Genomic DNA, 115,343 nt, shown 5'->3' on the forward strand with positions numbered 1-115,343 from the left:
GCGACGCAGCGGTCGAGGAAGCGGCGGGTCTCGTCGACGTTGCCGGGCGGGCGCAGGCCCTCGAGCAGCTGCTCGGCCGCCTGCGCGACCGCCCCGAGCTCGGCCTGCTGATAGAACTCGGCGCCGCCGTGGTCGAGCGCGGCCGGGCCCTCGCTACCTGTCCCGAAGGACAGCGGCGGGAACTCGCGCTGCAGCAGCAGCGCCTCGCCGCGGTCGCGCCCGGTCGACAGCTCGGCCATCGACTCGCCGAGGGCCGCGTCCCAGGCCATGTGGCCCTCGCGCAGCTTCTCGTACAGCGGCCGCAGGCGCAGGATCGCCTGGTGCAGCCGCGACAGGTTCATCTGCTGCGTCCCGCCCTCGGGCATCAGCGACGGCGGCTCGTCGCCGTCGCCGAGCTCGCCCTGCGCCGACCGGCGGTCGCGCATGTGCAGCTCGTCCGGCGGCGTCGGCCCCGGCGCCCCGCCGCGCGGGCGGGCCCCGCGAGGAGCTGGCTCTTCGAACAGGTCCGGAGGGCCAGATTGCTGCTGTTGCTGCGGCTGCTGGGCGCCCTCGACCTTGTGCTCGATCAGCAGCTCGACCGGGCCGATGGCGATCTTGACGCGGCCGCGGACCTCGACCCGGCCGCCGGACGCGACCCGCTGGCCGTCGACGCTGAGGCCGTTGGCGCCGCCGAGGTCCTCGACGCGGGCGCCGCGGGCGTCGAACTTGGCGACCGCGTGCCACGACGACACGAACTTGTAGGGCAGCTGCAGCTCGTTGCCCGGGTCGCGACCGATGCGCACCGGGCCGCGCTGGAACTCGTGGCGCTTCGAGCGGTGCTCCTCGGTGTCGATCACCGTCACGACCAGGCTGAACTTCGGGACCTGTCCTTTGATCAAGCCGCTCCCTCGCGCCGCTTGCCCATCGGCACTGCCATGCGGGTGGTGAGGCCGGCCTGCTTGCTGCGGGCCAGCCACAGATCGTCGGCCAGCCGGCGCTCGCCGAGGCGGGCCGGCGGGTACGTCATGTCCTGGATCTCGAGGATCATGTCGAGGTGGAGCGGCTCGTCGAGGAAGGTGTCGAGCACCTCCGCCGCGCGCTCGTAGGCGCGGCCGCCGGGCGTGAAGTCCTTGTAGTTGTCGCCCGACAGCGGGCCGACCACCACCCGCGCCGCGCCGGAGCGGTGCATCACGCTGGTGCCGAGCACCGACGTCGCCCCGACGCTGGCCGTGCCGCCGCCGAGGCGCGACCACTCGGCCGGGTCGATCGGCATCCACTCGCCGGTGAACGGCTCGCAGCGGATCTGCGCGGCGCCGAGGCAGTCGTCGAGCGCGATCCGCAGCGCCGCCTCGAGCATCTGCGGCGAGCGCACGCCCGACGCCAGCACCGGCGCCAGGCGCAGCAGGTGGCCGATCGACAGCGCCCGCGCCCGCTCGCCGACCCCGAGCAGCGCCAGCACGCGCAGCGTCCACGGATCCTTGCCGTCCTCGCGGAAGCCGCCCGGGTAGTCGAGCTGACGCACCCCGCGGTACAGCAGGCTGAGGAGGCGGTGGTGGAACAGCCCCAGCACCCCGCGCACGACCTCGCCGTGGTCGTCGTCGCGATCTGCCTCTTCGGCCATGTGCAGCGGCAGCGGCGTGGCCGCGCCGGTGAGGCCGAAGAAGTCGGCGACCAGGCGCGCGCGCAGGCCGTCGGGCCCGCGCTCGAGCGCCACCGACTCGACCTCCGCGCGCAGGAACCCGAGCCCCGGCGCGTGGCCGAGCAGCACCCGCTCGTCCTGGAAGCGCTCGCCGGCCCCGAGCTCGCCGCCGCCGGTGGCGGCCGTCAGCACGTCGACCGCGGTGAAGAAATCGACCAGACCTGGCGCTTCGGCCAGGCGCTCGGCCCACGACTCCGCCGTCTCCTTTACAGGCCGATCTGCACGGGCCACGCGAACTCCGCCTTGGAGGGGACGAGGGTGATGACGACCTCGCTGGCCGCGTTGAGGCTGACGAGCGAGCCGAACAGCGCGTTGAGCACCCCGCCGAACACGAACGCGTTGCCGGCCGAGGGGAAGCCCGACTCGTCGAGCTCGATGCGGGTGCGCACCGCCCGGATCGGGATGCCGTAGACCAGCCGCGTCACCGTCTCGCGCTGCAGCCGGCGCACCGACTCGATCTGGCGCTCGTTGCCGCGGCCGATCTGCACGTTGCCGAGGCCCTGGAGGTTGTAGAGCCCGAGCAACGCGCGCAGCGCCTCGACCTCGACCAGGCCGCGCTGGCCGATCGCCAGATGCGACAGCATGCGCCACAGCGCCTCGGACCCGAGCGGCACGCGGATCGGCGCCGTCACCTGGGTGATGTTCTCGTAGCCGCGGAACATCGCGCCCGGGGTGGTCTCGGTGATCTGGCCCGGCTGCAGCTCGCGCGGCAGGCCGCGGTTGGTGCACACCAGCTCGATCGACACCGACTCTTCTTGCGTCGGCGCCGAGCCGGCCGGCTCGTCGAGCGTGATGTACGTGTCGACCCCGTCGTCGATCGCCTCGACCCGGCGCAGCGAGTAGTGCGGCGTCGACCGGGCCGCGCCCGCGTGGGTGAAGCGGTAGAACGGCAGGAACTGGCGCCGGGTGTTGGTCGCGCGCCCGACCCCGGTCACGCCGCGGACCTCGTAGACCTCCATGTGCCGCGGGTCGACCCCGTCGGCGCGCAGCAGGTGCTCGCGCTCGAGCGGCGAGTACTGCACCGGCTCGGCCGCGACCTCGAACAGGTTGACCGCGGGCGTGCAGTGGAGGCGGAACGTGTCCTTGCCGACCTGGGTCGGCAGCGGCGGCGGGCGCTCGAACTCGAGGCGCAGCGTCAGCTCGTTGGTGGTCAGCTTGACCTTGTCGAGGCCGAGCAGATCGAAGAAGTGGTACTTCTCCGGCAGCGTGAAGTACTCGAGGATCGCGCGGTAGCCGGTCGGCGCCGTGTCGGGCCACGGGAACACCGCCGTGTCGCGCGACAGCCCGACCAGCTCGATCGCCTTGGCCCCGAGCTGGACCGTCCCGCCCTCGCCCTCGCCGGTCTTGGCGCTCGCGCCGGTGAAGTGGCGCGACAGCCACATCATCAGCGTCGCCGGCAGCGACGGCTCGCGGTGGTGGAGGAAGAACCGCAGCCGCTCGCACTCGGCCAGCACGCCCTTGCCGGTCTCCGACAGCCGCAGGGTGATCTTGATCGCCGGGCGGGCCGCCACCGAGTCGTCGAGCGTCGCGTCGACCACCTCGACCGGCGCGAGGTCGACGTCCCAGCACGTGCGGAACTTGCAGGCTGTCCCTTCGACCAGGCGCGACTGCAGCACCCGGCCCTTCGCCACCTTGTGGCGGTTCCGCAGCGCCCGCATGTTGGGCTGGAACTCGACGATCGTGGCCGCCGGCAGCGGCCGCAGGTAGTGCGGCAGCAGCAGCTCGGCCAGCCCGTGGACGATGCTCGGCGCCACCGCGTCCATGCGCGCGCGGATGCCGGCGGCCTGGAACGCGAACGCCTCGATCAGCCGCTCGACGTCGGGGTCGCTGCTGCGCTCCTTGAGCAGGCCGGCGGTGGCGGGGTTGGCCTCCGCGAACGCGCGCGCCATCTCGGTGATGAACGCGAGCTCGCTCTTGTAGTAGTGCGAAAAGCTCATCGCTGCCTCACCGCCCCGAGACCTGGATCTTGCCGGTCGAAGTCATCTCGGTGCGCACGCGGAACACCCCGCGCTGAGCCCCGCTGGCCAGCCGCGCCGACACCTCGAACGCGATCATCAGCGTGTCGCCGCTCGGGACCGGGTGGACCGAGACGTTGCGCAGGCGCGGCTCGTACTTGAGGATCGTGGCGCGGATGCTCTGCTGCAGCACCTGCGTCGCCTCGGGAAAATTGTGGACGACGTCGGCGAAGTCGACGATGCCGAAGTCCGACGCCGACAGCGACTCGCCGGAGCGCGTGTTGAGCAGCTCCTGCAGGTGCGTCACGATCGACTCGAGCTCGCCGATCCGCTGCCCGCCCGTCGACAGTCGCGCCAACAACCCCCGGCGCGGCGCTTTCGGGCCCGACCCCTGGCTCGTGGAATTCATCGGCCTGCTCGATCCCCCCGTCGGTGCGCGCGACGCCGCGCCTCCCGGCCCGGCGGACTGCGACGATAGCAGGCGGGCGGGGCCGCGGACCAGACGGCTCCGCCTCGCGCCCCCGCGCGCACGCGCGCATGCGAGCGCGCGGCGGACGCCCGCCCACATCACATGACCAATCGGACAGGTTCTGAAATTTGGCCGGAGGCCGCGGCCCGACGCCATGACTCTGGCGAACGAAGCGGAGCGCGGGCCCGCCCCGATCTGCCTCCGCGCCTCCTCGCGGCGTCGACGCGGAGGCGGCGGCGCGCCTCGCCGGGGCGCCTCGCGGATCTCCTCGCACACGCGGCTCCGCGCCTCGCCCCCGCGCCGGACCGGCCCCGGCGCCGCGATCTCGGCGCCGTCGGTCCGCGCTCCGCCGCGACGCGCTCGCTCGCGGCGCCGCCAAAGGCGATCGGCCGGGCCGGTCCACCCACCACCCTGTCCCGAAGGACATGTCCGAACGCTCACTCCGTCCGGACATCCAGCCCTCCACCGGCTCGCTACGCGCTCACGTCGGGTCCCTGGCGAACGCCGTGACCTCTGCCGGCAACTGCACCCACGCGTGGCGGCGGCAGTCGTAGACCGAGTCCTGCGGCGGCGGGAAGCTCGGGTCGGCGAACGCCCCGACCGCCACCAGCACCGGCGCGCCCTCGTCGCCCTCCTCCGTGTGGAACACCGACGACCCGCACACCGGGCAGAACCGGAACCTGAAGCTCGCCCCGCGATCGCCGGTCCGCACGTACTCGCTCGCCGCGCCGGTCACCGCGTACGGCCCCGCGAACGCCGCCAGGGCCGCGAACACGCTGCCCGTGCGCTGCTGGCAGGCGAGGCAGTGACACACCCCGACCCCGAGCGGCTCACCGTGGACTTCGATGCGCAGCTGGCCGCAGCAACAGGACGCCGTTCGCGAACGCATGGTGGTTCTCCTCGGCGAGCGTAACCCACGCCGGCCCGGCGGGGCAACCACCGGGGCTCCGAGGACATGTCTCCATGAACATGCTCCAAAGCACATGCTCCAAAAGCCATGCCGTCATCGATCCTGCCTCCTCGCTATGATCGCCAATGGTGGGACCATCGATCGACTCGCATCGACCTCCCGGCTGCGCAATGATGGCAACCGGCGCAACGCCTCGGCCGGACTCGCGCCGAGCGCGAGCTGGGTCGCCGGATCGGGGTTCTCTCGCTCGGGCGAGTCCGCCGCCGCTCGCCGGTATCGCGCACTCGACATTGCCGGCGCCCCGGTGCCCGCTCCCCGATTCAGGACTTCCGACGCGCCCACGACAAAGCACCCCGCGCTGGAGTACCGTGGCCTGGCTCGTCCGAGCCGACTCGCATGGCAGGCACCACGCTCTTCACCCTCCTCGACGACCTGGCCGCGCTGCTCGACGACGTCGCCGTCCTTACGAAAGTGGCGACCAAGAAGACCGCCGGGGTGCTCGGCGACGACCTGGCCCTCAACGCCGAGCAGGTGGCGGGCGTCATCCCGGAGCGCGAGCTGCCGGTCGTGTGGGCGGTGGCCAAGGGTTCCACCGTCAACAAGGTGATCCTCGTGCCGTGCGCCCTGCTGATCAGCGCCGTGGCGAGCTGGGCGATCACCCCGCTGCTGATGCTGGGCGGCGCCTTCCTGTGCTACGAGGGCTGCGAGAAGCTGGCCCACCGCTGGCTCGCGCCGGCCGACGACGCGCGCCGCGAGGCCGCGCTGGTCCAGGCGATCGCCGACCCCGCCGTCGACATGGTCGCCTTCGAGCGGGACAAGATCCGCGGGGCCGTGCGCACCGACTTCATCCTCTCGGCCGAGGTCATCGTGATCTCGCTCGGCGCGGTCGCCTCGGCGCCGTTCCCCACCCGCGTGCTGACGCTCGTGACGGTCGCCCTGCTGATGACCATCGGCGTCTACGGCCTGGTCGCGGGCATCGTCAAGCTCGACGACCTCGGCCTGCACCTCAGCAAGCGCACCGGTGTGACGCGACGGATCGGCGAGCTGATCTTGCGCGGCGCGCCCTACCTGATGAAGGGCCTGTCGATCGCCGGCACCGTCGCCATGTTCCTGGTCGGCGGCGGCATCCTCGTGCACGGGATCCCCGGCGCCGAGGCGCTCGGCCAGCGGCTCGCCGCCGTCGCCATCCCGGGCGCCAGCTTCATCCTGCCCAGCCTGTACAGCGGCCTCGTCGGCCTGCTCGTCGGCGCGCTCCTGCTCGCCGTCGTCACCGGCGTCCAGCGGCTCGTCCGCGGCTCGCGCGAGGCCACCGGCGGGTCCGCCTGAGCTGCAGATCCGCGCGCCGCGCCTCACCGTTCGCGGCGGCGGAGCCGCTTGGGACAGCGTCGCAGCCTCGGCGACCGTGACGGGTCACGCTGCGGCCGGCCCGGCTCGGCGGCTGCGATTGGGCACAGCGTCTCCAACGATTCGCAATCGTAGCACTCGCCCTCGCCGCATATCTCGACACCGGGCGCCGCTCGGCGAACCGCTCATTCTCGGCGGGCATCGGCGAGCGCCCACCCATGCAGCGCCGGACCCGCGCCCGGCGTTCACGGCGACGGCGGCGGCTGGTTCTTGAGCGCCTCGATCCGCTGCTTCTCGGCCGCCTCCATGTCCTGCACTTCCTGGCTCTTGGGCCGCGGGGTCGACTTCATCCACGTCTTGCCCCGGTCATCCAGCTTCGTGTCGTAGCCCATGTTCCTGCAGCGCAGGGCCCCGGCCTCGTTGTTCTCCTCGAAGAACGTCGAGGGCGCGGGGCAGGCGTTCTTCTTGATCTCGACGCCGCAGGTCGACCCACCGTCCGGAAACTGGTGGATGCAGGTGCCGTCGGGGTTGCAGGCGGCGAGAACGGGGACCAGGAACAGGGCGAGGACGTACCGTGACATGGAGCTGGACGGTACGAGGGACCTTCGTGGCGCGTCAAGCGGCAGCCCCCCCTGGGCCCACGCGCACGGCCGCCTGAAGCGACGATGGCGATAAAGACAGCGGCGGCGAATCACCGCGTCGGCTCAGCGTTCTCGGGGGTGGCGAGCCCCGAGCGCCCGATTGGCGCGCGCAGCCGGAGACGGGCGTGGCCCACTGCGGCATCGTCCCCGCGAGTCCGTCGAGCTGCGCGAGGGCGTCGCGCATTGCCGGGACCTCCGCGGTGACTCTCTCCCTGTGGGTGACCCGAGGCGCCGAAGCTCGCGGCGCATGAATGTCGGAGATCGGGAGCCCGAAGTCAGAGACATCAGCGAGCGCGCACGATGTCTGTCTCGATCTCGCCTGACGCACGCCGCCGCGAAGATCATCGCGACCGCGGCCGATGATGACTCGCCGTCGCCATGCACGGTGGCAGCCCATCGTGTCGGGCGTGCCAGGGACCTGCCGCGATCGACAGGTCCCTCGCACGAGGGCCGCGGCGGTCGCGTCCGCCGGCTCTCCGCATCGGCGCCGCGGACCGGCGACGGCGGGCTCATCCTCGACGACCTCGGGCCGTAACCACCCTCATGCAGAGCCCGGCGGAGCATCGCGCATGGCGACCTGATCATCCGCGGACCCGGGTTGACATTGTGGACGTCCGGCTATCACCTCATTCGCGGTCCGATGACTCGTCACGCGCCAAGCGTGGTGGCGAAAATTGCGCCACGACCCCCAAATCCTTCGTATCGAGCCACCGCCGCCGCCTCGCCGCCCCGAGCACGACTTGCCCGGTGATTCTCCGCAAGTGCTGTCCTGCGCGGCGCGGCGGGACGCCGACCTGCACGGGCGCGGGTGCTTCTCAGTCCGACCTCGGTGGGGTAATGGACATCCACCATGGCGCTCGACTCGGATGCTCTCCCCAGCCGCTCGGGTCGGCTGCACGTGCTCGCCGGTGGCGGCGAGATGGGCGCCCGCATGCGGGAGATCGACTGGGCGGCCACGCCGCTCGGCCCCGTCGACGCCTGGCCGCAGAGCCTCAAGACCTGCGTCCGCATCATCCTGACCTCGCTCCAGCCGATGTTCGTCTGGTGGGGCGACGACCTCATCAATCTTTACAACGACGCCTACAAGTCGATCGTCGGCGGCAAGCACCCGGAGGCGCTCGGCCAGCCCGCCTCCGTCGTGTGGCGCGAGATCTGGGATCAGGTCGGCCCGCGCGCCGCCTCGGCGATGCGCCTCAACGAGGGCACCTACGACGAGGCCCTGCTGCTGATCATGGAGCGTTACGGCTACCCGGAGGAGACGTACTACACGTTCTCCTACAGCCCGGTGCCGAACGATCAGGGCGGGACCGGCGGCATCATCTGCGCCAACACCGACGACACCCAGCGGATCCTCGGCGAGCGCCAGCTCGCGCTGCTGCGCGAGCTCGCGGCCCGCACCGCCGACGCACGCACCTGGGCGGAGGTATGCGCTCGCGGAGCGGCGTCGCTGCAGACCAACCCCAAGGACCTGCCGTTCGCGCTGATCTACATCGCCGACGCCGACCGGCGCCGCGTGCAGCTCGCGGGGGCCGCCGGGCTCCCGCCTGGCCACGCCGGCGCGCCCGAGTTCGTGTCGACGCTCGAGGACTCCGTGTGGCCGTTCGCCGAGGCGCTACAGGGCCACGAGCGCGTGGTCGAGCTGCCACCTGTCCTCAAGGACATCCCGTCCGGCGCCTGGCCGCGGCCGCCGACGCACGCCGTCGCGCTGCCGATCTCCCCGTCGGGCGAGACCGGCCGCGCCGGGGTCCTGATCGTCGGGCTCAACCCGTTCCGTCAGCTCGACGACAACTACCGCGGCTTCTTGCAGCTGGCCGCCGGGCAGCTCGCGGCCAGCATCGCCAACGCGCTGGCGTACGAGGAGGAGCGGCGGCGGGCCGAGGCGCTCGCCGAGCTCGATCGCGCCAAGACCATCTTCTTCAGCAACGTCAGCCACGAGTTTCGCACCCCGCTGACGCTGATGCTCGGCCCGCTCGAGGACGCGCTGTCCTCGGCGCAGCGCCGGCTCGTGGGCGCCGATCTCGACACCGCGTACCGCAACGCCGTCCGCCTGCTCAAGCTCGTCAACGTGCTGCTCGACTTCTCGCGCATCGAGGCCGGCCGGATCCAGGCCTCGTACGAGCCGACCGACCTGGCGGCGCTGACCACCGACCTGGCGAGCGCGTTCCGCTCGGCCATCGAGCGCGCCGGGCTCGTCTTCACCGTCGATTGCCCGCCGCTGCCCGAGCCGATCCACGTCGACCACGACATGTGGGAGAAGATCGTGCTCAACCTGCTCTCGAACGCGCTCAAGTTCACGTTCGAGGGCACGATCGCGGTCGCGCTGCGCCTGCACGGCGACCAGCTCGAGCTGGCCGTGAGCGACACCGGCACCGGCATCCCCGAGCACGAGCTGCCGCACCTGTTCCGGCGCTTTCATCAGGTCCAGGGCGCGCGCTCGCGGACGCACGAGGGCTCGGGCATCGGGCTCGCGCTGGTCCACGAGCTCGTGCGCCTGCACGGCGGGACGCTCCACGTCACCAGCGAGGTCGGCGTCGGCACCACGTTCACGGTCGCGATCCCTCGCGGCCACGCGCACCTGCCCGCCGATCGGCTGGGCGCCCGCCGCACCCAGGTCTCGTCGGCGACCGGCGCGGCGCCCTACGTGCAGGAGGCGCTGCGCTGGCTGGCCGGCCCGCAGCAAGACGACGACCTCGGCGAGGACGCGCTCGGCCCGGCCTCCGATCCGGGGCTCGACGCCGGACCGCCGGCGCGCATCCTCCTCGCCGACGACAACGCCGACATGCGCGACTACGTCGGCCGCGTGCTGCAGCAGCGGTGGATCGTCGAAGCCGTGCCCGACGGCGCCGTCGCGCTCGCGACGGCCCTCGATCGCCCGCCCGACCTCGTCTTGACCGACGTCATGATGCCGAACCTCGACGGCTTCGGCCTGCTCCACGCGCTGCGCGAGGACCCGCGCACGCGGCGGATCCCGGTGCTGATGCTGTCGGCGCGCGCCGGCGAGGAGTCGCGCATCGAGGGCCTCGAGGCCGGCGCCGACGACTACCTCGTCAAGCCGTTCTCCGCCCGCGAGTTGGTCGCCCGCGTCGCCACCCACCTGCAGATCGCCCGCCTGCGCGCCGTCGCCGAGCACGAGCGCGCCAAGCTGTACGACCTGTTCATGCAGGCGCCCGTGCCGATCGCCGTGTTCGTCGGTCCGGAGCACCGCTACGAGGTCGCCAACCCGCCGATCTGCGAGATGCTCGGGCGCCCGGAGCTGGTCGGCAAGACCATGCGCGAGGCGTTCCCGGAGATCGGCGAGCACGCCGTGATCGCCTCGCTCGACGCCGTGCTGGCGACCGGAGAGCCGGTCCACGTGTTCGAGCTCAACATCCCGCTCCTGCGCCACGGCGCGATCCGGGACGCTTACTTCAACTACGTCGCCCAGCCGATCCGCGACCCCAGCGGCGCGGTCACCGGCGCCATGGTCGTCGCCTTCGAGGTCACCGAGCAGGTGCTCGCGCGCCACCGCGTCGAGCGGCTGTCCGAGGAGCTGGCCCTCTCCAACAAGGAGCTCGACCAGTACGCCTACGTCGCCTCGCACGACCTCAAGGCGCCGCTGCGGGGGATCGCCAGCCTGTCGCAGTGGATCGAGGAGGCGCTCGGCGACAAGCTCGACGAGGAGTCGCAGACGCACATGCACCTGCTGCGTCGGCGCGTGTTCCGCCTCGAGACACTGATCGACGGGATCCTCCACTATTCGCGCGCCGGCCGGGTCCGCGTCGACGCGACCACCGTCGACACCGGCCAGCTGCTCGCCGAGGTGGTCGAGCTGCTGTCCCCGCCGCCCTCCGCGCGGATCTCGATCGCCCCGGGCATGCCGACGCTGACCACCGAGCGCATCCCGCTCCAGCAGGTGTTCCAGAACCTGATCGGCAACGCCCTGAAGCACGCGCACCGCGACGACATCCAGATCGCCGTCACCGGCCGCGACGCCGGCCAGCTCTACGAATTCTCGATCCGCGACGACGGGCCGGGGATCGCGCCGGAGTTCCACGAGCGGATCTGGGGCCTGTTCCAGACCCTCGAGTCGCGCGACAAATTCGAGGGCGCCGGGATCGGGCTGTCGGTCGTCAAGAAGATCGTCGAGAGCCGCGGAGGCAGCGTCGCCCTCGAGTCGCGACCCGGCGCGGGCGCGACGTTCCTCGTGCGCTGGCCCAAGCGCTCCGGCTGAGGGCGAGCCGGCGCAGCTTGATTTCTTGGCCCGACGCACCGAAGCTGAAACACCCTCCATCCTCCCGGCGACCGGCACGACAACGAGCCCACGATGGACAACCGCGAGCTACACATCCTCCTGGTCGATGACGACGAGGTCGACGTCCTGACCATCAAGCGCGCCTTCCAGCGCAACCGGCTGACCAACCCGATCCACGTCGCCCACAACGGGCTCGAGGCGCTCGAGCGCCTGCGCGACGGCTCGCTGGGGCCGCGCCGGCTGGTGCTGCTCGACATCAACATGCCGAAGATGAACGGCATCGAGTTCCTGCGGGCCGTGCGCGCCGACCCGGCGCTGCAGGCCACCTCGGTCGTCGTGCTGACGACCTCGAACGAGGAGCGCGACCGCGTCGACGCGTTCAAGCTCAACGTCGCCGGCTACCTGCTCAAGCCGGTCAGCTTCGGCAACTTCATCGACCTGATGGCGACGCTCAACAAGTACTGGACCCTGGTCGAGATGCCGTGACCACGCCTCACCCCGACCTGGACTACGTTTCGAACCCGCGTCCCGGCGAGCCGGTGCGCGTGCTGGTGATCGACGACGACGAGGTCGACCGCGAGCTGGTGCGGCGGGCCTTCGCCAAGTCCGGCCTCGAGGTGACGCTGATCGAGGACGACGACCCGATCGCCGCGCTCGAGCGTCTGCGCCGGTCGCCGGTCGAGGTCGTGCTGCTCGACTATCAGTTCCCGCGCCACGACGGGCTGGTCGTGCTGCGCGGGCTGCGGGAGCTCGACGTGTTCGTGCCGGCGATCGTGCTCACCGGGCACGAGGACACCGCGCTGGCGGTCGAGCTGATGAAGAACGGCGCGGTCGACTACATCGCCAAGGGCGCGCTGACGCCTCAGCGGCTCGCGCAGAGCGTCCGCCACGCCCTGCGCCTGCGCGCCTCGGAGCTGGCGACCCGCGCCGCCCAGGAGGCCCTGCGCGCCAGCGAGGAGTTCAGCCGCCGGATCTTCGAGTCGAGCCACGACGGCATCATCGTGCTCGACCTCGAGGGCCACATCCTTTCGATCAGCCCCGGCGGCCTGCGCCTGCTCGGCGCCGCCGGGCCCGACCAGCTGCGCGGCCGCTCGTGGGTCGACCTGTGGAGCAGCGCGCACCGCCAGGAGGTCGCCGGGGCGCTCGCCGAGGCGCTCGCCGGCAAGGTCGGTCGGGTCGTCGGCCTCGGTCCCACCCTCGACGGCGCGCAGATGTGGTGGGACGTCATCGTCTCGCCGGTGCTCGCCGCCAGCGGCAAGCCCGAGCGGCTGGTCGCCACGGCGCGCGACGTCACCGAGCAGCGGCGGCAGGCGGAGTTCGAGCAGCAGCTGATCGGCATCGTCAGCCACGACCTGCGCAACCCGCTGTCGGCGATGCTGACCGGCGCCTCGCTGCTGTCCGAGCTGCTGCCGCCCGACTCGCCGCTCGCCGAGATCGTGCAGCGCATCGATCGCAGCGGTCAGCGCGCGACCCGGCTGATCCGCGACCTGCTCGACTTCACGCAGGTGCGCGCCAGCGGGCGGCTCCCGATCGATCCGCAGCCGGTCGAGATCCACGAGGTGTGCCGCCAGGTGGTCGACGAGGTGGCGCTCAACCATCCCGACCGCCTCATCGTCCATCAGCCCGAGGGCGACGGCGAAGGCAATTGGGATCCCGATCGGCTCGCCCAGGCCGTCGGCAACCTCGTCCACAACGCGCTCAGCTACGGGCTCTCCGGCACGCCCGTCACCGTGCGCAGCGTCTGCCACGGCGCGCGCGCGCAGGTGCTCGTGCACAACATGGGGCCGCCCATCCCGCCGGAGTCGATCCCCTGGCTGTTCCAGCCGTTCCGCCGCGGCGAGCAGCGCCTCGATCGCGAGCGCAGCATCGGCCTCGGCCTGTTCATCGTCCGCGAGATCGTCGACGCCCACGGCGGGCACGTCGCCGTGCGCTCGGCCGCGGGCGAAGGCACGACCTTCCACATCGAGCTGCCGCGCGCCTAGGCGTCCTCGACGGCCGCGCACGCCGCCGCCGGCGAATCAATCGTAGCGAGTGTCGACCGTCAGGGTCAGCCGCGTGACGGCGCCGCTGGCTGCGCCCCCGAGGTCCTCGACGGCGAGGAACCAGGTGCCGCCGGCGCTCTCGTCACCCGGCACGCCGACCTTGAACAGCTGCAGATCGATCACCGGCCCGTCCGCGGTGATGACGGCCGAGCTGGTCCCGGTCGGATTGACGAGGTGCACGGCGAGGCTGTTGGCCGCGTCCTGCACGATCTGCAAGTCGAGGTACGCGGCCGTCGGCACGGTCGCCACGCCGGAGGCGAGGATCGGCAGCAGCAGCGTGCCGGCGGCGACCAGCTGCGAATCACCGGCAGGGCCGGCGAAGCTGCGGCGCATCCAGCCCGGTCGGCACACCCCGTCGCCCTCGCCCTCGAGCCGGTCGAGGCACAGCAGGCCGTTGGCCGGCACGCAGTCGGCGTGCGCGCTGCAAGCTTCACCGTCGCCCGGGATCGCGGCCTGGGACACGCAGGTGCCCGGCGCGAGCACGACCCCGCCCTCGCCCTCGAGCACGTCGAAGCACGTGTGCGAATCGCCGCACGTCAGCGCGTCCTCGCAGGGCTGGCCCTCGATCGTCTGCTCGACCCCGCAGCGGGTGAACACGTCGGCCTCGATCGCGCCGGCGATCGTCAACGTGTGCCAGAAGAACAGGCGGCCGTGGCGGGCCCCGTCGTAGCGCGCCGAGAACAGCACGAGCACGCGGTCGGTGCCGACGTCGAGGACCGTGAGCAGCTCGACCTCGCCCTCGTCGGTGGCGCTCAGGGCCGCTTCCACGGAACCGCTGTCGACCCCGATCTCCGCGCTCGCCCGCAACAGTTGCTCCTGCTCGGTCGCGTCGAGCTCGGCGGCGCTGGTCACGATGCGCCGATCCATCAGCACGATCCCCGGCGCGAACAGCAGCCCGTCGTACGAGTCCGGCAACAGGCACACGTCGGTGAACAGGATCGTCTGCGCGCGACTGATGCACGCCGGCAGCACGGTCTCGACGAACTGCGGATACTCGAGGTCGCAGATCGGGTCGTCCGGCGCGCTCGCGCAGTGGGCGTCGTAATCGTCGGCGACCGGCTCGGCGTCGCTGCACATGAACAGCAGGTCGAGCAGGAAGTTGCCCGGGGCCAGCTCGGGGTCGCTCTGCAGCGCGGCGACGCAGGCCAGGATCGCCTGGTCGATCGCCTCGGGGCACTGCAGCGGCACATCGGGATCGCCGGTGGTGCCGGTGGTGCTCGTCGTGCTCGTCGTGTCCGTGTTCGTCGTGTCCGTGCTCGTCGTGTCCGTGCTCGTCGTGTCCGTGCTCGTCGTGCTCGTGATCTCCGGGCCGGTGGTCGGTTCACCGGTCGTGACCTCGCCTGTCGTGACCTCGCCCGTCGTGACCTCGCCCGTGCTCGTCGAGGTGCTCTCCGCCGGCTCGCCGCTGGTCTCGCTCGAAGTCCCCGTCTCGCCGGCGCTCGTCGTCGCCCCGGTGCCGCCAGGCTCCCCGGCGCAGGCCGTGGCGACGAGCAGAGTGAGCGGGACGAAGCGGGACAGCGCGGCGAAGTTCGACATGGCGACTTCTTACGCCATGCCGGCAGGCGCCGCACCCGGTGAACGCCCGCGCGCTGTCGACGATCGCTCACCGAGCTGTACAGCGCGCCGCTCCGTCCGATATATGAGCGGGGATGTCGAGGCTCTCGCTGTTCGCGTTCGTGCTCGCTTGCACGACGGCATGCCGTCCGTCCCCGAAGCCTGCCTCGCCGGCCGCGGCCGTGAGCGAGGGCGCCACGAGCCCGGCGTCGGGCGTTCCCCCGCGCGCGGCGAGCGGCGAGCCTGCCAGGCGCGAGGCGGTCGAGACCACCGTCTTTCATCTTCACAAGTTCCTGCAGCGCATCGGCGTCGAGCGCGACACTTACACGCGCGACGGCGCGGGCGAGATCGAGGCCAAGGCGTCGTTCGGGTTTCAGGACCGCGGCAGCCAGGTCACGCTCGCGGCCTCGTTCCGCCTCGGGCCCGACGGCATGCCGCGCGACTACCAGGCCTGGGGCCGCACCTCGCGGCACTCGTCCATCGACGAGCGCATCACCCAGGAGCCTGACGGCTCGTTCACGCACAGCCGCGTCGGCGAGGCGCCGGTGCACGCCGGGGCCCCTGCCGCGTCCGTCATGGCCTCGGGCTACGCCCCGCTGCTCGCCCAGGACCTGATGCTGCGCGCCTGGGTCGCGCGTGGCCGACCGGCGACCATGACCTTGTTGCCCGCGGCGACGTTGACGATCGAGACGCGCGGCAAACACGAGCACGAGGTCGAGGGCAAGCGCGTGACCCTCGAGCACGTGAGCGTGCGCGGGCTGGTGTGGGGCCGCGAGGACGCGTGGCTCGACGACGCCGGCAAGCTCGTCGCGGTGGTGACGCGCGACGCCGAGTTCGACCACTTCGAGGCCGCGCGCGAGGGCTTCGTCGCGCTCCTGCCGGAGCTGGTGGCGCGGGCCGGTGCCGACGGCGCCGCGTGGCTGTCGGAGGTCGGTCAGTCGGCGTTGCAGGGGCCGGCCGGGGTCGTGGCCCTCGTCGGCGCCGACCTCGTCGACGGGACCGGGCGCGCGCCGGTGCGGGACGCCGTCGTCGTCTACGACGGCGACAAGATCGTCGCCGCGGGGCCCCGCGCTTCGACGCCGATCCCCCCGGGCGCGACCACGATCGACGTCTCGGGCAGCACGATCATACCTGGCCTCTGGGACATGCACGCGCACGTCCAGCAGGTCGAGCAAGGCGCCGCGTATCTCGCGGCCGGCGTGACCACCGTCCGCGACCTCGGCAACATCCTCGAGTTCGTGACCGGCATCCGCGACGCCATCGACGCCGGCGCTGGCCTGGGGCCGCGGATCCTCGTCAGCGGCATCGTCGACGGCGACGGCCCTCGTGCTCTCGGCACGGTCCGGATCAAGACCCGCGAGGACATCGCCCCGGTGCTCGATCGCCTCAAGCGCGCCGGGTGCCTCGAGGTCAAGCTCTACTCGAGCATCGCGCCCTCGCTGGTGCGGGCCATCGCCGAAGCGGCGCATCGCCGCGGCATGCGAGTGGTCGGGCACGTGCCGGAGGGCATGCGCGTGCTCGAGGCGATCGCGGCCGGCTACGACGGCGTCAGCCACGTGACGTTCCTGTTCGAGCCGCTGTTCGCCCCGGGCGAGGCGGCGAAGCTGTCGCGCGAGGCCAGGGGTCGCCGGATCGCGGACGCCGACTTCACGAAGCCGCCGCTCGCGCAGGTGATCCGCACCTTCGCCAGCAAGAAGGTGATGCTCGACGACACCCTCGCGCTGTTCGAATTGCTGAACCACACCGCCGACGACAACGCGCGCCGCGAGCCCGGCCTCGCCAAGCTGCCGCGCGAGCTCCAGGGCCTGTTCGACGGCTCCTCGCCCGAGCAAGCCGCCCTCGACGGCGCGATCTTCGACCGCTTCCTGGCGTTGGTGGGCGAGCTGCACCGCGCCGGCGTCCCGATCGTCGCGGGCACGGACATCTCGGTGCCCGGCCACTCCTTGCACCGCGAGCTCGAGCTCTACGTCCAGGCCGGAATCTCGCCGATGGCCGCGATTCAGGCCGCCACGAGCGTGCCTGCGCGCTTGATGGGGCTCCAGGCCCAGGTCGGCACCGTCGAGCCGGGCAAGCGCGCCGATCTGGTGATCGTGAAAGGCGACCCGATCGCCGACATCCGCGCCGTCCGCAAGGTGACGCGGGTGGTCGCGCGCGGGCGCATGTACGATCCGTCCGCGCTGTGGCGAATCGCTGACTTCGTGCCGTGAAGAGCTCCCGCGCGCGACCGCGGAGCGCCCGGGCCATTTCGCGCCCGGCATCGGCCGAGGAGCTCACCACGGGCAGAAATGCGAGCTCGCAGGTCCTGTCCTGGATCCCCCGACGTCGCGGTCGCACACGACCTCGCCCGCCCGGGTCCTTGCTCGAGTTAGCCTGGGAAACAATGACGCTCTCGCGTGTGCCCCTGGTCCTGCTCGGCTGCTTCGCATCGCTCGCCGTCGTCGCCGGCTGCGGAGCCCAGCCCGCCGACCCCACCGCGAGCGACAGCGCAGCCACCGAAGAGCCCCCCAGCACCACCAGCACCACCGGCACCAGCACCCCCGCTCCCACCACCAGCACTGGCACCACCAGCGACAGCCCCGACGGCACCACCAGCAGCACCGCCGCCGATGACCCCACCACGACGACCACCACCAGCACCACCGACACCAGCGGCGGCCCCGTCGAATGTGGTGACGGCGTCGTCGGGGTCGGCGAGGAGTGCGACGACGGCAACCTCGTCGACGGAGACGGCTGCGAATCCGACTGCAAGATCGGCGACGTGCTCTGCGGCAACGGTGTGATCGACGCGGGCGAGGCTTGCGACGACGGCAACAGCGACCCCGACGACGGCTGCGGACCTGGCTGCGCCACCGAGTGCGGCTTTTTGTGCCTCGAAGGCGGCGCGCCCTGCATCCCTGGCTTTCACGCGGTCCAGTGCGCCTCTCCCGGCGCGCCCTTCGGCCAGGCGAGCCCGATCGCCAACGAATGCCAGCTCGCCACCCTCTCGGTCGCCGGTGACCACATTGCCCTGAGCCCGGGTACCACCATCGACGGCCAGCCCCGCCACCTCGACGCCATGTACACCGACCCGAGCAACGCCGTGTTCGGCTTCGCCGGCGACACCGAGGATATCGCAACGGGCAGCCGGCTCGTCGCCGTGAACACCGGCACCGGCGAGCTGACGCCCGTGGGGCAGAGCCTGGGCGCCTGGATCATGGGAGCGGCGATGAACGACGAGGGCGAGCTCTGGGTCACCGTCTTCGACACCTACGAGCGCAATCAGACCACCGAAGTCAGCATCGCCCGCATCGACCCCGACTCGGGCGAGTTCATCGCCGGCCCGACTCCGCTCACCGAGGGTGGCGAGCCCGTCACCGTGTGGTCGACCCATGTCAGCGACGTCGCCTTCCGCTTCGACGGCTCGATGTTCATCTCGGCCAACGAGCCCGGACCGCCGCCGCCCGAGCCGCTCAGCCGCTACCTCGAGGTCGACCGGGCCACCGCCACCGTGCTCTCCGCGGTCGAGGGCCCCGACGATCTCTACGCCGCCGGCATCGTCTTCGTCGGCGACGCGCAGCAGATCATCGCCATGGACATCCGCGGCGAGGACGACATCTTCATCCTCGATCTCTCGGCGCCGCCCACCTTGAACGAGACCCTGCTCTACGCCGACCCGATCCCCACCAACAGCGGGACCTCCGACCTCGCCGGCTGCTCCAAGCTCGTGCCGCAGTGAGCGAGCCCCGCCGCGCGGCGCCGTGCGACGCTGGGACGCGGCCTGCAGGCGAATCGAGCGGTCGCCGTTTCGCGCCCGGGGCTTCCCGCGTACATTGATTGCCGTGTCTGCCGAGATCGATCTCCCCGCCTATCTCGAGCGCATCGGCCACGTCGGTCCCACCGCGCCCACGCTCGCCACGCTGGCTGCCCTGGTGAAGGCCCACGCGGCCGCGATCCCGTTCGAGAACCTCGACCCGCTGATCGGCCGCACCCCGGCGCTCGATCTCGCCGGCCTCCAGCGCAAGCTCGTGCACGGCGGCCGCGGCGGCTACTGCTTCGAGCACAACCTGCTGCTCTCGCACGTCCTGCGCGCCCTCGGCTACGCGGTGCGCGGCCTCGCGGCCCGCGTCACCTGGAATCAACCCGAAGGCCACGTCGGCCCGCGCAGCCACATGCTGCTGCACGTTGTGCTCGACGGTCAGCCGCACCTCGTCGACGTCGGCTTCGGCGGCATGACCCTGACCGGCGTCTTGCGCCTCGTCGTCGACGAGGCCCAGCCGACCCCGCACGGGCCGTTCCGCCTGCGCGAGGACGGCGGCTATTTTCTCATGCAGGCGCAGGTGCGCGGCGAATGGCGCGGCCTCTACCGCTTCGATCTGGCGGAGCAGATCCAGCCCGACTACGAGGTCTCCAACTACTTCCTGTCCACCCACCCGGCCTCGCACTTTCGCACCGGCCTGATGGCCGCGCGCACCCTGCCCGACCGCCAGCTCGCCCTCGCCGACCGCCGATTCGCGATCCACCACCTCGGCGGCGACACCGAGCGCCACGTGCTCGACAGCACCGACGCGCTGCGCCGCGTCCTCGCCCACGAGTTCGAGATCGCCGTGCCCGCCGACCCCGAGCTGACCGCGGCCCTCGACTGCCTGCAGCGGTGAATGACTCTCGGGACATGTCTAAACAGGCATGTCCCGAGAGACACCTCCTTGACCCGGCGCCGCGCTTGGCCCGCGGAGCCGCGGAGCTCAGGTCCCGGCCAGGGTGCGGATGTGCTGCACGAGCGCGGGGTACGCGGCGGCCGCGGCCTGCAGCGTCTCCTGGGCGGTGCCGAAGCTGCGGCCCGGATCGAGCGTGCGCACCCACGCCTGCATCGGCGCCGAGGCCTCGAAGGGATCGCGCAATTCGCCGTTGTCACCGACGCCGATCGGCTCGACCCCGCAGGCGATGAGCCAGGCGAAATCGATCAGGTCGCGGCCGAGCACCGCCACCTCGCCGTCGCGGCCGAGCTTGACGACAGGGGCATGGTCGCCATCGAGTTCGCCCACCAGGTGCAGCGCATACTGACCGCCGGCGCCGTCCTGCACGAAGGTGAAGAACTCCTCGTCGGCGGCAGGATTGCGCATCCAGTGCGACGGCCGGTACTCCTGATTGTACTGCTCGTAGAACTCGAGGTCGCTCACGGTGCAGCGCCCGTTCATGACCCAGTCAGAGAGCTGTTCGACGAGAGAGGGAAACGCCTTCATGCCTACCCGATAGCACGGCGCCGCGCCGTCGTGGCGAAAATCACCCGCGGCGCGGCGACCCACGGCAACCTCGGCGAAACTCGCCGACGAACGATCGCGGCGCCGCGGTTTCGCCAGGGCGCGAATGTCCGGAGTCGCAGGCTCACAAACCGATCGCGGCCGGAGCGGGCATCCTGTCCTTCATACGTCGCGCCGGACATCCCGGCGCCTGAGGAATAACCATGCCTAAAGACTCGAACCCGACCACGAATTGCAATGTCCACACCTTCAACCCGTACGACGGCGAGCAGCTCCGCGACCCGCACGCGATGTTCGCCGAGATGCGCCGCGATCGGCCGGTGTTCTGGAGCCCCGAGCTCGGGATGTGGGTCGTCAGCCGTCACGGCGACATCTGCAGCGTCCTCCGCGACCCGGCCCGCTTCTCCTCGCAGGACGCCTTCGCTATCGGCGCCGACCTGACCCCCGAGGCCACGGCGCTGCTGGCCACCGGTCACCCGCACACGCGCACGCCGATCGACAGCGACGGGCCTGAGCACGCCCGCCTGCGGCGGATCGTCGGCAGCGCGCTGAACGGCAAGATGGTCGAGCGGTGGGGTCCGCGGATCCGCGAGCTCGCGCGCGAGCTGCTCGACGGCTTCGCAGACGCCGGTCGGGTCGACATCGCCGCCGAATTCGCGGAGCCGTTCCCGTTGCGGGTGATCCTCGACATGCTCGGCGTGCCGCTGGCCGACCTGCCGCAGATCAAGCGGTGGAGCGACGACTGGTTCGAGCTGATCTTCGCCCGCGTGCCGCCCGCGCAGCACGTCGCGCGCGTCGAGAGCTACCTCGAGTTCCAGCGCTATTGCGAGCGCATGATCGCCGCGCGCGAGGCGAACCCGGGCGAGGATGCCATGAGCGAGATGCTGCGGGCGGGGCGCGAGGAATCCGTGCCGCCGTCGCGCGCCGAGCTGATCTCGCTGATCGCCGGGGCCTTCATCGCCGCCGGCCACGAGACGAGCAGCCGCATGCTCAGCAACACCATGCGCGTGCTGCTGACCACGCCCGGCGCGTGGGCGGCGATCGTCGCCGACCCGACCCGGATCGCCCGCGATCTCGAGGAGGCGCTGCGTTTCGAGAGCACGGCGCTCGGCATGGTCCGCGTCGCCACCGCGGAGGTCGTGGTCGGCGGTCAGACCATCCCCGCCGGCGCCCGCCTGTACCTGCTGTACGCCTCCGGCAGCCGCGACGAAGCCCAGTTCCGCTGCCCGGCGAGCTTCGACCCGGCGCGGGCCAACGTCATGGACCACCTCGGCTTCGGCCGCGGCGCGCACTACTGCGTCGGCGCCCTGCTGGCGCGCGCGGAGGCCCGGATCGCGCTCGAGCTGTTCGCCGAGCGCCTGCCCGGGCTGCGCCTCGCGGCCGAGCCGGACCCGGTCCATCGCTCGCACACGACGATCCGCGGCCCGGTGTCGATGTGGGTCGAGTGGGACGTCGCCTGATTGTCTCCAAGGACATGTTCGAATGAACATGTCCTGAGAGACTCCTCGGCACCGCGGCGCCCTCAGCCGCGGTGCAGGCGGAACCCCTGCTGCCCTGCCTGCTCGAGCCCAGCTCTCAGCGTCATCGAAGGGATCTCGTAGTCCCCGCCGTTCTGCTGGCGGTACGCGATCGGCGGTTCGACGAACAGCCCGCGCATGCGGCGGTCGAGCTCGGCCCCCACCGCCGCGAAGCGGGCCGCGTCCATCCGCCCCGCGCGGTAGACCACGAACGGGTCCATCACCGCGAACCCGGGGTAGAACAGGATCCCGTGCTGGATCGGGAACAGCAGGTCGTCGATCGGCCCGTTGATCCCGCGCTCTTGATAATGCTCCTCCCAGCCGCCGGTCGTGACCACCAGCATCGCTCGCTTGCCCGCGAACACCCCCTCGCCGTAGCGGTCGCCCCAGCGCCGGTCCGAGTGCTCGCCGCGGCCGTAGGCGAACCCGTGCGCGTACACCCGGTCGACCCAGCCCTTGAGGATCGCCGGCATCGAGAACCACCACAGCGGGAATTGCAGGATCACCGCATCGGCCCACAGCAGGCGCCGCTGCTCCTCCGCCACCTCGGCCGGCTGCGTGCCCTCGGCGAACGCGCGGTGCGACGCCGCGACGACGTCGAGCTGCTCGCCGGGCTCGCCCGGGAAATCGGCGCCGTCGAGGCTCGCCTTCCAGCCCTGCGCGTGGAGGTCGGACACGATCACCGCGTGCCCCTCCGCGGTCAGCGTCGCGACCATGCGATCGCGCAGCGAGGCGTTCAGCGAGCGCGGCCCGGGGTGGGCGTAGACGACGAGGATCTTCACGGCAGGGTCCTTTCGCCAGGCGGTTCCGCCGGGCCCGCGAACGCTACGCCGGGCCCCCGCCGCGTTGAAATCGTAGTTCTTGTGTGCTGGTATCACCGCCGTGGATAGCAGCCGCCTCGACCTCAACCTGCTCGTCGCGCTCGACGCCCTGCTCGCCGAACGCAACGTGACGAAGGCCGCCCGGCGCCTGGGCCTCAGCCAGCCCGCCTTGTCGGCCCAGCTCCAGCGGCTGCGCGACCTGCTCGGCGACCCGCTGTTGCTGCCAGCGCAGCGCGGCATGACCCCGACCGCGCGCGCGCTCGAGCTGCAGGCGCCGCTTCACGACGCGCTCGACGGCGTGCGCGCCGTGCTCACCGCCGGCGCCGGCTTCGACCCCGCCACCGCCGCCCTGACGGTCGCCATCGCCGCCTCCGACTATGTGCAATACGCCCTGCTCATGCCGCTCGCCCTCCAGCTCCGCCGCGAGGCCCCCGGCGTGCGGCTGGCCTGGCGGGCCCTCGACGCCGCCCAGCTCGCCGCCCAGGCCGAGCGCGGCGACGTCGACCTCGCCTTCCTCACCCCCGAGACCGCGCCCGAGCAGCTGCGCAGCCGCAAGGTCCTCGACGAGCGCTACGTCGTCATCGTCCGCCGCGACCACCCGCACGTGTCCGGCCCTATCGATCTCGACGGGCTGTGCGCGCTCGACCACGTCGTCGTCAGCCCGCGCGGCGGCGGCTTCGCGGGCCCCACCGACGCTGCCCTCGCCAGCCACGGCCGCGAGCGCCGCGTGGTCCTCTCGGTGCCCTCGTTCCTCATGGTCCCCGAGCTGGTGGCCCGCTCCGACCTCGCCGCCCTGGTCCCCGAACGCATCGCCCGCGACCGCGCCGACCGCCTGCAATTGCTCGAGCCCCCGATCGCCGTCCCCGGCTTCGCAATCGCCATGGTCTGGCACCGCCGCGCCGCCAAGCACCCGGCCCTCACCTGGCTGCGCGAGCGCGTGCGCGCGTTCGCCAGAGGCGCCTGATCATCGAGACATGCCCGAGAGGCCATGTCTGAAAGTTTATCTCGTGATTCAATCCATCATCGACAGTGGGACGCCGACCGGCAGCGAGTAGTGGACGTGGACGATGTGCCAGTCGGCTCCGTCCTTCTCCAGCACCGCGGTGAGGCGCACGCGGGCGAACCGATCCCTCGTATATGCCCGCTGTTTGGAGATCCGCGGCGTTCCGCGTATTGGGGGCTTTTCCGAGGGATCGCGTCCCGATTTTGTCGCGAATTTGGCTGTTTTCGAGACGGCGCCTCGAATTCGGGCTCGCAGGTGGGTCTAGCGCCGCCGAGCTCGAAAGGCTGCGCGGCCTTAACGCCGCGCTCGAGCGCCTCCGGGCGGAAGATGAAGCCGAGCCCGCCGAGCTGTCCGCCCGGAAGGACTGGAGTTTCGGCCGCAAGCTCCTGTTCGGCGTGTCGTGTGTCGCTGCGGGCGCGGGTGCTGCGGCCATCGTCATGCAGTCTCGGGGCCGCTCGTAACGCGCGACTCTGCGACCCACCTCATGCGGCAGGCCCAAAGCTGCAGCAGGTCGCAGCCAGGTCTACCAGCATCTGGAAGCTGTCGAGATCCGTCAGCTTCGCGCAGATCGCTTCGGATGCGCACGTCCCGGTCGTGCTGCCGTCTTCGATGCAAGTACAGGTCTCCGTGTCGCACTGCATCGCCTGCGGCGGCTCGCCGATGCACTCGAAATCGATCGAGCAGGCGCTGCCGTCGACGTTCCCGCTCGCTTCGTGGTCGCAGGCGTTCTCGCCAGTGCAGATCTTGACCTCCTGCGCGACGGCTTCGGAACAGGGCCCCGGATCGTCCTCGTTGAAGAAGACCGAGATGTCGTCGCAGCTCATGCTGGCGAAGCACATGTGGCGGGCATCGGTGGCCGCCACACACGCCGGCGTCTCGTCCTCGTCTCCGCAGAACTCCGCGATGCATTCCGTGACGATGACCATGGGAAAGCAAGCAGTGGCGGCAGCGCAGAAGGACGCGCAGGCATCCTGGTCGCCGGTATCGCCGGAGCTCACTGCCGTATCGGTCGTGGGCTCGACCGCACCGGTGGTGCTCTCCAAGCTCGTACTCCCGGGCTCCGTGGTGCTCGTGGTGACGCCGGAGGTGCCCTCGGTGCCGCCGCTCGATCCGCTGCCTGCATCGCCGCAGGCGCCGGCCGCGATGGCGGCCCAAAGGAGGTATCCGGCCCCCGTGCCCTGGGGTCGACATTTCCTATTCAGTGCTCTGTTTTTGGCTCGTTGCATCGATGGCGCGTGAACCCGACCGCGTCTCGCCCTATTCCTCTCGACAGGCGTCGCGGCTCCTGGGGCACTCGAGCGAAAGTCATGAAGGCTCGACCGTACACGGCGACCCATCGACGGAGAAGAGGGTGCTGGCTTGCGCCTCCAACCACGTCCACAAATTCTTGCCCCCGAGCATGACGTCGGAGTTGCGGAGCTCCGCCTCCTCGATCTCACCGTCCGCATTCGCATCGCTCGCCGCGAAGGGATCGAAGACGAGTTCTTCATCGCCGAACAACCTATCGCCGCGCACGCTGATCGTGACTTGCGGCTCCTCGTCCGCGAAGCTGGTCTGGGAGATACAGTCCCTGTATGCGTTTCCGGCGGTCAGGCCCCAGGAGAAGTCTTTGGTCTCTCCGCCGCGCTGCGCCGTACCCTCCACGTAGACCGAGTACGAGCCGGCACGCATCCGTTCGACGTCCGACTCGTCGACATTGCCGGCTACCGGGTCGGCAGCCGGAGCGATGGTGAACCCAATGCCGCGGATCAGCGCGTGAGGGCGCTCGCTCGTCCGCTGGGCGCTGCCGAGGACGAAACCCTCACCTGCCTCCATCAGGTCGACGATTTGGTACTGCGGCGAAGTGTCGTCGAGTGGCGATCCCTCCAGCATCACGTCGCCGATCGAGACCTGCAGCTCGGAGAAGGTGATGACCCAACCATCCTTGACCGTGCTCGGATGGGTTCCGTCTTCGACGAATGACGCGTCCGCGAGCGACACGGTAATGTCGCGCTCCACCGGGTCTTCGCCGGCGGCACAAGCGCTCGAGAGCAAGAGGGAGAGAGAGACGTGGAGACGGAGTATCGCGGGGTTCCAGGAGCCGAACACCAGGCCAGCAACCATAGCGGTGGATGCCTTATTCCACACGTTCGCAGCGGATCCCCTGCAGCAGTTCGTCCACAGTGGAGCCTGCTTCGGCGGCGAGCTCCTGCGGCCCGGCCCCCCAGGCGGCCAGCAGATATGCGTCGTCGGCCACCGCCGGCTCGCTGGCGTGCCGGATCGTCGTCACCGCGACCGGCGACTCGTGGGCGAGCGGGTGACGGCGCAAGAAGCCGCGCATCGATCGGCCCGGCCGACCTCGACGAACACGCGCGACGGGTCGGCGAGCAACGTGCCGAGCGCGGCCGTCAGGGTGACGGTGCCGCACAGGTGATCGGCCCAGTAAGACGGATCGGTCGCCTCGGCGTCGGTCAGCCAGGTGCCGGTCACGCACGACAGCACCGGCAGGCCCGGCGGTCGCCGCTGGACCGCCGCGACTCTGGCCAGATAGGCCTCGCGGATCGGCGCCATCATCGGCGAGTGATACGCCTGGGTCACCGCCAGCCGCGTCGCCTCGAACCGCGCGCCAGCAGCCGCGCCTCGACGTCAGCGACGGCCTCGACCGGCCCCGAGAGCACCGTGCAACCCGGCGCCTCGGTCGCTACCGATACGGTCGCCGGCAGCAGCGGCTCGCTCTCGGCCCGGCCGCGCAGGCGATGCCGTCGAGGATGATGTGATGGAACAGGATGAAGATCGTCGGCGCCGCGCCCTCCGCCGAGAACGCCAGCACGCGCCACAGCGGCCCGCGCTCGAGGTCGAAGCCGTCGCGCGGGCGCAGCTCCGCGGCCGCCCGGGCCTGCGCCTCGCGCCGCGACGGCTCGACTTGGGTATGATCATAGGACGTCAGATCGACCGCCGGCTCGGCGGCGATCCGGCGCCGCGGACCGGGCGCGTCCATGACGAAGGTGGTGCGCAAGATCGGTTGGCGCCGCGCCACCTCCTCGAGGGCCGCCCGCCAAGCGGCCATCGTCGACCTCGGAGCGCCGCGTCACGACTGCATCATCGTCCACGCGTCGCTGCTGCCGCGCTGGCGCGGGGCAGCGCCGATCCAGTGCGCGGCGCTGGCAGGAGCGCCGCTCCCAAGCGGGCCTGCTCGAGCGCGCCCCGACGCCCTGCCTCTCATGCTGCGAGAGCACCGAACAAACATGACCCATCGAACATGTCCTAAGGTTTACGCACACGAATGCACCGTCTGCGCTCGCGGGGCCGGCGAGCGCCATCGACCGGCCCGGTATCGCGCCTCTTGCTCGCCCGCTTGCCAGCGCTCCCGTCCGCGTGAAACTGTGGCGCCGACAAGGAAGCAGCGCATGCGCAATTCTCGGCCGGCCTCTCACAGTTCATGGCTCGTCACCCTGGCCCTCGCGGTCGGCCCGCAGCTCGGATGCGGCGACGACGGACGCCCGCAGGGTCAGACCTCGGCCGGCGGCGCCACGACCACCAGCCCCACGACCACCACCACCGGCGGCAGCACGACCTCGGGGCCGACCACCGCGCCCACCACCTCGACCGGCGCCAGCGCCAGCGAGGGCACCGGCGTCACCGCCACCGGCGGCGTCCAGTTCGACGTCGGCAACGGTGACGACACCGACAGCGGCACCACCGGCGCCCCCAACCTTTGCAAGGTCGCGGTCGACGGCGACGCCGGCAATTGCCGCACCAAGGCCCCGCCCGACGCCTTCAGCCCCGAGGTCCAGTGGAGCTGGCCCGGCGTCGGCGAGGACGTGTTCAGCGGCGTCTCCCCGCTGGTCGCCAACCTCACCGACGACAACGGCGACGGGCAGATCGACCTGTGCGACATCCCCGACATCGTCGTCGTCGCCGGCCCGGGCGACGGCGTCGAGCCCGACACCGGCCACATTTACGTCCTCGACGGCGCCACCGGGGCCCTTCACTACACCATCCCCGACCCCGTCTATGGCTATTCCAGCCCCGCCCTCGGCGACATCGACGGCGACGGCGTCCCCGAGCTCCTCGTCTTCGCCCACGGCGACGTCGTCCGCGCATACGAGCACGACGGCACCCCCAAGTGGACCTCCGCCCCCGTCAGCGCCGCCGCCACCCGCGGCGCCGTCGCCATCGCCGACCTCGACGCCGACGGCAGCCCCGAGATCCTCTACTCCGACTCCGTCCTGAGCGCCGGCGGCGAGGTGCTCTGGAGCGTGCTCGACGGCGCGTGGAGCTACGCCACCCCGACCGCCGCCGACCTCGACGACGACGGCCTGCTCGAGGTCGTCTATGGTCATAGCGCCTACCGCCACGACGGCACCCCCTATTATACCAACGACGCCGTGCCCGTCGCCTCCCTCCCGCACGTCGCCGACCTCGACGAAGACGGCCTGCCCGAGATCCTCCTGTCCACCGGCAATGGCCTCACCGTGCTCGAGCACGACGGCTCCACCAAGCCCGGCCACCTCGACATGCGGCTCACCGGCGCCAACCCCGATCACGTCTTCATCTGGCTGCGCCCCGCCGCCATCCACGACTTCGACGGCGACGACCTGCCCGAGTTCTCGCACAGCTCCGCCGCCCAGTACGCCATCTACGACACCAACCCGGCCGCCATCCAGTGGCAGGCCGCCGTCCTCGACCAGAGCGGCGCCGCCGGCGGCACCGCCTTCGACTTCATCGCCGCCGGCGCCGCCCAGGCCATGTACGCCGACGAATACAGCCTGTTCGTGTTCGACGGCGCCGGCGCCCCCCTGCTCGAGGTCCCCCACACCAGCCTCACGTACATCGAATTCCCGGTGGTCGCGGACGTCGACAACGACGGCTCCGCCGAGATCGTCGTCGTCTCCAACCAAAGCATCCAGGGCCCGCCCTCGCCCACCGTCCAGGTCATCCGCGACGTCGAGGACCGGTGGATCCAGGCGCGACGGATCTGGAATCAACACACGTATCACGTCACGAACGTCCGCGAAGACGGCACCATCCCCGCCGTCGAACCGAAGAGCTGGCAATTGCTCAACACGTTCCGCACCCAGGCGCAGATCGAAGGCGGGGCGGTCTGCGATCCGCCGGGGTGAAGCGCCGCCCGCCGCGACGGCTACGTCGAGGCGCGATCCTGAGCGCACACCCGAGCGGGAGGCGGACACGTACGCGCCCGGCGACGTCGCTCACCGGGAAGCGAACGCGCTCGAGTGCTTCACGCGCGCAGGCATGCCACGGGTAGGGCGGATCGTCGGGAGCTGAGCGCCGAACCGCTGGCGCATGCAAGCGCACCAAGCGGAGATCGAACGCGACGAGACCGCGATGCGCTTGCGAGTGCCGTCAAACGAGGCGGCATCCAGCCCCGGGTCCACTAGGCGGCCGCCTCCATGTTCGTCGCCAGGAGGCGTAGGAACTGCTCGAAGCTCGATGCGTAGAGCTCCGGCTTGTAGGAGTGGGCGCCCATCGTGACGCTGAAGACGGGGCAGTCGCCCTCGGCGTCGAGCTTCGAGATGTCGAGGAAGTACGGGTCGCCGCGGACCGCGCTCCGCGCGATGACAACCCAGTTCTTCTGCCAACCTTCCTCCCCGATGACCTGCTCCGCGATGAGCCTATCGGCGGGGATGAAGCGGACACGCTCGACCGAGGTCACGGTCTCGACGTCGACGGGATCAGCCGCCTGCAAGAACGCCCGGTAGCGCGCCGGGATCCTGAGCGCATTGCGAAGCTCGTCGACCACCGCTGGTTGCGCCTTCCCGAATCTCGTCGGGATGTTTCGTCGGGTAAAGATGTCCTTCAGCTTCGCAACCGCCTCAGCGAGATCGCTATCCATCGTGTCGCCCTTCCTTTTCGCAGCATCAATGCCTATGCCATAGCGCTCGAGATGTTCCAAGCCGCAATTTCTCGTCGAGCCCAGTGCCAGGGACGCCAATGGTCCTCGGATGAGGGTTTTGTCGCCGTCCAAGGCGCTTGCTATCGAACAGCCCGCGTAGCCAAGACGCGACGGCCGAGCGCAATTACTCACTTCGGCGCGTCGGACGACATCGGGATCGGAGCGCGATGATGGAGCTCGAGATCGCCGGGCTTCCGCTGGTCACGCTCTGGATCCACGTCACGCCGGGTGCGGTGCCGGTTGTGTCCGCGCTGCTCGAGCTGCAGCACTTGCGCGTCGGGACGTGCGAACTGACCGACATCGAACCGCTCGCGCCGCTCGCCGAGCTCAAGAGCCTCGCAATCACCGACGACGCGATCGTCGACCTCGGCCCGCTTGCTGGTAAGACCGAGCTCGCGGAGCTCGACGCCGCCTACAACGCGATCGCCTCGCTTGCGCCGCTCGCCGGCCTGCCGCTGCAGCGACTGCAGCTGAACGACAACGAGATCTTCGACCTCGGCCCGCTGGCGACCTTGCAGGGGCTCGAGCACCTGGACGTGTCCGCCAACCCCCTCGCGCTCGGGCTCGACAGCCTGGCCGATCACCCGAGCCTGCGCACGATCTCCCTCTCCGACACCGGGCTCCAGACGCTCCCCGTCGTCGCGCCGAACACCCTCGAGATGCTCAGAGCCGCGCGCAACCACATCTCGGACCTCGGCCCTTTGAAGAGCCTTCAGGCGCCAAATACCCTGGATGTGCAAGGCAACGCGATCACGACCCTGGCGCCAATCGTTGGCGCGCCGTGGCTCGGCTACGACGACATCATCTTCGTCGCCGACGATCCCCTCGATGCCGAGACGATCGAGGTGATCATCCCGGCTCTGTGCGCCGCGGGCGTGTCCGTCCAGTAGGGAATCGCGTGGAGCGATCTATGCAATTGTAACTGCGTGTGAGCCCGCGGTGAGCCCGACGCACCGGTACAGCCCGCCGCCGCTGATGAGACGTGGTGGACGAGCCAACCGTCCGGGTCGGTCTGGCCGGCGCCGGGGGTGTGATCGCGTGCATCGGGGACGGCGAGACGACCGTGGGGGCAAAGCCCCACTCCGCGCGAAGGGGACACGTCACGAACGCTTCAGCGCTTCTTGCGTCGCCCTCGATTCGACGGGGCGGACGCCACGGGGCCGGCATCGAGTCGCAGGAGCGGCCTGACCTCGCGAGCGCTCTCGATGAGCGCCCGCACCACCGGCATGTCCGCGTCCTTCGCCCGCCAGGTGACGACGTCGGACAGCTTGATGTCGAGATCGACGACCGGACGCCACACCACCGGGGTCATCGGAGACACCAGCTCTACTGTCTTTCGGGCCAGGAACGTCACCGCGTCGCCGATCGCCACCAGCGCCAGGAGCGACTCCAGCTCGGGGACTTCGGCCATCACGGCGAGCGTGACGTCTCGCGCGCGGGCGGCGGCAAGGATGTCCGCATGGAGGCGCGGGTAGAGCTGACGCGGCTCGAGGACCACGCGCTCGCCCACCAGGTCCCGCAGCCAGATCTTCGGGCGACGTGCGAGCCGATGGTCGTGCGCGAGCGCCATGCCGAGCTGGTCGCGCGCCATCTCCATGCAGGCCAGGCCGTCGTCGGAAGGAGCTTACGACCCATAGGCGAAGGCGATCGTCCCCTCGCGGAGCGCGGCCCACTGCTCGGTGCTGCTCATCGCCAGGAGCTGGAGGCCGATGCGCGGCGCACGTCGTCGAAACGCCGCCACGAGCGAGGCCAGCGCGCCGGTGAAGGTGGCCCCCGGCTCGAAACCAATGACGGCAGTGCCGAGCCTGCCCCCGGCGACCCCTTTGGCCTCCTCGACCGCCGCGTCCACGCTCACCAGGACGCCCCTCGCCCGCTCCGCGAAGACCTTACCAGCGGCGGTGAGCTTGATGCCGCGGCCGTCAGGCTCGAAGAGCTCGACCCCCATCTCCTGCTCGAGGTCCTTCATCTGCCGGCTGAGCGGAGACTGGGACACGTGGAGCCGCTCGGCGGCCCGACGAAAGCTCTGCTCCTCGGCGATCGTCACGAAGTAGCGCAGGTGTCGGAGTTCCATGCATTCACGACCGTTGCTGCGAAGGTATCATAGAATGGCGATCAATGTCTTGGACGGCTCGGTTCCGGGGCGGTACACCGCGTCCATGAGTTCGACGATTCGCAGGCGCACCGCCGCACGGGTGCTGGTCTCCGGCGCCAGCATCTCCGGTCTCACCCTCGCCTATTGGCTCTCCCGCTACGGCTTCGATGTCACGGTGGTCGAACGCGCGCCGTATCTGCGCCCGGGCGGTCACGCGCTCGACGTGCGCGGCCCGGCCCTCGCGGTCGCAGCGCGGATGGGCATCCTCTCCACGCTCCGCGATCGGAGCACCAAGCTGACGGGCATCTCCGTGGTCGACTCGCCGGCCAGGAGCTCTTCCGCAGCACGGAGAGCACCTTGACGGGCGGCCGGCTGGACAGCCCGGATGTCGAGATCCTGCGAGACGACCTCTGCGACGTGCTTCACGAGGCCGTGGGCGGCCGGGTCGAGTACATCTTCGGCGATTCCATCGCGTCGCTGGCCCAGGACGAGTCGAGCGTCGAAGTCACGTTCGTCACCGCTGCGCCGCGCCGCTTCGAGCTGGTGATCGGCGCCGACGGGCTAGGTTCGGGGGCGCGGCGACTCGCCTTCGGCCCCGATGAGCAGTTCTTGCGGACCTTCGGCGATCTGCACATCGCGACCTTCGGCATGCCGAACTTCCTCGGCCTCGACCGATGGCAAGTCATGTACCAGCAGCCTGACTCCGTCGGCGCGCTGGTCATGGGCCTGCGCAAGGATGTCGAAGCGAGGACCTATCTCGGCTTCAGCGCGCCAGAGGGGATCGATCACGACGTCCGCGACGTCGAGGCGCAGAAGCGGCTGCTGGCCGATCGCGTCGCCGGCGCGGGCTGGGTGATCCCGCAGATCGCGGAGCACATGCTGCGCGCGACCGATTTCCATTTCTACTCGCTGAGCCAGGTCCGCATGAGCCGTTGGTCGCGCGGAAGGATCGCGCTGGTCGGCGACGCCGGCTACGCCGTCTCCCTGGGCACGGGACAGGCCACCTCGGTCGCGATGGTCGGCGCTTACGTGCTGGCCGGGGAGCTCGCCACACACAAGGATGATCTACTGGGTGGGCTCGACGCATACGAGGATAAATTGCGCGCCTATGTGATTCGCAATCAGGACATCGCGCTGGAACAGAACACGAAGCCAAACGAACCGACGAGCGAGGGTGAGACTGCTGCCCCAGGCGGCATTCCGGACTTCGGTGCGCTGACCCTGCCGTTCGCGCTCGAGAACTATTCGGATATGGCGAGATGAGCCCCGCCCGCGAGGCCGCGCGCGCTTCACCTCCACCTGGGACGGATGTCGAGAACCACGCATCGATCTCTTGGAAGTCGAATCGGCAGGGACCCCTGGGCCGCGTCACCGGCTCGAGGCCGAGTGCGACACGAACGAGGGCCGACGCGCTGGCGCGCGCTCGGGTACAGGTGAGCTACCGAGCTGAGCGTCGCACGGGTCGTCTTGAGGCGCACGCGAGCAGCGTCTCGACCAGGAAGTCGCGCGCGGGGCGGAGGACGAGCGCGTGCACGAGCGCGCTCCGGGTGTACGCGACTGCGCGCCGCACGAGCGGTCGGCCGTGCACACGCGGTGGGGGCCGGCGCACCAGTCCCCGCGGTCGAGGCGGTGGTCTATGCTGGCGCGTACCGACGCGCCGCCCGACAGCGCTCGCGTCCGCCGGAGCCCGACGATGCCAGCAAACCACCGCCTCTCCATGCCCCTCCGGGTCGCGCTCGTCGCAACCCTCGCTGCCGCCTGCTCCCCGAAGTCGGACGACCCGATCGACACCGACACGGGGACGGCGACCGACCCGGGCGCGACGACCGAACCGGGTGGAACCGCGTCGACCGAACCGGGTGCAACCATGACGACCGGCACCGGCGGCACCGAAACGGACACCGGTGAGAGCTCGAGCGAGCCGACGACGACCGACCCGACGACCGGCGGCGCGACGACTGGCGAGGACAGCGTGTGCCCGACGTACTGCGCCCAGCGAGAGGCGTGCGGCCTCCCGAACGGGGAGGACTGCGTCGGGGAGTGCGAGTCGGAGCTGGACGCGATGGCATTCGTCGGCGCCGGGTGCCGCGACGCGTACGAGGGCTACTACGCGTGCTTCACCGAGGTGACCTGCACCGAGCAGGACATGGGCGCGTGCGACGACGCGTACTGGGCGACGCGCGCCGAGGTCTGTGCGCGGCCGGCCTGCCTCGACCTGTGTGGATTCCTGGTCGATTGCGGCTCCGTGTCGGAAGACAACAAGGTCGGCTGCGCGGTCGAGTGCACCCTCGGCACCACCAGCGCCTTTGTCGACAGCGAGGCCTGCGCGCTGGCGATGGAAGACATTCTCATCTGCGAGGTCGAGACCCTGACCTGTGAACAGATCAACGAGGCCGCCAGCTGCGAGGCGGAGAAGACGGCGCAAAAAGAGATCTGCGGGGTTTGATCGGGTGACTTGCGGAGCGACACGATGGCAGCGCGACTGTCGGCTCTGCTGATGACTCCGCCGCAGCCTGGCCGCGCCTAACAGCTGCGGGTGAGCCAGCAGAGGGGCACCGCGGCGCCCTTCCGCTGGGGCACGCTTCGTTCGGGCGCCGTGAAGGGCCGGCCGACGTCGGGAGGTGGGCTCTTGGGCGGCGAAGCGGGCGGCACCTCCGTGCGGGGCGGCGGCTCCGGCAGCACGGGAACGGCAGGCCAGGTCGGGCTCGACTGTGGCGGGAGCAGCGGCGCATCGAGATCGGGGACCGCCTCGAAGTCTGCGAGCGCCTGCGCCGACCTGGACACTTCATAAGGACGGAAGCGGGATTCGCCGGTGCGGCCGCGATTGAGGCGAGCGAGCTCGGCCCGGGTGTAGGCCTGTTGCGAACCTCGCGGAGCGCTCTGGCGGACGAACGCCTCGATCTTGGCGCGGGCCGCGTCGGCGAACGCGTGGCGCAGGCCGTCGCGCTCGCTGCGGGCGGACGCCGACGGGTCCTCGCAATCGGCCCAGCGCTCGAAGATCTGCCGCTTGCGCTCGGCCAGCGCCAGCGTCTCGTCGCGCCAGAGCTCGACGAGGTGAGGCCCCAGCTCGGCGAGCTCTCGCTGCAAGCTCTCCCGGTACGCGCGATTGGCCAGGTGAGCGCGCAGGCGCTCGGTCGCGGCCAGGAAGTGTCGCTTCTCGCTCTTGTGCCGGTCCTTGCGCGGGCCGTCGGCGAGGCCGCCGAAGCGCGCGATGAAGCCGGCCGCGACCGGCAACCGCCCCTGGGGGAAGAACAGCTCCTCGCGGATGCCGATCCAGATCGGCGGGTGGCGCTCGGGTTCGGGCTCCCGGAAGCGGCGGCGAAACATGTCGAGGCCGAAGAGATTGATCTCGATGGTCCCGCCGTGATCGCGGAACTCGAACGCGCCGTCGGGATGGATGATGGCGGTAAAGCCGTCGCCGCGGTGGCGCAGACGACCGCCGCCGTCCGGCTCGAGGGCGACGTCGGAGAGCGCGGCGCGGATGTTCTTGGGCGGCGTCCCGGGCGCGGCCGGCGGGGCGGGAGCGGCCGAGACTTCAGGTGCGACGGTCAAACCCAGCGCGACCAACGCGACGACGCGGACGAGACCAGATGAGAGGCGCGGGCGCATCGACGGTGTCCGACGACGCCAGTCATACCGCATCGACGGCAGCGCTTGTAGAGCGCGGAAGTCGTCCGCGGCTGCGATCTTCACGAGATTCGAATCGGCGAACAGGCGCGTCCGAGTGCAAGCCGGATCCCGAGGTGGGAATGGGTAGGAGAGGATCGAAGGCGTCCAGGAATGAGCATGGACACGCCATGGTTGCAGGTCGTGGGCCATTCCTGCTGCGGCCGCCAGACCAGCCGCCACACGGCGCAAGAACAGGTCGATCATGGCCGGGAAGCAGAGCCAGCCCTCGAGGTCATCACGGCGGGACCACGCACACCCCGACGTGCGCCCACGCCGGCGGTGGCTCGTCCTCGAGGATCACGAACGGCGACACGCACGAGTTCTTCGCTGGACAGTCGGGCGCGCCCACGTCGCAGTATTGAACGCAGCACCGAGAGTGCTGGCAGCTCGGCTGCCACGCGTCCGGGGCGCAGTAAAACCCTGGATCGCAGCCGTCAATCGTGCAGTTGTCCGGGAAGTCCCCGTCGGGCCCGGATACGTCGGGCGTGCACCCGAACCCGTCGAGGCCCGGCGTGCACACGTGACCGAGCGGGCAGTCCTGGACCAGCGGGTCGCATGCAGGCACGCACGCTGTCACCGTCCCGTCGCGGGTCGTCGTGCACACCTGGTCGAGCGGACAGATCGGCGCCTCCGGCGACCCGCCGCACTGGGCCACGCAGCTCTTCGCGGCGTCGCCCTCGACCGGCCAGCACAGCGCCCCCATTGCGCAGTCGTCCGCGCCGGTCGGCGACGCCTCCTTCCCGAGGCAAGGCTCGCCGATCGCCGGTGCCGACTCGGCGACCGGCACGCACTCGAGCTCCCAGAACGGGCTCAGGAACTCCGACGGCGCGCATTTCTGTCCCTCCGGACAATTCTGGGCCCACGGGCTGCACACCGACACTCCGTCGTCGCAGCTCAGCGCCTCATCGATGTCGTCGGTGCAGAACTTGCTCGGCGGCGACGGGTTGATGCACGCCTGCATGCACGCCTCCGAGCACTTCTGCGCGGGATCGCAGCCCTCCGGAGCCAGCACGCAAATCATCCAATTCGAGTCGATGCCCGTCTCGTTTACGCACAGCTCGCCGGCCGCGCACATGCACGGCTGTATCGGGCCGAGGTCGGGGGGCATGATGAACGGCACGTTCGTCGTGCTCGAGCTGGCGGTCTCGCTGGTATCGCCTGTCGTGCCCGTCGTCGGCGGTGAAGCCGTCGTCGTCGACGACGTGGCGCTGCCGGTCGTCGTCGACGTCGTCGAAGTCGTCGTCGCGCCGCTCGTCGAGACGTCCCCACCGGTCTCGGCCTTCGGCTCGGGCCCGCAGCCCACCAGCAGCGCAGCGAGCCACCACCTCTTGTCGACGACAGTCATCCTCCTCACCTTAGCAAAAGGACACGGTCGGGTGACACGGGCCCGCCCGTGACAGGGCGACGCCTGCCTCATGGCCAACGCGGCCCGCTATGCCTGTCAGGCCCAGCTCCCGTGCGACCAGCTCGCAGCCAAGACCGGCTGCGAGGACGCCGAGACCATGTACACCATGGCCTGCCCGCTCTGAGCGAGGCCCCGCGCCGCGAGCAGGACGTCGCGATGGACAGTGGATGTCCCGAAGGCCAGGTTGCGCAGGGCAGCGCGGGCGTCGATGAGGACGCCGAGCGCGAGCGGGCGACGCCCGCCGCGCCTCACACCTGGGCGACGCCGCCGTCGACGAACAGCTCGATGCCGGTGACGAACGTGCTGTCGTCCGAGGCGAGGAACAGCGCCGCCCTGGCGATCTCCTCGGGCTTGCCGAGCCGCCCGAGCGGCACTTGGGAGACCAGGCTGGCCTTGAGCCCCTCGGCCTGGTCCGCCGGCACCATGCCGTTGAGTCCGGGTGTGTCGATCGGGCCGGGGCTGATCGCGTTGACCCGGATCTTGCGATCCTTGAGGTCGGTGGTCCAGGTGCGGGCGAACGAGCGCACGGCCGCCTTGGTCGCGCTGTAGACGCTCATCGCCGCCGACCCCTTGCTGGCCACGATCGAGGCGTTGAGGATGATCGAGGCGCCCTCGACCAGCAGCGGCAGCGCCTTCTGCACGGTGAACAGCAGGCCCTTCACGTTGCTGCCGAACTCGCGCTCGTACTGCTCCTCGGTGATCGCGCCGAGCGGGGCGAACGTGGCCGACGCCGCGTTGGCGAACACCACGTCGATGCGGCCCTTCTCGCGCTGCACCTGCTCGTAAAGGCGGTCGAGGTCGGCGAGGTTGGACACGTCGCCGCGCACTCCGACGACGTTGTCGCCGATCTCGCGCACGGCCGCGTCGAGCTCGGCCTGCCGCCGGCCCGTGATGTACACGTGCGCACCCTCGGCGACGAACAGCCTGGCGGTGGCGAGGCCGATGCCCGTGCTACCCCCGGTAATGATGGCGACTTTCCCTGCGAGCTTGCTCATGGTCTCTCTCTTTGCGTTTTTCTGGAATGAACGTTCTTGAACGAAGCAAAAAAAATCAGCCGAGCACGCCGAGCGTGACGCGCACGACATCCCGCAGGGCCTCGGCGCTCTGGCCCTGCTTGGCGGACAACCGCAGGCCCGCGAGCGTGGCGACGAAGAACCGACCGAGCGCGGCCGGATCGTGGTGGTCGCCGATCTCCCCGCGCTCCTGGGCGCGGCGCATCCGGTCGATGAAGCCGCGCTCGATCTCCTGGTTGTTGTCGGCGAGCAGGCGCTCCGCCTCGGGGCCCGCGTCTGCGCCGGCCACGGCCGCGTGAAACATCATGCAGCCGCGCGGGCAGCCCCTGACGAGCTCCTGGGCGATGACGGCGTCGAACAGCCGGCGCAGCGCCGGTCGGACCGGCTCCTCGCTCGCCCAGAACTGCCGCAGCGGGGCGCCGACCTGATCACGAAAGCGCTTGAGCGCGGCGATGAAGATCGCCTGCTTGTCGCCGAAGGTGTCGTACAGGCTCTGGCGCGAGACGCCCATCTTCTCGACCAGGTCGCTCATCGAGGTGGCCGCGAAACCCCGCGCCCAGAACAGGCGCATGGCCTGCTCGAGGGCTTCGTCGGGGTCGAACGCCTTGGGTCTCGGCACGGGTTGCAGGATGGCATTCTGGAACGGACTGTCAAGTTCCTTCGGGGAGCTCGGGCATAAAACGACGCTTTGCGACCCCGGGGTGCCCGTCTGTCGCCGCCACGGGCGCGACGCCGTGGGCGATCGCAGACCCCCTCCGCGGCTGCCCGCCTCGCCGAGCGCCGCCCGGGTCCGCGCGGCGCAGCTGCAGGGCGAAGCGGAGCGACTGTCATGGAAGGCCGCGACCCCGACGCCGGCGCAAGCACCGCCCGCACCGACCGACCGACCGACGGATCGATCCCTGCGCCCGCGACGTTGCGCCCTCGCGGCCTCGCAGACACGGCCGTTCGTGCCCGCCGTCGTTGCGCCGCGCGCCGTCCGGGGCCAAGGACCTGCCCACATTTCTCGCGCTCGACCATGACGACAAGGACGGTCCCGTGCCCCCGCGCAATGTTCATACTTCGAACGCTCTCCTCCGGCGGACGGCCGCGCTGAGCCTCGCCCTCGCCTGCACGCCGCGCCCCGGCGAGAGGCCCGCGGCCGAGCAGGAGCCGCCCGTCGCAACGCCCCAGCAGGCCCCGCCGATCGCCCCGGACGGCCTCGCCGAGCCGGAGCCCGCCGTCCGGCCGCCCGGCCCCGGCTACGATCACCCCGATCAATTCCTCAGCGCCCGCACCAGCCGCCCGGCCGCCAACATGGAACCGGTGGTCACCCACGCCGCGCAGGTGCGGACCGCCCGCGACAAGCTGGGCGCGCTGCAGCAACGCATGGGCAAGCGCCCCAATGTCCTGATCTTCCTGATGGACGATGTCGGCTGGATGGATCCTGGCTTCAACGGCGGCGGCGGCAGCGTCGGCAACCCCACGCCGCAGATCGACCGAGTCGCGGCCGAGAGCCTGGTGCTGACCTCGGCCTATTCGCAGCCGAGCTGCTCGCCGACCCGGGCCACCATCATGACCGGCCAATACCCGGTCCATCACGGCATCCTGCGCCCGCCGATGTACGGCCAGTCGGGCGGCCTCGAGGGCGCAGTCACCCTCGCCCGGCTGCTTTCGCAGCTCGGCTACGTCACCCAGGCGATCGGCAAGTGGCACCTGGGCGAGAACGAGGGCTCCCAGCCGCAGAACGTCGGCTTCGACGACTTCCGCGGCTTCCTCAGCGTCTCGGACATGTACACCGAATGGCGTGACCCGAACTTCAACCCGGAGATCGCCCTGAGCCCCGCGCGCACCGCCTTCATCCGCAGCCTGCCGTTCTCCCGCGCCGACGTGCACGCGGTCCGCGGCGGCCCGCTCGAGACCGTCCAGGTGATCGATCTCGAGACGATCCAGGACCTCGACCAGGAGTGGGCCGCCTACGGCGAGCGATTCCTGCGCCGCATGGCCGACGACTCGCGCCCCTTCTTCCTGTATTACAACACCCGCGGCTGCCACTTCGACAATTACCCCAATCATCATTACCGCGGCCGCTCGCCCGCCCGAACCACCTACAGCGATTGCATGGTCGAGATGGACGACGTGTTCGCCCGCCTCTACCGCACCCTCGAGCAAACCGGCCAGGTCGACAACACCCTCGTGCTGTTCACCTCCGACAACGGCCCCGAGCAGGAGGTCGCGCCGTACGGTCACACCCCGTTCCGCGGCGGCAAGGGCTCGACCTGGGAGGGCGGCGTGCGCGTGCCGACCTTCGCCTCCTGGCGCGGCACCATCACCCCGCGCCGATCCGACGGCCTGTTCGACCTCGCCGACATCTTCAACACCGCGCTCGCCCTCGCCGGCCGGCCCGGCGCCGAGCTGTCCGCGCTCATGCCCAACGATCGCTATGTCGACGGCGTCGACCAGACCTCCTTCCTGGTCGCCGACGACGGCGAATCGAACCGTCGCAGCGTCCTCTACTTCTGGAACGACCGCCCCGTCGGCACCCGCATCGACGAGTTCAAGTTCTCCACGATCGCCCAGATGCCGCAGCTCGTGACGCAGCGCGGGCAACAGGGCGGCTTCACCGGTGCGGTCGTGCCGAGCGCCGGCGCGCTGATGTACAACCTCTACACAAACCCCCAGGAGGACGACTCGATCGCGATCCGCCACGCGCCGGTCGCCATCGCGCTCGAGGCGGAGCTGCTGCGCTACCGCGAGGTGCTGAAGAAATTCCCGGCGCGCAAGCAGATCGAGTTCACGCAATGACCCGCGCCCGCGTCGCCGCGTGCGGCTCGTTGCTCGCCGTGTGCCTGTCCGCCTGCGAATCATCGCCTCCCGGGATGGTGTGGATCCCCGCCGGCGAGTTCTGGATGGGCTCCGAAGATCCACGATTCACCGACGCGCACCCGCGCCACCGCGTCGTGGTCTCGGGCTTCTGGCTCGGCGCCACCGAGGTCACCAACGCCCAGTTCGCCGCCTTCGTGCGCACCACCGGTCACGTCACGCTCGCCGAACGGACCCCACGCGCCGAGGATTATCCGGACGTCCCGCCCGACCGCCGGGTCGCCGGCTCGATCGTCTTCACCCCGCCCGAGCGCCTCGCCTCGCTCGCGCGCGCCGGCGCGTGGTGGCGCTACGTCCCCGGCGCCGACTGGCGGCATCCCGAGGGTCCGACCAGCGACCTCGAAGGTCGCATGAATCACCCGGTCGTCCACATCGCCCATACCGACGCCCTCGCCTACGCCCGCTGGGTCGGAGGCCGCCTGCCGACCGAAGCCGAATGGGAGTACGCCGCCCGCGGCGGCCTCGACCGCAAGCGCCACGTGTGGGGCGATGCGCCGCTCGTGGCCGACGCGCACCCCGCCAACACCTTCCAGGGCTCCTTCCCCGGCCACGACACCGCCGCCGACGGCCACGCCGGGGCCGCCCCCGTCGCCAGCTACCCCGCCAACGGATATGGCCTTTACGACGTGTCGGGCAACGTCTGGGAGTGGACCGCCGATTGGTACCACCCCGACACCTACGCCCGCCGCCCGCCGCGTGCCGTCGATCCACCTGGCCCTGCGGACAGCTTCGATCCGGCCGAGCCCGGCGTCGCCAAGCGCGTCCAGCGAGGCGGCTCCTACCTCTGCACCGACCAGTACTGCGGCCGCTACACCCCCGACGCCCGCGGCAAGGGTGCCCCCGACAGCGCCACCAACCACCTCGGCTTCCGCATCGCCCGCGACGCCGCGGCGCCGTGAACCGCACGTCTCACATGTCCTGAAGGACATCTCACTGGCCGCTCACGCCGCGGAGCCATCGCCCGCTGGGGTCTCGACATCGAGGTTCGGTCGGCGCCCTCCCCCGGCATCGAGGTTCGGGCATCGTGTCCCTGACGTCGCGGCTCGAGGCCGACGCGCTCTCCCCGCGCTTCGCGGCTGCCCGATCCGGGTCGAAGAAGCGAACGATTCCGAAGGGATACGAAAATTCGCGTCCGCCCGCGCGATCGACCGATGAATTCGTCGGGACCGGGCGGTCTGTGCGATCGGAGCGATCCGCCTCCCCGGAGACCGACATGACCCGCAAATTCTTTGTGAACCTCCCCGTCCGCGACCTTCCGAAGTCAGTGGCCTTCTTCACGGCGCTCGGCTTCGAGTTCGACCCGAAGTTCGCGGGCGACCACAACGCTTGCATGATCGTGAGCGAGGGTGTGTCCGTGATGCTGCTGACACAGTCGTTCTTCGCCGGCTTCACGAAGCGCGAGCTCTGCGACACGCGCACGCACGAGGAGGCCCTGTTCGCGTTCTCGGCTTCGAGCCGGTCGGACGTCGACGCGATCGTCGCCAAGGCGGTGGCGCACGGTGGCGTCTCCGCGGGCCCGCCGGAGGACCACGGCTTCATGTACGACCATGGGTTCTACGACCTCGACGGGCACGGATGGAATGTGGTGTGGACGGACCCTTCGGCGGGGTGATCCGCGATCGGTGGTTGCGAATCTTCTCTATCGCCGGTACTCTTGCAACATGCGACCCCTTCGATATTCCATCAACGTCACGCTGGACGGGTGCTGCGATCATCGTGGAAACATGCCGGTCGAAGCACTGCAAGAGCTGCATCGTCACGCGACCGAGAACCTCGCCGCGGCCGATGCCCTCCTCTTTGGCCGGGTGACCTACGAAATGATGGAGGCCGCGTGGCGGTTGTCGACTCGGACCGAGACGATGCCCGCCTGGACCGAACCGTTCGCCCGGACGATCGACGCGGCCAAGAAATACGTCGTGTCGAGCACCCTGGACCGGGTCGATTGGAACGCCGAGCTCGTGCGTGGGGACCTGGCGGAGGCCGTTCAGCAGCTCAAGCGGGAGCCGGGCAAGGGCCTGTTCGTGGGCGGCGTGAAGCTCCCGCTGGCGTTGGCGGAGCTGGGCTTGATCGACGAGTACGAGTTCGTGATGCTGCCGGCGCTCGCGGGCCATGGCCCGACGCTGTTCGCGGGGCTGTCGAAGCGCATCGAGTTGCAGCTCGTGAGCCGGCTGGAGTTCGCCTCGGGGGCGGTGGCGATGCGGTATGTGCCGAGAAGGTAGCCGGCTCGGTGACCGAAGCGATGCGTTTCACGAAGAAGATCGTCGCCGCGGTGGGGCTCCTCGCCCTGTGTGGGTGTAAGCCAGCGCTGGGCCGTGTCGATGCGGTCGGCGACCGCCGACAGAGTATCGTCGGTGGAGAGGCACAACCTCCTGTCGGACCCTGGTACGTCTCGCTGCAATACCGCGGCATGCACCTCTGCGGCGGTTCTCTCCTGGCCGCCGACATCGTGATCACGGCAGCACACTGCTTCGAACTTTCGAACAAGGTGAGTGATTATGAGATCTTCGCAGGCCTGTTCGGCGGCCGAAACGTGCCTTCAGCCGTGCAGTCCATCAAGATTCACCCCGATTATCTTGACGACAGCAACTCGAACGACCTCGCGCTGATCAGGCTCGCCAACCCCCTTGGCTTCTCCGACTCGATAGCGCCGATTTGCCTGCCGGATGGCGACGTACCCACGGACGAGTCCGCCGAGGCTCTGTTCTGGGGAGAGAAGCAAGGGACCGGGAACAACCGGCCTCTGCTGCAATTGACCGTCCCCATCGTCCCGAACTCGGTCGCCAACGATCGCGCACACTACCGCGGCCGTATCGACGACACCATGATGGCCGCCGGGTCGGGTGGAAAGGACGCCTGCCTGCGCGAGGATGGCGCGCCGCTCGTGATGAAGCGGAAGGACGCGGAAGACACATGGATGCTCGCGGGCATCTCCAGCTGGGGTGGTGGCTGCGACGACGGCGCATGGATGCCGGGGATTTATGCCAGGGTGAGCTCGGGCATCCGATGGATCACGAGCACGGTACAGTCGCTCTCCGCATCGCCCGGTCTACCCACGGACTGCGGCCACCAGGCGGTCAAGAAGGGCTCGTAGAGCCCTCACCGACTCTGGGCTCTTGAGGCGCCGTGGTTCGCGGCGTGGTGTGGTACGGTGGCCGCTCGAGCAGTTGGCCGGCTGTGTGCCGCAAGTCTCGAACTGGCCACGCCGGATCTACGAGCTCGTGACCGAGGGCCTCTGGTATGCGTTCGTCGCGTGCACGCCTGAAGAGCTGAAGTTGCTCGAGGACGCCGGGCTGACGCCAGAGCGGGTACCCGGTCCGACCTGATTCGGCCCGGGCTGGTCATGACGGCATGGCTGGCCGCGGTGATGCCCACGGATGAGCCTTCCATCATCGCCGTGCGCGGGCGGCGGAGCCTCCTCGCCGTTTGACCGGCGATGCGCGGCCCGATACGGTCCGCGCATGCGCGCATGCCTGCTGACGCTCGTCCTCGCGGCGTGTACGACGCAACCTTCTGTCGACGCCGGGCGAGGGCCGCAGCCGATTCCTCCACCACCCGACGTCGAGCCATGGTTCGTCGCCGCCGACGTCGCCCTGGTGAGCCGCCCCGCGAGCGTCGAGGAGCTGCAGCCGTGGATCGCCGTCGATTCGCTGCGACCGACCGATGCGCTCCCCGGGGTCGTGTTCGCCTCGTACGGCCCGTCGCTGCCGACCGCCACCCGGCCCGCGATCGTGTGGTTCGATCGGGCCAGCGAGGCGCGACCGAACCTGATCGACCTCGAGGGTATCGATGACTTCGCGCAGACGGGGTGGATCGTCGTCGAGACATCGCACGATCGCCGGCGGATCTGGCTGGTCGCGGACTCGGCTGTCGAGGGTCCGTCGTGGACGCTGCCGATCGTCACCAGCGAGGACGGCGGGCGCAGCTGGAGGCTCCGCGGCCACCTGCGCAAGCCGTATTACATGGCCGGCGTCGAGGGGTTGCAGATGGACGCTGCCGGCCGCGGCGCGCTGGTCATGCGCTGGGACGACGACCCGGCGGCGCCGATCAGCGGCACCGCCCCCGGGCGCTACACCTACCGCACGAGCGACTTCGGCGCGACGTGGTCGAGCCCCGAGTTCACGCCCGACGACCTCGCCGGGCGCTTCGCCTTCGACGGCGACGACGTCCCGCCGGGCACGACGGTCCCGGCCTGGTTCGCGCGCCAGCGCGGTCGCTGATGCGAGCCGCCTGGCGCGACCACCAGGCAGCCACCCGGACAGGTCGACGGCTGGCGTTTTGCCCTCGCACGCGCTCGACGCCAGGCGGGATGACTCCCGAGGTGCGCGCATGCTCGCGCCTGTGGGTTCACATGACTTTTGGGACAGGTCGACGCGGCCTCCGCCTGCGAGCCCCGACGATCACGAGCAGCGCGAAGACCCCCTGCGGCCCCTCCGCGACGCCGCAGCCGGCACAACCGGCCTTGTCGCCGCCGCCTCCGCCGCCCGTGTTGCTGCCCGTGCCGCTGGCCGTGGAGCTGCTCGTGCTGCCGCCCGTGGTCCCCGGCTGGCCACCGGTCGTCGGGGTCGCCTCGGTGCTGCCGTTGCTCGTGCTGCTGCTCGTGCTGCTGGTGCTTTCGCTGCTCGTGCCACTGCTCGTGCTGGTCGTGCTCCCCGTGGTCGTGCTCGTGCTCGTCGTGCTCCCGCTGGTCGTGCTCCCGCTGCTCGTGCTCCCGCTGTCCGAGCTTCCGCTGCTCGTCCCGCTGCTCGTGCTCCCGGTGTCGCTCCCACCGGACGCCGTCTCACCGGCCGGCAGGCACAGGTCGATGGTCTGGCAGGTCTCGCCGACGCCACCGCAGGTATCCCTGGGCGAGCAAGCGCCGCCGTGCACGGGTGATGGTTCGGGAAAACAATTGACGATCCCAATGCATGCCTTTGCCGGCTGGCAGGTCGTGCCGTCGGGGCACTCGTCGTCGCTCGTGCAGGCCAGCGCGAAGCAATGCGCACCGCAATGGCCGGCGCCCCCCTCGCTGCCGGGCGGGCAGTCGTCCGGCGGCCGGGGAATGACATCGGCGCGCGCGGAGCAGGCGAACAGCGCGAATGCGGCCGAGAGGGGCCAGACGAGGCGCAAAGGGCGATACGGTTCCAAGGGTCTACCTCGTCGTCACGGTATCATCCGCCGATTGCGATGGACAGCCGCCACCTCGTCGCGCTGCTGCGCGTGGCCAGTCCCGGCGCGGTCCTGTCCGGCGGGAACCGTCGCCCACGCCGAGCGCGCACGCTCGTGGGTCGCCGCGGTCCGCGTCGAACCCGCGATCGCTGGCGCGAGCCCGACGATCCGCTTCGGCGGCCAACCGCGCGGCACGATGCGCCCGGACGGCGTCGTCGTGCCGGCGGACTCGCTCGACGCCGTCGCCCGACTGGCGCACCCGTGGATGCACGTCGCCGACGGGCTGCACCAATTCCCCGACGACCGCCGACGCCGCGCAGCAGGTCGATGCTGTCACATGATCCCGCCCTCGACCTTGACGCCGAACGTCGCCGTCTTGACCCCCGGCGAGGTCAACGTGGAGCCGCAGAACGGCATCTCCTGCAGGCACGGGGCCTGGAGGAGCATTTGGTTGAGCTGGACCCCGTCCTGGCCGCGGAAGGCCGTACCGCGGCAGATCATCCCGGTATGATCATAGTCGCCCTCGCGCACGGTCAGCGACCCGCTGCTCCACGAGTTGATGCCGAGGCTGTCCTGGATGTTGATCAGCCGGCCGGGGGAGGTATATGCGTGGCCGGTCCCGCAAATGTCGCCGGTGGTCATCTTGAGCGCCCCCGTGTAGCGATTGGAGGTCGCCAGGTCGGTCGGATGATAGCCGAAGCCGAGCACGATCTTGCCGTCCGCGCCGGTCTCGCAGGCGATGATGGCGCCGTTGGTCGCGGCGTCGATCGTCAGCAGCTCCGCGTCGAGCTGCACGCCGGGCAAGAACACCGAACGGGCCGAGTTTTCGCCGGCCGAGTTGGCGTAGCACAGCGGGCGCGACTCGTCGGGGAGCTGCGGGGTCCCGTTCGGGGCGTTGGTGGTCAAGGTATAGACGTGCGCCGTCTTGTTGTGGATCGTCCTCGTCTCGTAAGCGTGCACCCGCACCCAGTAGGTGTCGGTCTCCATCCCGTCCCCCAGCTGGAAGTACAGCTTGCTGCCCACGACCTGCGCGCCGGTCTGCGGGAACAGGACGCAGCCATTGCCGAAGCAGACCTGGTAGTGGAGGCGCAGCTCGCCGTCGGCGGTCACGTCGACCAGGCCCGCGGTATGGTACCCGTTCTGGAACCACCCCTGCGCGCTGGTCAGCGTCGCGGTGCTCGCGTCGCCGTCGAGCGAATTGGCGGCCGGTACGCCGAAGCCGGTGTTGATGTTGGCGAGCGACCACTCGCCGGCGTAGCTGGTGTTGCCCCAATCGCCGCCCGTGCAGGCCGGCGGACAGGTGCGGAACTCGATCTCGTCGCCGTCGTCGCCGATGGCCAGAGCGTCTTCGTCGCACGCGGCGAGGGTGAACAGGAAGGGGCAAGCGATGGTGAATCGACGAATGAAAGCGCGAGACATAGGATGTACTTCGGCCGCAGAGTGACCGCTCACTCCTTCGAGTGACCGGTGCCCGCGGTTCAATTGCCGGCGCTCAAAAAAATCCGCAATTGCGCCCGCGGCGGGCGCGAGCGGCGAAAAACGAGGCGGCGCGCGCGAAAACCGCGGCCACGGACGACGAGCATCGACCGCGCGGCATCGAGTAGAATCTCGCGGCTCTCCCCGCTGTGTCCACGGCCGACGACCCCCAGTACGACGCGAGCGGCGCGACGCTGCTCGCCAGCGTGTCGGCCCACGCCTCGACCGAATCCGGCGCGCACGCGGAGGCGTTGCGCCGCCCGCCGGTCGATGAGGACGCCTACTCCAAGCAGCTCGCCAAGCAGCGGCTGTTCCCGAAGCGGGTCGGTCCGGTCAAGATCGGTCGGTTCGCGGTGCTCGAGCGGCTCGGCAGCGGAGCGATGGGGATCGTCTATGCGTGTTACGACGACCACCTCGATCGCAAGGTCGCGCTCAAGGTCCTGCGCAACGACACGGGGCGCGACCCGGGCCTCGCCCGCGTCCGCCTGCTGCGCGAGGCCCAGGCGATGGCCCGCCTCGCGCACCCCAACATCGTCACCGTGTTCGAGGTCGGCGTCCTCGAAGACGAGGTGTTCGTGGCGATGGAGTTCCTCCGCGGCGTCAGCCTCGACGTCTGGACCGAACAGGTCGAGCGGCCGTGGCAGGAGGTGCTCGCGGCGTACCTGCAGGCCGGGCGGGGGCTGGCGGCAGCGCACCGCGCGGGGATCATCCACCGCGACTTCAAGCCGCAGAACGTGCTCGTCACCGCCGACGACGTGGTCAAGGTGCTCGACTTCGGGCTCGCGCGCGCGACCGACGGCCTCACGCACGACGAGGCGCTGCAGAGCCTGAGCTCGGGCACCCACGACTCCGGCCGGCACCTGATCCAGCCCTTGACGCGCACCGGCGTGGTCATGGGGACGCCGGCGTATATGTCGCCGGAGCAGCACCTGGCCTTGCCGACCACCGGGGCGACCGATCAGTTCAGCTTCTGCGTATCGCTGTATCAGGGCCTTTATGGCCAGTTGCCGTTCCCCGACGAGTCGATGCAGACGCTGCGCCGTGCCGTGCTGCACGGCGCGATCATCGAGCCGCCGCCGGGGACCCCGGTGCCGGCGCACGTGCTCGGGGCGCTCCGGCGCGGGCTGGCGGTCGCGCCGGCCGAGCGGTTCGCCACGATGGAGCTGCTGCTCGCCGAGCTGGGGCGCGTCGTCGGCGGGCGCCGGCGCCGGATCGCCGCCGCCGCGGGGGTCGCCTCGCTGGTCGCCGCCGCGAGCTTCACGACGTCGGCGCTGCTCGCCCCGCCGGCGCTGCCGACCTGTCCCGACGCGCAGGTCGAGCTCGCGGGGATCTGGGACCCCGCGCGCGCCGAGACGGTCCGCGCCGTCGTGCTCGCGGTCGCCACCCCTTATGCGGCCGAGGCGTGGGCGACCGTCGCGCCGCAGCTCGACGCGTGGGCGACGGCGTGGGCGGCGATGCGCGAGGAGTCGTGCCACACGCACGCCAGCGGCCGGCAGTCGGACGTCCTGTTCGACCTGCGCATGGCCTGCCTCGACCAGCGGCGGGCCGGGTTCTCCGGGGTCGTCGAAGCGCTGGCGTCGACCGACGCGGCCGACCTGCCCGCCGCGGTGCAGAGCGTCGCCAGGCTGCCGGCCCTCGACCGCTGCGCCGACGCTCCGGCGCTCACCGCCGCGATCCCTCCGCCGGACGACCCGCACACGCGCGCGCGCGTGCAAGGGCTACGCGAGACGCTGGCGCGCGCCGAGGCGCAGGAGACCGCCGGCCGCTACGCGCAAGGGCTCGAGCTGACCCGCGCGACGCTGGCGGACGCCGAGGCGCTCGGCTACCCGCCGCTGGTCTCCGAGGCGCTGCTGCGCCTCGGCAGCCTCGAGATGGAGGCCGGCGAGCTCGCGCCGGCCGACGCCGCCCTCGACCGCGCGCTGTGGACCGCCCTGGAGTTCGACCACGCGCCGGTGGCCGCGCAGGCGAGCTCGAAGCGAGTGTTCCTGCGCGCGGCCCGGATGGGCCAGCCCACCGCGGCGCAGGGCGAGCTGTCGCTGGTGCGCGCGCTCAACGCCCGCGTCGCCGACGACGTCGAGCTGTACGGCGAGTTCCTCAACAACATCGGGGTCGTGCACGCCGTGGCAGGGGCCTCGGAGGACGCGCAGAAGGCGTTCCAGGCGGCGCTCGACCTGCGCGAGCGCCACGGCCGGGAGCGCACGCTCAAGCACGTCGAGACGCTCTACAACCTCGGCAGGCTCGCCGAGGACGGCGGCAGGCACAGCGCGACGGTGCCGCTGCTGCGCCGCGCGAGCGCGCTGTCGCGGGCGCTGCTCGGGGAGCGGCACCCGGTGCACCTGCGCCACGCGCTCGGGCTGGTCCGTGGCTTGCTCGCGGTCGGCCGACCGGCGGAGGCGCGGGCGCTGCTCGACGCGCTCACGCCGGGCCTGGCGGGCGTGAGCGGGCAGGCGCGGGCCCTCGCGCACCGGCTGCAGGGCGACCTGGCGCTCGCCGAGCGCGACCTCGCACGGGCCCGGGCGAGCTACGAGGCGGCGCTGCAGGCCTGCCCGGAGCATTCGGACTGCGCCGACCAGGTGCTGGCCGGCCTCGGCCAGGCGCTCGCGCTGGCGGGTGACGAGGCGGCGGTGCGCAGCTACTACGGCGCGGCGCTGGCGGCGATCGAGCAGGCGTCCGGGGCCGATTCGCCCCGGTTCACGGTGGCGCGGGTGCACTTCGGGAGCGCGCTCGGCGAGCTCGGACAGCTCGCCGAGGCGAGCGCACACATCTCCCCGGCGGTCGCCGGCTGCGACGGCGCCGAGGGGTTCCGCGAGGTGGTCCTGTGCGCGTGGGCGCAGCGCTCGCTCGGCGCGGTGCAGCGACGGGCCGGCGCGCTCCCGGCCGCCGAGGCGTCGCTCCGTGCGGCGCTGGCCGGCTACGCAGCGATGGTCCCGGCGGACAGCTTCGAGCTCGCCGACGTCGAGCGCCGACTCGGCGAACTCGCGCTCGCGCAGGACCGCCCGGGTGACGCTATCGCGCCGCTGCGCCGCGCCGAATCGATCTACGCCGCGCTCGCCGAGCCTGCTCACGGCCCGCTCGCGCAGACCCGCCTCGCCCTCGCGGCCGCCCTCACTGGCGACGAGGCCCGTGGGTTCGCCGAGCAGGCGCTCGCGGCGTTCGTCGCCAGCGGCCCCATGTTCGCGGCGGAGCAGGCGGAGGCCCGCGCTCGCGTGGAAGCGCTGCCGCGATGAGCATGCGCCCGATGCGGACGGCGCCGAAGCCGGTCCGGTGAGGCGCGCGCGGCAGTGGCCTACGCTCGCCGGGATGAGACCGCGGCCCGCGAGACTGCTGGTGATGCTCCTCGGCCTGCTGGTGATCGTGGGCTGCGGCGGGATGCGACCGTCGCCCCTCACGCTGCGGCACGCGCTGCGGGTCCTCGATCGCAAGCTCGAGCCGGCCACGATCACGGCGATCCGCAGCGGCGACCTCGAGCCGACAGACATGCACTTCGGCCTCGGCTCCGCGCTGCGAGGCACCTGGGGCCTGTGGAGTGGAAAGTCGGCGCTGGCGCGGTGGTTCCGGGTCCGCAAGATCTACCACCCGGAGGACATGTCCGGGGTCGTGCTCGAGGCGTACGCACGCCACGTCCGCGGCGAGCCGCTCGCCGTGCCCGCGCTGCTGAAGCGTGTCAGGGAGGGCGAGCGCGAGCAGGAGGCGCTCTATGCAACGGAGCTCGCGGAAGGGCCTCGGCGGGCGGCGCGGCTCGAAAAGCTTCGCGCCGGCTGGGTCTACGAGGACCACGAAGTGCAGACGATCGCGCTGCCGCGACACCAGGTCGATACGCTGCTCGTGAAGATCGAGCGTGTCGGTCCCGGCTTCGTGCTGTTCACCGGCGGCGGCGAGCGCGAGGGCCAGTGGTACGCCGACGCGTACCAGCTCACCGATCCCGCGACGTCGCTGCGTCCGGCCGCGCGGGCGAGCTGTCCGCAGGTCCACGACGTCGTGACGCTGGCAGGACGCACGACGTGGCTGTGTCGGTCCGCGGACGCGTGGAGCCTCCTGGCCGACTCCGATGATTCGTCGAAGTCGATCCCGATCGACGCCGACGCGTTACGACTCGGCACGAGCGCGGGCGAGCTGTTCCTGTTCGATCGACATTCGCTATATTTCCGCGCGGGCGACGGATGGCGGCCCGTGCATGTCTTCGGCCCCGGGGCCGCAGGCGTGCGTACCACGACCTTCGGTCACGAGAAGGCTCTGACGGCGCTGCCGTTCGGCGGGGACACGCCGCGCGGCCTCGGAAGTCGCTTGTACTTTCCGAGCGTCGCGGCCTCGGATGCGCACGTGCTCGACCTCTCGGATCCGCCGGAGCTCCACTCCTTCTACTGGACGTGGGGCCGGGAGCAATTCGGATCGCAGGCTCTCTACGTCCACGATCTCGCGCCCGCTGTCGCTGGCGGCCTGTGGATCGCCATGAGCGACTACGAGGATCTCGAGAACCTCGTCAGGCTTCACGAGCCGGCCACGGCCCAGGTGCCGATCGTCAAGAGCAGCGTCGACGGCCCGCTGGTCGCAGACCACGGCAACGTGAATGCTCCCGAGCGGTCCGAGTCGACGCGGGCGCGGCTGATCCCCGCGACGGCCGTGTTCGACGACGGCGAGGCGCTCTGGCTCGCCGGGATGCATGGCATCGCCGTGGTGCGCCAGGGGCGGCTCGCGCCGGTGGTGCGATTCGTGGTGCCCGACCCGAGGGTGTACGAATCCGTGCCGCACCGGCTGGCGCGTTTCCCCGACGGCTCACTGCTCGTGGGGCTACGCGGATACGCGCCCGTACTGCTGCGGCCCGACGGCGACGGAGGCTTCACGGCGCGGGCGCTGGCGTACGGCGACGACTCACTGCAATGATTCGAGCGGCCGCAGGACGGCCGGTGCTCCGTGCGTCGTGACCGTCGCGTCACGGCGACGCCGCGACCACGTAAAGCCGGCTCCACGGAGAAAGAGCCGCGGCCGCGCCGATCCCAACGAGAGATTCTCTTCGCCCGAGCGGCTCGAACCGGGCTCGGTTATCATGCCCTCTCGCCCCCACGACCCTCGACATGACCACGCCGAATCCGCAACGCCGCCCCCCTCGCTCCCTCCCGGACCGGATGCGCGCCGGACCGGTGGTGCTCTACTTCCGCGGCGCATCGATCGCGCGCGAGGCAGAGGCGCGCGGATTCGTGACCGCGCTCGGTGGTGATGGCGCCCGTGCGGCGCGCTTCGTCGACGACGGCGAGCACGACAACAGCGGGCGGGACGCGATCGTCGCGGCCATGCGGGCGGGCGCGGTGGGTGTGATCGTGTCGCCGAGCTATCAGGATCTCGTGTACGGGTTCTTCGTCGACGAGACGATCCGCCCGTTGGTCGAAGAGCACGACGTGGCCATCGCGGACCTCTTCGACCCGGAGCTGCTGAGCCCCGACTTCGATCGGGTGCACGACCTGTGGGACGGTGACGAGGACGCCTGGGAGCCGCTGCTCGAGGGGCTCGCCAAGCGCGTGCTCGGCGATGCGGCGCCCGCGTCGTTCTGCGAGGAGCTCGTGGCATTGAGCGACGACCTCGCGGCGTGGTCGCAGCGTGCAGGTGATGTCGCTGGCAGGATGCGCTCCGAGTACGTCTACTCGGGCCTGCGCTCCGGCGAGCACCTCACGACCTGGGTCCGCAACGGCGTCCTCGACTCGTTGCCCGCCGACGACCCGACGGTGCTCGCGGTACGCCTCGACGCGCTCGAGCGACGGCCGGACCGGGAGGTCGTCGAGCACGGGCGTGCCTTGCTGATCGACCTGCGCGCGCACGACGATCTGGCGCTGCTGCACCGCGCGCTGCTCGTGCACGCGGCGCGCTGCCTCGAGGAGGGCCTGTGGGCCGAGGCGGAGGCGACGGCCGAGGAGGCGCGACCGTTCGAGCGCGACCCCGAGCTCCCGCGTCGCGCCGAGCGCTTGAGCCTGGCGGCGCGCTTTGGCCGTGGTGAGATCACGTCGGCGCTGGCCGGCCTCGACGCCCTGTTCCTCGCGGAGCGCGAGGCCGAGAGCACGGCGGGCGCGGTGCTCCACGCGAAGCGCTCCTTCATGGATCTCGACGAGCACGAGGCGGTGCTTCGCGAGCTCGCGCTCTCGATCCAGGTCGCCCGCGAGCCGAGCAAGCTCGTCGAGCCGCTCACGAGGCTCTGTGGGCTCATCCAGGACAAAGCGGACGCCGATCGGCTGCGCAATTGGCTGGCCGCGCAGAAGCCGGCCGCAGTGAAGCCACCCGTCGACTTCTGGGGGGAGTACGGCCGCATTACGCGCGAGAAGGCAGCGGCGCAGGCTCCCGCGGCGAAGAAGGCCGCGCCCAAGAAGGCCACCTCGAAGAAGGCCGTGTCCAAGAAGGCCGCGGCGAAGAAGGCCGCGACGACGAAGGCCGCGCCCAAGAAGGCCACCTCGAAGAAAGCCGTGTCCAAGAAGGCCGCGGCGAAGAAGGCCGCGACGACGAAGGCCGCCTCCAAGGAGGCCACCTCCAAGAAGGCCGCGACGAAGAAGGCCGCCTCCAAGACGGCGGCGTCGAAGCAGGCCGCGCCCAAGAAGGCCGCCTTCAAGAAGGCCGCCTCGAAGAAGGCAACCTCCAAGAAGGCAACCTCGAAGAAGGCCGCCTCGAAGAAGGCCGCATCCAAGAAGACGCCCGCGAAGACGTAGGCGAGCGCCGAGCCGATGGCGAGCGCCGTGCTGCGCCGGGCCGTGCGCGCCGAGCATCGCGCGCGCATCTTTCCATCGCGCAACCGCCTCGCGCGAGGCCTCATCGTTCACGGAACTGAGCGCGTCACGGCGATCTCGATGCGAGGCCGGGCGCGGTTGAGCTCGACGATGGCGGTCAGCTTGCGGCCGGTCGCCCAGGCCGCGAAGTTGGCGGCGCCGGCCGGGCCGTATTCGGCGAGCAGACCGGCGAGGTCGTCGGAGCCGACGAAGAAGGACGGCGCGATGTTGAACTCGCGCGGCGCCGCGGTCAGCAGCCAGCGCGCACCATCGAGGTGGTCGGCGCCGATGAGCCAGCCGGTCTGCTCGTCGGGCTCGCTGGCGAGGAAGGCGGTCATGCCGTCCTGGCCGGCCGCGGCGGCCAGTCGATGTTGGAGGCCGCCCTCCGGGAGGTCCTCGAACTTGGCGCCCGCCACGCTGGCGAACGAGCGCACCAGGCCGAGCTCCTGCCGATTCAGGCGGGCGTAGATCACCTTCGCTCGCTTGATGTCGCCCCCGCCGGCGCGGATCGACCCGCCGGCGCCCTGGACCGCGCCGACCAGCTCGAACAGCGTGCGGGCGACACCGGCGTCGCGCCCGTGGCCGCGGCTCCACCGCTGCCACGCGCCGAGCTGGTTCGGCCACGTCTCGACGGCGATGACCGTGAGCCCGAATTGACCGCCGGCCGCGATCGTCGGCCCGAGCGTGTCATGGCTGGCGTAGTCGCCGAGCCCGAGCCCCTCGAAGCCCGCCAGCGCCGGCAGCGGCGGCAGCTGCCAGCACAGCAGCGCACCGTCGCACAGCGCCGCGCGGCTCGGCCCCGGCAGGCCGCCACCGGCCGGCGCGAACAGCTGCTCCATTTGCTGCGCCGCCGTGAGATCGGCTGGCTCCCAGGACAGGTCGACTCGCACGTCCGAAGGGTCGAGCGCGGCGCTGACGCTGAGGCCAGTGAACAGCCGCCGCGTGTCGCGGAGCCGGAGCACCGCAGCCTGATGCGCCAGCGCGTCGTCGATGACCGCGCGTCGCTGGCCGCTCGGGGTGATGGCCAGAGTCTCGACGAGTTCGCCGAGCTCGAAGATGTCGCTGAGCGCCGGGATGGTCGCGCCGTGGATGTAGAGGCCGACATCGCCGGCGAGGACGGCGAGCGCCGCGTGCCTCGCCGGCCGGACTTCCAGGGCAGCGAGCGCCGCCTCGGCGCGGCTGTCCTCGTCACCGACGTCGGGGTGGGGATACGGTTGCAGGAAGGCGTCGACGACCACGGCGCCGTCGTCGCGCCGCAGCAGCACCGTCGCGCGCTCGGACGCCAGGCAGGCGTCGTGCGGCAGCCGCGGGCACAGCCCACCGGCGCGCTGCTGCTCGCGTGCGATCTTCAGCAGGACCTCCGGATCGCGCACGGGGATGTGGAGCCGATTGTGATACGTCAGCGACGCGGCAGCGCGCAGCAGCTCGGGCGACAGCGGCGGAGTCGCGGCCGGATCGCCCCCCTGCACCGCCGCGATCTGCTGCACCTGCTCGCGCACCGCGGCCATCTGCGGCGCGACCGGCCGCATCAGCGTGGCAGTCATCGCGGCCTCGGGATCGAGGCCGAGGTCTTCGATCGAGCCCAACGAGAGGCCCAGCTCTTCTTGCAGGATCGCCACCACCGCCGCGCGCTCGGCCGCGATCGGCAGCGCGCGCACGAACTCCTGCAGCCGCCGCGGGCGCACCGTGACGTAGAGGTGGCCGCCCTCGAGGTGACCGGGTGCGGTGACAAAATCGGGCTCCGGCAGCGGCACGATCGGCGGCGGGACTGCAGGAACAGGAGCGGGCGCGGCCACCGGCGCGGACGGAGTCTGACGGTTCGCCTCCTGAGCCGCGGGCTCCGTCTGTGCGTCCGGCGTGCAGGCGAACAGGAGGGCGAGCGCGACGCTGCGAGCGAGGCCGGCGGACATCGGCGCATTATGCCAGCCCGCCGGGCGCCGATCACAGCGCCGCGCCCGGCCCTTGCTCGACACGCGTACGGGACTTCGGTATCGATCGCCGCATGCTCGGCAGCGCGGCACGGCACGCAGCGATCCTCGGCCTCGGCGCGCTCGCTGCGTGCGCCTCTCCCCGCCCGATGGCGACGGAGCCCGCCCGCGAACCCAGCGAGCCCACGAGCGCCGAGCCCGACGCATGCGCCGGCATCGAAGCGCCCGAGCGCCTCGCTATCGACGTGGGGGCGGGGCGCACCTCCGCGACCGGTCTTTCGATCCGCTACGAGGGCGCCACGCACGACTCGTTCGAGGGCGGCGCGGCCGATCTCTTGCTCTCGCTGGTCCTCTCGGTCGAGGGCGAGCCGGTCCAGACCTGGCTCCCGTCAGCGCTCGCGAAGCCGCGCTACGTGGTGTTCCTGGGGCACTGCGTAAGGGTCGCGGCCGGAGCGGCTGCGCGCGTGGAAGTCGAAGTCGCCCCGCTCTCCCCCGGACCGCACCTTCGACGCTGACCCACTCTTTGCCAGGCCCGCCCCATGAGCCAAAATTTCCACAACCTCCACGTCCATGCGCCGACGCAGCGGCAGCGCGAGCGGGTCGTCCGGGCCGTGCTCGCGTACGCGAAACAGGCGGGGTACGAACGGATCGCGCGGACCCGCGGTGCCGATCGGGTGATCCGCCTCGGCGGCAAGTCGCCCTGGCTCTCGCTCGAGGACGACGGCTACGAGGCCGCGGCGCTCGCCCAGGTGGTGTCGAAGGCGACGAAGCTGCCCGTCCTCGAGGCGTACTGTGAAGCGAGCGCGATCGTCCGGCTCGGCCTCCATGCGGATGGCAAGCCCGTGGGCGCGTGGGCCCGCGAGGGCGAGCGCAGGCCGGCGAAGAAGCACGTCGAGCCGCTGCTCGTGAAGGGCACGCCGACCGAGCTGGCGAAAGCGTTCGCCGACGGGCTCATCCAGATCTTCCCCGAGACGGCGCTCGCCGTCGCCGCGGAGCGGTTCGGCCTGTCCGTCGCGCAAATGTTCGGAGAGCGAGCGCTGCGCGGCACCACGATCGCGCTGCGGCGAAAGCAGGCCGCATGGCAGCCGCGTGACAAGACCGGCGACCCCGCGTTGCTCGTCGACTGGGGCAGCAACCGCGGCTGGGGCGTGCAGCACCTCGTCTTCGAGGGCGCGGTCTGCAAGCAATACCTGGAGGTCCGCTCCGACGGAGGCCCCGGGCGCGGCCTGACGATCCAGCTCTCGGGCAGCGCGATCGCGGAGGGCTTCATCGAGCTGCTCTCGTGCAAGAGCGACAGGCTCGAGCTCGTGCCCGCGGGGCCGCACGCCTGGAGCGACCCGAAGCTTGTGATCCCGCCGGGGCTCGTCGAGGAGCCCGACACGTTCTCGATGAGCCGGAGAGAAGCCGAGCGGGCCCGCGCCCTCGCCGGCAAGCGCAGTTGGCCCCTCCATATCGAGTACCGCACCCTGAAAGAAGGCAAGTGCGAGCTCGTCGCGGAGCTCGCGAGCGGTGGCGGGCGCACGTCCAACAGCCTCGAGCTCATGGTGCTATGGAAGCCGTGGCGACCGAGCCTCACGCTCGGCAGCATCGACGACTACGCCCTCTTCGCCATGCATCGCAGCGAGCACGTCAGCGCGCACATCACCCTGCGTGGCTCGCTCGCCGAAGCGTGGGCGTGGGCCAGCCGGCACGTCGAGGCGTGGCGCACGGCCCACGGCGACGGGAACCTCCGCATCGAGCGTGATGGTGAGGTCGTCGTGCACGCGCGCGAGGAAGCGGGCGCCCCTCCCCTCGACCGAGTCCCTGAATTCATGCCCGGCCCGACGTCGCCGTTTCAGGTCGCCGGCGCGACCTACCTGTTCGGCACCTTCGGCTACGCGCCATGGGCGATGGACCCTCGGGATCAGCTCGTCGTCCAGCTCATGCTCGCCGCGTACGACCGCGTGAACGATCACGCCCCCGACATCGCCCGGCTCACGGCGATCTGCGACGAGGCGATCCGCTGCGGCGCCGCCTACTCGGCGCTCCTCGAGCAGCATCAAAGCCGTCCGAACGACACGACGCGCTGGGAGGACATCACGCTCGGCGGGAACGATGCGCCGCTCAAGCTCGCGGCCTGGCACGAGACGCACATCCGAGGGATCGACCGCCGGATCTGGCTGTCGGCCGGACACGCCGCGCGGCTCGATCGCGCCAGGCTGCCCGACTACATCACGGTGACCGAGCTCGGCGGCGGCGTCCGCCTGGAGATGCCCGACGATCGCAGGCGCAGCGAGCTCGAGCCGCTCATCGCGGCCCTCGGCGCGCTCGTCCCGTGCGCGCCCGAGGCCGATCGATGGGCCGCCGAGCGCGCCTCCGAGCCGCAGCCCTGAATACGCCGAGATGACGACGTCGAGGCGCCGGGGACGGAGGAGCCCGGCCGATCGCGGGACTGCAATTCGCAGGGCCTGCTCGTCGCGCTCGCGTTCGCAATGGTGGGTCGACGGCGAACTCGGAACGAGCACGTATCTCCGCCACGCCTTCGAGCATTCCTCCGTCATTGATCATTCCCTGCGAAGGCCACGGCCAAAGATGGCCCGCTTGATCATTGAGAGACGCGAATCCCCAAGCGCGACTCGCCAGCGTCCGGCATCGATGGGCCGGCCCTGGCTGAGGCAGCCGCGGATCCCCGCGGGCACGTCGCGAGCTCCGCGGAAGCGCGCGGGCGTCGGCGCGCCGTGCCTGCCTGCGCGCTGGCGCGCCGCGGCGATGCGCGAAGAAAGCCGCGATCGACGGGACCCGCGGAGGTCAAGGACACGCGGCGTCCGAACGCGGGGCGCTCGAAAGGAAAATCCGATGTCTGAAGTGATCCTCTCCAACCCGAGCAGCATCCAGGACGAGGGACTGCGCCAGTTCGCCGACGCCGTGGCCGACGAGGTCATCCTCGCCGCGCACAAGGCCGTGGCCCACCACGCCGAGCCGAAGCGCTTCTTGCTCCCGACCGACCGACAGGCCCTCGAGCACAAGTTCGTCGCTCACCTGCGGGCCAAGCCGCTCGAGATCCAGAAGCGCGCCGCCGAGCGGGTGATGACGAGCATCCTCGAGAAGAAGCTCGCGGGCCTCGCCGCGCCCGAATTCGCCGCCGCCAGGGCGCAGGTGGGCGCCAGGGCGCTGATGCTGCGCACGCTCGGCAGCGGCGACCTGCTGCTGCGCAAGGCCATGACACCCACCCAGCCGACCGCGCCCGCGCCGGTGCCCGTGAGCGCCCCCGAGCGGCTGGTGTTCCACCTCGTCTCCGTCAAGTGCATCGACGAGACCGATGGCTTCCTCGGCACCGAGTCGGGCACCGACGAGATCGCGCTGTCCGGCGCGATGGTCGACGCCGCCGGCAACACCGTCGCGATCCCGAAGATCGGCGTCGGCGGCTTCGGCGGGGACAGGGCCACCCGCACCTACGACCCGCCGCTCCTGCTCGGGTCGGTCGACTTCACCAAGGGCTCGCTGCCCCGGTCCTTCAACCTGCTCCTGACCCTGATCGAGGTCGACAACGGCGACCTGCCGCAGCTCGTCCAGACGATCTACGACGAGGTGAGCAAGCGGGTCCGCGAGGCCGCGAGCAAGGCCGCACAAGGGCTCGGCGGGTCGCTCGCCGACGCGGTCACCGGCGCGATCATGCAGGCCCTCGATCGGGTGTTCAAGTTCTTCAAGGATGTATGGGAGGACGACGTGTTCCCCGGCGCGGTCACCACCTTCACGTTCGCCGACGCGGGCGCCAGCTTCGGCGGTGCCGCCACGAGCGGGCCGCGATCGGTCGACTTCAAGGGCCACGGCGGCCACTACCGCGTGTGGTACAGCGCCACCCTCGAGCGGGCCGGCGACGCGGCGCTCCGCAACAAGGCGGTCGTGTACGAGCACGCGAACTTCGGCGGCCGCAGCCTGACGCTCGGGGTCGGCCGCCACGACGTCGCCAAGATCCAGGAGCTCGGCAACGACGCCGTCAGCTCGCTCAAGGTCGGCCCCGGGGTCCGCGTGATCCTCTACGAGCACGCCGGCTTCGGCGGCCCGGCGCGGGTCTACTCGGGGCCCGTCGCCCAGCTGAGCGACTTCAACGACCGCGTCTCGTCGGTGGTCATCGAGCCGATCGCCGTCACCCTGTTCCAGCACGGCGAGTACGGCGGCAGCGCGCAGAGCTTCCCGCTCGGTCGCCACGACGTCACCAGCCTCAAGCTCGGCAACGACCAGGCGTCCTCGCTGCTGGTGCCGCCCGGCTTCAAGGTCACCCTGTTCGAGAACAAGGGCTTCTCCGGGCGCAAGAAGGTCTTCCAGGCCGACGCTAACTACGTGGGCGACGACTTCAACGACATCGTCTCGAGCCTGGTCGTCGAGCTCGCGTGAACTCGCGGCCGCGTCGCGACCTCGCGGTCGCGGCGCGGCTGCCTCGCGCTCATCCCGTCGGCTGGGGTCGGCTCGCGCGCTGCTGCGCAGGACCTCCGGCGGATCGCCGACAGGTCGTCCACCCGCGGCGCCGCGCCGACCCCAGCGAGCGGCGCAATTCCGCCGCTTCATCGACCTCGCCGGCCCGTCTTGCTCCCGCATCTCGGTGCAGGGCCGGCGCCGCGATCTGGGATAGACTCGCGGCGTGCTTGACGACGACGTCGGACTGCTCGACGCCTGGAAGGCGGGCGACCGCAAGGCCGGGGCCGCGCTGTTCGAGCGGCACTACCCGAGCGTGTTGCGGTTCTTCCACAACAAGGCCGGGGAGCAGGGCAAGGACCTGATCCAGCGGACCTTCCTCCGCTGCCTCGAGGCGCGCGACCGGATCTTGCCTGGATCGAGCTTTCGCGCCTATCTGTTCGGCGTCGCCCGTAATGTGCTGCTCGAGCATTTCCGCGGCGTCAAGCGCGACGGCCAGCGCTTCGACGGCATGGTGACCACGATCCAGGACGTCTCGCCGCACCCGACCCCGAGCTCGATGCTGTCGCGCAAGCGCGAGGTCCGGCTCCTGCTCGCCGCTCTGCGACGGATCCCCATCGAGCTGCAGATGGCGCTCGAGCTGTTCTACTGGGAGGACATGTCCGCCGGCGAGATCGCCGGCGTGTTCGACCTGCCCGAGGGCACCATTCGCACCCGCCTGCGTCGCGCTCGCCAGCTGCTCGAGCGCGAGCTCGAGGCGATCGCCGCCTCGCCCGCGGAATTTCACAGCACCCTCACGGGCCTCGCCGACTGGGCCAAGCACGTGCGTGACGAGCTCGCGGGCGACAGAGGCGCGAGGGCGACATGACCCGAAGGACATCCGCTCGCCGGACCTCGGGCTGCCCATCCGTGCCGTGAACTTGCGCGGCGGGCGAATAGGCGCGACCGGGCTGCGCCGGCGTCGCGGCCGCGGAGCGTCGAACCTGCCCTCGCGGCCATCCTTCCGGCGGCCGCAGATTACCTGCCCTCCGAGACATATTCTCGAGAGTCCGGCTGACGGCGAGCATGTCCATAACATGTCTTAAGGAACATGTACTATGATTCGCACACGCTCAATTCTCGAGCCGCGCGAGCCATGCGTCGACCGCCGCGCGCTCGGCCGCGAAGCCCTCGCCGAGCGCCGCGTACGCGGCCGCCACCTCGCGGGCCGACGCCACGGCCTCGGCCGGCGAGCGGCGCGCGCGTGCCTGGGCCAGGTGGAAGCGGACCGCCACGAAATCGGGATGATCGTCATCGAACGTCGCCGCGTGCCGCTCGCGGGCGATCTGCAGCGCCGCCTCGGCCTCGGCCGTGCGGCCGCGGGCCAGCTCGAGCTCGCCCAGGGTCGCGAAGATCCCCGCGAGGTACGGGCTGTTCGCCTGGTGCGCGAGGAAGCCGTCGCGCGCGGCCACGAGCTCGCGCTCGGCCTCGGCCAGCGATCCAGCAGCCAGCAGCGCGCGCGCCAGGTGGCTGCGGACGATCGCCGCGAACGCAGAGTCGGCGCCGAACCCGGTGACGAACCCCGCCAGCGCCTCGCGCTGCCGGGCGACCGCCTCGTCGAGGCGACCGAGCCCCAGGAGCGCGTCCCCGAGGGCGCTCACCGCCACCAGCCGCGCCACTGGCTCCTCGCCCGCGCGGTCGATCGAGGCGCGCAGGTGTTCCAGCCCCGCGTCGACCCGCCCGAGCCCGATCGACGCCGCGCCGCGCATGCGTTCGGCGTCGGCCGCCGGGCCCGGGTGCGACGGGTGCGAAGCCACCGCGCTCGCCAGCGCGTCCGCCTCCGCGAAGCGGCGGTACTTGAGGTCGACCTCGACCGCCAGCAGTTGCGCCGACTGCACGTCGGGCGCCGCGGGCCCGAAGGTCGCAAGCAGCTGCGGGATCATCCGCGCCAGCATCGTCCGCACCTGCCCGGTTTCGCCGAGCTCCCAGCGGGCCTGCGCCAGCATCATCCGCATCTGCCCCGCGATCGGGTGGTCCTCGCCGAGGCCGGCCTCGATCGCCGCCAGACCGGCGCCGAAGCGGGCCGCCGCGGTCGCCTGATCGCCGGCCTGCGCCGCCAGCCAGCCCTCATTGAACACCGTGATCGCGGCCGCCTGCGTCAGCCCGGCCGCGGCGGCCACCTCGGCCGCGCGGCCGAACGACGCGCGCGCCCCCTCGAGGTCGCCGCTGGCGAAGCGCACGATCGCCACGTTGAGCGCCCACAGCCACCGCGTCGGCGGCGGGTCGCCGGCGCGATCGATCAGCGCGTCGGCGACCTCGGCCCCGGCGAGCCCGAGCTCGGGGGCGCCGAGCAGCCGCCCGCGCACGAAGATCTGGCGCGCCGCGGCCTCGGCGGCGATGGCGTCGGCCCGCCCACGCAGGGCCGCGTGGAGCGCCGTCGCCAGCGAACCAGCCGCCTGCTCGGCCTCGCGGAGCTCCTGCTGCGCGCGCCCGAGCGCCAGCGCGGCCTCGGCGGTCAGCGGTTCGTGGCCCAGGCTCGCCGCCGCGCTCGTCACCGCCGCTGCGCCGGCCCGGGCCGCCGCGTAATGCCCGGTGAGTTGGTCCGCGGCCACGCGCTCGAGCGCCAGCTGCTGCGCGCGCACGGCCCGGGCGAGGCCTGTCTCTTCGGGCAGGGGAACCGTCGCCGTCAGGGCCTGCGCGTCGCCGCAGCCGGCCACCACGGCGAGGCCGTCGACCGCCGCCACAGCGTGGATCACCGTGTCGGCGTCGGCCGCCGCGAAGGCCCCCGCGAGCGCGTCGAGCCCGGCCAACCGGCGATCGAGGCACGCCATGCGCAGATCGAGGAGCCGGGCCGACTGATGACCTGACTGATGGGACAGGCACGCTTCGGCGCGCATCGCCGCCCACGCCTCGGCGTGGCGGTCGAGCCGCGGCGCGACCGCGGCCCACGTCGTCGCGCCCAGGGTCGGGATCGCCGCCGTCAGCCCCGCGCGCGCGGTCGCCCGCCGCGGCTCGCTCCACACCGCCGCCAGCTCGTCGGCCGCGCCGGTGCACGGCGCCTGACCTGACTCTTCGGACATGTGTGCCAGGGCGAAGCCGCCGCCGACCAGCAGCGCCGCCAACCCTGCCCCCGCGGCCAGGTTCCGCCGCCGTCGCTGGCGGACGCGGCTCAACTCGGTCAGCAGCGCCGCCATCGACGGCCAGCGGTCGGCTGGCCTGCGGGACATGCCCCGAAGGACAACTCGTTGCACCCACCGCGGCGCCATCCCCTCGGGCGGCGGCCGCACGCGGGCCGCGAGCACCTCGTCGACCAGCGCCGGCAGCGTGGCCCCGGCGAACGGCAGGCGGCCGAACAGCCCCTCGTAGAGCGCCACGCAGAACGAGTATTGATCGCTGCGTTCGTCGGCGACGCGGCCCTCGTGCTGCTCTGGAGCCATGTACGCCGGCGTGCCCATCACCGCCCCGGCCACCGTCATGCCCGCGTCGAGCAGCGCCCGCGGCGGCGCCTCGGCCTCGGGCAGCGCGGCCGCGGCGGTCGAGCGCGCCAGCCCGAAGTCGAGCACCGTGATCGCGCCGTCGTCGCCGCGCATCACGTTCTGCGGCTTGAAGTCGCGGTGCACCACCCCGGCCGCGTGCGCGGCGGCCAGCCCCGCGCCGGCCGCGGCGAACGCCGCCACCACGTCCCGCCAGCCGGGTCGACCGGCCAGCCACGCGTCGAGGCTCTGGCCCTTCACGAACGCCATCGCCACGTAGATCGAGTCGGCGTGTTCGCCGACCTCGTGCACCGTGACGAGGTTCGGGTGACTCACGCGGGCCATCGCCTGCGCCTCGCGGAGCAGGCGCATGCGCGCCGCGGAGTCGTTGCCGACGGTGTCGCGGCGCAGCAGCTTGACCGCGATCTTGCGGTCGAGCTGGGCGTCGTAGGCTGCGTACACCACTCCCATCCCGCCCTCGCCGAGGCGCTCGATCACCGTGAAGCGGCCGATCCGCGCCGCGCTCACCGGCGCGCCGAACAGCTCCGCCATGATGGCGCCCTTGATCTGGTCCGACTCGACCCCGTCGATGTCGGGGCTCGGCAGCGGCCGCGAGCGTCGCAGCTCGGCCGAGCGTGGCGCCTCCGTCGCCAGCGAGCCGACCCACGTCGGCGACGGCTCGGTCCGGCCCAGGGTCGCGTCTGTCTCGCGCAGCGACGGCTCGGTCGCCGCCGGGATCGGGCGCGTCGAGGGCTCGCATTCGCGGGCCCGCGCTGCGCTCGCGGGGCCCATCGCCGTGTCGCGGAGCGGCGGCTCGGGGTCCTTCATCATCGCCGTGGCGGCCAGCTTAACACGCCCCCTCGGCCGACCAGGGCGCCTTCGCTACGATTCACGAGCGGCGCGTCGCTGGCGAACCGCGGGCGATCGCGCCCGCGAAAATTTTCATGCGATCGCAATTGCCGGGACGCCCACGATCAACTCATCGGTGCGAGGGGCCACGGCTCCTCGGAGACGACCATGACGAACGCCCGCCGCCTCCTCCCGTTGCTCCTCCTCCCGCTCGTGATCGCGCCCGCCTGCGACGAAGACCCCGACACCGACCCGAACTTCGGCGAGCCGCTGCCCGAGGACGTGTTCGAGTTCCGCGGCTGGGGCTACTCGGGCAGCACCGTCCAGCTCAACACCAACATCCTCAACGGAGCCTCGATCGACACCGTGCGCTTCGGCTTCCCGAGCAACTACGGCGCCCAGGTCGCATGGATCTACAGCGCGGCCCTCCAGGAGTTCCTCGACATCGAGACCGTCACCGTCATCGACGGCGGCGTCCAGGGTCATACCGAGACTGGCACGTTCGCCAGCACGCTGAGCTTCGACGGCTCGATCTGGTACTTCGCGGGCGCTGGCGTCGACGCCTACGCGGTCCTCGAGGACGTGCGCTACGCCTCCGAGGTCGGGCTCGCCCACGAGGGTTCGAAGCTGATGACCAACCTCGACCCGAATCGCTTCGTCTACAAGTGGACCGCCCCGAACGCCCCCGCCGCCGGCACCAGGGTCGATCCGAAGACCGGATGGGGCGGCACGTTCGACGGCCTTCACACCTGCGCCACCGACGACAAGGGCGGCGTATGGTCGGTGATGTACCGCGGCATGCTCGTCGACGAGGCCACCGGCGACGTCACGAGCGCCTCCTGGGCCCCGCAGCAATACGCCTACATCGCCTGTCTCAGCGGGCGGATCGGCAAGACCTCGCTGTGGGGCTACGCGCCCGACAACCCGTCGGCCAACCGCCCCGACCTCACCCTCGCCGAATTCGAGGGCGCGCACCGCATGGTCGGCGCCGAGTACTGCGGCGACGGCCGCTCGTACACCCGCCCTGGCGAGGCCGTCACGCTGCGCGACAAGTGGAGCATCAACCAGCACCAGGGCGAAGCCACCAGCGAAGAGGCGGTGTGGACCGTGAACGGCGCCTTCTGCCTCGGCACCCCCCGCTGGGAGGCCTACAGCAGCGCGTCTTCCGTGGTGTGCAACAACGGCAAGGTCATCCCGACCTGCACCACCGCCCCCGCCGCGGCGAACGCTTACAACGGCAACTCGACCGCCAAGTGGTGGGCCCGCAACGCGTTCTTCCCCGATTGACGGCGACGCGCAGGCCACCGCATCCGCGCGCGGGAATTGGCGGCTGCCGCCGTGCATGTCGTCGAACACAATCTACGGCCGGCCATCGTGCTCGCCCCGCCGGGCAATCGCAGGTCACGCGCGCGGTCTACCGCTCGAGCTCGAGATCGGCGATGCTGCGGGCGATGGTGCCTCGCCCCTTCCTTCTCCTCTTCGTGCAGCTCTGTCTCGTGGCGTGTAGTGGCGGGGGGGGCGGCATGACGGAGTCCGGCGGCACGACCACGATCACCACCCTGGCGCCCACCAGCCAGACCGGGAGCTCCACGGACACGCCGACCAGCACCTCGTCGTCGTCGACCGGAGCGACCACCGCCGACGAAGCGACCTCCGACACCGCCACCGCCGGCACGACCATGAACGACGGGCCGAAGCTCGACCTGCCTGACGGCGAGACCGACACCGGCGGGCTCGGCGGCTGCAAGAAGGCCGATTTCCTGTTCGTGGTCGACGCCTCGGGGTCGATGAGCAACGAGCAGGCCAGCCTGGTCGCCTCGTTCCCCGGCTTCATCGCCACGATCACGCGGACGCTGAGCGCGAGCGACTATCACATCATGGCCGTGTCGACGGACGACGGGATGAACACCGGCGTCAACAGCCAGTGCATGATGGGCGGCCTGTGCACCTGCACGCCCGCGCCCACCTGCTGCGAGATCTCCTGCGAGTCGGGCACGACCTGCAACGGCGCCCCTTGCGACGACCTGCCGATCGGCCCGTGCGACTACAAGTACGGAAGCGGCCGGCTGTTCGACGCCGGCGGCAAGTCGTGCATGCTCGCCGCGGACCGCCGGTACATGCTCGCCACCCAGCCGGACATCGCCGACACCTTCGGGTGCATCGCCGACGTCGGCACCTACGGCAGCGGCGACGAGAAGCCGATGCTCGCCGCCATCAAGGCGGTCAGCGACGCGCAGAACGGCCCCGGGGCGTGCAACGAGGGGTTCTTGCGGGACGACGCGATCCTCGTCCTCACCTTCATCACCGACGAGGAAGACGACGTCGGCGACATGAACAACGGCTCGCCCGGCGGGCCGCAGCAGTGGTACGAGGCGATGGTGGCGGCCAAGGGCGGCGACCCGGAGGCGGTCGTGGTCCTCGGCCTGGTCGGCGACAGCAATCTCCCCGGCGGCGTGTGCCTCCCGGACGTCGACCCGAACATGAACGGCAACGGAGCCGAGGCGGCGCCGCGCCTGCAGAGCTTCGTCGGGATGTTCCCGAACGGCGTGCTCGGCAGCGTCTGCGCCCCCGAATACACGCCCTTCTTCATCGACGCGGTCGACGTCATCGACCTCGCCTGCGACAACTTCGAGCCGCCGCGCTGACCGGCGAGCGCGCCACGCGGGCGCGCCGTCGGAGAGCCGTCGGAGAGCATGACGGTGCTTCTCGCCCCAGAACAGAGCCTCGGCGGACTCGTCTGAGGGTACGTCGCCGTCCGCGAACGCGAGGGTCGATTTGCGGCATCGCGCCACGCGGCGCCGCGGTCTTTGCGGCCCGATTTAATTTTTGAGAAATCATTCCACGCTCGGCAATTGATCCCCGTCCGACCGGCACTAGCCCCGTGGACGACCAGCAGAGCGCGATCGGGCGGGACCGGCGGTCTCGCGCCGAAACCTCATTGCGTCACGATGGCCGCCGACTGCCGAGCTCCGCGTGCATCCTTCACCCGCGAACCATTCACCTCCCACGGCCCCTGCCTGGCCCGATTCGTCGGCTCGTCCGCGATCGATCTCGACGCCCCGGGCGCCCGAATCGGGGTCACGCCGACGGCGAAGCCGCGCCGCGGCGAAACCGCCGCCCGCGCGACAAAACGGCCGACCGCCGGATCTGCCCGGCGCCGGGGCGTTCCCCTCGATCGTGCCACCGTGATCACCCGCTCTGGCCGCGGCAGCCCCCGCGATTCATCATAGTATGAATCGCGCGCGGCGCCGTCGACGCGAACTGCCAGCGGCGGCGCCTCGGCCGGCAGGCGGACGACTGTCACGTTTGTCCGCGAAAACGCGAATCACCGCAGCGCGCCTCGGCGCGCCGCGGTGATTCGTGGCACTCGGCGCTCAGACGCGCCCGGAGAAGAACGCGGTGCAGCCGACCGTGAACAGCTCGTAGCGGGAGAAGCTGCGCTTCAGCGCGGCCTCGAGGCCCGGGAGCGTGTCCCAGCGATTCGACATGGCGCCCGAGCGTTGATACACGTCGAGGGCCAGGCGGGCGAAGAAGTGCTTCATCGACAGGTCGTAGAGCAGCGTCGAGCCGAACACCACCCCGCCGGGGTTCAGGCACGGCTTCAGGTGCTCGAACACGGTGACGGCCTTGTCCTCGATGAGGCCTGGCAGGCAGTGCAGGAGGTAGCTGATGCCGATCGAGTCGAACTTCTCGGCGATCCGCAGCGGCCGCAGGATGTTGCGGCGGTACAGCGTGACGTCGGCGTAGCGGCGGATCCGCTCGCGCACGAACATCAGGGTGTTGGGGTTCAGGTCGACCAGCGCGATATGGGGGGACGCCCCGGGAAAGCGGCAATGATCGAGGAAGTACCCCGAACCCACGCCCGCGTCCATGTGCCGGTCCGTGACGTGCGCGTCGTAGTGTTCCACCATGCGCGCCGTCGGGCAGCGCCACAGCAGGTTGTTGTTGAGGTTCAGGACCAGAAAGTCGTAGCGCGGCAGGAACGAGCGGGTGTACGCCGCCTGTCCTGCCTCCGTGGCCATATCGATCGTCTCGGCGACGTCGGAATCGATCGCGTGTTCCAAATGTACCTCCAGCGGCGGTGTGGTTATCAGCCGTATACAACCAAGTCAAGCGAACGATCCGCGATGCGAGCATGTCGTTTTAAAGCCCCACGAACATGCGTCGCATCGCGCGAATTAAGGCCTTGCTGGTGGTTCTTGCCTGTGTATATTCCAGCCCCGCCGCGCCCATCATTCGTCGCGGTGCACGCGCGATCGCGCGAATTAACACAGTGAGCGACTGTATGGATTTTCATTGGTCGGAATCGCAAGACGAGCTGTATCGCCGGGCGTTGGAGCTGGCGCGGCGGCACTTCGCCGGGCCGAGCCGCGTCTGGGCCGATCACGCTTTTGACCGCGCTCATTGGGACATTTGCGCGGAGTTCGGGCTCATGGGGCTCTGCGTCCCCGAGGCCCACGGCGGCCTCGGATTGGACGCGCTGACCACCGCCCGCGTGGTCGAGGCATTCGGACGCGGCTGCGAAGACACCGGCCTGGTCTTCTCCGCGGCGGCGCACCTGTTCGCGGCGGTGATGCCGATCGTCGAATACGGGGACGATCCGCTGAAGGCGGCGCTGCTGCCCGGGCTCGCCCGCGGCGCGGCCATCGGCGCCAACGCCATCACCGAGGGCGAGGCCGGCTCCGACGCGTTCGCCCTGCGCACCGAGGCCCGCCGCGACGGCGATTTCTACGTCCTCGACGGCGCCAAGAGCTACGTCAGCAACGGCCCGGTCGCCGACGAATTCGTCGTCTACGCGACGATGAACCGCAAACACGGCTACCTCGGGATCACGGCATTCGTCGTCGCGCGCGATACGCCCGGGCTCCGGCTCGGCGCGCCGCTGGCGAAGATGGGCCTCAAGAGCTCGCCCGCGTGCTCGCTCTACCTCGAGAACTGCCGCGTGCCGGTCGGCCGCCGGCTCGGCCGCGAGGGCCAGGGCGGCGCGGTGTTCCAGGCCTCGATGCAATGGGAGCGCTCGTGCCTGTTCGCCGGCTACGTCGGCATGATGGAGCGCCAGCTCGAGCAGGCCGTCGAGTACGCGCGCACGCGCCGGCAGGGCGGCAAGCCGATCGGCAAGCACCAGGCGGTCGCGCATCGCCTGGCCGACATGAAGCTGCGGCTCGAGGCGGCGCGCCTGCTGCTTTACCGGGCCTGCTGGCTGCGCGACCGCGGCGAGCCGGCCGTGGCCGCGGTCTCGCTGGCCAAGCTGGCGGTCAGCGAGGCGGCCCGGCAGTCGAGCCTCGACGCGATCCAGCTGCACGGCGGGGTCGGCTTCGCCGCCGATTACAACGTGGAGCACATGCTGCGCGACAGCGTGCCGGCGACCCTGTTCTCGGGCACTTCGGAGATCCAGCGCGACCTGGTCGCGCGGGAGCTGGGGCTGTGACGATGCAGCTCGCCGACCTCGTGATCTCCGCGGCGCGCTCGCGCGCGGATGCACCGGCCGTGATCGGCCCGGACGGGGCTCTGACCTACGGCGAGCTCGACGCGCTCGCCAATCGCCTGGCCCGCGCGCTGGCGCGGCGCGGGGTGGTCGCCGGCGACCGCGTCGGTTTGTGGCTCGAGAAGTCCGGCCGCGGCGTGGCGGCGATGCAGGCGTGCCTGCGCCTCGGCGCCGTCTACGTGCCGCTCGACCCGCTGAGCCCCGCGGCCCGCGTCGCCGGCATCCTCGGCGATTGCACGGTGCGCTGCGTCGTCACCACCGAGGCGCGCCGGGCCGCGCTCGCGGCCGCCGACGCGCCCGCCGAGCTGGCGGTGCTGCACGTCGACAGCGACTGGCACGAGGTCCTGCGCGAGTCCGCCGATTCGCTGCCGCCCCCGGCTCGCGGGCCGGACGACCTCGCCTACATCCTCTATACATCGGGCTCGACCGGCAAGCCCAAGGGCGTGTGCATCAGCCACCGCAACGCGCTCGCCTTCGTCGAATGGGCCGCCGAGGCGATCGCGGCCGATTCGCAGGACCGCTTCGCCAATCACGCGCCGTTCCACTTCGACCTGTCGGTGCTCGACCTCTACGTCGCGTTCCTCGCCGGCGCCGCGGTCGCGCTGGTGCCCGAGGGGCTGTCGTACGCGCCGCGTCGACTCGTTGAATTCGTCCGCGAGCACGCGATCAGCGTGTGGTATTCGGTGCCTTCGGCGCTGGCCTTGATGATGGAAGTGGGCGAGCTGTCCGCCGCCGCCGCGCCGACGCTGCGGGCGATCCTGTTCGCCGGCGAGCCGTTCCCGATCAAGCCGCTGCGGCGCTTGCGGGCCGGCTTCCCCGCGGCGCGCCTCTTCAACTTGTACGGGCCGACCGAGACCAATGTCTGCACCTATCACGAGGTCACCACGCTGGCCGACGATCGCAGCGCGCCGGTCCCGATCGGTCGCGCCTGCTCGGGCGACGAGGTGTGGGCGGTGCGCGCCGACGGCGAGCGCGCCGGGCCGGGCGAGGAGGGCGAGCTCATCGTCGCCGGCCCGACGGTGATGCTCGGCTATTGGGGGCAGCCGCCCCAGCGCGGGCCCTACGCCACCGGCGACATCGTCCGTGGCGACGACGCCGGCGAATACACGTACATCGGCCGGCGCGATCACATGGTGAAGATCCGCGGCCACCGCGTCGAGCTCGGCGACATCGAGGCCGCGCTGCTGCAGCACCCGGACATCCGCGAGGTCGCGGTGGCCGTGCGCGGGGCCGGCATCGACGCCCGCCTGCACGCCTTCGTGGTCGCCCCGCCGCCGGCTGAATTGTCGCTGCTCGGCCTCAAGCGCCACTGCGCCGAGCGACTGCCCAGATACATGATCGTCGACGACTTCACCCCGGTCACCGCCTTGCCGCGGACCGGCAACGGCAAGGTCGACCGCCTCGCGCTGGCGCGGCTGGCGGCGGCCTCGTCTTCCACCTCCGGAGAGCAGCCATGAGCAATTCCCCCGCCACCCACGACATCGAGCAAGCCCTCAAACAATACGTCGCCCGCGAGATCCTCGACGGCAAGGACATCGGCCTCGACGCCGACACGCCGCTGCTCGAGTGGGGAGTGATCAATTCACTGGAGATCGCGCGGCTGCTCGGGTTCGTGCGCGAGCAATTCGGGGTGGTCGTGCCGCTCGAGTCGGTGACCGCCGAACACTTCAAGGACCTGCGCGCGCTGACCGGATTGGTCGCCTCGCTCAAGGGCTGAATCGGGGCAGGCCCGGTCGCCGCCATCGCACCGCCGCGTCCGCGGCGGCGCGCGGAGTTTATTTGTCTGCAGTGGAGCGAATGTTCAATGTCGAACGTGGATTTTGATGTCGGGATCATCGGCGGCGGGCCGGCCGGGTCGGCCACCGCCTCTTATCTGGCGCGCGCGGGCCTCAAGTGCGTCGTCTTCGAGCGCGAGCTGTTCCCGCGGCCGCACGTGGGCGAGAGCCTGGTGCCGGCGGCGACGCGGGTGTTCAAGGAGATCGGGTTCCTCGACACGCTCGAGAACGCCGGCTTCCCCAAGAAGTACGGCGCCGCCTGGACCTCGGCCGACCGCGCGCCGGTCTACGCCATGCAGTTCGAGGGCCTCGCGGCCGATTGCCACGTCGACATCCGCTTCGAGGAGCGCGAGCAGGCCGGCGTCGACCGCAACTACACCTTCCACGTCGACCGGGCCAAGTTCGACCTGATGCTGCTGCAGCACGCGCACCAGCTCGGCGCCGAGGTCTACGAGGGCGTGCGCGTGCGCGGCGTCGACCTGTCCGATCCGACCCAGCCGACGGTCCACTTCAAGCTCGGCCAGCAGGACATCCGCACCCGCGTGCGCATGGTGATCGACGCCAGCGGTCGGCATACGCTGCTCGGCAACCAGCTCAAGCTCAAGGTGCTGGACCCGGTGTTCAATCAATACGCCCTGCACACCTGGTTCGAGGGCTACGACCGCGACCGCCTGGCCCATGGCCGCGGCCAGCCGGAGTACATCTTCATTCACTTCCTGCCGCTCACCAACACCTGGGTGTGGCAGATCCCGATCTCCGAGTCCGTCACCAGCATCGGCGTCGTCACCCAGAAGTCGAACTTCGCCAAGAGCCGGCTCGACCGCGAGCAGTTCTTCTGGGAGTGCCTGCAGAGCCGCCCCGAGCTGTACGAGGGCCTGCGCGCCGCCCGGCAGGTCATGCCGCTCAAAGAGGAGGGCGACTACAGCTACGCCATGCGCGAGATCTGCGGCGACGGGTTCGCCCTCGTCGGCGACGCCGCGCGCTTCGTCGACCCGATCTTCTCGAGCGGCGTCAGCATCGCGCTCAACAGCGGTCGGCTGATCTCGCACGACATCCTGGCCGCCGCCGAGCGCGGTGATTTCCGCCGCGACAGCTTCCGCACCTTCGAGACGCTGATGCGCCGCGGCACCCGCAATTGGTACAACTTCATCAACCTCTACTACCGCCTCAACGTGCTGTTCACCGCGTTCGTGCAGGACCCGCGGCACCGCATCGACGTGCTCAAGCTGCTGCAGGGCGACATGTACGACGAGGACGAGCCGGCCGTGCTCACCGAGATGCGGCGGATCGTCACCGAGGTCGAGCGCAACGATCAGCACATCTGGCACAAGTACCTCGGCTCGCTGACTTCGTCGGCGTTCTCGTCGGTGCTGTGATTCGCCGCGCGAGGATCCCATGGTCACGCCCGCGCTCGAGCCCGTCGCCGTGGTCGGCCTCGGCTGCCGCTTCCCCGGCGCCCCCGACCCTACCGCCTACTGGTCGCTGCTGCGCGCCGGTCGTCACGCGATCGTCGGCGTCCCGCCGTCGCGCTGGGACGCCGCGGCGCTCCACGACGCCGACCCGCAGCGACCCGGGCGCACGCTGTGCCGCAGCGGCGGCTTCTTGCCCGAGGTGGACGGCATCGACTGGCGGGCCCTGCGGCTGTCGCCGCGCGAGGCCAGGGCGATCGATCCGCAGCACCGGCTGCTGCTCGAGGTCGCCTGGGAGGCGCTCGAGGACGCCGGCCTCCCGCTCGAGGCGGTCGCCGGCAGCCGCACCGGCGTGTTCGTCGGCGCGACCTGGAACGACTACGCGCGCATGCAGTCGCGCGACCGCGACCGCCTCGACGGCTACGCGGCCGCCGGCACGCCGATGGCCTTCGCCGCCAACCGGATCTCCTTCACCTTCGACCTGCGCGGCCCCAGCGTCGCCCTCGACGCCACCTGCTCGGCCTCGCTGGTCGCGCTGCATCAGGCCTGCCAGAGCCTGTGGAGCGGCGACAGCACGCTGGCGCTGGCCGGCGGCGTCAACCTGATCCTCGCGCCCGACAGCGCGATCATCATGTCCAAGGCCGGCGTGCTGTCGGCCCAGGGCTTGTGCCGGGCGCTCGACGCCGACGCCGACGGGTTCGTGCGCGGCGAGGGTGCCGGCCTGGTGGTGCTCAAGCTGCGCTCGCAGGTGACCGCGAGCGACCGCGTGTACGCCTACGTGCGCGGCGTCGCCATCAACCACAACGGGCGCGGGCCGTGGATCATGGCCCCGCGCGCCGAGGCCCAGACGGCGGCGATCCGCGACGCCCTGGCCCGCGCCGCCGTCGACCCGGCCGAGGTCGACTACGTCGAGCTCCACGGCACCGGCTTCCCCCAGGGCGACGCCACCGAGACCGCCGCGCTCGGGGCGGCCCTCGGTGGGGCGGCGCGCGGCCGGCCCTGCGCCGTCGGCTCGGTCAAGACCAACATCGGCAACCTCGAGCCCGCCGCCGGGGTCGCCAGCCTGATCAAGGTGTGCCTGGCGCTGCACCACGGCGAGCTGCCGCCGACGCTGCACCTCGAGCGGATCAACCCGGCGATCGACCTCGCGGGCCTCGGCCTCGCGGCGCAGACCGAGACGACCGCCTGGCCGCGGCGCGCGCGGGCGCGGGTGGCCGCGGTGACGACGACTTCGTTCAGCGGGGTCAACGCTCACGCGGTGCTCGGCGAGGCCGAGCCAGCCGCGGCCCTGCCGGCGCCGCGCGGCCTGCTGCCGCTCCCGCTGTCGGCCCGCGATGCGCAGGCGCTGCGGGCCCGCGCCGCCGCGACGATCGAGCAGCTGCGAGGGCTCGAGTCGGATGACGCCGCGGCGCTGCGGGACGTCTGCTTCACCGCCGCGCTGCTGCGCAGTCACCACGCTCACCGCGTGGCGGTGATCGGCGATAGCGCTCCAGCCCTGGCCGACGCGCTGGCGCGCTGGCTCGCCGGAGCTCCGTCCGCGAACTCCACTGATTCGCCCGCGAACTCCGCTGATTCGCCCGCGAGCACTGCTGATTCGCTCGCGACCTCCGCCGATTCGCCCTGCACCGCGACCGGCATCGAAGCGAGCGAGCTGCACCGGCTGATCGCCGCCTACAACACCGGCGCGGCGATCGACTGGCGCCCGCTGGTGCCGGCGGGCCGCTGCGTATCGCTGCCGACCTACCCGTGGCAGCGCGAGCGCATGTGGCTCGAGTGGCTCGCCACCCCGCCGGCCGTGGACGCCGAATCAGAGAATCCCGAAAAGATCGATATCGACGCCAGCACCGGCGACGACACCGTCGACCCGGTCATCCCGCCCCTGCTCGCCGCCCTGCGCGAAGCCTCGCCGGGGCTGCGGCGCGCTCGCCTGCTGCAGCACGTCGAGCAGGCCTTGCGGGCCGCGCTCGAGCTGCCCGCTGACCTCCCGATCGGCCCGCACGCCCGCCTGTTCGACCTCGGCGTCAGCTCCTTGACCGCGCTCGCCCTGCGGACCCGGTTCCAGCGCGAGCTCGCCTGCGAGCTGCCTCCCACCCTCTTGTTCGACCACCCCAGCCTCGACGGCCTCGCCGGGCGCCTGCTCGCCGCCGCCTTCCCGGAGCCCGCCGCCGACGCCCCGGTCGACGCCCGCGCTCGCGAGCTCGCCGCGCTCACCGAGGTCGAGGCCGAGGCCGAGCTGGCCCGCCGACTCGAACACCTCCGGAGGTACTTGCCATGACCACGCCCGAGCTGTCCCCGCTCAAGCAGGCCCTCCTCGCGCTCGAGCGGCTGCAGGCCCGCGTCGACGAGCTCGAGCGCGGCCGCAGCGAAGCTGTCGCCATCGTCGGCGTCGGCTGCCGCTTGCCCGGCGGCGTCGACGACGCCGACGCCCTGTGGCACCTGCTGCGCGCCGGCGGCACCACCCAGGTCGAGGTCCCGGCCGACCGCTGGGACATCGCCGCCCTTCACGACCCCGACCCGGCCGCCCCCGGCAAGGTCGCCAGCCGCTACGGCCATTTTCTGCGCGACGTCGCCGGCTTCGACGCCGCCTTCTTCGGCGTCTCGCCGCGCGAGGCCGAGCGCATCGATCCGCAGCACCGCGTGCTCGCCGAGGTCGCCTGGGAGGCGCTCGAGGACGCCGGCGTCGCCACCGCGGCGCTGGCCGGCACCCGCACCGGCGTGTTCGCCGGCATCATGAGCAGCGAGTACGCGAGCCTGCTCGCCGACGGCGACCCGACCGCGATCGACACCTACTGGCTGACCGGCAACGAGATGTCGTTCGCCCCGGGCCGGATCGCCTACCTGCTCGGCCTCCAGGGCCCGTGCCTGGCGATCGACACCGCCTGCTCCTCCTCGCTGGTGGCCGTGCACCAGGCCTGCCGCAGCCTGCGGGCCGGCGAGTGCGACCTGGCGCTGGCCGGCGGCGTCAGCCTGGTGATCTCGCCGGCGCTGACGATCGCGCTGTCGAAGTCGCGGGTGATGGCGCAGGACGGCCTCTGCAAGACCTTCGACGCCGGCGCCGACGGCCTCGGCCGCGGCGAGGGGGCGGCGATGATCGTGCTGCGCCGCCTCGCCGACGCCGAGCGCGACGGCGACCGGATCGTCGCCGTCATCCGCGGCTCGGCGATCAACCACGACGGCGCCAGCGGCGGGCTGACCGTGCCGAGCGGCGCGGCCCAGGAGGCCCTGATCCGCGCCGCCCTGGCCGACGCCCGGATCGAGCCGCGCCAAATCGGCTACCACGAGGCCCACGGCACCGGCACCGAGCTCGGCGACCTGATCGAGACCCGGGCCATCGCCGCCGCCCTCGGCCCCGGCCGCGACGCCAGCGCGCCGCTGCGGCTCGGCGCGCTCAAGGCCAACATCGGCCACCTCGACGCCGCCGCCGGGATCGCCGGCCTGATCAAGGCCGCCCTGGTGGTGTCGCGGCGCGAGTTCCCGCCGCACCCGACGCTGCAGGCCCGCAATCGACATGTCCCATGGGACAGCCACGCCATGACCGTGCCGACGGCCGCGGCCGCGTGGCCCGACGAGGGTCGGCCGCGCTTCGCCAGCGTCAGCGCGTTCGGCCTCAGCGGCATCAACGCCCACGTCGTGCTCGCCGAACCGCCGCCGGGGCCATCGCCGACCGCGAGCGTCGATCGCCGGGCCCAGTTGCTCGTGCTCTCGGCCCGCAGCCCGCAGGCCCTGCAGGCCCAGGCCCGCGCCTTCGCGGCCCTGCTCGAAGCCGACGACGCCCCGCCCCTGGCCGCTTTGGCCGCCGCCGCCGCGGTGCGCCGCGATGCCCACGAGCACCGCCTCGCGATCGTCGGCGCCGCCACCGATGCGCTCGCCACCTCGCTGCGCGGCTTCGCCGACGGCCACGCCCACGCCGATTGCCAGGTCGCCCGCGCCCGCCCCCGCCCGCGCTCACGGGTGGTGTTCGTATTCCCCGGCCAGGGCTCGCAGTGGCTCGGCATGGGCCGCCAGCTGCTCGCCGACGAGCCGGTGTTCCGCGCCGCCCTGGCCGAGGCCGACGTCGCCGTGCGCCGGTTCACCGGCTGGTCGCCGTCGCAGGTGCTGGCCGGCGATCCCGAAGCCCCCGCGCTGGCGGCGATCGACGTGGTCCAGCCGACGCTGTTCGCCGTGTCACTCGCGCTCGCGGCCCTGTGGCGGTCGTGGGGCGTCGAGCCCGACGTCGTCGTCGGTCACAGCATGGGCGAGGTCGCGGCCGCCTGCGTCGCCGGGGCCCTCAGCCTCGACGACGCCGCCCAGGTGATCTGCGAGCGCAGCCGCTTGATGCGGCGCCTCGGCGGTCAGGGGGCAATGGCGGCGGTCGAGCTCGCGGCCGCCGACATCGCCCCCGCGCTGGCCCGCCTCGGCGGTCGCGTCACCGTGGCCGCCATCAACGGCCCGCGCTCGACCGTGATCGCTGGCGACCCGGCGGCGATCGACGTCCTGCTCGAAGAGTGGCAGGCGCGCGAGGTGTTCTGCCGCCGCGTCAAGGTCGAGGTCGCCTCGCACAGCCCGATGGTCGACCCACTGCGCGACGATCTGCGGCGCGCCCTCGCCGGCATCCGCCCGCGCGCCGGCGCCGTGCCGCTGCACTCGACCGTCACCGGTGCGCGGATCCACGGCGCCGAGCTCGACGCGGCCTACTGGTGGCGAAACCTCCGCGACCCGGTCCGCTTCGCCCCGGTGATCGAGCACCTGCTCGGTGACGGCCACGATGTCCTGCTCGAGGTCAGCCCTCACCCGGTGGTACTGCCCTTCCTCGCGGCGATGGCGGCCGAGGCCCACGCGCGCGAGCCCGGCGACGGCCCGGCCCTGGCGCTGGCGAGCCTGCGCCGCGACCAGGACGAGCGCGCCGCCCTGCTCGGCGGCCTGGCGGCGATGCACGTACACGGCCACCCGCTCGCGTGGCAGCGCCTGTGGCCCGGACCGACCGCGCACGTGGCCCTGCCGCGCTACCCGTGGCAGCGCCAGCGCCACTGGCTGCCGACGGCCCGAAGGCGCCCCCGCGACGGCGAGGCCCGCCGCGAACACCCGCTGCTCGGGACCCGCTTCTCCGCCTCGATCGCCACGCCGACGCAGTTCTGGCAGGCCGAGCTGGCCGGCGACGACCCGTCCTGGCTGGTCGATCACAAGGTCCAGGGCGCGACGGTGCTGCCCGGCGCCGCGACCCTCGAGATGGCCCTGGCCGCCGCTGACATGTCCCTCGGGACAGGACCGTGGCAGCTCACGGAGGTCGCCTTCTCGACCGCGCTGGTGCTCACCGACGACGCCCCCCGCCAGGTCCAGGTCGCCCTCACGAGGGAATCCGCGAGCATCACGGACCGCAGTGATTCCACCGCGAGCAACAACCTCACCACGGATTCCACCGCGAGCACCAAGCACATTGATTCCACCGCGAGCAACAACCTCGCCACGGGTTCCTCCGCGAGCAACAACCTCGCCCGCACTGTTTCCACCGCGAGCAACAACCTCGCCACTGATTCCGCCGCGAGCAACAACCTCTCCGCGAGCATCAACCTCTCCACCGATTCCTCCGCCAGCACCAACCTCGCCACCGATCCCCCCGCGAGCATCGGCGCGCGCGTGCAGCTCGCCAGCCGCGAGGGCGACGGCCCCTGGATCATTCACGCCACCGCCCGCGTGACCCGCAGCGACACTCAGGTCCCGCCGGTCCCCGACCTCGTCGAGGTCCGCGCCCGCTGCCGCGAGTCCCTGTCCGGCGACGCCTTTTACGCCGCCCTCGCCCGCCAGGGCCTCGACTACGGCCCGGCCTTCCGCGGCGTGCAGTCGCTGGTCCACGGCCCTGGCGAGGCGCTGGCCGAGCTGCGCCTCTCGCCCGCGCTGGTCGCCACCGCCGACCGCCACCAGATCCACCCGGCCCTGCTCGACGCCGGCCTACACACCATCCTCGCCGCCTTGCCTGACGGCCTGCGCGCCAGCGGCCCGGCCCTGCCGATCGCCGCCGAGCGGGTCCGCCTGCACGCGCGCCCCGGCGCCACGCTGACCAGCCACGTCCGCCTGCGCCCGGGCGCAGGCGAATTTGCGACCGCCGACATCACCCTGCTGAACGGGGGCGGCGTCGTCGTCGCCGAGATCGTCGGCCTCCGGGTCCAGCGGCTCGAGGCGAGGGCCCAGCCCGCCGCCTTCGCCGTCGAGTGGGAGTCGACCGCGAAGACCGGTGAACCTGTCCCTTCGGACATCCACGGCCGCTGGCTGCTCGTCGGCGACGACCACGACCTCGCCCCGCTGACCGCCGCTCTCACGCGCCACGGCGAGCGGGTCACCACCCTCGGCTTCGATCGCCTCGGCGACCTCGCCCTCGCCGGAGATCCCCTGCGCGGCGTCGTCTGCCAGCTCCCCCGCCGCGCCGACGACCTCGGCGAGCGCGGCTACCTCGGCGCCCTCGCCACCGTCCAGGCGCTCGTCCGGAACGACATCACCCCGCGCCTGTGGCTCGTCACCCGTCACGCGCAATCGACCGGCGACCTGCCCGATCCGCCTGCGGCCATGGCGTGGGGCCTCGGCCGCACCGTCGCCTACGAGCACCCCGAGCTCCGCTGCACCCGCGTCGACCTCCACGACGATGTCGTCGACGACCTCGCGCGCGAGCTGCTCGCCGATCGCGACGACGACGAGGTCGTGCTCGCTCGCGACGGCCGCCGCGTCGCCCGCATCGTCCAGCGCCCGCTGCCGCCGCCCGCCGTCGTCACCGCGCGCGCCGACGCGACCTACTTGCTCACCGGCGGCCTCGGCGGCCTCGGCCTCGAGGCCGCGCGCTGGCTGGTCCAGGCCGGCGCGCGCCACCTCGTGTTGGTCGGCCGCAGCGGCGTCGGCAGCGATGCCCAGGTCGAGGCTATCGCCGGGCTCGCCGCGGCCGGGGCCCAGGTCGTCGTCGAGCGGGCCGACATCGCCGAGCCTGCCGAGCTCGCGCGCGTGCTCGCCTCGATGCGGCTGCACATGCCGCCGCTGGCCGGCGTCGTCCATGCCGCCGGCGTGCTCCACGACGGCCTCGTCGTCGACCAGGACCGCGAGCGCCTGCAAGCCGTGTTCGCGCCCAAGGTGCGCGGCGCCTGGAACCTCCACCAGGCCACGCGCGACCTGCCGCTCGACTGGTTCGTCCTCTACTCCTCGGCCTCGTCCCTGTTCGGCTCGCCGGGCCAGGCCAACTACGCCGCCGCCAACGCCTTTGTCGACGCGCTCGCCCTGCACCGCCGCGCCGCCGGCCTCCCGGCTCTGGCGATCCACTGGGGCGCTTTCGCCGACGTCGGCCTGGCCGCGGCCCGCTCCGATCGCGGGGCTCGCCTCGCTGGCCGCGGCATGGCCTCGCTCGACCCGGCCACCAGCGGCCCGCTGCTCGGCCGCCTGATCGCCGCCGGCGAGACCTTGCTCGGCGTGGCCGCCTTCGACCCCGCGCGCTGGCTCGAGTACCACCCGCAGATCGCCGGCAGCGGCCTGTTCGCCCGCCTGCGCGAGCAGTCGCGCGCGACGGAGGCCAGCCCCGATCTGCAGGCCGCTCTGGTCGCCGCGGACCCGCCCGGGCGCGCGCGCCTGTGCGAGCAGCTCCTGCGCGAGCAGGCGGCGCAGGTGCTGCGCCTGGCCCCGTCGCAGATCGATCACGAATCCTCACTGAAGCACCACGGGGTCGATTCGCTGATGGCGATCGAGCTGAAGAACCGGGTCCACGCGCGGACCGGGGTCCGGCTGCCGGTGGTGTCGTTCCTGCAAGGGACGACGCTGCGCCAGCTGGGCCGCGAGCTCGCCGAGCGCTGGACCGAAGCGCGCCTCGTCGAGGCGATGCGCGACCGCGGCGACACGGCCGGGGTCGCCGACGAATGGGAAGTGACCCGCTTATGAACGTGACACAGCTCCTCAACGAACTGGCGCAGCAGAACATCCGCATCGCCGCCGACGGCGACGACCTCACCGTGCGGGCGCCTCGCGGCGCGCTGACCCCGTGGCTGCGCGAGCAATTGCAGCAGCACAAGCCAGCGATCCTCACCCTGCTGCGCCGCGACATCCCGGCAGGCGACCAGCCGGCCATCCCGCGCGTCACCCCCGACCTCGCCGCGCGCCACGAGCCGTTCCCGCTGACCGACATCCAGCAGGCCTACTGGGTCGGCCGCATGTCCGAGTTCGATCAGGGCGACGTCTCGATTCACTTCTACGTCGAGGTCGACGGCCAGCACCTCGACCTGCCGCGCCTCGAGACGGCCTGGAACCGCATGGTGCGGCGCCACGACATGCTGCACTCGGTCGTCGCCGCCGACGGCCGCCAGCGGATCTTGGAGCAGGTCCCCGACTATCACTTCGTCGTCGCCGACCTGCGTGAGCGCTCCGCCGCCGAAGTCGAGGCCGCCCTCGCCGCCGTGCACGACGAGCTCTCGCACCAGGTGCTGCCGAACGACCGCTGGCCGGCCTTTGAGATCCGCGCCTCGCTCCTGCCCGGCGGCGTCACTCGCCTCCACCTCAGCGTCGACCTCGTCAACATGGACGGCGGCAGCCTCATGCTGCTGCTCGACGAGTGGACCCGCGTCTACTTCGACCCGCACACTTCGCTCGAGCCGCTCGAGCTGTCGTACCGCGATTACGTGCTCGCCGAGCTCGAGCTGCGCAAGACCCCGGCCTACCAGCAGTCGCTCGCCTACTGGAAGCAGCGCGTGCCGCAGCTGCCGCCCGCGCCCGAGCTGGTGACCGTCGGCGGCGAGCGCCAGCGGACCCGCTTCGTCCACAAGACCGCCAAGATCGAGCGCGCCGTGTGGGAGCGCCTCAAGGCCGCCGCGACCGCCCGCGACCTGACCGTCTCGTCGGTGCTCGCGGCCGCCTACGCCGAGGTCCTGGCCGCGTGGGGCAAGGGCCCCGACTTCACCCTCAACGTCACCCTGTTCAACCGCCTGCCGGTGCACCCGCAGGTCGACGCGATCCTCGGCGACTTCACCTCGATGATCCTGCTCGGCGTCGAGGGCTCGGCCCACGCCGAGTTCGAGGCGCGCGCGCGGGCGATCCAGCAGCAGCTGTGGCACGACCTCGAGCACCACGAGGTCAGCGGCATCGAGGTCCTGCGCGAGCTGGCGCGGGTGCGCCAGCAATACGGCGGCGCGATCATGCCGATCGTCTTCACCAACATGTTGAACCTCGGCGCCAAGGGCTTCGCCCCGCTCTACACCGCGCTCGAGCGGCTCGGCAGCGTCGCCTTCATCCTCACCCAGACCCCGCAGGTGTGGCTCGACTACCAGGTCCACGAGGACGCCGAGGGCCTGCGCCTGACCTGGGACGCGGTCGAGGGCCTGTTCCCGGCCGGCATGGTCGACGACATGTTGACCGCCCACTGCCGCCTGCTGCGCCGCCTCGCCGACGACGAGCAGGCCTGGCGCGGCCCGCTGGTCCTCGTCTCGCCTGACCACGTGGCCATGTGCGAGGCCGCCAACCGGACCGAGGCCGCGGTCCCCGAAGTCCTGCTGCACCGCCTGTTCGAGGCCCAGGTCCCGCGCCGCCCCGATCACCCGGCCGTGGTCGCCGGCGGCCGCACGCTCACCTACGCCGAGCTGCACCGCCGCGCCTGCCAGGTCGGCAACCGCCTGCGCGCGCTCGGGGCCGTGCCCGACGCCCTGGTGGCGATCGTCATGGACAAGGGCTGGGAGCAGGTCGTCGCCGCGCTCGGCATCCACATGGCCGGCGCCGCCTACGTCCCGATCGATCCGTCGGTCCCGCCGGCGCGGCTGCATCACCTGCTCGCCCACGCCGAGGTCAAGCTGGTGCTCACCCAGTCGCACCTCGACGCTCGCCTCGCCTGGCCGGCCGGCGTGCAGCGCCTGCGCATCGACGGCGACGATTTCCTGCGCGACGACGACGCCCCGCTGGTCCCCGCGCAGCGGCCCGGCGACCTCGCCTACGTGCTCTACACCTCCGGCTCGACCGGCCAGCCCAAGGGCGTGATGATCGAGCAGCGCAGCGTCGTGAACCGCATGCTCGACGTGGGCCAGCGCGCCGGCGTCGGGCCCGACGACCGCTGCCTCGCGCTCACCGCCCTTCATCACGACCTCTCGGTGTGGGACATCTTCGGCGTGCTCGCGGCCGGCGCCACCATCGTCGTGCCCGACGCCGCCGCCGTGCGCGATCCGGCCAGCTGGACCGCGCTCATGCGGCGCGAGCGGGTCACCCTGTGGAACTCCGTGCCCGCCTTCCTCGAGATGCTCGTCGAGCACCTCGAGCACGCCGCCGACGACGTCCCCGAGGCCCTGCGGTGGGTCATCCTCGCCGGTGACTGGATCCCCGTCGGCCTGCCCGACCGCCTGCGCGCCCACCTCCCGCGGGTCGCCATGGTCGCCTCCGGCGGCCCGACCGAGACCACCATCTGGGACATCTGGTACCCGATCGGCGCCGTCGATCCGGCCTGGCGCAGCATCCCCTACGGCCGGCCCATGACCGGCAGCCGCTACCACGTGCTCGACCCCGCCCTGCGCCCGTGCCCGGCCCAGGTCCCCGGCGAGCTCTACATCGGCGGCGTCGGCCTGGCGCGCGGCTACTGGCGCGACGAGGCCCGCACCGCCGCCGCCTTCGTCGTCCACCCCGTCACCGGCGAGCGCCTCTATCGCAGCGGCGACCTCGGGCGGTGGTTGCCCGACGGCAACATCGAGTTCCTCGGCCGCGCCGACAACCAGGTCAAGGTCGGCGGCGTGCGCATCGAGCTCGAGGAGATCGAGGCCGAGCTCGGGCGTCACCCGCAGGTCCGCGGCTGCGCCGTGGTCGTCAAGGGCGAGCCCGGCGGCGCGCGTCACCTGGTCGCCTTCGTCGTCCCGAACGAGACCGAGGCCGACGCCGACACCGACGCCGACACCGAAGCTCCGCGCCCGCACGGGGCCGACCCCGGCCTCGACGCTCCTGCCGCCAAGCTCGAGTTCAAGCTGCGTCACCTCGAGCTGCGCGACGACCTCGCGGACCGGCCCGCCGTCGCCCTGCCCGAGCTCGCCGGCGACCCCCTGTCCGACCTCGTGGCGGCCCGTCGCAGCCGCCGCAGCTTCCGCCCCGACCCCGTCCCCTTGACCGCGATCGCCGGCCTGCTCGCCGGCCTGCGCGCCCGCCGTCACGACGACCTCGTGCGCCGCGGCTACCCCTCGGCCGGCAGCCTCTACCCTGTCCAAACGTACATGTTCGTAAAGCCAGGTCGCATCGACGGCCTCGAGGGTGGCGCCTACCACTACGACCCCGAAGCCCACCGCCTCGTCCGCCTCGGCGACGACCTCCCCGGCCCCGGCATGCACGCCCCCGTCAACCGCCCCGCCTTCACCAGCGCCGCCTTCTCGCTGCTCCTGGTCGGCCAGCTGCGGGCCATCGAGCCGCTCTACGGCGCCCAGGCCCGCGATTTCTGCCTGCTCGAGGCCGGCTACGCCAGCCAGAGCTTGATGCTGGCCGCCGAGCAGCACGGCCTCGGCCTGTGCCCGATCGGCGGCCTCGACGACGCCGCCCTGCGCGGCCCGCTGGCCCTCGACGACGGCCACGTCGTCCTTCACAGCCACGTCGGCGGCCTGCCCGACGCCGCCGCCGCCCCGCCGGCCGGCCCGCTCGGCCCCGCCGGCCTGCGCGCCCACCTGCGCACGCGCCTGCCCGAGGCCCTGGTGCCCGCCACCTACGTCCTCGTCGACGCCCTGCCGCGCACCGCCAACGGCAAGCTCGACCGCCGGGCCCTCGCCGCCCGCGACGTCAACGACACCGCCGCCCCCGCCGCGGCCGCCAGCGGCCTCGAGGAGCGCGTCGCCGCCATCGTCGCCGAGGTCCTGCAGCTGCCTCGCATCGAGCGCGACCAGAACTTCTTCGAGCTCGGCGCCACCTCCGTCCACCTGGTCCGGATCGCCGGCCGCCTGCGCACCGAGCTGGGTTGCCAGGTCACCGTCACCACCCTGTTCCGGGCCGCCACCGTGCGCGTGCTCGCCGGCCAGCTCGAGGTCGGCGCCGCCGAGGAGGCCGCCGCCCAGCTCCAACAACAGGCGCAGGGCCGCGTCGAGGCCCGCCTGGCCGCGCGAGGCCGTCGCGGCCGCGGAGGCAGCGATGTCTGATCCGAACATCCCCGAGCACGCGATCGCCATCGTCGGCATGGCCGGGCGCTTCCCCGGCGCCCCCGACCTCGACACCTTCTGGGCCAACCTGCGGGGCGGCGTCGAGTCGATCGCCCGCCTCGGCGACGACGACCTGCGGGCCGCCGGCGTCGACCCGGCGCTGGCCGCCCGGCCCGAGTACGTGCGCGCGCGACCCGTGCTCGGCGACATCGAGTCGTTCGACGCCGGCTTCTTCGGCATCAGCGCCCGCGAGGCCGAGCTGATGGACCCGCAGCAGCGCCTGTTCCTCGAGTGCGCCTGGGAGGCGCTCGAGGACGCCGGCCTCGACCCCGCCGCTTTCCCCGGGGCCGTCGGCGTCTACGCCGGCTCGACCATGAGCACCTACTACGCCGAGCACCTGCGCGGCGCCCCGGCGGCGCAGGGCTGGCCCGGGTGGTTTCAGGCCTTCATGGGCAACGACAAGGACTACCTGGCCACCCGCCTGGCCTACTTGCTCGATTTGCGCGGCCCCTGCGTCGCCGTCCAGACCGCCTGCTCGACCTCGCTGGTGGCCGTGCACCTGGCCAGCACCGCCCTGCTCGACCGCGAGTGCGACCTGGCCCTCGCCGGCGGCGTCACCATCCGCCTGCCGCACCGCGCCGGCTATCTCTACGAGCCCGGGGCCCTGTTCGCGCCTGACGGCCGCTGCCGGGCCTTCGACGCCGACGCTCGCGGCACCATCTTCGGCAACGGCGCCGGCGTCGTGGTCCTGCGCCGCCTCGAGGACGCCCTGGCCGCCGGCGACGCCATCCACGCCGTCGTGCGCGGCTCGGCCGTCGGCAACGACGGCGCCCACAAGGTCGGCTTCACCGCCCCCAGCCAGGCCGGCCAGGCGCGGGTGATCGGCGAGGCCCTCGGGGTCGCCGGCGTCGACCCTGCCTCCATTCAATACATCGAGGCCCACGGCACCGGCACCCCGCTCGGCGACCCGATCGAGTTCGCCGCCCTCTCGGCCGTGTTCCGCGACGTGAGGCCGCCGCGCCGGATCGCCGTCGGCTCGATCAAGCCCAACATCGGCCACCTCGAGTCGGCCGCCGGCGTCGCCAGCCTGATCAAGACCGTCCTGGCCCTGCGCCACCGCCAGCTCCCGCCGAGCCTGTTCTTCACCCGCCTGAACCCCGAGATCGACCTCACGGGCAGCGCCCTCCACGTCAACGCCGCCCTGACCCCCTGGCCCGAAGGCCAGGAGCCGCGCCGCGCCGGCGTCAGCTCGTTCGGCATCGGCGGCACCAACGCCCACGTGATCGTCGAAGAGGCCCCCGCCTCCGCCCGCGTCCCCGCGCCCCGCGAAGCGGCGCGCCCCGAGGCGTCGCCCCCGGAATCATCGCACCGCGTCGCGTCGCACCACGATTCATCGCACCGCGAAGCTGCGCGACCCGGAGCATCGCACCCGGAATCATCGCACCTCGATTCATCGCGCCGCGAAGCGGCGCGAAGCGGAGCATCGCACTCGGAATCGTCATACACGGAATCATCGCACTTCGATTCATTGCACCCCGATTCCTCGCGCCACGATTCCTCGCCCCCCGATTCATCGTCCCCCAATTCCTCGCCCCCCGACTCCTCGCCCCCCGACGCCGTCCTGCTCCCGCTCTCCGCCCGCGATCCGCAGGCCCTGCGCGCCCTCGTCGGCGCCTGGCGGGCCCGCCTGGCCGAGCCTGGCGCCGACCTCGACCTCCTCGACCTGGCCCATGGGGCAGGTGCGCGCCGGGCCCATCACCCGTGGCGGCTCGCCGTCGTCGGCCGCGACTGCGCCGAGCTCGACGCCGAGCTCGCGCGCCTCGAGGCCGCCCCGGACACCGGCACCCGGCGCGACCCCGGCGCCCGCCCGCGCATCGTGTTCGTGTTCCCCGGCCAGGGCTCGCAGTGGGCCGGCATGAGCCGCACCCTGTTCGCCCGCGAGCCGGCCTTCCGCGCCGCCTTGCAGGCCGTCGACCCCGTCGTCCAGCGCCACGCCGGCTTCTCCCCGATCGCCGCCCTTCACAGCGACGAGGCCGCCTGGCTCGCCCGCATCGATCATTTGCAGCCGGTCCTGTTCGCCGTCCAGGTCGCGCTCGCCGCCCAGTGGCGCGCCTGGGGCGTCGAGCCCGACGCCGTCGTCGGCCACAGCATGGGCGAGATCGCCGCGGCCCACGTCGCCGGCGTGCTCACGCTCGACGACGCCGCCCGGATCGTCAGCGTCCGCAGCCGCTTGATGCGCCCGCTCGCCGGCCGCGGCGCCATGGCCGTCGTCGAGCTGTCGCAGGCCGCCGCCCGCGAGCGCCTGCGCGGCCGCGAGGACCGCGTCTCGCTGGCCGTCAGCAACAGCCCGCGCAGCACCGTGCTCTCGGGCGACCCCGAAGTCCTCGACGACCTGCTCGCCGAGCTCGCCGCCGACCAGATCTTCGCGCGCAAGGTCAAGGTCGACGTCGCCTCTCACAGCCCGCAGGTCGAGCCCCTGCGCGCCCCCCTGCTCGCCGCCCTGCGGGGCCTCGCGCCCGGGCCTGCGCGCGTGCCCATGACCTCGACCGTCGACCTCCGCGACATCGCCGGCCGCGAGCTCGGCCCCGAGTACTGGGTCCGCAACCTCCGCGAGCCGGTCCAGTTCGCCGCCGCCGTCGAGCGCCTGCTCGTCGGCGGCGAGGCCGTGTTCATCGAGGTCGCCCCGCACCCCGTGCTCTTGCCGTTCGTCGAGTCGATGATCCAGGGGCGCGACCGCAGCGACCTCGCCGTCGTCAGCGGCCGCCGCGACCAGGACGAGCGCGCCGTCCTGCTCGCCGCCCTCGGCGCCCTCTACACCCGCGGCTTCCCCGTCGCCTGGCCTCGATTGTCCGCGCGACCTGCCCGGCCCCTGCCCCTGCCGCGCTACCCCTGGCAGCGCACGCGCCACTGGATCGCCCCGACCCGCGCCGCCGCCGTCGGTCGTGTGCAAGGCGCCCACCCGCTGCTCGGCGGCGCCCTGCGCTCCTCGCTCGATCGCACGTGGTTCTGGGAGCGCAGCCTCGACCTCGCCGCCGCGCCCTACCTCGCCGACCACCGCCTCGGCGGCCTCGTCGTCGTGCCCGGCGCCGAGTTCATCGCCATGGCCCTCGCCGCCGCCGAGGTCGTCGGCGCCGGCAGCCACGCCCTCGTCGACCTCGCCGTCCCGAGCCCCGCGATCGTCCCCGACGGCGCGAGCTTGCAGCTGCAAACCGTCGTGCGCGCCGACCCCGACGGCTTCACCGTCCAGATCGCCAGCCCCGCCGGCGACGACGCCTGGCAAGTCCACGTCACCGCCACCCTGCGCCCCGCGGACCCGCAGTCACGCCTCCCCTCGCAATCACTCTCCGCGACGCAATCACTGCCCGCGACGTTCGCCGCGCAATCACTCCCGGCGACGCAACCACTCCCCACCACGCAACCACTCCCCGCCTCCCCATCACTCCCCGCGTCGCTCGCCTCGCAATCACTCCCCACGTCGCTCGCCACTTCATCGCCCGAATTCCTCGCCGCGATCCAGGCTCCCCTCGCGCGGCCGATCGCCGGCCCCGAGTACTACGACGCCCTCGCCGCCGTCGGCCTCGCCTACGGCCCTGCCTTCCAGGCCGTGCGCCACGTCTGGTCGGCGCCTGGCGAGGCTCTCGGCGAGCTGCACCTGCCTGACGGCGTCACCGGCGACCTCGACCCGCACCCCGTCCTGCTCGACGCCGCCTTCCAGGTCCTGCTCGCCGCCCGCGGCGAAATCGACCCCGCCGCCGGCCCGCGGGTGCTCGCTGGCATCGACCGGCTCGTGCGCCACGCCCCGGCCGGTCGCGCCGCCTACAGCCACGTCCACGTGCGCCGCGCCGACGCTGACGGCTTCGTCGCCGACGTCGACCTCCACGACCTCCACGGCGGCCTGCTCCTCACCGCCGTCGGCCTGCAGCTGCGCCGCATCGACCTCGCCGCCGCCCTGGCCCGCCACGCCCCGCGCCCCGTCGTCCCGTACATGGCCCCCGAGTGGCACGCTGCCCCGCCCCCCGCCGGTCCCGCGCGTCCGGGCCGCTGGCTGTTGATCGCCGAGCCCGGCCCGTTCGCCGACGCCGTGGTAACCGGCCTGCACGCCCGCGACCAGGCCTGCGAGCGGCTCCCCCTGGGCTCCGCCGCCTCCGCCGAATCCCTCGTGCAAGCCCTCGAACAGCGCCGCGAAGGCCCGCCGTGGCGCGGCGTCATCCACCTCGGCGCCCTCGACGAATCCGCCTCCATCGCCTCCTCGCAAGCCGCACCGGCTCAAGACTCCCACCCCGTCCAATCATCGCACCAAGGCCGAGCATCCGCGCCGCCATCTCACCATTCCCACGAATCATCGCCCATCGAATCGTCGCCCATCGAATCCCCGCTCCCCGACGAATCGTATGACCTCGACGCCGCCCGACTCGACGCCGCCCAGACTGTCGGCTACGGCGTCGGCCTGCACCTCGTCCAGGCCCTCGCCCGGCTCGCCTGGCGCGACCCACCGCGTCTTTGGTTCGTCACCCGCGACCTCGCCGCCCTCCCCGACGCCGGCCCCCTCGACATCACCCACGCCCCGCTGTGGGGGCTCGGTCGCACCGTCCCGTTCGAGCACCCCGAGCTGCGCTGCAAGCGGGTCGACGTCGACCGCGACCTCGCCACCGCGTCCGCCCTCGTCGACGAGCTGTGGGCCGACGACCTCGAGGAAGAGGTCGCTCTTCGCGGCCCCACTCGGCACCTCGCGCGCGTCGTCCCGCTCGAGCTCCCGCCCGCCGAGCCCCCCGCGATCCACGGCGACGCCACCTACCTGATCACCGGCGGCCTCGGCGGCCTCGGCCTGCTCGCCGCCGGCTGGCTCGTCGATCGCGGCGCCCGTCACCTCGCCCTCCTCGGCCGCGGCCCCGCCACCGCCGATCAGACCGCCGCCCTCGCCGAGCTCGAGCGCCGCGGCGCCCGCCTCGAGCACCTCCGCTGCGACGTCGCCGACCTCGAAGCCCTCGCCACCGCCCTGCACCGGCTCGACGCCACCATGCCCCCGCTGCGCGGCGTCCTCCACACCGCCGGCGTCCTCGACGACGGCCTCATCGCCGGCCAGACCGTGGACCGCCTGCGCACCGTGCTCGCGCCCAAGCTGCGCGGCGCCTGCAACCTCCACCGCCTCACCCGCGCGCGCCCCCTCGACCTCTTCGTCCTCTACTCCTCCGTCTCCGCCGTGCTCGGCGCGCCCGGCCTCGCCAACTACGTCGCCGCCAACGCCGCCCTCGACGCCCTCGCCCACCATCGCCGCCGCCTCGGCTTGCCGGCCACCAGCATCGACTGGGGCCTGTTCTCCGGCGTCGGCATGGGCCGCCTCGCCGGCGCCAGCCTGTCCGCCCGCGGCGTCGGCGACATCCGCCCCGACGACGGCGCCGCGATCCTCCTCGACGCCGTCGCCAGCGGCCGCCCGCAGCTCGGCGTCGCCCTGCTCGACGCCCAGCAGTGGCTCGAGTTTTATCCCCAGCGCGCCGCCTCGACCCTGCTCGCCCCGCTGCTGGGCCGCGGCTCCCGGACCCGCCCCGCGGCCCCCGCCGCCCAGGCCCTGCGCGCCGCCCTGCGCGACGGCGACCCCGCCGGACGCCGCCTCGCCCTCGACCGCTTCATCACCGCGCAGGTCGCCGAGATCGTGCGCATCGAGCCCACGCGCATCGATCGCGACCTCCCGTTCAGGCAGCTCGGCTTCGACTCCTTGCTCGGCCTCGAGCTGCGCAACCGCCTCGAAGCCGGCCTCGGCCTGACCCTCTCCGCCACCCTGATCTGGACCTGGCCGACCGTGAACGAGCTCGCCCGCCACCTCGGCGAGCGCCTCGGCTGGGACGCCCCGCCGCCCGCACCCGCCCCCGCCCCGGTCGACCTCGACGACCTCGACGACCTCGAGCTGCTCGAGCTCGGCGAGCGACTGCTCGGCTGACCTATCAACCTGGCCGAGAACCGCGGCTCGCCGCGTTACCTGTCCCGAGAGACACATAACCGTCACCGCACGCACCTGTCCCGAGAGACACATACCGTCACCGCACGCACCTGTCCCGAGAGACACATACCGTCACCGCACGCACCTGTCCCGAGAGACACATCATTCCCCGCGGCGCGGGACCTCGCCGCCTCTCCCCACGCGACTTCCACGGACCGCCATGAGCGACCCCACGCCCCCCGACTTCCGCGCCCTATTAAAACGTTCGCTCGAGAAGGTCGCCGAGCTGCGCGCCGCGCTGTCTGCCCGCGACGCCGGCGCTAGCGAGCCGCTGGCCGTCGTCGGCATCGGCTGCAGGTTCCCTGGCGGCGCCGACTCGCCCGAGGGGTTTTGGCGCGTCATCACCGGCGGCCACGACGTCGTGCGCGAGCTCCCCGAAGGTCGCTGGCCCTTCGATCCGGCGCTGCAGGCCGCCGCTGCCACGCGCTGGGCCGGCTTCCTCGACGGCGTCGACAAATTCGACGCCGGCTTCTTCGGCATCTCCCCGCGCGAGGCCGCCGTCCTCGACCCGCAGCAGCGCCTCCTGCTCGAGGTCGCCTGGGAGGCGCTCGAGGACGCCGGTCAGCCCCAGCCCGTCCTCAGCGGCAGCCGCACCGGCGTGTTCGTCGGCCTCACCACCCTCGACTATCAGCAGCGCGTCCTCGGCGGCGAGCCGGCCGACCTCGACGTCTACGCCCTCACCGGCAACAGCCAGTGCTTCGCCGCCGGTCGCCTCTCCTACATGCTCGGCCTCCAGGGCCCGTGCCTCGCCGTCGACACCGCCTGCTCCTCCTCCCTCACCGCCGTCCACCTCGCCTGCGACAGCTTGCGCGATCGCCAGTGCGACCTCGCCCTCGCCGGCGGCGTCAACCTGATCCTCTCCCCCGTCGCCACCCACATGCTCGCGCAGGCCCAGGCCCTCTCGCCGGGCGGTCGCTGCCGCACCTTCGACGCCGCCGCCGACGGCTTCGTGCGCGGCGAGGGCTGCGGCGTCGTCGTCCTCAAGCGCCTCGCCGACGCCCGGCGCGACGGCGACCGGATCTGGGCCCTCGTGCGCGGCAGCGCCATCAACCAGGACGGCCGCTCCACCGGCCTCACCGCCCCCAACGTCCTCTCCCAGCAAAGCCTTCTGCGCGACGCCCTCGCCCGCGCCGGCCTCGCGCCCGAGCAGGTCGGCTACATCGAGACCCACGGCACCGGCACCCCCCTCGGCGACCCGATCGAGATCGACGCCCTCAAGGCCGTCTATGGCCGCCCGCGCCAGGATGGCTCGACCATCCGCCTCGGCGCGCTCAAGACCTGCACCGGCCACCTCGAGGCCGCCGCCGGGATCGCCGGCCTGATCAAGGCCGTGCTCGCCATGCATCACTGCCAGATCCCCGGCAACCTCCACTTCACCGCCCTCAACCCGCGCATGTCTTTGGCGGACACCCCGCTGGTCGTCGCCGCCGAGGCCACCCCCTGGCAGCCCGGCCCCGCCCCGCGGATCGCCGGCATCAGCGCCTTCGGCTTCAGCGGCAGCAACGCCCACGTGCTGATCGAAGAACCCCCGATTACCGACGCCCCCGCGAGCGCGAACGACCCCCGGCCCATCGCATCAACCTCGTCCGCGGCACGCCCCCTCGTCGAAGCATCACTCGCAGCACCGGTGTCGCCCGACACCCATGAACCCCGCCAGGCGAGACCATCGCCGGCCTCCCCTCAATCACAGCACCCCGGCCCGGCCGACGCCTCCCTGCCGTCGCCATCGTCGGCGCGCGCCCCGGCCCTCGCCGCGCCGTCCCCCCCACAATCACAGCACCCCGGCCCGGCCGACGCCCCCCTGCTGTCGCCATTGTCGGCCCGCGCCCCAGCCCTCGCCCCGCCGGCCTCCCCACAATCACAACACCCCGGCCCGGCCGACGCCCCCCTGCTGTTGCCATTGTCCACGCGCGCCCCTGCCGCTCTACGGCAGCTCGCCGAGCGCATGCGGGCCCGCCTCGATCGACTCCCCGATCGCCGCGCCCTCGACGACCTCCTCCACACCGCCGCCACCCGCCGCACCCATCATTCCCACCGCCTGGCGGTCGCCGGCGCCGACCTCGACGATCTGCGCGCCGGCCTCGACGCCTGGCTCGCCGGGCGTGAGCACCGGGCCGTCGCCAGCGGCCAGCTGCGCCCGGGCGGCCGGCCGCGGCTCGCCTTCGTCTTCCCCGGCATGGGCACGCGCTGCGCCGGCGTCGGCCGCCAGCTCCTCGCCGACGAGCCCGTGTTCGCCCGCGCCTTCGCCGACGCCGCCGACGCCGTGCGGCGCCACGGCGACATCGACGTGCGCGCCGCCCTGGACGACGACGCCAGCCTCGCCCGCGTCGAAGTGTTTCAGCCGACCCTCTTCGCCGTCGAGGTCGCCCTCGCCGCCTTGTGGCATGCGTGGGGCGTCCGGCCCGACGCCGTCGTCGGCCACAGCCTCGGAGAGATCGCCGCAGCCCACGTCGCCGGCGCCTTGCACCTCGACGACGCCGCCCGGATCGTCTGCGCCCGCAGCCGCCTCCTCACCGACCCGCGCGCCCGCGGGGCCATGGCCGTCGTCGACCTCCCGCCCGAGGGCCTCCTCCCGCACCTCGAACAGTTCGCCGGCCGCCTCGTGCTCGCCGCCCACAACGCCCCCGCCGCCACCGTCGTCTCCGGCCCCGCCGCCGACCTCGAGGTCCTGCTGCGCCAGCTCGCCGACCACGGCGTCGACGCCCGCCGCCTCAGCGTCGACATCGCCTTTCACAGCCCGCACATGGACCCGCTGTGCGCCCCGCTGGCGCAAGCCCTCCGCGGCCTCGAGCCGCTGCGCGGCGCCACCCCGCTCTACTCCACCGTGCGCGGCGGCCTCCTCGATCCGGCCCGCCTGACCCCCGCGCACTGGGTCAACAACCTGCGCGCCCCGGTCCGCTTCGCCGAAGCGATCGATCACCTGCTCGCCGACGGCTTCACCCTCTTCCTCGAGATCGGCCCGCGTCCCAGCTTGCTCGGTTTCCTCGACCTCGCCCTGCGCCAGGCCGGCCCCGCCGGCGAGCGTCACGCCCTCGCCAGCCTGCGCAGCGGCCTCGGCGAGCGCACCGCCCTGCGCGCCGCCCTCGGCGCGCTCCACACTCGCGGCTACCCCGTCGATTGGCAGCAGCACGCCCCCGCCGGCCGCTGCGTCGCCCTGCCGACCTATCCGTGGCAGCGCGAGCGCCACTGGATCGATCCACGCCCGCGCCGCCCCGCCGCGCCCACGTCCTCGGGCCTCGGCGAACCACTCGACCTCGCCGATCCGCCCGGCGGCTATCTCTGGCACGGCGAGCTCGATCCGCGACGCACCCCCTATTTGCGCGACCATCGTGTCCACGACGTCCCCGTCGCCTCGGGCGCCGTCCTCCTCGACCTCGTCGCCGCCGCCGCCGCCGCCGCATTGAACCTCGGCCCCGATTTTTCAAACGCGCTGCACCTGCGCGACCTCCACCACGCCGCCCCGCTGGTCCTCGCCGACGACGCCGCCCGCGCCCTCCAGACCACCCTCACCCCCGAAGGCGACCGTCACTGGCGCATCGTCGTCTCGAGCCGCCCCCAGGCCACACGCGAGCCGTGGACCCGCCACCTCTCCGCCACCATCGAATCCCCGTACCCCGGCGAATCACCCGTAGAATCAACGCCCCGAGCCAGCCCGAGCCACGAATCGCAGCACATCGAATCACCGCACCTCGTCAGCCCGAGCGGTGGAGCATCACGCTCACCCGGCGTCGCATCATCGCTCCCCGTCGAGCCGAACCGAAAATCAACGCACTTCCTCGACTCGCCCCTCGTCGGCCCGAGCCGCGAATCAACGCACCTCGAATCCTCGTCCTGCGTCGGGCCGAGCGGTGGATTGAAGCACCTTTCCGACTCGCCCCGCGAATCCTCGCCCTCTGTCGACCCGGGCCGCGAATCAACGCACCGAGACGCAGCCGCGACCGTCCCTCCGCCGCTCGACCTCGCTTCACCGCCCTCCGACGATTCCCTCACCACACCCCTCTCGCTCGCCGCTCTGCGCGACGCCTGCCGCCAGCCTGTCGACCTCGCCGAGCTCTACGCCCGCCTCGACGCTGGCGGCAGCGGCTTCGGCCCGGCCTTTCGCGGCGTCGACCGCCTGTGGCGCGGCGACGGCAGCTTGCTCGCTAGCGTCCAGGCCCCGCCCGGCCTCCCGCCCGACGCCGTCGCCGCCATGCACCCGGCCGTCCTCGACGCCTGCGTCCACGTCCTCGCCGCTGCCGCCCTCCTCCCCGACGCCGCCCCCGTCGCCCTCGTCGGCGGCGGCATCGACCGCGTCATCCTCCGCGCCCGCCCGCGCGGCACCTGTCTCTGGAGTCATGTCGTCCTGCGCCCCGCCGACCCTGGCGTCCTCCTCGGCGACATCACCATCCTCGACGAACACGAAAGCCCGATCGCCCGGCTCGAGGGCGTCCGTCTCCACGCCGCCGCCCCTGCGGCCCGCGACCACGACCTCCGCCGCCGCCTCCTCGACGCCGCCCCTGATCGCCGCCCCCACCTGCTCGAGCAGCACCTCCTCGGCCTGCTCGCCCACGTCCTGCGCATCGACCCCGAGCGGATCGCCGTCGACGGCGGGTTTGCCGACCTCGGCCTCGACTCGCTCATGGTCGTCGAATTGCGCGACGCCCTGCGCGTCGGCCTCGGCCTGCAGATCGCCGCCGCGCTGCTCTGGCAACATCCCAGCGCCCGGGCCCTCGCCGCCTGCCTCCTCACCCGCCTCGACTCGCCCGAAAGGAGCGCCTCGTGACCGTCCGCGACCCCACCGCGCTGTGGTTCCACAGCCCGCGCCCGCACCCCACCGCCCGCCTGCGCCTGTTCTGCTGCGCCCACGCCGGCGCCGCCGGCCACGTCTTTCACGCCTGGCCCGCCGGCCTCCCGCCCGACATCGAGGTCTGCGCCGTCCAGCTCCCCGGTCGCGCCTTTCGCCTCGCCGAGCCCGCCTACACCGCCGTCGCGCCGCTCGTCGCTGCCCTCGACGCCGCCGCCGCCCCGCTGCTCGACCGGCCCTTCGCCGTCTTCGGACACAGCATGGGCGCCCTCGTCGCCTTCGAGTGGACCCGCGCCCTCCGGCGCCGCGGCGGCCCGCAGCCCGAGCGCCTGTGCCTGTCCGCCTTCCGCGGCCCGCACCTCCCCGACCCCGCCAGCCCCTTGCACCCGCTCGCTGACGACGCCTTCGTCACCGCCCTGCAGCAGCGCCACGGCGTCCTCGACGACGCCCTCGCCGACCCCGAGCTGCGCGCCTTGATGCTCCCCGTCCTGCGCGCCGACTTCACCGTGCTCGAGACCTACGCTCACGCCCGCGAGCCCGCGCTCGACCTCCCGCTCCACGCCTTTGCCGGCAGCGACGACCGCGGCGTCCCCCCGCGCGACGTCGCCGCCTGGGCGCTGCACGCCGGCCGCGGCTTCAGCCTCGACGTCCTCCCTGGCGGCCACTTCTTCCTCCACACCGCCCGGGCCGACCTGCTCGCCCGGCTCTCGCGTCTGTTGTCTGCCCCACGCGCTCAGGAGCACCCGTGACTGCCACCACCGCCGCCCCCGCCATCGCCTTCGACCCGAGCGACCTCGGCTTCATCGCCGACCCGTACCCCACCTATCGCCGGCTGCGCGAGCAGGCCCCCGTCTACCGCTGGGAGCCGGCCCGCATCTGGGTCGTCAGTCGCTATCACGACGTCGTCACCGTCCTGCGCGACCGCCGATTCAGCCTCGACGACAGCCACTGGGAGTTCGCCGCCCCGCCGCCCCCCGGCGCCCTGCCGACGCCCTATCAATCGCTGATGAAGAACAGCCTGTTCCGCCTGCCCGAGGTCGATCACCAGCGGATCCGCCGGCTCGTCGCGCCCGCCATGAGCCCGCGGACCCTCGTCGGCCTCCAGCGCGACGTCGACGCCGTCGTCGGCGACGCCCTCGCTCGCCTCGCCGGCCGCGACCAGGTCGACATCGCCCGCGAGTTCTCCGAGCGGATCCCCCTGCGCGTCATCGGTCGCATGCTGCAGATCCCCGAGCGTCACGAGGAGACCTTCCGCCGGTTCGGCCTCGCCCTCATCGACTCCATCAGCGTCGCCCTCTCGCCCGACGAGTTCGCCGCCACCATCGCCCCGATCCCCGCCGGCCTCGACATGCTCAACGAGGTCATCGAGGACCGTCGCCGCGATCACGAGCCGGGCCTGCTCACCGCCTGGATCGAGGCCGAGGAGGCCGGCGAGCGGCTCACCCGCGACGAGCTCGTCGCCCTCGCCGGCAGCATGATCACCGCCGGCACCGACACCGCCGTCCAGCTCGTCAGCTTCGCCGTGCTCGACCTCCTGCGCCACCCTGACCAGCTCGCCCGCCTGCGCGCCGACCCTGGCCTCGTGCGCGGCGCGATCGACGAGGTCCTGCGCTTCGACCACTTCGGCAAGGGCGGCGTCCCTCGCTTCCCGATCGAGGACGTCGAGCTCGGCGGTCAGCTCATTCGCCGCGGCGAGATGGTCATCGCCCTGGTCGGCTCCGCCCTGCGCGACCCCGACGTCTTCCCCGACCCCGACCGCCTCGACATCGCTCGCAGCCAGGCCCAGAGCATCGCCTTCGGCAGCGGCCCCCACTTCTGCGCCGGCGCCTCGCTCGGCCGCATGATGAGCCAGACCGCCGTGCTCTCGCTCGTCACCCGCTACCCCGACCTCGCCCTCGCCGCCCCGCCGACCTTCGAGAGCCACGCCTTCCTGCGCAAGATCAGCAGCCTCCCCGTCAGCCTCGGCACGCCGGCATGACCCCGGGGACATGTCCATTCGGACATATCCTTAAAAACTCGCGCAAACCGCCGACGTCTCCGGCCCGCCCTGCGCCGCCGCAGGCCGGGCGGTGCACGCCGAGCTCCGCGTGGGACCGGCGCTGCCGCGCGCCTCGCAGTCGCGCCGGGCTCCTCGCTGCCACCGACGCCGCCGGGCGCCATGATGCGCGCGTCCTCGCCACCCACGAATGCAACCGCCCGTGGTATGCCGACGACGCGATGACCGACGACACCGCGTCGAACCTGCTCGCTGATCTGCTCGCGCACCTCGAGCGCGACGGCGAGGTGCCGCCCGCCTGGCTCGCGCTGCACATCCCGGACGGGTCGCTCACCCGGGCCTGGCACGCGACTGCGGACGTGTTGACGCTGGTGCTGGCCGCGATGCGAGCCCATGGCACGACCGCGACCGTGCTGGCCATTTGCGCGGTCGCCCGCGCCGAGCTCGCGCGCATATCACCGTCCCTCGTCGGGGCCCGGCTCGCAGGCGCGCTCGAGGCGGCCGAGTCGCTCGTGCGCGGCACCGGCCCGCGAGACGCCGTCGACGAGGCGTTCGGCTGCCTCCATCCGCAGGAGCTGTGGTGGTCGCACGACCCGAGCCCGAGCGACGAAGCGGAGCGCGTTCAGGCGTTCGGCCTCGGCGTCGGCTTGCTGGTGTGGTTCGTCCTCGACGTCGAAGCGGGCGAGGTGACCCCGGCAGAGGCCGCGACCTCGCTCGACGAGAGCGACCACGATTCATACTTCCTCGAGACCGCGCAGGAGCTGCTGCCCTCGCTGCGCGCCGCGCTGCCGTGCCCGACGCTCGCCCGGCTGCGCGCGGCGTACGAACACGACTGAGAGCGTCCGGCGCCACATGCCCTTGCGACAGCGCCGCCGCCGCATCGCCGTTCAGCAATGCGGCGACGGCACCCTCGTCACCGGATCAGAAGCCGGAGCTTTTCAGCGACTCCACCGGCGTGTTGAGCAACTGCTGCTCCCACAGGAACGCGATACCGCTCCCCGCCGCGTGCTCCTTGAGCACCTCCACGAACTCGGCGGTGTGTTCGGTACGCGCATGGTCGCGCAGCCATTCGGATGCCAGCGCCAGCCACGTCATCACGTTGGCGCCGGCGGCGATCATGCGCTGGATGGCGACCTCATGCGCCTCGAGCGAGACACCGCCGCAGGCATCGGTGATCACCGTCACGTCCCAACCGTCGCCGAGAGCGTGGATCACGGGCATCGCCACGCAGATCTCGGTGTAGAGGCCGGCGATGACCAACTGCTTGCGGCCCGTCGCCTTGACGATGTCGACGACCTTCTTGTCTTCCCAGGTGTTGAGCGTGGTGCGATCGATCACCTTCTCGTCGGGGAAGACATCGGTGATCTGCGGAAAGATGAACCCGCCCCGATCGGCGATGACGCTGGTGATGATGGTCGGGACGCGAAACGCCCTGGCGGTCTTCGTCAGCGCCGCCACGTTGTTGACCACGACTTGCGGGACGTGGCTGTTGAGATTCGCGAGCTGGAAGGGCTGGTGATCGATCAGGACGAGCACGGAATCTTCGGGGCGAAGCAGCGAGTCGAGGCCGTTGCGAAAGCTCATGGTGATCCTCTGAGGTCGTTGAAAAGGGGCTGTTTGCCGGGTGGCAGGCAATGGCATCAGCGTTGCCTCGAAGAACATTGACAGTCCGACTTTTGATACGCTAGCCTCGTTTCGACCTACTCTGTGTCGCAGATCGGGGAACGCCAGATGGATATCGAGGAGCTGAAGACCTTCGTGGAAGTCGCCGACGCCGGAGGCATCACCTCGGCGGCCCGCAGGCTCGGCGTGGCCAAGGCCATCGTCAGCCGGCGGCTCATCCGGCTCGAGGCAGACCTCGGCGTGCAGTTGCTGGCGCGGACCACGCGAGGCGCGTCGCTGACGGAGGCGGGCGCGACATTTCGCGACTACGCCGCGAAGGTGGTCGCCGAGATCGACATCGCGCGCGAGACCATCCTGCCCAGCGGCGAACTGCGCGGCCGCCTGCGGATCGCCGCGCCGCTCTCGTTCGGCCCGACGCATTTCGCACCGGTGCTCGCCGAGTTGGCGCGACGACACCCGGCCCTGCACGTCCACGCGTGTTACAGCGATCAGTTCGTCGACCTGATCGACGAGGGGTACGATTGCGCGATCCGTGTCGGTCGGCTGCCGCCCTCGACGCTGCTCGCGCAACGCGTCGGACCGATCTACGCCACGCTGGTCGCGAGCCCGGACTACATCGTGGCGAACGGGATGCCCGAGACGCTGGAGGACCTCCCCGACCACGAGGCCATCCTGCAGGGCACGGAATCATGGTACTTCAGGGACGGTGAGCAGACGATCGCGGTCAAGCCCCAGGGCAGGGTCAAGGCCGACAACGGCGTCGCTATCGCAGCCGCGGTGCTCGCGGGTCTCGGCATTGCCATGCTGCCGGACAGGCTGATCGCCGAGCATCTGGCATCCGGCGCGCTCGTCCCGGTGCTGACGCGCTATCCGCCGCCCGAGTTCGGCATCTTCGTCGTGCGTCCGCCGGCGCAGCATCCTGCGCGCAAGGTCCGGGTGCTGACCGAGCTCCTGATCGAGCGCTGCGGAACCGCGCCGCACGTCTCGGGCACGGCGCCAGGTTGAACGCACCGGCAGCGAGTACGGAAGTCGCCGGATTCGGGCCCGCAGGGGAGCCTAAATGGTGCCAGTCGTCGGGACCTCGCTCCGCTATCGTCGCAGCACGACCTCGTCGGTCCTGCCGGTCGCGCCGCGCAGGTCGGCGCCGGGGTGGTCGATGATGTCTGCCCGGACTGCGGCGCCGCGATCGATCTCAACGTCCGAGCAATCGATGCTCCCCCTGGCCTCTCGGTGAACCCCACGCTGCCCCGGCGGAGCAGAGCCCCCGCACCGCCGCCGCCGGGTGCTTCGCCGGCCGCTCACTTCGGGCAGGGCGGATCCGTCGGACACGAGTCGTTCAGCGGCTGGGGAAATGTCTGCAGGCAGCGCGCGACACCGACGAAGGTGTTGGTAACGGTGAAGTCGAGCGGATCGCCGACCCAGCCGCGCACCACCCCGTCGCGGGCGCTGTGCTCGATGCGGCTGCTCGTGAGGAACACCGAGGCCGGCTGCTGGCCATAGAACACCACCGCGCCCTCGTTGGAGAAGGTGTCGCCCGACAGCCCGCAGTCGTAGCTGGAGATCCCCGAGACGCCGCCGGCGTAGGCGATCGTCGTGTGCTCGATGCGATTGTCGGCGGACGGTGTGCCCTTGAAGGTGATGCCCACCCAGTCGCCGGGCGCCGGCGCATCGGCCCCCGAGGTGATCACGATCGGCTTCTCCGCGGTGCCGAGCGCGCGCAAGCTGCCGGTGGCGGCTTCTTCGGTGACGTAAGCCTGCACCAGCAGCCGCGAGCCCGGCTGGAAGCGCAGCTGCACGCCCGGCTCGATGGACAAGCTGCCGGGCGTGCGATCGTCGCCGCTGCTGCCGACCACCATCATACCGGTGACCATATGATAGGGCACGCCGCGATCGTGAAGGGTGGCCTCACCGACGATCTGCGAGTTGCCGAAGCCCTCGTCGATCAGGATCTCGTCGTCCTGGTTGCCGGTGTATTGACCGCTCGGCACGCTGCTCGCGGCGCGTTGCCACAGGCGCAGCGGCGCCGAGCCGCTGCCGGTGACGGTGAGCTCGCTCGAGTCGTCGCTGAACGTGGCGTTCTGGCTCAGCAAGGCGCCGAGAGAGGCCGAATCTTCGATGGTCACGTGCTGCACGCTCGCCAGCGGCATCAGCCCCTGGGGCGAGCGCGGATCGCCGACCAGGACCAGGGTGCCGGTCTCGTCGATGCGCGAGTTGCCGAGCGCGCCGCCGCCCCGCAGCGTGGCGTGGGCCAGGCGCATACGGCCCGTCTCGGCGACGCGCAGGCTGTCCCAGGCCGCGGCCCCGGCCCGCTCGAAGACGATGGGTTTGTCGGCGGCGCCCTCGGCGATCAGCTCGCCTTCGATCTGCATGCCGACGCGATCGCCGAAGCGCACCACCGCGCAGGGCTCGATGGTCAGTCGCTGCCCCTCCGAGATGATCGGCGGAAAATCCACGATGTGGGGGCTTGCGGCCGCGGTCCACACCGTGTCGTCGGACTCGAGCGCGGCGGTCGCGTGCACGGTGCCCTCACCGCTCGGGACACCGCACGTCTCGGGGACGTCGGTCGCGGTGTCGGTGCCAGGATCGGCCCCTTCTCCGCCCTCGCAGGCGACCACGGCAGCGGCGCAGAACAGGAGAGCGGACCCTGGCAACGAGCGAATTGACGGCATGAAGCTCCTGGGCGGCGCGCGAGGATGCACCCCGAAAAGACTCGCCGCCCGCACGCCATGCTCCAAGGTTTTGTGCAGCTCCGCCATACTCCGAACACCCGGCGCATTGACCCTTCGGCGTCACTTTTTCCGGAGACCGAGCATGTTCACCCGCCCCCCCACGAGCCGCCCCCCGCTCGTCACCGGCAAGGCCGCCATCGATCTCGTCGAGGCCGCCTACCAGCTCGACGGCACGGAGACCGAGTGGCTCGCGGCCGTGACCGCGCGCGCCCAACCCGACCTCGACGTGGGCGCGGGGTTGTACGCATTCACCGGTGACAGCACCGCTCCGGACTACGCGCGCAGCCCGGTGTTCGCCGCGCGGGCGCTCTCGCCAGAGTTCCAGGCGCGCCTGCTCGAGCTCAACGAGACCGCCCCAGACGCCATCTTCGAGCTGCTGCGCAAGCGACTGGTGACCTGCGGCGGGCTTGAGCAGGTCCTCGGCCGCGGCTCACCGGTGGTCGAGCATTTCCGCCGTGTGATGGCGCGCGCGGGCATTTCCGACGGATTCTGCATGTTCGCCCAGGACACCGAGGGCGGCAGCGTCACCCTGTCGGCGCCGTCCGCCGCGGTCGTGGCCCCGTCGCCGCGCGTGCGGGGGATCTGGCAGCGCGTGGGCTTGCATCTGGTGGCGGGGTTGCGCTTGCGACGCAAACTGGCGGCGCGCGTGATGGGTCGCGACGCCTTGCTGTCGCCGGCGGGGCGGGTCGAGGACGCCAGCGCCGAGGTCGCGGCCGATGGCGACGCACGCCGCGCGCTCACCGAAGCGGTGCAGGCCATGGACCGCGCGCGCAGCGTCGAGTTGCGCGGCTCCCCCGAGCGCGCCCTCGACCTCTGGCGCGGCCTGGTCGCCGGCCGCTGGTCGCTCGTGGAGCACTGGGAGCGAGACGGCCGCCGTTACCTGGCCGCCTACGCCAACCGCCCCGGCGTGCTCGACCCGCGCGCGCTGACCTCGACCGAGCAGAGCGTGCTCCGCCACCTGGCGCTGGGCGCTACCAACAAACAAGCCAGCTATGCGCTCGGCCTGCCGGAGAAGACCGTGTCGTCGTGCGTGACGCAGATCCTCAAGAAGCTGCGCGTCCGTTCGCGGGTGGAGCTGGCCGCCCTGCTCCAGGCCCGCAGCGCCGGGTCGCTCGACGTGGCCTTCGCCGAGGACCGGCTGCGGGTGCTGGCAGTCGACGTGAGCGTCGCCGACCCCGACTCGGTGCTCACCCCCTCCGAACGCGAGGTCGCCACCGGCGTCGCCCGTGGTCTCCGCAACGCCCAAATCGCCAGCGCGCGCGGCGTGGCGCCGAGCACCGTGGCCAAGCAGCTACAGACCATCTACGCCAAGCTCGGCGTCGACAACCGCAGCCAGCTCGCCCGCCACCTCACCCGCCACAATGGGCTGACGCGGGGGTGAGCGCATCGCGTCCCTGCGCCGCGGGCTCGGCGTGCAGGAGCACTATGCACAATCGGCATGGTCGATTGCTAATGATGTGTTCAGCCCCACAGACTTCGTCTGGATTGCGCTGACATCTCCTCGATCCGCGAATCCTTACTGCGCAAGATCTCGAAGTCGTCATCGCGCGCGGGCTCGAACACGGCGACCCGACCCGAGCTGCAGGCGATGGCGGCCCGCTCGCCGCGGAGGTTGACGCTGCCGCGAACGTGGCCAGCTCGCGCCCCCACCCAGGCCGCGCGCGACCGGATGCCGCATCGGGTGGTGTCGCTTCGGTGCTCATCCGGACAACGACCCCAGGCCTCGCGGCCATCAGCGCCTCCGGCCCACCCACAGCGCGAGGCCGAGCGAGGGCAAGGCCAGCAGATCGCTCGGATCTCGCACCAGCGCGACAGGCCCGAGCGCCGGCAGCCCCCTGCCCAGCGCCAGCGCCAGCCCTGCGTCGAGCGGCAGCCGCACCAGCCCCATGGCCCACGCCACGGCGATGTTCGCCGGCGGCCAGGTCTTGGCCAGCGCAAAGACCAGGCCCGTGAGCACCGCCAGCGCCCGCAGCCTCCGCGGCGAGGGCCCGCGGTAGCGCCCCGCCTGGCGCAGCCCGAGCTCGATCCATGCGTCGAGCAGCAGCGGCGTGAAGATCAGCCCGGCGAAATCGGACAGCTTGCCCGTCGCAAAGCCTGGGTACGCACGCTTCGCCCAGTGATCGTTGAGCAGCAACACCGCGACCGAGGCGAGCGCCGCGGGATGCAGCAACCCCTCGCCCGCTCGCCCCAGCCTCACGGCGTGGGATCCACGCGCACCGTGATCCCCGCCCCCGGAGGCACGACAGTGCCGTCGCCCCTCAGCCACGCAGACACCGTCGGCTCGACACGTACTGTGCCGCCGACCCCCTCGGCGCTCAGCGTGAAGCGCAGCTCGCAGGGACCTTCCGGTGGACACTTGGGCGAGTAAACCGTGGTGCTCACGGACACCTGATCGGTGGGCCCCGTGGACGACGCCGGCGCATCGGCGGCTTGCCCCGCCGGCGACTGGAGCGACAGGCGTACCTGCCCCGCGCCGCCTGATGTCGGCGTTTTTGTCGTCACGCGGACCGTCACCAGCCAGTCGGAGATCGACTCACCCGGCGCCGTCGCATGCGCCACCGCAACCACGATGTTCGCCGACTTGCTCGACGATGGCGCCACCTCCATCGGCGCCCCGGTGGCCGATGAATCCAGGTGCCAGCGCGGCTTCGATGTCGCCATGACCGACACGGAGGCGACCAGCAGCGCCGCGAACGTGGCCAGCTGGCGTGCCCTCGAAGGCCGCGCACGGCCAGTCTCCGCCTCGCACGGTGTCGCTGCGGTGTTCATCTCGGCCACGATACCTCAGCGCCGCCGGCCCACCCACAGCGCGAGTCCGAGCGAGTGCTTGATGTCGGCCTCGACGGAACCGACGATCTGGAAGGTCTGCTCCTCACCAGTGTCGTCATGGCCGAGCTTCACCGTTGCGCCGAACTGGCTCTTCCTCCCGGACATGAGCCAGCCTTAGCAGGCTTCGAGCGTCGCCTCAACCCGCCAGCGCTCGCTCGCGGGCGTTGTGCTCCTCGATCTCGCGCCGCTTCTGCGGGAAGGCGTCGCGCTCGGCCCCGACGTGATCACTCGTGCCCGTCGCCGAAGACAGCGCGTCCGTCGAGGTCGAGGTACAGGCCCGTCCGCGGGTCGCCGAGCCGCCGCGCTCTCGACCAGTCTTCGCGGGTGCCCTTGCGGACGAACGCGCCGGTGAGCTCGCGGTGGGACGGCGGGGCGATCGACGCCCACACGGACGTGTTCGCGTTCTGCGTCACCGCGTGGGAGAGCTCCCACGGCGAGCGCCCCGATTTTGTCACGCTCTCGGCAGTTCGAGACAACCCCTCGACTTCGGGCTCGCAGGGGGTCCAGGACGCCCCCCGCTGCGGGAGCGTCGGCCTGCCGCGGACTATCACGGGCACTTCGGCGCGAGGAAGCGGGCCTCGACCCCGTCATCGGGATCCACGAGCGCGCCGGCGATGCAAGTCTCGCTGACCGCGTAGATCGTCACCGTCCCCCCGGGCGCAAATCCGCCGGAGCCACCATTCGCGCAATCGCGGTCCCACACGGCGGAGACGCCTTCCATCGTGATGTCTTCGCCGTCGACATACTCTCCGGCGACGATCGGCCCCGGGAACTCGGCGTCGACGAGGAAGCCGCTGGTGCATCTCGTCCCGAAGCTGTCGGGCGAGATGTCATCGCACAGGAATTCCTCGGCGTCGGTCAGCCGAATCGACATCGGCCCGGTCCAGCGGGCGCCCTCGACCTTGGCGGGCGCCTCCGGCGGGAACTCGAGGCCCTGACAATTTTCCTCGACCGGATCGGGCCCGCCGGTGGTCGTCGTGGTGTCGTCCTCCGTCGTGGTGCCGGGTGAGCTGTCCGTCCCGGTCGGGTCGCCCGCCGTGGTCGTCCCGGGCTCCTCCGTGGTGCTCGTCCCGGGGCCCTCCGTGGTGCTCGTCCCGGGGCCCTCCGTGGTCGTCGGGTCGTCGCTCGTGCCCGTCGAGGTGCTCGTCGCGCCGCCGGTGTCCGAGCCGGTCGAGCCGGTCGAGCCGGTCGTCGCGGTCTCGCCGGGGGAGCCGGGCGTGCAGCCGGCGGTGAGGGTGAACGTCAGGAACCAGGGTGTAAGTGAAATGAATTCGTGGCGCATGGTGACTCGCGTCCGCGACAATGTGCCCGGGTTGCGTCGCCTCTGTCTGGGGGTCCGAGAGGAAATTCGACGCGCCGTCGGCCTCGCAGAGCGCGCACGTGGAGCGCCAGCGCGCCCCCGGGCGGTCACGCAGCGGCCTTCGCCTCGCGCACGATCGTCGGCACCTCGGCGGGCACCCCACGCTCGGGTGCTGTCGACCTCGCTTGGGGGCTCATGCGTGGTTGCGGCCGCGAGCGCCGTTCAGATAAAGGCTCTCCCGCGCGCTCTTTTGCCGCGACCGCGGGCCCGGGCTCCGTCTGGTCCGCGAACCCCTCCGAAGAAGAAACCTTCTCATGCGAATCAATTTCCTCTCGTCGCTCGCCCTCTCCTCCATCAGCTTCCTGCCGGCCTGCGGCGTCGACGGCGGCGGCTCCGACTCCGGCACCCAGGGTGAAAGCAGCGGGACGGTCGGCGCATCCACGACGGGGCCGCAGACCGACCCGGGCACGGACACGACGGTGACGCCGACGACCGGGATCACCGACGGAGCCAGCGACACACAGGATACCGACGGTACGGCGTCGCTGTCGGCCACGGGGACGGGCGCTCCGACGAGCTCCTCGTCGACGACCGACGAGACCTCCGGGACGAGTGACGACACGTCGAGCTCGACCGAGGCGAGCTCGACCGAGGCGAGCACTTCGACGACCGACGATACGACCGGGACCACCGCGGACAGCGAGACGACGACCACGAGCGAGAGCACGGGTGACACCGATCCGGGCGCGGAGGTCCTGATGAACCCGTTCGACCTGGCGCCCGGGATGAACACGTACGTCGGCGGACTGAACGACGAGAACTGGACCACCGAGTTCGCGCAGCCGAACGCGGGGAGGACGTTCTTCGCCTCGGGGAACGGCAACCAGATGGGGTCGTTCGTCGGCCTCGGGCTCACGAAGGACCTCGGCGGGGTGGTCGAGGACACCACGTACGAGGTGTCGTTCTTCGTCACGATGGACCTTGCGGGCTTCTCGGGGATCGAGCTGGCGGACTTCTCGACGCTGCGGATCGGCGGGCCGGCAGGGATGGTCGAGTGGACCAGCACGCCGACGCCGACCGTCGAGGACGAATGGGTGCAGTGGACCGGTACGTATACGCCGGCGCCGGCGGACCTCGGCGGGCCGTTCATCTTCGAGATGGTGTTCGACCTCGACGCGCAGCACTCGGTGGGGTTCGACGGGGTGGTCTCGGCGGTGCCGCTGCCCTGAAAGCGGGCGCGGGGCAATACGCTTATTCCACCGTAAAACGATGAATCATCGTATGTGAGTAGAGCCTGCCGGGCACCAGGATCACGCTGTCTCTCCAGGCAGGCACATGAATGGAGTTGGGGAACCGCTGCGACTCGAGGCAAAAGGCCGAGTGCCGGACGTGCGGCGAGCCCTTCCCACGGGTCGAGCCGTCCAGGAAGTTTCCCGTATAAAACTGCACCCCGGGCTGATCGGACTCGAGCGCCATCACTCTGCCGGTCCCCGGGTCTCGCACGCGCGCCACCGGCCGTAGCGAAAAGGCGGCACCGTCGACGACGAAGTTGTCGTCAAAGCCACCGGGGCCGTACCCGGTGGGCTGAAGGCGCGGTCCGATCGGCTGGGCCGTGGTGAAATCGAAGCGGGTCCCGGCGACGGGCTCGACCGCCCCTGCGGGCGGCAGGCCCGGCGTATACGCCTTCGCGTGCAAGGTCAGCTCGTGGCCTGCGATGCTGCTGGACCCCGGACCCCCGAGATTCCAGTACGTGTGGTGCGCCATGTTGACGAGGGTCGTCCTGTCCGTCATGGCCCGCATCTCGACGCGAAACTCGTCGGCGTCGGTCAATGAATAGAGGACCGTCGCCTGCACGCGCCCGGGGTACCCTTCTTCTCCGTCCGCCGATGTGTAGCTCAGCTTGATGGAAGGGCCGCGCTCGGAGCTGTCCGCCTCGGCATTCCACACGACCTTGTCCCACCCTCGTCTGCCGCCGTGGAGGTGACTGCCGGTGGCAGGGTCGTTCAGCGCCAACGCGTAGCGCTGGCCCTCCAGCTCGAACGTACCGCCCTTGATGCGATTGGCGACGCGCCCGATGGTCGCTCCGAAGTAAGGGGTATTCTCGAGGTAGCCCTGGAGGTCGTCGAAGCCACGCACGACATCGGCGAGTTCGCCGTCGCGCCCGCGCACCAGCAGCTCGGTGACGATCGCTCCGTAATTGATGACCTTCAGGACGGCGCCGTTCCTGTTGGTGAGGGTGTAGAGCGCCACCTCTGCGCCATGGAGCTGCCCGAAATGCGATCTCGTGATTCGGGCGGGGGGAGTGAAAGCTTCGACCATGGCGGGGCTCCTGACCGCGATTCTGGCGACCTGAGGTTTCGGGATGAGGGGTAGTCGACGATGCCCTGCCAGCGACCGGCTTCGAGCGCCATGTCTTCGGCCCGTCGCTCTGGCGGCTCGGGTCGTCGCAGGCGCGCGACGGTTCGTCGGTTACGCATGGCGGCTCGCACCCCGGGATGCGAGATCAGGCATGTTCTACCCGCCATTTCGCAGAGACCCCCAGCCGCTCGCCGGCTCGCCTCGCTCTCCGGCTGCCACCATGACCACGACGCTGATCTCGAGCAGGCGCTGGTTCGTGACGCAGTCAGGCATGGTCGCGGCCGTCTTCGTCTTGCCGGGGTGCAACGAGGAGGGTTCTCCCGCGTCCTCGAACCCGGTCAACGACGCGTGGGAGGCCAGGGCGATGGAGCTCGAAGCGACGGGTCAGGGCATCTACACGGCGGACGACGAGCTGGACCTGCCGGGCAAGGGGGAGACGCATCTCCCGCGAGTGGCGGTGTCCGGAAAGACGGTCACGGCGTCGACGACCCACGTGATGTCGGTCGAGGCCGATCACTTCATCCAGTATCACTATGTCCGCGACCAGGCGGACGTGATCTTCGCGCTGCGAGAGTACGTACTGGGCGAGGACCTCGCCGCGACCATGACATTCGCTATCCCCGAGGGCACGACGAGGTTCACCGTCTATCAATACTGCAACCTGCACTGGACATGGATGGCCGCGGAACAAACTGCTTCGACCTGAGCGCGGTCGGCCGTCCAGCAGGCTCCACCGCGCCTCGCCCTCGGTCGTCGACTCGAAGCCGAGGCCGATGGCCGACACCGCGAGGCCGCTATCGCCGAGGTTCCACGTCTGCATCTCGTGCTCCTTCAGGGTGAGACGATCAGGGCGTCACCAGCACCTTGATCGCCTCGCGCCGGTCCATAGCCGTCGAGGCCGATGGAGCGATCGAACACGCGCCCGGGATCGATCTTGCCCTCGAGGACCTCGGGCAGGAGCTCGCCGATGTACGCGCGCACCGGAGCCGGGCCGTGACCCATGCTCTGCCCGGTCTCGCTCGGGGCCATGTCGTGGTACGGCCACCGGTCGCTGCCGCAGATGCAAGCGCGGACCACCCGGACGATCGCGTCGGTCGGCTCAAGGATGGTGGGATCGGGGACGTTCTCGACGCGCACGTCGCCGGCGCCGTACATGTTGGTCGCACGCATGGGTCGCTCCCTCGGGTTCTCCGCGACGGCTCGCCTCGGTCGCAGCCTGTGCCGGAGCGCAGAGACAGTGGGCCCGATCGACGTCACCGGCCAGCCGCCGCGCGACGGGTGGCCCTCCCAGCGCTGATCGGCGACGGACCCGGGCTTGCGAGCGGCCGGGCAGTGCGGGTGGTCCGCCGGATGGGCCGAGCGAGCGACACCGCGAACCCGCGGTTCACTCGAGGTCGACGAGGCGCAGGTCGTAGCGCGGGTCGACGCCCGACGGCGCCGAGAATTGCGCCTCCCACGTCGCGAACTCGGGGCACTGCATCACCACCTCGAGGTTCGCGTCGAGCACGACGTCGTAATAATCGAGGTACGTCTCGCTGACCCCGCCGGCCGCGCGGAAGTGCAGCAGCGACGCCGCGGCCACCAGCGTCTCCTCGAGCTCGAAGCGCGCGCACGCCTGCATGTCGCCGCGGCGGAAGTAGAGGTCGTTCATCGCCGCGTCCACGCTGTTGAGCCGGTCGACATAGCGGTGCAGCAGCTCGTGCACCAGCGTCTCGGCCACGCCCTCGCGCATGTAGCGGAGGAAGTTCTCGTCGTCGCCGGGCTTGTCGTAGATCGGCCGGCTGCCGATCTGGTCCGATGACCCGAGGATCGTCTCGCGGTCGATCGAGATCGCCGGCACGTTGCTGTACAGGTCGAGGCCCTGATCCACGGTCGGCGCCGCGTCGAGCACGGTGATCCCGGCCGCGATGTAGAGCGGCGTGGTGTCGAACGAGATCACCACGCTGCGCGCCCGGTTCTTCCACGCCAGGCCGTCGAGCGCCGGATCCGCCGGGAACTCCGCCATGTCGACCAGCAGCGCCTGGTAGGTCGCCGGGTGATCGGTGCGCAGCAGCTCGAGCGCGCGCACGGTGAAGAACACCTCGAGCTGGTCGCGCGCCTCGTCCTGCTCGGTCATCACATAGACCGCGTCCCCGTAGCGATAGACGTGCCGCTCGCCGTCGAGCCAGGCGATGTTCGCCGGCGAGATCACGTCGTCGGTCGTGAACGCCCCCGTGGCGTTCGGGTGCAGGTAGCCGAGGTACTCGAGCGGCACCCCGTCGAGCGTGAACTCGTCGCACAGGAGGCTGGTCTCGCCCGGCCCCGGCTGCTCATCGGCGCCGCAGCTCAGCAGCTCGCACTCGATCCAGCGCAGGTCGTGCTCGGCGAGCGCGTCGGCGGCGACCTCGGGCACGACCCAGGTCGGCTCGCACACCCCCGCCCCGGTGTCCCCGGTGCTCGTCCCCTCGGTGCCCGTCGTGCTCGTGTCTGCCGTCGTGCCCGCGCTCGCATCACCCGTGCTGCTGGTGCTCGTGTCCGCCGTCGTGCCCGTGCTCGCGTCCATCGTCGTGCCCGTGCTCGCCTCCGTCGTCGTGCCCGACGGCTCGACGGTCGTGGTCGGCCCGGGCTCGCTCGTGGTCGTCGCGTCGCTCGTCGAATGGGTGCCGGCCGAGCCGTCGGAGTCGGTCTGCCCGGCCGGACCGCCGCAGCCCGGCGCCACCGCGAGCGCGACCGTGAGACCGAGGGATGAAAGGGAGCGCTGTGAAGTCTGCATGAATGGCGTCCTGCTGCCGGGGCCGTCGAAAGCTACACCGTCCCATCCGCCGGCGGAACGACCCTGCCGGGCCAGCGGTGGGGTCTCCGACCGACACGCACGCGCCGCCTCGAAGCCGTCGTTCGAGCGGATCGCCGCGACCGTGGCGACTGCATCGGACTGTGAGGCGAGGGATTTTCGGTCGCAGTTTCGCGGCGACTCGCGCGTATCATCGCCCCGCCATGACCCGCAAACGCACAGCGATCGTCCTCGGAGGCTCCGGCTCGGTCGGAGCCGCCCTGCTCCGCGAGTTGTTCCACGACGAGGGCTTCGACGCCGTCATCACGTTGTCGCGCCGCTCGCTGCCCGAGGCCGTCGCGCTGGCTCGCACCACCGGCCGCACGCTGGTGGAGAAGCTCGTGCCCGAGATGAAGCCCGCGGCCCTCGCCGCGGCGACCCTCGATGCAGCGAGCGCCGTCGAGGGCGAGCTCGAGGGATTCAGCGTGCTCGGCGTCGGCGCCGGCACCGGCAAGCTCACGCTCGAGCAGCATCGCGCGGTCGACGTGGCGCTGAACGAGGCGTTCGCGCGGGCCCTGCGAGACTCGGGCAAGGTCCAGCACCTCGCGTTCATGAGCGCCGCGGGTGCGGACGCGACCGCGAAGACCAGCGGCAGCGGTGCCGCCGGCATGGCGCGTTACAACCGGGTCAAGGGCGAGTCCGAGGCGGCCGTGAGCGCGAGCGGGCCGGCGCTGGTGAGCGTGTTCCGCCCGGCGATGATCATCGGCTCGCAGCACACGCCGTGGCTGCTCGAGAAGGCGCTGCCGCTGTTCTCGTTCGTGACGCCGGCGAAGTACCGATCGATCCGCGTCGAGCAGATCGCGCAAGCGATGGTCGCGGCGGCGAAGCACCACCCGGCGACGAGCGCGACGTACCACTACCCCGAGATGATGGCGCTGATCGCCAGCGGGCAACGCCAGCCGCCCGCCACCTGACCTGCGCTCCGCTGCGACTCGTGTCCGTCGCGCGACGGCTCGACAACATCTCGGAGACCCTGGAGGACGTGGTTAGCTCTACAGCGATCACCTGCTGGCCAAGCTCCTGTCCCTCGATGGCGACATCGGCCCGCCCGAGGCCACGACCCGCCAACAGAAGAGCGACCTGGTCGCATTCTTGAAGCGCCTGTGATGAAATCGAAGTGACGATTCCGCCGGCTCCCGACGACACCAATGACGACACCCTCGGCCGCACGAACGGCGTACGGATCGACGGCGATCGCACGAGGCTGACGATTCGCGGCGCCTGGCAGACCGTGCCCGCGTCGTCGTCGCCCGCGCTGCGATCGCCGACGTCCTCGTCGCCGCGCCGGTCCGCGGCCGTCGGGCCTTGTCGGGGACCACGATCGGGGCTGCCATGGCGCACCAGTCCGCACAGCGGTGCCCGTCCACCTTTCACCTACACGGCGGCATCGTGCGCAGTTCGCTGCGTGGGGGCTCGCGGCCGGATTGACGAATCGTAAATGTGTCGGCCTAATCGTCAGCTCGGTTCGGAGGTTTGGACATGCGCAAGTTGATCGTGATCGGTGTGTTTGCAGCGTGCGGGCTCGGGGTCGTCGAGACCGCGGTGGCCAATTACTTCTACCCGGGCAAGGTGATCATCGGCACCGGCATCGGTGGCGGCGGCGGCGGGACCACGACGACGGGCAGTACGCTCGGTCAGGACGCCAACAAGATGGGCGGCGGCGAGCCCTGTACGGTCAAGCCGATCGCCTGTGAGTGCTTCACCGGCGTGCCGGTGCTGGAGGCCTGTGCCAAGAGCGGCGCCGACCTGCAGTGCTTGACGCCGAAGACCAAATACGACGCGATCGAGCAGCAGGGGCTGGTCGTCGTCGGCGACAAGACGATGACGCTCGGCGGGCTGGTCTGCGCCGGCAAGTCCGACGGGACCGCGTACGTCAACCTGCCCTAGAGGACAGCCAGCGATCGACCTCGGCGGCGGCCGGCTTGAACGCCGCGCCGACGCCGAGGAATCCGGCCTTCGCCTGCGCCGCGAGCTCGCGGCTGCGCGCGGCGTTGGCCGGGCCTGACTGGACGAGCGCGCGAGCCAGCGCGAACTGGGCCTCGGCGACGTCGTACGGGGCGACAAAGGCGTTCTGCGGCAGCAGCGGGAGCGCCTGCTCGAGCGCCTCGACGGCGGCGGCGTGGCGGCCGGCGGCGAGGTGGACGCGACCGAGGCCGGCGAGCGGGACGCCACGCGTCGGATCGGCGGGGTCGGGCTTGAGCTCGGCGAGGGCGCGCTGGAAGGTGCGCTCGGCGTCGTCGAGCCGACCGGCACGAAGCTGCGCGGTCGCCATGCCCGCGAGCGCCTGCGTGGTCCGCGGGTGACCTGTCCCGAAGGCCAGCTGGAAGATCGCCAGCGCGTCGGCGAACGACTGCTCCGACGCGGTGAATTCGCCGGCGAAAAGGTGGGTGTTGCCGAGCTCGATCAGGCTGTCGCCGCGGCTCGGGTGAGCGGGCGGCAGGTGGGCGTCGTAGATCGCCAGCGCCTGTCGGAACGCGGCCAGCGACTCGGGGTAGCGCGCCTCGAACTGGGCGATCATGCCGAGGTTGAAGTGCACGGTCGCCAGCGCGGGGTGGCTGTCGCCGTAGGCGCCGCGCACGATCGCCAGCGTGCGGGTGAACGTCGCCTCGGCGTCGTCGAAGTCGAACAGGCTCAGCTCGGCGGCGCCGATGTTGTTGAGCACGTCGCCGAGCACGGGGTGGTGGGCGCCGTAGGTCTGCTCGAAGATCGCCAGGGCGCGGCGGTACTCGGCGATCGCGGCCGGGTAGTCGCCGCGCAGGAACTTGAGCGTGCCGCGGGAGATCACGGCCTGGCCGTGGGCGATCGAGGTCTCGCCGTGGAGCTGGGCCCGCAGCTCGACGGCGCGGTCGATGTGCGGCGCGGCGCGATCGAGGTCGCCGCGGGTCAGCAGCAGATCGCCCAGGCGACCCTCGAGCAGCGCCTCGGCGGTGCCGCCGTCCGCCAGGCCGCCGGTGGCGCCGCGCGCGAGCTCGGCGAGGTGCAGGCCCTCGTCGAAGCGGGCCTGTCGCACGCCGACCGTGCGCACGAGGTCGATCGTCGCGGCGGCGCGGATGTCGTCGTCGCCAGCGCGATCGGCCGTCGCCGCGGTGCGCAGCAGCAGCGCCTCGGCGGTCGGATAGTCGCCGAGCTGGTCGTCGATCTTGCCGGCGAGGTGCAGCGTCGCGGCGAGCGTCGGCGGATGCGCCAGCGCCTCGGCCTCGACGCGCAGCGGCCCCAGCTCGGCGCGCGCGGCCTTGAACTGACCGACGTCGAGCTTCGCCTGCACGCCGGCGAGGCGGGCCCGCAGATCGTCGACGGCGCGCGCGACCGCGGGGTCGTCGGGTGCGGGGCTGCGCGCGAGCAGGGCGCGGGTGTCGGCGCAGCGCGCGAGCGTGGGCAGTTGGTCGGCGGCTTGCACGGCCTTCTCGAGCACCGCGGCGTCGGCGGTCGTCAGCACGCCGACGAGCGCGCGCAGGGCGGTCTTGCGATCGTCGAGGCAGGCGGCGCGCAGGTCGTACAGCGAGTCGGACTGCTCGCCGCTGCGGTGCGACTCGCAGGCGCCGCGGCGCATGTCGATCCACGCCCCGGCGTAGTCGCCGAGCCGCTGGCCGACGCGCGTCGCGACGTCGTCGGCGTAGGCGGCCCCGGTCGCGGTGAGGGCCTCGCGGACGGCGCGGGCGACGGAGGGATCCCAGACGCCGGTGAGCTGTTCACCGGCGCCGACGCAGGTCGCGGCGTCGCGGGCCTGGATCGCGTAGGCCGCGTAACCGCCGGCGCTGGCGAACATCATCACGCCGGCCGCGACCGCGGCGATGCCGAGGCGCCGCCGCCGGGCGCGGTCGGGGTCGGCCGACAGCACCTGCAGCAGCGCG

83 protein-coding genes and 4 pseudogenes (2 of these 87 cut by a window edge) are annotated in these 115,343 nt (G+C 71.7%); 49 read left to right on the forward strand and 38 right to left on the reverse strand.

What is annotated here, in order from left to right; genetic code table 11:
- The 5 genes from POL25_RS29620 to POL25_RS29640 all read right to left on the reverse strand — a co-directional run.
- Nucleotides 1-878 carry the 5' portion of an FHA domain-containing protein gene (locus POL25_RS29620; RefSeq protein WP_272089603.1) on the reverse strand. 496 nt of this gene lie to the left of the window's left edge, so only the first 878 of its 1,374 coding nucleotides appear in the window; its start codon is at nucleotides 876-878; its stop codon lies off the left edge, out of view.
- Nucleotides 875-1,909: a type VI secretion system baseplate subunit TssG gene (gene tssG / locus POL25_RS29625; RefSeq protein ID WP_272089604.1), complete on the reverse strand. Its 1,035-nt coding sequence runs from the start codon at nucleotides 1,907-1,909 to the stop codon at nucleotides 875-877. Before tssG ends, POL25_RS29620 begins: the two co-directional genes overlap by 4 nt.
- Nucleotides 1,885-3,615 carry a type VI secretion system baseplate subunit TssF gene (gene tssF, locus POL25_RS29630; protein ID WP_272089605.1) on the reverse strand — a complete coding sequence of 577 codons (1,731 nt, stop codon included), beginning with the start codon at nucleotides 3,613-3,615 and terminating at the stop codon, nucleotides 1,885-1,887. Before tssF ends, tssG begins: the two co-directional genes overlap by 25 nt.
- 7 nt (nucleotides 3,616-3,622) lie before the next feature.
- The gene (gene tssE / locus POL25_RS29635) at nucleotides 3,623-4,042 is read right to left on the reverse strand and encodes a type VI secretion system baseplate subunit TssE (protein ID WP_272089606.1); all 420 of its coding nucleotides are present in this window, start codon (nucleotides 4,040-4,042) and stop codon (nucleotides 3,623-3,625) included.
- Nucleotides 4,043-4,583: 541 nt separating this feature from the next.
- Complete coding sequence (locus POL25_RS29640) at nucleotides 4,584-4,991, reverse strand: GFA family protein (RefSeq protein WP_272089607.1); 408 nt, start codon at nucleotides 4,989-4,991, stop codon at nucleotides 4,584-4,586.
- Nucleotides 4,992-5,408: 417 nt separating this feature from the next.
- On the opposite strand from POL25_RS29640, the gene POL25_RS29645 reads away from it, so the two are divergent.
- On the forward strand, nucleotides 5,409-6,338 hold the full coding sequence (locus tag POL25_RS29645; RefSeq protein ID WP_272089608.1) for a DUF808 domain-containing protein: 930 nt from the start codon (nucleotides 5,409-5,411) through the stop codon (nucleotides 6,336-6,338).
- A 263-nt stretch (nucleotides 6,339-6,601) separates the two neighbouring features.
- On the opposite strand, the gene POL25_RS29650 is transcribed toward POL25_RS29645, so the two are convergent.
- Nucleotides 6,602-6,937 (reverse strand): hypothetical protein, encoded by a 336-nt coding sequence (locus POL25_RS29650; protein ID WP_272089609.1) that lies wholly within the window; start codon nucleotides 6,935-6,937, stop codon nucleotides 6,602-6,604.
- A 910-nt stretch (nucleotides 6,938-7,847) separates the two neighbouring features.
- Here POL25_RS29650 and POL25_RS29655 point away from each other — a divergent pair.
- The 3 genes from POL25_RS29655 to POL25_RS29665 all read left to right on the forward strand — a co-directional run bounded on the left by POL25_RS29655 (nucleotide 7,848) and on the right by POL25_RS29665 (nucleotide 13,210).
- The gene (locus POL25_RS29655) at nucleotides 7,848-11,207 is read left to right on the forward strand and encodes an ATP-binding protein (RefSeq protein ID WP_272089610.1); all 3,360 of its coding nucleotides are present in this window, start codon (nucleotides 7,848-7,850) and stop codon (nucleotides 11,205-11,207) included.
- Between the two features lie 93 nt (nucleotides 11,208-11,300).
- Nucleotides 11,301-11,714: a response regulator gene (locus POL25_RS29660; RefSeq protein WP_272089611.1), complete on the forward strand. Its 414-nt coding sequence runs from the start codon at nucleotides 11,301-11,303 to the stop codon at nucleotides 11,712-11,714.
- Entirely contained in the window at nucleotides 11,711-13,210 is a 1,500-nt protein-coding gene (locus POL25_RS29665; protein ID WP_272089612.1) for a sensor histidine kinase, read from the forward strand. The genes POL25_RS29660 and POL25_RS29665 overlap by 4 nt, the downstream gene beginning before the upstream one ends.
- Before the next feature lie 36 nt (nucleotides 13,211-13,246).
- Here the strand turns inward: POL25_RS29665 and POL25_RS29670 are convergent, their stop codons facing one another.
- Nucleotides 13,247-14,806, reverse strand: a complete 1,560-nt coding sequence (locus POL25_RS29670; protein ID WP_272089613.1) for a hypothetical protein — start codon at nucleotides 14,804-14,806, stop codon at nucleotides 13,247-13,249.
- Between the two features lie 113 nt (nucleotides 14,807-14,919).
- Here POL25_RS29670 and POL25_RS29675 point away from each other — a divergent pair, with 113 nt between their 5' ends.
- The 3 genes from POL25_RS29675 (at nucleotide 14,920) to POL25_RS29685 (ending at nucleotide 19,458) form a co-directional block, all read left to right on the forward strand.
- Complete coding sequence (locus POL25_RS29675) at nucleotides 14,920-17,031, forward strand: amidohydrolase family protein (protein ID WP_272089614.1); 2,112 nt, start codon at nucleotides 14,920-14,922, stop codon at nucleotides 17,029-17,031.
- Between the two features lie 173 nt (nucleotides 17,032-17,204).
- Nucleotides 17,205-18,539, forward strand: coding sequence for a DUF4215 domain-containing protein (locus POL25_RS29680; protein ID WP_272089615.1), 1,335 nt, complete (start codon nucleotides 17,205-17,207; stop codon nucleotides 18,537-18,539).
- A gap of 103 nt (nucleotides 18,540-18,642) precedes the next feature.
- Entirely contained in the window at nucleotides 18,643-19,458 is an 816-nt protein-coding gene (locus POL25_RS29685; protein ID WP_272089616.1) for an arylamine N-acetyltransferase family protein, read from the forward strand.
- Nucleotides 19,459-19,545: 87 nt separating this feature from the next.
- Here POL25_RS29685 and POL25_RS29690 read toward each other — a convergent pair whose 3' ends face one another.
- On the reverse strand, nucleotides 19,546-20,043 hold the full coding sequence (locus tag POL25_RS29690; protein ID WP_272089617.1) for a hypothetical protein: 498 nt from the start codon (nucleotides 20,041-20,043) through the stop codon (nucleotides 19,546-19,548).
- A 221-nt stretch (nucleotides 20,044-20,264) separates the two neighbouring features.
- On the opposite strand from POL25_RS29690, the gene POL25_RS29695 reads away from it, so the two are divergent.
- The gene (locus tag POL25_RS29695) at nucleotides 20,265-21,521 is read left to right on the forward strand and encodes a cytochrome P450 (RefSeq protein ID WP_272089618.1); all 1,257 of its coding nucleotides are present in this window, start codon (nucleotides 20,265-20,267) and stop codon (nucleotides 21,519-21,521) included.
- Between the two features lie 62 nt (nucleotides 21,522-21,583).
- Here the strand turns inward: POL25_RS29695 and POL25_RS29700 are convergent, their stop codons facing one another.
- Nucleotides 21,584-22,360 carry an NAD(P)H-dependent oxidoreductase gene (locus POL25_RS29700; RefSeq protein ID WP_272089619.1) on the reverse strand — a complete coding sequence of 259 codons (777 nt, stop codon included), beginning with the start codon at nucleotides 22,358-22,360 and terminating at the stop codon, nucleotides 21,584-21,586.
- Nucleotides 22,361-22,460: 100 nt separating this feature from the next.
- On the opposite strand from POL25_RS29700, the gene POL25_RS29705 reads away from it, so the two are divergent.
- On the forward strand, nucleotides 22,461-23,363 hold the full coding sequence (locus tag POL25_RS29705; protein ID WP_272089620.1) for a LysR family transcriptional regulator: 903 nt from the start codon (nucleotides 22,461-22,463) through the stop codon (nucleotides 23,361-23,363).
- Nucleotides 23,364-23,411: 48 nt separating this feature from the next.
- Here POL25_RS29705 and POL25_RS44585 read toward each other — a convergent pair whose 3' ends face one another.
- The 6 genes from POL25_RS44585 to POL25_RS29735 all read right to left on the reverse strand — a co-directional run bounded on the left by POL25_RS44585 (nucleotide 23,412) and on the right by POL25_RS29735 (nucleotide 26,448).
- Nucleotides 23,412-23,513: a nuclear transport factor 2 family protein gene (locus tag POL25_RS44585; protein ID WP_272089621.1), complete on the reverse strand. Its 102-nt coding sequence runs from the start codon at nucleotides 23,511-23,513 to the stop codon at nucleotides 23,412-23,414.
- 371 nt (nucleotides 23,514-23,884) lie between these two features.
- The gene (locus tag POL25_RS29715; RefSeq protein ID WP_272089622.1) at nucleotides 23,885-24,445 is read right to left on the reverse strand and encodes a hypothetical protein; all 561 of its coding nucleotides are present in this window, start codon (nucleotides 24,443-24,445) and stop codon (nucleotides 23,885-23,887) included.
- 262 nt (nucleotides 24,446-24,707) lie between these two features.
- A complete protein-coding gene (locus POL25_RS29720) occupies nucleotides 24,708-25,490 on the reverse strand; it encodes a hypothetical protein (RefSeq protein WP_272089623.1) in 783 nt (260 codons plus the stop codon).
- A 28-nt stretch (nucleotides 25,491-25,518) separates the two neighbouring features.
- Nucleotides 25,519-25,671: a hypothetical protein gene (locus POL25_RS29725; protein ID WP_272089624.1), complete on the reverse strand. Its 153-nt coding sequence runs from the start codon at nucleotides 25,669-25,671 to the stop codon at nucleotides 25,519-25,521.
- Complete coding sequence (locus POL25_RS29730) at nucleotides 25,668-25,955, reverse strand: ACP S-malonyltransferase (RefSeq protein ID WP_272089625.1); 288 nt, start codon at nucleotides 25,953-25,955, stop codon at nucleotides 25,668-25,670. Before POL25_RS29730 ends, POL25_RS29725 begins: the two co-directional genes overlap by 4 nt.
- Nucleotides 25,956-26,082: 127 nt before the next feature.
- The gene (locus POL25_RS29735) at nucleotides 26,083-26,448 is read right to left on the reverse strand and encodes a condensation domain-containing protein (RefSeq protein ID WP_272089626.1); all 366 of its coding nucleotides are present in this window, start codon (nucleotides 26,446-26,448) and stop codon (nucleotides 26,083-26,085) included.
- Between POL25_RS29735 and POL25_RS45035 the strand changes: the two are divergent.
- Nucleotides 26,378-26,542 (forward strand): annotated as a pseudogene (locus POL25_RS45035) (formyltransferase family protein); the annotation flags it as partial. The gene POL25_RS29735 and the pseudogene POL25_RS45035 overlap by 71 nt on opposite strands.
- Before the next feature lie 246 nt (nucleotides 26,543-26,788).
- On the forward strand, nucleotides 26,789-28,504 hold the full coding sequence (locus tag POL25_RS29745) for an FG-GAP repeat domain-containing protein (protein ID WP_272091144.1): 1,716 nt from the start codon (nucleotides 26,789-26,791) through the stop codon (nucleotides 28,502-28,504).
- 275 nt (nucleotides 28,505-28,779) lie between these two features.
- Here the strand turns inward: POL25_RS29745 and POL25_RS29750 are convergent, their stop codons facing one another.
- A complete protein-coding gene (locus POL25_RS29750; protein WP_272089627.1) occupies nucleotides 28,780-29,298 on the reverse strand; it encodes an SMI1/KNR4 family protein in 519 nt (172 codons plus the stop codon).
- A gap of 170 nt (nucleotides 29,299-29,468) precedes the next feature.
- Here POL25_RS29750 and POL25_RS29755 point away from each other — a divergent pair, with 170 nt between their 5' ends.
- Entirely contained in the window at nucleotides 29,469-30,188 is a 720-nt protein-coding gene (locus POL25_RS29755; RefSeq protein WP_272089628.1) for a leucine-rich repeat domain-containing protein, read from the forward strand.
- 221 nt (nucleotides 30,189-30,409) lie between these two features.
- Here POL25_RS29755 and POL25_RS29760 read toward each other — a convergent pair.
- Nucleotides 30,410-30,907, reverse strand: a pseudogene (locus POL25_RS29760) (LysR substrate-binding domain-containing protein); the annotation flags it as partial.
- A gap of 15 nt (nucleotides 30,908-30,922) precedes the next feature.
- Nucleotides 30,923-31,369 carry a LysR family transcriptional regulator gene (locus POL25_RS29765; RefSeq protein ID WP_272089629.1) on the reverse strand — a complete coding sequence of 149 codons (447 nt, stop codon included), beginning with the start codon at nucleotides 31,367-31,369 and terminating at the stop codon, nucleotides 30,923-30,925.
- 34 nt (nucleotides 31,370-31,403) lie between these two features.
- On the opposite strand from POL25_RS29765, the gene POL25_RS29770 reads away from it, so the two are divergent.
- From POL25_RS29770 to POL25_RS29780, 3 genes are all read left to right on the forward strand, one after another.
- Nucleotides 31,404-31,751, forward strand: coding sequence for an NAD(P)-binding protein (locus tag POL25_RS29770; RefSeq protein ID WP_272089630.1), 348 nt, complete (start codon nucleotides 31,404-31,406; stop codon nucleotides 31,749-31,751).
- Entirely contained in the window at nucleotides 31,748-32,653 is a 906-nt protein-coding gene (locus POL25_RS29775) for an FAD-dependent monooxygenase (RefSeq protein WP_272089631.1), read from the forward strand. Before POL25_RS29770 ends, POL25_RS29775 begins: the two co-directional genes overlap by 4 nt.
- A gap of 454 nt (nucleotides 32,654-33,107) precedes the next feature.
- Complete coding sequence (locus tag POL25_RS29780) at nucleotides 33,108-33,836, forward strand: hypothetical protein (protein ID WP_272089632.1); 729 nt, start codon at nucleotides 33,108-33,110, stop codon at nucleotides 33,834-33,836.
- Nucleotides 33,837-33,913: 77 nt separating this feature from the next.
- Here the strand turns inward: POL25_RS29780 and POL25_RS29785 are convergent, their stop codons facing one another.
- The 4 genes from POL25_RS29785 to POL25_RS29800 all read right to left on the reverse strand — a co-directional run bounded on the left by POL25_RS29785 (nucleotide 33,914) and on the right by POL25_RS29800 (nucleotide 38,096).
- Entirely contained in the window at nucleotides 33,914-35,263 is a 1,350-nt protein-coding gene (locus POL25_RS29785; protein ID WP_272089633.1) for a hypothetical protein, read from the reverse strand.
- 31 nt (nucleotides 35,264-35,294) lie between these two features.
- Entirely contained in the window at nucleotides 35,295-36,404 is a 1,110-nt protein-coding gene (locus POL25_RS29790; RefSeq protein ID WP_272089634.1) for a hypothetical protein, read from the reverse strand.
- Nucleotides 36,405-36,712: 308 nt separating this feature from the next.
- Complete coding sequence (locus tag POL25_RS29795) at nucleotides 36,713-37,459, reverse strand: SDR family oxidoreductase (RefSeq protein ID WP_272089635.1); 747 nt, start codon at nucleotides 37,457-37,459, stop codon at nucleotides 36,713-36,715.
- 55 nt (nucleotides 37,460-37,514) lie between these two features.
- Nucleotides 37,515-38,096, reverse strand: a complete 582-nt coding sequence (locus POL25_RS29800) for a TetR/AcrR family transcriptional regulator (protein WP_272089636.1) — start codon at nucleotides 38,094-38,096, stop codon at nucleotides 37,515-37,517.
- A 563-nt stretch (nucleotides 38,097-38,659) separates the two neighbouring features.
- On the opposite strand from POL25_RS29800, the gene POL25_RS29805 reads away from it, so the two are divergent.
- The 7 genes from POL25_RS29805 (at nucleotide 38,660) to POL25_RS29835 (ending at nucleotide 44,553) form a co-directional block, all read left to right on the forward strand.
- On the forward strand, nucleotides 38,660-40,258 hold the full coding sequence (locus POL25_RS29805; protein ID WP_373372134.1) for a sulfatase-like hydrolase/transferase: 1,599 nt from the start codon (nucleotides 38,660-38,662) through the stop codon (nucleotides 40,256-40,258).
- Nucleotides 40,255-41,235 (forward strand): formylglycine-generating enzyme family protein, encoded by a 981-nt coding sequence (locus POL25_RS29810; protein ID WP_272089638.1) that lies wholly within the window; start codon nucleotides 40,255-40,257, stop codon nucleotides 41,233-41,235. Before POL25_RS29805 ends, POL25_RS29810 begins: the two co-directional genes overlap by 4 nt.
- 125 nt (nucleotides 41,236-41,360) lie before the next feature.
- A complete protein-coding gene (locus POL25_RS29815) occupies nucleotides 41,361-41,948 on the forward strand; it encodes a VOC family protein (RefSeq protein ID WP_308477906.1) in 588 nt (195 codons plus the stop codon).
- 49 nt (nucleotides 41,949-41,997) lie between these two features.
- A complete protein-coding gene (locus POL25_RS29820; protein ID WP_276594434.1) occupies nucleotides 41,998-42,555 on the forward strand; it encodes a dihydrofolate reductase family protein in 558 nt (185 codons plus the stop codon).
- An 8-nt stretch (nucleotides 42,556-42,563) separates the two neighbouring features.
- Nucleotides 42,564-43,427: a serine protease gene (locus POL25_RS29825; RefSeq protein ID WP_272089640.1), complete on the forward strand. Its 864-nt coding sequence runs from the start codon at nucleotides 42,564-42,566 to the stop codon at nucleotides 43,425-43,427.
- An 85-nt stretch (nucleotides 43,428-43,512) separates the two neighbouring features.
- Complete coding sequence (locus POL25_RS29830) at nucleotides 43,513-43,659, forward strand: hypothetical protein (protein ID WP_272089641.1); 147 nt, start codon at nucleotides 43,513-43,515, stop codon at nucleotides 43,657-43,659.
- A 135-nt stretch (nucleotides 43,660-43,794) separates the two neighbouring features.
- Nucleotides 43,795-44,553 (forward strand): hypothetical protein, encoded by a 759-nt coding sequence (locus POL25_RS29835; protein WP_272089642.1) that lies wholly within the window; start codon nucleotides 43,795-43,797, stop codon nucleotides 44,551-44,553.
- Between the two features lie 127 nt (nucleotides 44,554-44,680).
- Here POL25_RS29835 and POL25_RS29840 read toward each other — a convergent pair whose 3' ends face one another.
- Nucleotides 44,681-45,442 (reverse strand): hypothetical protein, encoded by a 762-nt coding sequence (locus POL25_RS29840; RefSeq protein WP_272089643.1) that lies wholly within the window; start codon nucleotides 45,440-45,442, stop codon nucleotides 44,681-44,683.
- A gap of 372 nt (nucleotides 45,443-45,814) precedes the next feature.
- Complete coding sequence (locus POL25_RS29845; protein ID WP_272089644.1) at nucleotides 45,815-46,900, reverse strand: ADYC domain-containing protein; 1,086 nt, start codon at nucleotides 46,898-46,900, stop codon at nucleotides 45,815-45,817.
- A gap of 206 nt (nucleotides 46,901-47,106) precedes the next feature.
- On the opposite strand from POL25_RS29845, the gene POL25_RS29850 reads away from it, so the two are divergent.
- The 3 genes from POL25_RS29850 to POL25_RS29860 all read left to right on the forward strand — a co-directional run bounded on the left by POL25_RS29850 (nucleotide 47,107) and on the right by POL25_RS29860 (nucleotide 53,643).
- Entirely contained in the window at nucleotides 47,107-50,184 is a 3,078-nt protein-coding gene (locus POL25_RS29850; protein ID WP_272089645.1) for a serine/threonine-protein kinase, read from the forward strand.
- A gap of 142 nt (nucleotides 50,185-50,326) precedes the next feature.
- Nucleotides 50,327-51,838, forward strand: a complete 1,512-nt coding sequence (locus POL25_RS29855) for a DUF6794 domain-containing protein (protein ID WP_308477914.1) — start codon at nucleotides 50,327-50,329, stop codon at nucleotides 51,836-51,838.
- Between the two features lie 242 nt (nucleotides 51,839-52,080).
- Nucleotides 52,081-53,643 (forward strand): histone H1-like repetitive region-containing protein, encoded by a 1,563-nt coding sequence (locus tag POL25_RS29860; protein ID WP_272089647.1) that lies wholly within the window; start codon nucleotides 52,081-52,083, stop codon nucleotides 53,641-53,643.
- 107 nt (nucleotides 53,644-53,750) lie between these two features.
- On the opposite strand, the gene POL25_RS29865 is transcribed toward POL25_RS29860, so the two are convergent.
- A complete protein-coding gene (locus tag POL25_RS29865) occupies nucleotides 53,751-55,610 on the reverse strand; it encodes a hypothetical protein (RefSeq protein WP_272089648.1) in 1,860 nt (619 codons plus the stop codon).
- A gap of 167 nt (nucleotides 55,611-55,777) precedes the next feature.
- Between POL25_RS29865 and POL25_RS29870 the strand changes: the two genes are divergently transcribed.
- From POL25_RS29870 to POL25_RS29885, 4 genes are all read left to right on the forward strand, one after another.
- Nucleotides 55,778-56,143, forward strand: coding sequence for a hypothetical protein (locus POL25_RS29870; RefSeq protein ID WP_272089649.1), 366 nt, complete (start codon nucleotides 55,778-55,780; stop codon nucleotides 56,141-56,143).
- A 24-nt stretch (nucleotides 56,144-56,167) separates the two neighbouring features.
- Nucleotides 56,168-58,000 carry a hypothetical protein gene (locus POL25_RS29875; RefSeq protein WP_272089650.1) on the forward strand — a complete coding sequence of 611 codons (1,833 nt, stop codon included), beginning with the start codon at nucleotides 56,168-56,170 and terminating at the stop codon, nucleotides 57,998-58,000.
- Between the two features lie 463 nt (nucleotides 58,001-58,463).
- Entirely contained in the window at nucleotides 58,464-60,002 is a 1,539-nt protein-coding gene (locus POL25_RS29880; RefSeq protein WP_272089651.1) for a beta/gamma crystallin family protein, read from the forward strand.
- Nucleotides 60,003-60,246: 244 nt separating this feature from the next.
- Nucleotides 60,247-60,888, forward strand: coding sequence for an RNA polymerase sigma factor (locus POL25_RS29885; RefSeq protein WP_272089652.1), 642 nt, complete (start codon nucleotides 60,247-60,249; stop codon nucleotides 60,886-60,888).
- Nucleotides 60,889-61,132: 244 nt separating this feature from the next.
- Here the strand turns inward: POL25_RS29885 and POL25_RS29890 are convergent, their stop codons facing one another.
- Nucleotides 61,133-64,303: a serine/threonine-protein kinase gene (locus POL25_RS29890; RefSeq protein WP_272089653.1), complete on the reverse strand. Its 3,171-nt coding sequence runs from the start codon at nucleotides 64,301-64,303 to the stop codon at nucleotides 61,133-61,135.
- Nucleotides 64,304-64,489: 186 nt separating this feature from the next.
- Between POL25_RS29890 and POL25_RS29895 the strand changes: the two genes are divergently transcribed.
- Entirely contained in the window at nucleotides 64,490-65,608 is a 1,119-nt protein-coding gene (locus tag POL25_RS29895; RefSeq protein ID WP_272089654.1) for an ADYC domain-containing protein, read from the forward strand.
- 236 nt (nucleotides 65,609-65,844) lie between these two features.
- Entirely contained in the window at nucleotides 65,845-66,966 is a 1,122-nt protein-coding gene (locus POL25_RS29900) for a hypothetical protein (protein WP_272089655.1), read from the forward strand.
- Nucleotides 66,967-67,695: 729 nt separating this feature from the next.
- Here the strand turns inward: POL25_RS29900 and POL25_RS29905 are convergent.
- Nucleotides 67,696-68,385 carry a class I SAM-dependent methyltransferase gene (locus POL25_RS29905; RefSeq protein WP_272089656.1) on the reverse strand — a complete coding sequence of 230 codons (690 nt, stop codon included), beginning with the start codon at nucleotides 68,383-68,385 and terminating at the stop codon, nucleotides 67,696-67,698.
- A 221-nt stretch (nucleotides 68,386-68,606) separates the two neighbouring features.
- Between POL25_RS29905 and POL25_RS29910 the strand changes: the two genes are divergently transcribed.
- The 12 genes from POL25_RS29910 to POL25_RS29965 all read left to right on the forward strand — a co-directional run bounded on the left by POL25_RS29910 (nucleotide 68,607) and on the right by POL25_RS29965 (nucleotide 98,680).
- A complete protein-coding gene (locus POL25_RS29910) occupies nucleotides 68,607-69,749 on the forward strand; it encodes an acyl-CoA dehydrogenase family protein (protein ID WP_272089657.1) in 1,143 nt (380 codons plus the stop codon).
- Between the two features lie 2 nt (nucleotides 69,750-69,751).
- Nucleotides 69,752-71,263 (forward strand): amino acid adenylation domain-containing protein, encoded by a 1,512-nt coding sequence (locus POL25_RS29915; protein WP_272089658.1) that lies wholly within the window; start codon nucleotides 69,752-69,754, stop codon nucleotides 71,261-71,263.
- Entirely contained in the window at nucleotides 71,260-71,523 is a 264-nt protein-coding gene (locus tag POL25_RS29920) for an acyl carrier protein (protein WP_272089659.1), read from the forward strand. The genes POL25_RS29915 and POL25_RS29920 overlap by 4 nt, the downstream gene beginning before the upstream one ends.
- Nucleotides 71,524-71,610: 87 nt before the next feature.
- On the forward strand, nucleotides 71,611-72,957 hold the full coding sequence (locus POL25_RS29925; protein WP_276594435.1) for an NAD(P)/FAD-dependent oxidoreductase: 1,347 nt from the start codon (nucleotides 71,611-71,613) through the stop codon (nucleotides 72,955-72,957).
- A 19-nt stretch (nucleotides 72,958-72,976) separates the two neighbouring features.
- Nucleotides 72,977-75,265, forward strand: coding sequence for a beta-ketoacyl synthase N-terminal-like domain-containing protein (locus POL25_RS29930; protein WP_272089661.1), 2,289 nt, complete (start codon nucleotides 72,977-72,979; stop codon nucleotides 75,263-75,265).
- A complete protein-coding gene (locus tag POL25_RS29935) occupies nucleotides 75,262-80,874 on the forward strand; it encodes a type I polyketide synthase (protein WP_272089662.1) in 5,613 nt (1,870 codons plus the stop codon). Before POL25_RS29930 ends, POL25_RS29935 begins: the two co-directional genes overlap by 4 nt.
- A gap of 2 nt (nucleotides 80,875-80,876) precedes the next feature.
- On the forward strand, nucleotides 80,877-85,070 hold the full coding sequence (locus tag POL25_RS29940; RefSeq protein ID WP_272089663.1) for a non-ribosomal peptide synthetase: 4,194 nt from the start codon (nucleotides 80,877-80,879) through the stop codon (nucleotides 85,068-85,070).
- Nucleotides 85,063-91,005 carry a type I polyketide synthase gene (locus tag POL25_RS29945; protein ID WP_272089664.1) on the forward strand — a complete coding sequence of 1,981 codons (5,943 nt, stop codon included), beginning with the start codon at nucleotides 85,063-85,065 and terminating at the stop codon, nucleotides 91,003-91,005. Before POL25_RS29940 ends, POL25_RS29945 begins: the two co-directional genes overlap by 8 nt.
- Nucleotides 91,006-91,225: 220 nt before the next feature.
- Nucleotides 91,226-95,827 carry a type I polyketide synthase gene (locus POL25_RS29950; RefSeq protein ID WP_272089665.1) on the forward strand — a complete coding sequence of 1,534 codons (4,602 nt, stop codon included), beginning with the start codon at nucleotides 91,226-91,228 and terminating at the stop codon, nucleotides 95,825-95,827.
- Nucleotides 95,824-96,597 (forward strand): thioesterase II family protein, encoded by a 774-nt coding sequence (locus POL25_RS29955; protein ID WP_272089666.1) that lies wholly within the window; start codon nucleotides 95,824-95,826, stop codon nucleotides 96,595-96,597. The genes POL25_RS29950 and POL25_RS29955 overlap by 4 nt, the downstream gene beginning before the upstream one ends.
- Nucleotides 96,594-97,826: a cytochrome P450 gene (locus POL25_RS44590; protein ID WP_272089667.1), complete on the forward strand. Its 1,233-nt coding sequence runs from the start codon at nucleotides 96,594-96,596 to the stop codon at nucleotides 97,824-97,826. Before POL25_RS29955 ends, POL25_RS44590 begins: the two co-directional genes overlap by 4 nt.
- Nucleotides 97,827-98,065: 239 nt before the next feature.
- On the forward strand, nucleotides 98,066-98,680 hold the full coding sequence (locus POL25_RS29965) for a hypothetical protein (protein WP_272089668.1): 615 nt from the start codon (nucleotides 98,066-98,068) through the stop codon (nucleotides 98,678-98,680).
- Nucleotides 98,681-98,765: 85 nt separating this feature from the next.
- Here POL25_RS29965 and POL25_RS29970 read toward each other — a convergent pair whose 3' ends face one another.
- Nucleotides 98,766-99,428, reverse strand: a complete 663-nt coding sequence (locus tag POL25_RS29970; RefSeq protein WP_272089669.1) for a hydrolase — start codon at nucleotides 99,426-99,428, stop codon at nucleotides 98,766-98,768.
- Nucleotides 99,429-99,575: 147 nt separating this feature from the next.
- Here POL25_RS29970 and POL25_RS29975 point away from each other — a divergent pair, with 147 nt between their 5' ends.
- Entirely contained in the window at nucleotides 99,576-100,472 is an 897-nt protein-coding gene (locus POL25_RS29975) for a LysR family transcriptional regulator (protein ID WP_272089670.1), read from the forward strand.
- A gap of 293 nt (nucleotides 100,473-100,765) precedes the next feature.
- On the opposite strand, the gene POL25_RS29980 is transcribed toward POL25_RS29975, so the two are convergent.
- Nucleotides 100,766-102,223, reverse strand: a complete 1,458-nt coding sequence (locus POL25_RS29980; RefSeq protein WP_272089671.1) for a beta-helix domain-containing protein — start codon at nucleotides 102,221-102,223, stop codon at nucleotides 100,766-100,768.
- A gap of 55 nt (nucleotides 102,224-102,278) precedes the next feature.
- Here POL25_RS29980 and POL25_RS29985 point away from each other — a divergent pair, with 55 nt between their 5' ends.
- Nucleotides 102,279-103,577 (forward strand): helix-turn-helix transcriptional regulator, encoded by a 1,299-nt coding sequence (locus POL25_RS29985; RefSeq protein ID WP_272089672.1) that lies wholly within the window; start codon nucleotides 102,279-102,281, stop codon nucleotides 103,575-103,577.
- Between the two features lie 351 nt (nucleotides 103,578-103,928).
- Here POL25_RS29985 and POL25_RS29990 read toward each other — a convergent pair whose 3' ends face one another.
- The 5 genes and pseudogenes from POL25_RS29990 to POL25_RS30010 form a co-directional block, all read right to left on the reverse strand.
- Complete coding sequence (locus POL25_RS29990) at nucleotides 103,929-104,393, reverse strand: hypothetical protein (RefSeq protein WP_272089673.1); 465 nt, start codon at nucleotides 104,391-104,393, stop codon at nucleotides 103,929-103,931.
- Entirely contained in the window at nucleotides 104,390-104,965 is a 576-nt protein-coding gene (locus POL25_RS29995; RefSeq protein ID WP_272089675.1) for a hypothetical protein, read from the reverse strand. The genes POL25_RS29990 and POL25_RS29995 overlap by 4 nt, the downstream gene beginning before the upstream one ends.
- A 57-nt stretch (nucleotides 104,966-105,022) precedes the next feature.
- Nucleotides 105,023-105,130, reverse strand: a pseudogene (locus POL25_RS30000) (GreA/GreB family elongation factor); the annotation flags it as partial.
- A gap of 119 nt (nucleotides 105,131-105,249) precedes the next feature.
- Nucleotides 105,250-105,438, reverse strand: coding sequence for a hypothetical protein (locus POL25_RS30005; protein ID WP_272089677.1), 189 nt, complete (start codon nucleotides 105,436-105,438; stop codon nucleotides 105,250-105,252).
- Between the two features lie 134 nt (nucleotides 105,439-105,572).
- Nucleotides 105,573-106,307, reverse strand: a complete 735-nt coding sequence (locus tag POL25_RS30010) for a hypothetical protein (protein ID WP_272089678.1) — start codon at nucleotides 106,305-106,307, stop codon at nucleotides 105,573-105,575.
- Nucleotides 106,308-106,639: 332 nt separating this feature from the next.
- Between POL25_RS30010 and POL25_RS30015 the strand changes: the two genes are divergently transcribed.
- Complete coding sequence (locus tag POL25_RS30015) at nucleotides 106,640-107,554, forward strand: hypothetical protein (RefSeq protein ID WP_272089679.1); 915 nt, start codon at nucleotides 106,640-106,642, stop codon at nucleotides 107,552-107,554.
- 22 nt (nucleotides 107,555-107,576) lie between these two features.
- Here the strand turns inward: POL25_RS30015 and POL25_RS30020 are convergent, their stop codons facing one another.
- Complete coding sequence (locus POL25_RS30020; RefSeq protein WP_272089680.1) at nucleotides 107,577-108,644, reverse strand: aldose epimerase family protein; 1,068 nt, start codon at nucleotides 108,642-108,644, stop codon at nucleotides 107,577-107,579.
- Between the two features lie 259 nt (nucleotides 108,645-108,903).
- Here POL25_RS30020 and POL25_RS30025 point away from each other — a divergent pair, with 259 nt between their 5' ends.
- Nucleotides 108,904-109,389 carry a hypothetical protein gene (locus POL25_RS30025; protein WP_272089681.1) on the forward strand — a complete coding sequence of 162 codons (486 nt, stop codon included), beginning with the start codon at nucleotides 108,904-108,906 and terminating at the stop codon, nucleotides 109,387-109,389.
- Between the two features lie 287 nt (nucleotides 109,390-109,676).
- On the opposite strand, the pseudogene POL25_RS45040 reads toward POL25_RS30025, so the two are convergent.
- Both POL25_RS45040 and POL25_RS30035 read right to left on the reverse strand, forming a co-directional pair.
- Nucleotides 109,677-109,853, reverse strand: a pseudogene (locus POL25_RS45040) (IMP dehydrogenase); the annotation flags it as partial.
- Between the two features lie 214 nt (nucleotides 109,854-110,067).
- Entirely contained in the window at nucleotides 110,068-111,435 is a 1,368-nt protein-coding gene (locus POL25_RS30035; RefSeq protein ID WP_272089683.1) for a hypothetical protein, read from the reverse strand.
- Nucleotides 111,436-111,656: 221 nt separating this feature from the next.
- Here POL25_RS30035 and POL25_RS30040 point away from each other — a divergent pair, with 221 nt between their 5' ends.
- A complete protein-coding gene (locus POL25_RS30040; RefSeq protein ID WP_272089684.1) occupies nucleotides 111,657-112,406 on the forward strand; it encodes a Rossmann-fold NAD(P)-binding domain-containing protein in 750 nt (249 codons plus the stop codon).
- Nucleotides 112,407-112,971: 565 nt separating this feature from the next.
- Nucleotides 112,972-113,379, forward strand: a complete 408-nt coding sequence (locus tag POL25_RS30045) for a hypothetical protein (RefSeq protein WP_272089685.1) — start codon at nucleotides 112,972-112,974, stop codon at nucleotides 113,377-113,379.
- On the opposite strand, the gene POL25_RS30050 is transcribed toward POL25_RS30045, so the two are convergent.
- Nucleotides 113,366-115,343: the 3' portion of a serine/threonine-protein kinase gene (locus tag POL25_RS30050; protein WP_272089686.1), read on the reverse strand. The gene runs 938 nt beyond the window's last position; 1,978 of the gene's 2,916 nt are visible here — the last part of the coding sequence; its start codon lies beyond the right edge, outside the window — the gene reads right to left on this strand; it ends in the stop codon at nucleotides 113,366-113,368. The two genes, POL25_RS30045 and POL25_RS30050, sit on opposite strands and share 14 nt — an antisense overlap.

The organism is Nannocystis bainbridge (assembly GCF_028368995.1).
In the GTDB taxonomy this organism is placed as follows: Bacteria; Myxococcota_A; Polyangia; order Nannocystales; family Nannocystaceae; genus Nannocystis; species Nannocystis bainbridge.

Excerpts from the sequence above, each read along its gene's own strand:
- POL25_RS30010 (WP_272089678.1), bottom strand. The coding sequence starts at position 106,307 with ATGCGCCACGAATTCATTTCACTTACACCCTGGTTCCTGACGTTCACC.
- POL25_RS29810 (WP_272089638.1), top strand. The coding sequence starts at position 40,255 with ATGACCCGCGCCCGCGTCGCCGCGTGCGGCTCGTTGCTCGCCGTGTGC.
- POL25_RS29780 (WP_272089632.1), top strand. The coding sequence starts at position 33,108 with ATGCCCCTCCGGGTCGCGCTCGTCGCAACCCTCGCTGCCGCCTGCTCC.
- tssE (WP_272089606.1), bottom strand. The coding sequence starts at position 4,042 with ATGAATTCCACGAGCCAGGGGTCGGGCCCGAAAGCGCCGCGCCGGGGG.
- POL25_RS30045 (WP_272089685.1), top strand. The coding sequence starts at position 112,972 with ATGCGCAAGTTGATCGTGATCGGTGTGTTTGCAGCGTGCGGGCTCGGG.
- POL25_RS29835 (WP_272089642.1), top strand. The coding sequence starts at position 43,795 with ATGCGCGCATGCCTGCTGACGCTCGTCCTCGCGGCGTGTACGACGCAA.
- POL25_RS29895 (WP_272089654.1), top strand. The coding sequence starts at position 64,490 with ATGACGAACGCCCGCCGCCTCCTCCCGTTGCTCCTCCTCCCGCTCGTG.
- POL25_RS29660 (WP_272089611.1), top strand. The coding sequence starts at position 11,301 with ATGGACAACCGCGAGCTACACATCCTCCTGGTCGATGACGACGAGGTC.
- POL25_RS29915 (WP_272089658.1), top strand. The coding sequence starts at position 69,752 with ATGCAGCTCGCCGACCTCGTGATCTCCGCGGCGCGCTCGCGCGCGGAT.
- POL25_RS30040 (WP_272089684.1), top strand. The coding sequence starts at position 111,657 with ATGACCCGCAAACGCACAGCGATCGTCCTCGGAGGCTCCGGCTCGGTC.
- POL25_RS29995 (WP_272089675.1), bottom strand. The coding sequence starts at position 104,965 with ATGAACACCGCAGCGACACCGTGCGAGGCGGAGACTGGCCGTGCGCGG.
- POL25_RS29845 (WP_272089644.1), bottom strand. The coding sequence starts at position 46,900 with ATGTCTCGCGCTTTCATTCGTCGATTCACCATCGCTTGCCCCTTCCTG.
- POL25_RS29745 (WP_272091144.1), top strand. The coding sequence starts at position 26,789 with ATGCGCAATTCTCGGCCGGCCTCTCACAGTTCATGGCTCGTCACCCTG.
- POL25_RS29695 (WP_272089618.1), top strand. The coding sequence starts at position 20,265 with ATGCCTAAAGACTCGAACCCGACCACGAATTGCAATGTCCACACCTTC.
- POL25_RS29650 (WP_272089609.1), bottom strand. The coding sequence starts at position 6,937 with ATGTCACGGTACGTCCTCGCCCTGTTCCTGGTCCCCGTTCTCGCCGCC.
- POL25_RS29910 (WP_272089657.1), top strand. The coding sequence starts at position 68,607 with ATGGATTTTCATTGGTCGGAATCGCAAGACGAGCTGTATCGCCGGGCG.
- POL25_RS29970 (WP_272089669.1), bottom strand. The coding sequence starts at position 99,428 with ATGAGCTTTCGCAACGGCCTCGACTCGCTGCTTCGCCCCGAAGATTCC.
- POL25_RS29765 (WP_272089629.1), bottom strand. The coding sequence starts at position 31,369 with ATGGAACTCCGACACCTGCGCTACTTCGTGACGATCGCCGAGGAGCAG.
- POL25_RS30020 (WP_272089680.1), bottom strand. The coding sequence starts at position 108,644 with ATGGTCGAAGCTTTCACTCCCCCCGCCCGAATCACGAGATCGCATTTC.
- POL25_RS29980 (WP_272089671.1), bottom strand. The coding sequence starts at position 102,223 with ATGGCGGAGCTGCACAAAACCTTGGAGCATGGCGTGCGGGCGGCGAGT.
- POL25_RS29900 (WP_272089655.1), top strand. The coding sequence starts at position 65,845 with ATGACGGAGTCCGGCGGCACGACCACGATCACCACCCTGGCGCCCACC.
- POL25_RS30025 (WP_272089681.1), top strand. The coding sequence starts at position 108,904 with ATGACCACGACGCTGATCTCGAGCAGGCGCTGGTTCGTGACGCAGTCA.
- POL25_RS29680 (WP_272089615.1), top strand. The coding sequence starts at position 17,205 with ATGACGCTCTCGCGTGTGCCCCTGGTCCTGCTCGGCTGCTTCGCATCG.
- POL25_RS29735 (WP_272089626.1), bottom strand. The coding sequence starts at position 26,448 with ATGGCCGCTTGGCGGGCGGCCCTCGAGGAGGTGGCGCGGCGCCAACCG.
- POL25_RS29795 (WP_272089635.1), bottom strand. The coding sequence starts at position 37,459 with ATGAGCAAGCTCGCAGGGAAAGTCGCCATCATTACCGGGGGTAGCACG.
- POL25_RS29785 (WP_272089633.1), bottom strand. The coding sequence starts at position 35,263 with ATGATCGACCTGTTCTTGCGCCGTGTGGCGGCTGGTCTGGCGGCCGCA.
- POL25_RS29790 (WP_272089634.1), bottom strand. The coding sequence starts at position 36,404 with ATGACTGTCGTCGACAAGAGGTGGTGGCTCGCTGCGCTGCTGGTGGGC.
- POL25_RS29945 (WP_272089664.1), top strand. The coding sequence starts at position 85,063 with ATGTCTGATCCGAACATCCCCGAGCACGCGATCGCCATCGTCGGCATG.
- POL25_RS29655 (WP_272089610.1), top strand. The coding sequence starts at position 7,848 with ATGGCGCTCGACTCGGATGCTCTCCCCAGCCGCTCGGGTCGGCTGCAC.
- POL25_RS29965 (WP_272089668.1), top strand. The coding sequence starts at position 98,066 with ATGACCGACGACACCGCGTCGAACCTGCTCGCTGATCTGCTCGCGCAC.
- POL25_RS29770 (WP_272089630.1), top strand. The coding sequence starts at position 31,404 with ATGGCGATCAATGTCTTGGACGGCTCGGTTCCGGGGCGGTACACCGCG.
- POL25_RS29855 (WP_308477914.1), top strand. The coding sequence starts at position 50,327 with ATGCGACCGTCGCCCCTCACGCTGCGGCACGCGCTGCGGGTCCTCGAT.
- POL25_RS30015 (WP_272089679.1), top strand. The coding sequence starts at position 106,640 with ATGCGAATCAATTTCCTCTCGTCGCTCGCCCTCTCCTCCATCAGCTTC.
- POL25_RS29690 (WP_272089617.1), bottom strand. The coding sequence starts at position 20,043 with ATGAAGGCGTTTCCCTCTCTCGTCGAACAGCTCTCTGACTGGGTCATG.
- POL25_RS29670 (WP_272089613.1), bottom strand. The coding sequence starts at position 14,806 with ATGTCGAACTTCGCCGCGCTGTCCCGCTTCGTCCCGCTCACTCTGCTC.
- POL25_RS29880 (WP_272089651.1), top strand. The coding sequence starts at position 58,464 with ATGTCTGAAGTGATCCTCTCCAACCCGAGCAGCATCCAGGACGAGGGA.
- POL25_RS29870 (WP_272089649.1), top strand. The coding sequence starts at position 55,778 with ATGGCGACGGAGCCCGCCCGCGAACCCAGCGAGCCCACGAGCGCCGAG.
- POL25_RS29640 (WP_272089607.1), bottom strand. The coding sequence starts at position 4,991 with ATGCGTTCGCGAACGGCGTCCTGTTGCTGCGGCCAGCTGCGCATCGAA.
- POL25_RS29890 (WP_272089653.1), bottom strand. The coding sequence starts at position 64,303 with ATGATGAAGGACCCCGAGCCGCCGCTCCGCGACACGGCGATGGGCCCC.
- POL25_RS29935 (WP_272089662.1), top strand. The coding sequence starts at position 75,262 with ATGACCACGCCCGAGCTGTCCCCGCTCAAGCAGGCCCTCCTCGCGCTC.
- tssF (WP_272089605.1), bottom strand. The coding sequence starts at position 3,615 with ATGAGCTTTTCGCACTACTACAAGAGCGAGCTCGCGTTCATCACCGAG.
- POL25_RS29875 (WP_272089650.1), top strand. The coding sequence starts at position 56,168 with ATGAGCCAAAATTTCCACAACCTCCACGTCCATGCGCCGACGCAGCGG.
- POL25_RS29730 (WP_272089625.1), bottom strand. The coding sequence starts at position 25,955 with ATGATGGCGCCGATCCGCGAGGCCTATCTGGCCAGAGTCGCGGCGGTC.
- POL25_RS29820 (WP_276594434.1), top strand. The coding sequence starts at position 41,998 with ATGCGACCCCTTCGATATTCCATCAACGTCACGCTGGACGGGTGCTGC.
- POL25_RS29920 (WP_272089659.1), top strand. The coding sequence starts at position 71,260 with ATGAGCAATTCCCCCGCCACCCACGACATCGAGCAAGCCCTCAAACAA.
- POL25_RS29645 (WP_272089608.1), top strand. The coding sequence starts at position 5,409 with ATGGCAGGCACCACGCTCTTCACCCTCCTCGACGACCTGGCCGCGCTG.
- POL25_RS29860 (WP_272089647.1), top strand. The coding sequence starts at position 52,081 with ATGCGCGCCGGACCGGTGGTGCTCTACTTCCGCGGCGCATCGATCGCG.
- POL25_RS29925 (WP_276594435.1), top strand. The coding sequence starts at position 71,611 with ATGTCGAACGTGGATTTTGATGTCGGGATCATCGGCGGCGGGCCGGCC.
- POL25_RS29675 (WP_272089614.1), top strand. The coding sequence starts at position 14,920 with ATGTCGAGGCTCTCGCTGTTCGCGTTCGTGCTCGCTTGCACGACGGCA.
- POL25_RS30035 (WP_272089683.1), bottom strand. The coding sequence starts at position 111,435 with ATGCAGACTTCACAGCGCTCCCTTTCATCCCTCGGTCTCACGGTCGCG.
- POL25_RS29985 (WP_272089672.1), top strand. The coding sequence starts at position 102,279 with ATGTTCACCCGCCCCCCCACGAGCCGCCCCCCGCTCGTCACCGGCAAG.
- POL25_RS29950 (WP_272089665.1), top strand. The coding sequence starts at position 91,226 with ATGAGCGACCCCACGCCCCCCGACTTCCGCGCCCTATTAAAACGTTCG.
- POL25_RS29975 (WP_272089670.1), top strand. The coding sequence starts at position 99,576 with ATGGATATCGAGGAGCTGAAGACCTTCGTGGAAGTCGCCGACGCCGGA.
- POL25_RS29865 (WP_272089648.1), bottom strand. The coding sequence starts at position 55,610 with ATGTCCGCCGGCCTCGCTCGCAGCGTCGCGCTCGCCCTCCTGTTCGCC.
- POL25_RS29755 (WP_272089628.1), top strand. The coding sequence starts at position 29,469 with ATGGAGCTCGAGATCGCCGGGCTTCCGCTGGTCACGCTCTGGATCCAC.
- POL25_RS29930 (WP_272089661.1), top strand. The coding sequence starts at position 72,977 with ATGGTCACGCCCGCGCTCGAGCCCGTCGCCGTGGTCGGCCTCGGCTGC.